Below are 105,959 nucleotides of genomic sequence, written 5' to 3' on the forward strand. Positions count from 1 at the left end.
TCATTTTGGCAATCACTTGATCCTGTGTAAGCTTTCGGCTATACCGTATTTTCTGTATGTTCCCGCCAATGTTCATATCCGGTCTGAGTTTCTGCATGATATTCCCTACTTTCATCAATAATTCGTTATTAAGAAACTTTTGTATTGATAATAGCCGAGAAACTTCATATAATGTTTCGTAATAGAGAAATATCTGTAAGCATATCAAACACACAAAGGAGAAAATGAATCAATGAAAGAACAAGCAAAAACCCCCGTCTTTCAGGAAGACAACGGTACCTGGTCTCACCTGACCAAGTTGGTAAATCCTCTTATCTGCACCATCGAATATGGCTGTCGTACCGGGTTTTCATCCAGGGAAGAAGCAGAAGAGAGCTACCAGCGTTCCCTGGTTTCTTACCAGGATCAGTTGTCCAAACTGAAAAAGGACCGGGATATGCCTTTTACCTTTTCGGAATATCTGGATTACTGGCTGAATGATGTATGTGCTCAGGGTTCTAATGGCAGCCGTACACTGGTTCAAAAGCAATGGATCATAAAACTGATCATCCAGCCCCATCTGCATAAAGATATTCTTTTGGGATGTGTCACTCCTGATTATCTCAATAGGGTTCTGGAATCCTGTCAGGCTTACTGCTGCAACGGAGGCTATTATGCATATAAGCTGCTGCACAACGCTTTGAAACACGCCCGCGTAAACAATTATCTCCCAGATATGGACTTCCAGCAGATCCGGCACTATCCGGAGCCTCCCGGAAATCCGGTTTTCTATTCCCCGGAACAGCTTCGCACATTCCTGACTGCCGCTTCCAATTCCAACCATTACCTGGAGATTCAACTGGCTCTTTTCTGCGGCCTGACACCCGGGGAAATCCTCGGACTGAAGTATTCGGATTTCAACCGTCATGAGCAGACCATCACAATCCAGAGGATCTGTACCTCGAACGATTCCGGGAAGAACTGCCAGTTAAAAAAACTGGAAGGAACCAAACAGAACCGAACATTAAAAATCCCTTCTTTTCTATTTCCAGAACTTTCTGCCCGACGAAAAGAAAACCGGAAACTCCTGGCAAGATATCCTTCTGCTACAGAATATAAATCTTATCTTTGCCTCGGTCCCACCGCAAAGATAAAATCTGCTGTTACATTAGGAACCGCTTTAAAAACGATCACCACAGAAACTGGCCTTCCAAAACTGAATATGCGTGATCTAAGATATATGTTCGCCCGTTTTCTTCTGGAACAGGAGTTTTCACTTGAAGCAGTTTCCGGTATCCTTGGCCACACAAAACAAACTACAACACTGGCATTCTGCAACAGGATTCCATGTACAGATCCTGAAGTTGGTGCTGTCGTTGCAGGTTCCCTGGATCCAGTCCTTGGTGCTGAAAAAAAGAGGGAAAAAGCCTGTGAAAAAGAATGAGATCTATCCCCAGATGCCGGTAAAGAAAACCTTCCTTTATGGCAGGCTCATCTCTGGGAAATCCCTTGGTGACGTTATATATGTAAAAGCCAGACGAAAATACTGTTTTCGTCTTTTACTTGTTTTTGAATCCGGCGATGTAAAGATGGTACAGCGGACCGCCTCTTCCAACAAACAGCTGGCCCGCCAGGAAAGGGATGAGGCCCTCATGGAAATCGCAAAAGGCAGTTTCATCCCTTTTTCTTATACCGTGAAAGAGTTTTATGATTTCTGGTTTTACCACTATATGATCGGTCAAAAAAGGATTACTTATAATACCTACAACGCTTACCGGAATATCATAGAAAACTACCTGCTCCCTGCAATCGGTCATAAAATGCTGAATACGCTACAGAGAAAGGACCTGGTAAATGCATTATCTGCTATCCCGTATCAGAAAGTACAGAGAACTGCAATCGGTGTGGTCACAGGTTCCCTTTGTTACGCCCGGAAACACAACTATATTTCCAGGGATATCTATACCGGAATCTCTTCCGAAGTAAAACAGCCATGCCTAAAGAAAAAAGTGGATACCCGGCAGCAGGTTTATACCGTGGAACAGGCTGCCCATCTTTTATATCTGTGTAAGCAGCAGGAACCCATGATTTATCTGCCCATGCTCCTTGCCGTCACTGCCGGCCTGCGGATCTCCGAGATCACCGGACTCCGGTACAGCGATATTGATTTCCTTGGCAGGAAACTTTTTGTGGAACGCCAGCTTGGAAAGAATCTGTACATAGAAAAAGAACAGGAAAACAGGCCGGTACTGTGCAGTGAACTCCCACTGAAAACCAAAAACAGCAAAAGAGCAGTAGTACTGGCTGATTTTGTCCTGGATGAGATCCTCCTGGAACGGCAGCGCTACGAAAAACGCAAAGCTTCTAATCCAGGGTTCCTGGATCTGGCTACATCTGCTGCCATGAAAACGGGCAATGCCATAACCGCAGTTTTTATATCAAACCTTATAACCGCCTGATGGAACAGAGCGGAATCTCCCGGCTGCCCTGGAGAAAATTCCGGAATACCTATGCCACGATCCTCGCCCAGTACCAGGTCAACACGAAAACGATCTCCAAATGCCTGGGACATTCCAGTCCAGAATTCACAAGCAGGGTTTATGTAGCCTTCCAGAAACAGGAAACCTATGATATCTCAAAAATAATCGAAGATTATGTGTTGACCCATCATCTTTTACCGAAAAACAGGGCAGTGTGGAACAGAGGCCCTACCAGCTTCCTGATGCTCTTGCTTATCGGAATTATTTCTATGATTAAATTTCTTCTTTAACATTTCTTCTTCATTTCTGTATCCCCGGCTCATTACAACTTACAGATAAGCCGGGGAATTTTTGTATCAATTTTTCTAAAAAAATGTTCTTATAAAAAACGTTATTCCGACCCCAATCATACATATTTATAAAAAACAAAGCTGCTAAAAACCGGTACCCATAGCAGAAAAAAACAAAACATTGATTTTTTAAAAATTTTTCAAAAAACAGCAGAAAATTTCCGTTTTTCTGACAATATATTCTTAAAAAGCTATCGAAGCTTTCGAACAACAAAAGCGGGATAGGAAAGAACCCTTTCATTTCCCACCCCCAAATTTTAAGGAGGATAACATTATGAACACCCCAAAAGAACCATCCATTTTTTATTCCCCAAAAGAACTCTGGTGCTGCCGTACCCGAACGCTGAACGCTGTAACAGGGGCGGTCGAGTATCATACCCACACCGGATTTACCACCCAGACAGAAGCCGAAAAAACATTAGAAGAAACAGAAGCTGTTTTTCAGAAAGACTGGAAAAACAGGAAGATGTGCAGCAGCTGCTTTTGTACTTTCACGGAATACCTGGAAGACTGGTTTGAGAAACTTCCGTCAGATATCAGCAGCACTACAAAAGTGAAGTATCACTGGATCATCTACCACCTTATCCTGCCCAGGATTGAAACAGACCCACCGCTTGGACACATCGATGCAAACTATCTTGATGCCGTGATAGATGCATGCAAAGAATATTGTGCAAGTGCAGAATATGCGGTTTATAAACTGCTGTACAGAATCGCCACTTCCATATGGCTGAACGGTTTTCTCCCATATAACCTTGCTTCTGCACTTGCTCCCCGCAAGGAGCCTCGTTCAAACGTATGTATCTATACAAAAGAGCAGACGAAAGTTTTCCTGCAGGCAGTAAAGAATGATCCTTATTCCCACCGTCTTGAGTATGATCTTGCATTGTTCTGCGGCTTACGTCCGGGCGAGATCCTGGGACTGACCTATGAAAATTTACACCCGGATACCGCGGAACTGGATATTCATAAACAGTATACAAAAGACGGCGTTCTTCCCACTGAAAATGCTTCTTCCAGATACAGTTACAAGGATCTGGATGAAGAACGTTTCCGTTCTCTGAAGGTGCCGCTTTTCGTAAAGGACGAACTTGCGCTCCGCCAGATGGAGAACAACCATTATTTTCTGGAGCATCCGGATAAAAAAGATCCGCAGGCATTCTGTATCAGCAGCCGCGGCTCCATAAAAACACTGGTGACCCTGAATACGAGACTGAAGCATATTACAAAAGACTGTGGTCTTCCCCTTATTTCCATGTACGATCTCCGCGACATGTTCGTCTGGACCATGCTGGAAAACAATTGCAGCCCGGAATCCATCCAAAAACTTACCGGCGGTGTTGAAATAGACCGGATCCTGGCAGCCCTGTAAATGCATTCCTTTTACCCAGATTTTCAAGGAGGATCTTATTATGAATCAAGATAAAAAAAATGTCTTTCTGTCACACGACCATTTATGGTGCAGTCAGACGAAACGCATAAACCATGAGAACCAGGTGGCTGTTTTATGTACACATACTGGATTTTTTACCCGTTCCGGAGCAAAGAAGGATTACAAAGAAACAACCCGTCTTTTTCAAAAAGAGCTGGCGGCCCTGAAAGATTCCAGTCATTGTCCTTTTTTGCTTAGCGAATATCTCGATTACTGGTTTCACAAAATATACCTTCCAGCATGCACCTGTAAAAACACCGCAGTAAGATATCGCTGGATCATTGAAAATGTCATCCTGCCAAATATGGAAACGGACCCACTTATTCAAACTGTTGATACCGGATATATGGAAGACCTGATCCGGTCCTGTCAGAAATATTGTAAAGGTACCGAACATGCTGTTTATGAATTATTGTGTTCGGTTACAGAGTCCGCCTGGAAGCAGGGACATTTGAAGCAGGAGCTGGTTTTGCCTCCAGTCCGCAAAAAAAGGCCAGAGCCCATGATATCTCTCTATACCAGGGAACAGACCAGGCTTTTTTTAGAAGCGGTGTATCAGGCGCCCTGCCCACACCGTCTGGAATTTTTTCTGGCTCTATTTTGTGGATTACAGCCAGGGGAAATTCTGGGACTTACTTACGATGATTTTAATCCGGATACATATATTTTAAGCGTCCGTAAACATTACATAAAAAATCAACAGCCTTCTGCAGGAATTCCAAGATACAGCTGCAGGGAACTGGAAGAGCAGCGCTGCCGTTCTTTTGAGATCCCTGATTTCGTATACGAAGAGCTTATTCAGCGTAAAGAGAAGAACAGGCATTTCTTTTCCGCCCGTTCCGTAAGGAAGAAGATTGGTTCTTCTGCATCAGCAGCCATGGGACGGTAAAAACCCAGGAAACCCTTAATGCCGGGTTAAAATGCGTGACCGAAAAGCAGGGAATTCCCTCCATTACCATGCGTGACCTTTGTAATATGTTTGTCTGGTTCCTGCTGGTGCAGAACTGCCCCCTGGAAAAAGTCCGTTTTTTTACAGGAGGCGTAAGAATAGGAGATTTTTTTTACGGCTGATAAATACCGGGAAAGGAGAATCACTGAAATGTCAGAAAATACCAAAAAAGAGCCGAAATCCTGGGAGATATTTTCCGCCGGGGAACTTCTTTGTGCCAGGCTTTCTTCGAAACCAATTTATATTCCCCAGCGTGGAAAGTATTGCTACCGCATCCGTTGTACCTTTTCATCCGGGCTGGTCAAAAAAATACAGACCCGATATTACGATTCGGAGGAAGAGGCCCTGTCCATGCGTCCTTTTCATGAAAACAGGCTGTTGAAAAAAGGATCGCTGTTTTTAAATGTACCGTAAAAGAGTTTCAGTCCCTCTGGTGGCGCTGCGGATATTTTGACCGCCAGTATAATAAACTGATCAAAACCTACCTCATTCCCGAACTTGGAAATAAATGCATAAATGAGGTAAGTACGGAGGACCTGGTAAAGATATTAGAAAAAATCCCAAATGACGGCATTTTAAAGCGGGAAAAATATTTTCAGGTATGCGACGCCATATCCCATTTTTTTGAAATTGCCGTGAAGTACCATTGTGCGGAGCAGGATGCAGGTACAGAAGCTTCCGTTTTGATGAAATATAAAAAGACAGGACAGGAAGAGGAACACAGCAGCCGCGCCCCGGTGTCGGAAACCTTTTCCCCAGAACAGGTCCTGCTGCTTTTAAAACGGTGTCAAAGGGAAGCAAGGAGCATCTATCTTCCCATGCTCCTTGCCGTTACTGCCGGCCTGACGGTTTCAGAGATCATTGGTATAAAGTTTGATGATGTTGATTTCCATAATCAGATCCTGTATCTTCCATATCTGCCAGATACCTATTTATGTTCCCGTCCAGATACCGTGATCCTGTATGGAAATGCGCGCAAAGCGGTCTTTCTTTCCGATCTTGTTGTAGACGAAATACGACTTCAAAAGAACCACCTGGAGATGCTCCGCCAAACAGAGCCCGGATTTAATGCAGCCGGATATATGATCTGTACCAACGATGGTCAGCAGCGAAAGAAAAGATTTATTGAGAAACCCTATGCCCGTATGCTTTCCAGATGCAGATTGCCAGCACACCCCTGGAAGAACTTTCGGAAGATACAGCTGAACCAGTATGGTCTTCAGAAATTCACAGATGCCCTTGCCCCTCAGAATCCCCTTTCACAGGCTTCCTATAAGCTTCCTTTCGACAGGAACTTTTTAACAGGACTTTTAAACTAATCTACCTAAGCCATCCCGGAATCTATCGTAATCGGGATGGCTTTTTTCACTTTTTTCATTCCATAAAGAATGTACTTGCACTTCTCTGAGAATCTGTTTATAATAAAAAATACTGTCATTGGTCACTTCTATACTGCTAAAAATTGACCTTATACGGGCCCGATGCTGAGGCTCTTTTTTATTCAGTTTATGGCCCTTTCAAAATATCTGGTGACCAAACCCGTTTTTTGGCATATTTAAAAGCAAAAAAATCAATCTGTTTTTTACAGTCCGACAGGCTGTGAAAGCATCTGATGCTATCCAATATTTTTTATGGAATGGCGGCTTAAAATGCTAAATATATACAAAAATTGAAAGGAAAACTATGAGAAAATTAGCACTTAGTGACGAAATATTGCTCAGTGTTGACAAAGCAGCCCGCTACATCGGCGGGGAAGTCAACTCTGTGATGAAAGACCTGAAAGAGGTGACCACCAGGGTCGCATTTTGCTTCCCGGATGTCTACGAGATCGGCATGTCCAACCTTGGTATGATGCTTCTTTATAATATGTTCAATAAACGCCCTGATGTCTGGTGTGAGCGAGTTTATTCCCCATGGCTTGATCTTGATAAGCTTATGAGAGAACAGAATATCCCGTTATTTGCCCTGGAGTCCCAGGATCCTGTCAGGGATTTTGATTTTCTGTGCATCACACTTGGATATGAAATGTGTTATACTAACGTACTCCAGACACTGGATCTTTCCCAGATTCCACTGAAAGCAGCTGACCGTGACGAATCATGTCCTATTGTAATCGGAGGCGGTGCGTGTGCATATAATCCAGAGCCATTAGCAGCCTTTTTTGACCTGTTTTATATTGGCGAAGGAGAAACTGTGTATGATGCGCTTTTTGATGCATACAAGGCCAATAAGGAAGCCGGAGGCAGCAGGGAGGAGTTCCTTCTGAAGGCAGCTCAGATTCCGGGAATTTATGTTCCGGCATTTTATGATGTCACATACAAAGAAGACGGTACAATTGCATCCTTTGCACCAAATCGTCCGGGAGTTCCCGAGAAAGTCCAAAAGCAGCTGATCGTAGATATGGATAAAGGATATTGCCCGATTGAAAAACCGGTTGTTCCTTTTATTAAAGCTACACAGGATCGTGTCACTTTGGAAATCCAGCGTGGATGTATCCGTGGCTGTCGTTTCTGCCAGGCTGGTATGATCTACAGACCTCTCCGTGAACGTGATGTAGAAGAACTGAAGGAATCTGCAAGAGCTATGCTGAAGAATTCCGGTCATGAGGAAATTTCCCTCAGTTCCTTAAGTTCCAGTGATTACACCCATCTGGAAGAGCTGGTAAACTTCCTGATCGACGAATTTAAATCTGCAGGTGTTAATATTTCCCTGCCGTCACTTCGTATTGATGCTTTTGCCCTGGATGTTATGAGCAAGGTTCAGGATATTAAGAAAAGCAGCCTTACTTTTGCCCCGGAAGCTGGTTCCCAGAGACTTCGTGATGTAATTAACAAAGGACTTACCGAAGAAGTGATCCTTCACGGTGCGCATGAGGCATTTGTTGGAGGATGGAACCGTGTGAAGCTTTATTTCATGCTTGGGCTTCCTACTGAAACAGAAAAAGACATGAAGGGAATTGCTCATCTTGCAGAGCGTATTGCAGAAGAATATTACGATACCGTTCCAAAGGAAAAACGCCATGGAAAGGTTCAGATCGTAGTCAGCACATCCTTCTTTGTGCCAAAGCCATTTACCCCATTCCAGTGGGCTCCAATGTATACAGAACAGGATTTTATTGACAAGGCAAAAGTAGTAAAAGAAGAAATCCGTGCACAGCTGAACCAGAAGAGTATTAAATACAACTGGCATGAACCGGATGTAACCACACTGGAAGGCTTCCTTGCAAGAGGTGACCGCCGTGCTTCTGAAGTTATCTTAAAAGCCTATGAAAAAGGTGCCCTTTACGATGCCTGGTCAGAAAGCTTCCGCTACGACATCTGGAAAGAGGCTTTTGCAGAAACAGGAATTGACATTGAATTCTACACACTCCGAGAGAGAAGCACAGATGAAATCCTCCCATGGGATTTCATAGATGCAGGTGTTACCAAGGAGTTTCTGATCCGTGAGTGGAAACAGGCAAAAGGCGAAGTAGTTACACCAAACTGCCGTCAGAAATGTGCAGGCTGCGGAGCAAGACGTTATGAAGGAGGCGTATGTTATGAAGGTAAGAATTAAATTTACGAAAGAAGGGCCTATGAAATTTGTAGGACATCTTGACACCATGCGCTACTTCCAGAAAGCCATCCGCCGCGCAGAGCTTCCAATTGCTTTTTCGGGAGGTTACAGCCCTCATATGATCATGTCCTTTGCTGCCCCTCTTGGAGTTGGCGTTACCAGTACAGGGGAATATTTCGATATGGAGCTTACCGCTACGATTCCTACTGATGAAATCTGTCAACGTCTTAACAGCCAGATGGTAGATGGTATTCATGTTTTAAGTGCCCGCCAGGTGGAAGATGGAAAAGCGAGCAAGGCAATGTCCCTGGTGGCAGCAGCTGATTATCTGGTGGAATTTCGTCCTGGAAAAGCACCGGCAGATGGATGGCAGACAAGAATTACGGAATTTTTAAAGCAGCCTGAGATCCTTGTTACAAAAGAAACCAAAAAAGGCGAAAAACAGGTAGATATCCGACCTTTTATTTACAAAATGAATTTACAGAATGACAACCGCATTTTCTTAAGTCTTGCTTCTGCAAGTGCCAACTATACCAAACCAGATGCTGTAATGGATGCATTTACCAGCTGGCTTGGACAGGAGCTTCCGGAATTTGCCTGCATGATTCATCGTCTGGAAGTATATGCAGATCTTGGAAATGAGAAAAAACATAAATTTGTATCGTTGGAATCCCTTGGCGTGGAAGTTCAATAAACTTAAAACAGGTGAATCAAGTGACGAAATTAATTCTAACAACCATGGAACTTTGCGGTAACAAATGTCATGCCTGTGCAATCGAGGAAGAAGGTCAGATTATGGAGCTTCGCCTGGAGGCAGCCGCCCGACAGTCCATTCTCGGAAATATTTATGTAGGACAGGTGGAAAATATTGCTTCTAATATCCAGGCAGCATTTGTTCTTATTGCACCTGGAGTACGCGGTTATTTTCCTCTTCAGGAAGCAGAGCAGGTTATCTATGCCTCCGGGAAAGCACCTGGCAGTCCCTTGCGTCCGGGTGACCAGATTCTGGTGCAGGTAAGCCGTGATGCCATGAAGGGCAAGCTGCCCGCACTGACTGCAAACTTAAATTTTACCGGTAAGTATCTGGTGCTCACCACAGGAGAAAAAAAGTTCGGACTATCCGGTAAGCTCTCTGGTTCAGAACGCCACACTTTATCCGGCTGGCTGGAAGCAGAGGCTGCACGTCCGGATAAGGAATATGGCCTGATTGTCCGCACCAACGCAGCCCAGGCTGAAAAGGCTGAAATCCTTCAGGAACTTTCTTATCTGAAATCACTGTATGAAAAAGTTGCTGTCAACGGCAAAAGCCGCACCTGTTTCAGCCTTCTCTACGAAACAGAACCGGTTTACCTTACCACTCTCCGTGATATTTACAGCGAAAATCTCACAGACATTGTAACAGATGATCCTGAAATTTTTCAGCAGATCACTTCTTATTTGAAAGAAACAAGTCCGGAGGAAGAAAGCAAAGCCCGTTTTTATCAGGACAAGCTTCTTCCGTTATACAAGCTTTCCCGCATGGAAAACGCGCTGTATGAGGTTCAAAAGGAAAAAATCTGGCTGAACAGCGGCGGGTTTATTGTGATCCAGCAGACAGAAGCCTTTGTCTCCATCGATGTAAACAGCGGGAAATTTACCGGAAAGAAAAAAGCCGAAGAAACCTATCGCAAAATCAATCTGGAAGCAGCTAAGGAAATTTCACGACAACTGCGGCTTCGCAACCTGTCCGGAATTATTCTTATTGATTTTATCAATATGACAAACCCAGATCATAACAACGAGCTTTTTCATGTATTGCAGAAATATCTGAGGAAGGATCCGGTGAAATGTAAAGCCATAGATATTACACCGCTTCACATTCTGGAGATGACACGAAAGAAAGTCAGAAAACCGGTAATAGAGGAGATCAGGCAGATAAAGTCAGGAGATTTTTCGAACACGCTCTAAATAAAACTATAAGAAATTCCTTTTTCGTATTTTCGAAATTATTACAAGCAGCAAACCAGAAACATGGGTTTTCGTTTTTATTTTTTTACAATTTTTTTACAAAACCTCTTGACGAAACCAAATCTCCCTGTTATTATAATCGAGTATGCCGCACAAAGAGGTTTAAGAGTCGAGAGACCACCATATTTGGCGAGTAAAGTCTATAGGAGGTGCCACAAATGTACGCAATTATTGCAACAGGTGGTAAACAGTACAAAGTTGCTGAAGGCGACGTAATCAGAGTTGAGAAGCTCGGAGTTGAAGCTGGTGAAACCGTTACTTTTGATTCTGTAATTGCAGTTAGCAATGACGGATTAAAGGTTGGAGAAGACGTTAAGGATGCCAGTGTTACCGCTTCTGTAGTTGAGAACGGAAAGGCTAAAAAAGTCATCGTTTACAAGTACAAGAGAAAAACTGGATATCACAAGAAAAACGGTCACAGACAGCAGTACACCAAAGTTAAAATCGAAAAGATCAACGCTTAATCAGGTGCTGTTATGATCAATATTACAGTTAAGAAGAGAAAAGGCTCTTATCTGGATTTTCTGTCCAAAGGACATGCAGGCTATGCCGAAGAGGGACAGGATATTGTATGTGCTGCCGTATCAGCCTTGATCATTACTACTGTGAATTCTCTTGAGAAATTTACGGAAGAGCAGATTGAAGCGGAAGCGGATGAGGGATATGTATCCATCCATTTTAAAACAAATCCGAATACTGAGCGCGGGAAACTGCTTATGGATTCCCTGATTCTTGGATTAACAGAAATTGAGCATAGTTATAACAATCGATATTTGACAGTAAGAGTCAAGGAGGTGTAACAACAATGATGAAGATGAACCTTCAGTTATTCGCACATAAAAAAGGAGTTGGTTCCACAAAGAACGGTCGTGATTCCGAGTCCAAGAGATTAGGTGCGAAGAGAGCAGACGGACAGTTTGTTAAAGCCGGCAACATCCTTTACAGACAGCGCGGAACTAAGATCCATGCAGGCGAGAACGTAGGATGCGGAAAAGACTATACATTATTTGCACTGACCGATGGTGTTGTAAGATTCACCAGAAAAGGCCGCGATAAGAAACAGGTTTCTATCGTACCAGTAGAGGCAGAGTAATTCGTAGAGCAGGAGGCTTCAAATCTATAAAGGTTTGGAGCCTTTTCTTATAAAGGAGATTTAATGTTCGCAGACAGAGCTACCATATATATCCGTTCCGGTAAGGGCGGCGACGGCCATGTAAGCTTCCGCAGGGAAAAATATGTACCTGACGGCGGTCCGGATGGCGGCGACGGCGGCAAGGGCGGAGACGTCATTTTTGAAGTTGACGAGGGACAGAATACCCTCGGTGATTACCGTCATAAAAGAAAATATAAGGCAGAAGACGGTCAGGAGGGCGGCAAAAAGCGCTGCCACGGTGCCGACGGTGCCGACATTATATTAAAGGTACCGGAAGGTACTGTTATCATGGAGGCTGAATCCCGTAAGGTAATTGCAGACATGTCCGGTGACAATCGTCGTCAGATCGTTCTGCGCGGTGGACGCGGCGGTAAGGGAAATCAGCATTATGCAACCCCTACCATGCAGGTTCCCAAATATGCCCAGCCTGGACAGCCTTTTCAGGAGCTTGAAGTGCTTCTGGAGCTAAAGGTGATCGCAGATGTAGGACTGGTAGGTTTTCCTAATGTTGGTAAATCTACATTTCTCTCACGTGTTACAAATGCGAAACCGAAAATTGCCAACTATCATTTCACAACCTTAAGCCCGAACCTTGGTGTTGTAGATACTGAGAATGGCGGTTTTATCATCGCAGATATCCCTGGACTGATCGAAGGTGCTTCTGAAGGAGTCGGTCTTGGTCATGAGTTCCTTCGCCATATTGAGCGTACCAGAGTTCTGGTGCACATTGTGGATGCAGCTTCCACAGAGGGACGAGATCCTATTGATGATATTTATAAGATTACCAAAGAACTGGAGAAATACAATCCGGAAATTGCAAAGCGTCCTCAGGTAATTGCAGCCAATAAAGTGGACTGTATTTTTGACGACGGTCAGGAGAATCCTGTAGACAGACTTCGCAAAGAATTTGAACCAAAAGGTATCAAAGTATATCCCATTTCTGCAGTTACCGGACAGGGTGTACGCGAGCTTCTTTTCCATATCAAGGAACTTCTGGACAGTTGTCCGAAGAAAGCAATCGTATTCGAGCAGGAATTCTTCCCAGAAGATATGCTGATCAATGAGAGCCTTCCATTTACCGTACAGGTTGATGAGGAAGATCCCTCTGTATTTATCGTAGAAGGACCACGTATCGAGAAAATGCTTGGTTATACCAATCTGGATTCTGAGAAAGGCTTCGCCTTTTTCCAGCGTTTCCTGAAAGAGGGCGGCATTCTGGATGAACTGGAAAACGCCGGTATTCAGGAGGGTGATACGGTTCGTATGTATGGATTTGAATTTGATTATTATAAATAAATAGCAGCTATTCAGCAGGTATTCAGGAGATAAATTATGACAAGTAAGCAAAGAGCATATTTAAAAAGTCTGGCAATGAAAATGGATGCCATTATCCAGCTTGGCAAGGGCGGTCTTACACCGGAAAACACCAAGGCTGTTGACGAAGCACTTGCAGCGAGAGAGCTGATTAAAATCAGTGTGCTTCAGAACTGTCTGGAGGATCCTAAGGAAATGGCACAGGTTCTTGCAGAGCGCACCCATTCCCAGGTTGTACAGGTGATCGGTAAGAAGATCGTATTATACCGCGAAGGTAAAAAAGAGAAAAAGAAAATTGAACTGCCAAAATAATCGAAAAAAAATCGGGATCATGGGCGGTACCTTTGATCCCATCCATATGGGACATCTGATCCTGGGTGAGCAGAGCTATGAGCAATTCCAGCTGGATAAGGTTCTGTTTATGCCTTCCGGCAACCCGCCTCATAAACGGGACCGTGCTGGCAGAGCCTCTGATAACCAGCGTGTGGATATGGTCCGGCTTGCAATTGAAGATAATCCCCATTTTGAGTTGTCTCTTGCAGAAATGCACGAGACCGGGTATACCTATACCTATCGCACTCTGGAAGAGCTAAAAGAATACAATCCGGACACAGACTATTATTTTATCATTGGTGCAGATTCTCTTTTTGCTTTTGACGAATGGATGGAACCAGAGCGGATCTGTCGGGCCTGTACTCTTGTGGTGGCTGTCCGGGATCATGCGTCCTACGCTGAACTGAATCGGGAAATCCAGCGTCTTTCTGCAAGGTACAACGGAAATTTTGCCCTTTTGGATACTATGAATATTGATGTGTCCAGTCATCAGATCCGTCAGTGGATTTCAGAAGAAAAAAGTCTGAAATATTACGTCCCGGATAAGGTGATTTCTTACATGAAAGAGAATGGAATTTACAGAAAGAAGGAAGTCTGACCATGGCAGATTACGATTTTGCAAAAATTGAAAAAAAACTTTCCAAATACCTGGATGAGGATCGTTTCCAGCATACCATGGGCGTTATGTACACCAGCGCATGTCTGGCTATGGTCCATGGATATGATATCAAAGATGCACAGGTGTCCGGTCTTCTTCACGATTGCGCCAAATGCATTCCCAATAAGAAAAAACTGAAGATGTGCAGCGAACACAATATTCCGGTTTCCGATTTTGAGAGAAGTCACCCGTTTCTTCTCCACTCCCGTCTTGGAGCTTATATTGCTCACGAGAAATATGGGATTGACGATCAGGAGATTCTTTCTGCCATCAATTATCACACAACTGGCAGACGTGAAATGAGTCTTCTTGAAAAGATTATTTATATTGCAGATTATATTGAGCCCATGCGTTATAAAGCAAGCCGTTTACCGGAAATTCGCAAACTTGCGTTTGAAGACCTGGATGAGTGTATGTATGAGATCCTAAAAGATACCCTGGAGTATCTGGAAGAAGATTCTGCCGATGATATTGAGCCAACTTCCAAGGAGGCTTATATTTATTATAAAGAATTGCATAATAAGCGTAATAACGTATCTGATAATTAATACTCCGCATATACTGGCGAATATTTTTACTATTTACAATTAACATTCTACGAGATGCGAGATATTTCGCACGAGCGAAGGCCAGGTACCACCTGACAGAGGATATTATTTCACTTTTAAAGCCTTTTGTTCTCGCAGGAATTTAAAATAATATTAGGTCAGTATAAGCATTATTAAGAAAGGAGCAGATCAGAATGAGTACAGTAAGTACAGAGAAAATGATGGCACAGATTGCCTGCAAGGCAATTGATGATAAAAAGGGACAGGATATTAAGATAATTGATATTCATAATGTTTCTGTAATTGCAGATTATTTCGTAATCGCAAGCGGTACAAACTCCAATCAGGTTCAGGCGATCGTCGATAATGTGGAGGAGCAGCTTGGACGCGCTGGCTTTGAGGCGAAGCAGATTGAGGGAAACCGCAATTCCAGCTGGATTCTCATGGATTACGGCGATGTGATCGTGCATGTGTTTGATGAGGAAAACCGACTTTTCTATGATCTGGAGAGAATCTGGAGAGATGGAAAGGTTCTGGAGATGGATGCGTTTTTAGAGAAATAAAAAAGTCCCCTTTGGTAAACAATTGTCTGGAAACAGCAATTGTTTGCTAAAGGGGAAATTTTTTATGACTATTGGTAAAAACGCATGACACCAAATACTTTACCCAGAATCTGGATTTCTCCTGTAATGATAATGGGATCCATAGTGTCATTCTCTGGCTGAAGGCGGTAGTAGCCCTTCTCCTTATAGAAGGTCTTCACTGTGGCAGAGTCCTCTACCAAGCAACTACAATGTCGCCGTTATCTGCAGTGGGCTGCTGCTTTACCAGAACCTGATCCCCATCGAAGATTCCTGCATTGATCATGCTGTCGCCTTTTACCTTCAGCATGAAGCTCTGTTCATTGGGCATAAATTCTGCCGGGATGGGGAAGTAGCCATCTACATTCTCTACAGCCAGAATAGGCTGTCCGGCGGCTACGGTACCTACAAGCGGAACATTGACCACTTCACGGCGGACAAGATTGAAATTGTCATCAATGATCTCTATGGCTCTTGGCTTCGTGGCATCGCGGCGGATGTATCCGTTCTTCTCAAGAGCTTCCAGATGGGCATGAACAGATGATGTAGACTTCAGATTTACAGCTTCACAAATCTCACGAACTGCTGGCGGGAATCCGCGGTTCAGAATCTCACTTTTAATATATTCTAAAATTTCCTGCTGTTTTTTGCTGATTTTACCATATGTCATAAGAGTTTTCCTCCGAAATTCATTCAACTTTTTCTTATCATACCATATTTTTCTTAATTAAGCAAACAGATATTCTGAAAATATGTTCGTTTTTTGATATGCAGGCTGTTCACAGCTTCCAGCTTTGTTCACACACTTTTCGTTTTCTTTTCCTTGTGTTCACCGGCAAAAAATGGTACAATTGTTTGGTATGAAAATTCAGAGCCCGACTCAAAAACAAAGGGGGAATCCGCTTGTCCGAGAAGAAATCTAACAAGCCTGGCAAAATGGCAGGACTTTTTGTCCAGTTAAAGAACATATTCGGACTGAATATTGCCACCGTTGCTTTTGGTGTATTGTTATTATATATGATTTTTACTGCATTTTTACTTGTAACCTCCACACACATCGAATCTTACCAGGTTACCACAGGTCCTTTATCACGAAACGAGACCTACACTGGTATTTCTCTTCGGGAAGAGAGTGTTTTTAAGGCAGAATCCTCCGGTTATGTGAATTATTATGCCCGGGAGGGAAGTAAGATCAATGCCAACGGTGCTGTTTACGGATTAAGTTCCGGAAAAATTGCAGAAACCAAGTCTGCATTGACTGCGGACGAACTGGAGAAAATCCGCAGTTCTATGCTCAGCTTTTCCAAGGGATTTTCCGGAAGTAAATTTAACAACACCTACAGTTTTAAGAACCAGCTGGAGGGAAGCATCCTTCAGTATGAGGGAATTTCCACTGACGGGAATGCAGATTCACAAGTAGTGACCATCGGTGGACAGAATATCTGTAAAGCCCAGGAAGACGGCATTATCCTCTATTCTATGGACGGTTATGAGAATAAGACTGTGGAGAACATTACAGCAGCAGATTTTGACCAGACTTCTTACCATGAAACGGATCTGAAGACATCCGAAAAGGTGCAGGCCGGAGATAACATTTATACAAATATTACCAGCGAATTATGGAGCCTGATCATTCCATTAAGCGACAAACAGGCCGCCAAGCTGGAGGGACGTTCCACCATTCGTGTGAAATTTCTCAAGGATGATATGACACAGAGCGGCGATTTTTCCATCATAAAAATCGATGGTAACAAATATGGAAAAATTGACTTCAGCCGCGGTCTGATCCGCTATGCATCTGACCGTTTTCTGGATATTGAGCTGGTTACCAATACAGTAACCGGTCTTAAGATTCCCCTTTCCGCTATTGAATCCAAGGATTTTTACGTAATTCCGGCAGAATATGCCACGACTGATCCTGACAGCGGAAGTGTAGGCTTTAACAAGATTTCCAAAGATTCCAGCGGAAATAACGTAAGAACCTTTATCAATGCTACAATCTACGGTAAAGTTAAAATTGAGTTAGATGATGATTCTGCCGATGAAGCTTACAATTATTACGTGGATAGAAGCGCTTTTAAGGAAGGAGATGCTATTGTAAAAGATGACTCCAACCAGCGCTTTATTGTAGGCGAAACAGATTCTCTGGAAGGCGTTTACTGCATCAATCAAGGGTATGCGGTATTCCGTCAGGTAGATATACTGGATCAGAATGAAGAATATGCCATTATTTCCAGTAATACATCCTACGGACTTTCCCGCTATGACCGCATTGCCAGAGACTCCTCCCAGGTAAAAGAGCAGGATATTCTCTACTAAGTTTAACATATACTATTTTTAAGGAGGCTTATAAATGTTAGCTGAAAATTTACAGCAGGTAAATGCAAATATTGAAAAAGCCTGTGCTGCTGTTTCCCGTGACCCAGGTGAAGTCACATTGGTGGCAGTAAGTAAGACCAAACCGGTCTCCATGCTTCAGGAGGCGTATGATGCCGGTGCGCGTGTTTTTGGAGAAAATAAAGTGCAGGAGATCATGGATAAATATGACCAGCTGCCATCAGATATCCAGTGGCACATGATCGGTCATCTGCAGCGCAATAAAGTAAAATATATTATTGACAAGGTTGCCATGATTCACTCGGTAGATTCCCTTCGCCTTGCCCAGACCATTGAGCAGGAAGCTGCAAAGAAAGATCTTGTTATGCCGATTCTGCTGGAAGTTAATGTAGCAGAGGAAGAAAGCAAATTCGGATTAGCGACGAATGAGGTGCTTCCTCTTCTTGAGAAAATCAGCATATTTTCCCATATAAAAGTGATGGGACTTATGACCATTGCCCCATTTGTGAAAAATCCAGAAGAAAATCGTGAAGTTTTTCGCACATTGAAGAAATTAAGTGTTGACATTAATGCAAAAAACATTAATAATGTTAACATGAGTGTTCTGAGTATGGGTATGACCGGAGATTATCAGGTTGCTGTCCAGGAAGGCTCAACCATGGTACGTGTGGGAACCGGTATTTTTGGTGAACGAAATTATGCCACACGGCAAGAAGATTAAGATTGGAGATTGAAAATGAGCGTTTTTGATAAATTATTAGATTCTATTAAACTGAATGATGACGATTATGATGAAGATAATTATTTAGATGAGGATCTGATGGATGACGAAGAGGGGGATTTCTTTGATGACGATCCCATGGATGACAAGCCTAAGAAGAAATTCTTCGAGAAATTCGGTCGTAAGAAAGAGGATGATTTGGCTGACGCAGATACTTCCTTTGACGAAGAACCTGTACATACAGCAACACCAAAGACTGCTGCCAAGGCTCCTGCGAAACAGCCAGCTGAGAAGCAGCGCCCTGTAGCTTCTTCCAAAATCACTCCGATGAGAAGCAGCCGTCGTGCGAATCAGGCTTCTTCTATGGAGGTTTGTGTGATCAAACCTGCTTCCATGGAGGACACCCGGGAAATTGCAGACACACTTCTTGACAATGCAACTGTAATTCTGAATCTGGAGGGTATTGATGTAGAACTTGCACAGCGTATTATTGATTTTGCATCTGGCGCATGTTATTCCCTGAATGGTTCCCTTCAGAAGATTTCCAGCTACATCTTCGTACTTGGTCCCTCTTCTGTAGATATCACTGGTGATCTTCAGAATATTCTTGGCGGCGCTACACCTTCTGTAAGAGCTGGTTATTGATTTTTATGGATAAGGATGAATTTTTACTTAAGAGAATCCGGGAGCTGGCAAATCTCTCTTACCAGAGAGATATTGTCACCTTTACGGATTTTCTTAACTTAAACGAACAAAATATGCTTGTTTCCCTTAAGCTTCATCAGATAGGCGTAGAGGTAAAGCTTTTCGGTGGCTATGAGCATGCAGAACGGCAGATGGCAGCTTTTTTCCCCGGAGGCCTTGGTTTTTCCTGGGATTATCCTATTGACTGCCTGAAAATAGAACCCAAGGCTCTTCGTTTTTCTGAGGAGCTTGGACATAGAGATTATCTTGGAGCGCTCCTGAATCTTGGAGTTGACCGCAGTGTAGTTGGTGATATCCTCATCAAGGATAAAGAAGCCTGGTTTTTCTGCCTTCATAAAATGTCTGACTTTTTTATTGAAAATCTTATTCGGGTAAAACATACTACCGTTCTGGTTTCCAGAGTAGAGCAGGCAGAAGAGATTCCGGAACCTGAATTTGAAATGATAAATGGTACCTGCGCTTCTGTAAGGCTGGATGCTCTCATCGGGCTGGCTTTTCAGACGTCCAGAAGCAGCATGGTTTCTTTTATTGAAAGCGGTCTTGTGTTTGTAAACGGCAAACTGATCACCTCCAATGGATATGAGCCAAAAGAAGGCGATATTATTTCCGTTCGCGGCAAAGGACGCTTTATCTATGATGGTGTATCCAGACAGACAAAGAAAGGACGCCTTGGTGTCCGCATTCGAAAATACGTATAAACAATAATACATTTGGAGAGGATTTAACTATGGCAGAAGAAAAATTACTTGTAAAACGTGACGGGGAGTTCTGTTATCCCATTTATTTTGAAAATGACTTTTCTTTTCTTTCACAGGCCTTGACAGACGAAGGTCTTGCAGGGAAAAGCATGTGTATTGTTTCAGATTCCACAGTAGCACCTCTCTATGCAGACCAGGTGAAAGCAGAGCTTTTGAAAGTATCCGATCATGTATACCAGTTCACTTTCCCCGCCGGAGAAGCATACAAGAATCTTGATACCGTACAGGATCTTTTCCAGTGCCTTATTGAGAATGGGCTTGACCGCAAAAGTCTGGTGGTTGCTCTTGGAGGCGGAGTAACAGGAGACTTATCCGGCTTCGGTGCCGCAGCCTATCTTCGTGGAATTGATTTTATCCAGATTCCTACCACGCTTCTGGCGCAGGTGGACAGCAGCGTAGGCGGTAAAACTGGCGTTGATTTCAGACAGTTTAAAAATATGGTAGGCGCTTTTCATCAGCCCCGACTGGTTTATATGAACATGGCCACCTTGCAATCCCTCCCTGAGCGCGAATTTGGCTGTGGAATGGGTGAAATTCTAAAGACCGGACTAATTTGCGATAAAGACTTTTTCGACTTTGTATGCGCAAATTACAAGATTATCCGCACTATGGATCCAGAAATGCTTGCCGTTATGATCCGAAAATGCTGTGCCATCAAAGCCGGGGTTGTAGAGCGGGATCCCAAAGAACAGGGAGAGCGTGCTCTTCTTAATCTTGGCCACACCATAGGACATGCAGTCGAAAAGCTGATGAACTTTAACCTTCTCCATGGTCAGTGTGTGGGAATCGGACTGGTTGCCGCAGCTGCCATTTCCAGGGAAAGAGGTCTCCTCACAAATGGTGAATACGAGCAGATCTGCCATAGCCTTAAGCTTTACGGTCTGCCTTTGTATGTGGAAGGACTTTCTCCCAGAGACATTCTTGCAGCTACCAAAAAGGACAAAAAAATGGAACAGGGACAGATTAAATTTATTCTTATGGATGGTCTTGGAAAGAGTTTTATTGACAAGACAGTTACGGATCAGGAGCTTCTTGTGGGAATTCACGCCATCTGCAGGTAATCTATCATGGAAAATAAAACAGCTTCAAACTACAATGATCTTCCACTAAAAGCACCTAAATTAAAAGGAATTCTGCTTATCCTTTTTCTGGTTCTTCTGGATCAGGGAACAAAGTATCTTGCAATCAGGTATCTGAGAGGATCCTCCGGGATTTCTCTTATTGATAATGTGTTAAACCTTCGTTACCTTGAAAACAGAGGCATGGCATTTGGCCTTCTCCAGAATAAGATTCTTTTTCTGGTGCTTACCTGTATTGTTTTTTTTGTGGCTATTATATATCTTTTTATAAAAGCACCTGCAACTGTTTATTATAGACCACTGCTTTATACAGCGGCAATTGTGTTCGCTGGAGCAATGGGGAATTTTATAGACCGTGTTTTCCGTGGATATGTGGTAGATTTTATTTATTTTTCCCTGATTGATTTTCCCACGTTTAATGTGGCAGATATTTACGTGACCTGTGGGATCACAGTGATGGTATTTCTTATGTTTTTCCGTTATAAAGAAGAAAATGATTTTGACTTTCTGAAACCGGGGAACAGATCTGCCAGGTAAATTGATTTGTCTGATTTTTCATATACCGCGTAATTGAGAGAGGAGTTTTACTGATACATGGAGCAATTGGAATTTACAGCAACCGAAAATGAAGCAGGAGTGCGCATAGACCGCTGTCTTTCCGATAAATATGAGGAACTTTCCCGTTCTTATCTTCAGAAGCTTCTGAAAGAACAAGGTGTTACCGTCAATGGGAAAGCAGTAAAAGCAAACTACAAAATACAGGCAGGGGATCTGGTTCAGACAACCCTGCCTGATCTGACTGAACCGGATATTCTTCCGGAAAATATCCCTTTGGACATTTTATACGAAGATGATGATGTACTGGTGATAAATAAGCCCAAAGGAATGGTAGTCCATCCTGCAAATGGCCACACCAGCGGAACTTTGGTAAATGCTATTATGTACCACTGTCAGGGCAATCTGTCCGGTATTAACGGGGTTATGCGTCCTGGAATCGTCCACCGTATTGATAAGGACACTACAGGAGCTCTTCTTGTATGCAAGAATGACACGGCTCACCGTGATCTGGCTCAGCAACTGAAAGCGCATACTATCAAGCGGCGTTACCGGGCTATTGTGGCAGGTAATCTTAAGGAAGATGAAGGTACTGTAGAAGGCCCGATCGGCCGTCACCCAATTGACCGAAAAAAAATGGCGATCAACTACAAAAATGGAAAAGACGCTGTCACCCATTATAAAGTCCTGGAACGTTTCGGGAATGCGACTTATATCGAGTGCCGCCTTGAAACCGGTCGTACCCATCAGATTCGTGTACATATGACCAGCCTTGGACATCCTCTTCTTGGCGATGAGATCTATGGCTCAGGCAAAAATCCTTATCATCTCCAGGGACAGACTCTTCATGCCATGGTTTTGGGCTTTGTTCACCCAAGAACAGGAGAGTATATGGAATTTTCCGCACCTTTGCCAGAATATTTTCTCAATTTGTTAGAAAAATTAAGAAAATAGTTGTCAGTTTACCCTGATGTAGTGTATAATAATCTTACAAAATTCCTATGAATTGCCAGTCACGAAGTGAACAGTAACAAAGGAATTGCAGAAGGGAGTGGCAGATATGAACAATACAACAAGTTCAATTATTACCATCGGACGTGAATATGGAAGCGCCGGCAGGCAGATTGGTCAGGAAGTAGCCAGATATTTTGGAATCAAGTGTTACGACAAAGAACTTCTGGAGCATGCTGCAAACGACAGCGGTATTTGCAAGGAATTATTTGAGAATCATGATGAGAGGCCAACTAACAGCTTTCTGTATTCTCTTGTAATGGATACTTATTCTTTTGGATATTCTTCTGCTGGATTTACAGACATGCCTATGAACCACAAGGTTTTCCTGGCACAGTTCGAAGCCATCAAGAAATTAGCTGCAGAAGGCCCCTGTGTTATGGTAGGGCGCTGTGCAGATTATGCTCTTGCAGATAATAAAGACTGTTTCAGTGTTTTTGTTCATGCTGATCTGGACTGGAGGATCAAGCGTATTGCAGGCAAATACAATAAGACACCTAAAGAAGCCAAAGATATGATCACCAAAACAGATAAGAGCCGTGCAAGTTACTATAATTACTACACCAATAAGAAATGGGGTGCAGCAGCGGGCTACAGCTTAAGCGTTGACAGCAGTGTGCTTGGTATCGAAGGTGCTGCCCAGGCGATTATCAATACCATACATATTTTTGATGACCTTAAGAAATAATATACAGAATCATGTGAAAATAAGGAGTTCTCGAAAGAGAGCTCCTTTTGTAATTTGTTGCATCTCAATTCCTGTTTTCGGTTCCTGTTTTCAAACGCCATCGCCACTTTATATTTTTTTAATGAGACATTGAGACAAAACTGTGTTATAATAGATAGCAATCGCTGTTAAATAAATAACAGTACAGACACTTATTGGTTACTGTGCAAACAGCAGACAGTAACACATATTTTGCATTCATGTTTCAGGAGGACGATATTAGAATATGAAATTACGCTGGGACAATCAACATGTTCGCTGGGGAGTAACTTCTTTCCTTGTAATCGCAGCCAGTATGCTCTTTTATTATGGTGTTTTCCATATGAAGACACTGATTACAGGAATTCAGACATTTCTGGGGATTCTCACACCTATTGTTTATGGGGTCGTGATTGCCTTTTTACTGACCCCTGTATTAAATTTCCTGGAGAAAAAAATCATTTATCCGCTTCTTGCCAGGAAGGAAGTATCAGTAGGAAAGAAGGGGCGCAAGGCAATTCGGTGGGCATGCGTAATTTTATGTATGTTTCTCTTCCTTGCTCTTATTTATGCCCTTATTATGATGATTCTGCCAGAACTGATCCGAAGTATTATGGGTCTGATCTACAGTTTTCCAGCCTATGTGAAGGTTATTCAGAAATGGCTGCAGTCTTTCATTGAGAAATGGAATCTGAACAGTGATGCACTGGACACTTTGAATCAGTCCATCACCACAGCGCAGGACTACCTGACTACGAATATCCTTCCGCAGATGCAGGAAATGCTAAAAAATATTTCCGCAGGTGTGTTTGAATTAATTAATTTTCTGAAGAATTTCCTCATCGGAGCTATCGTTTCCCTGTACCTGATGGCAGATAAAGAGGGATTCATTGCCAAGGCAAAAATGCTCACCTACGCAATTTTTAATACCCAGCATGCGAATTTTATCATCCATTCCATGCGTTTTACCAATAGAACCTTTATCGGATTTTTCAGTGGTAAGATTTTGGATTCTGCCATCATTGGCGTATTGTGTTATATTGGTATGAACTTTTTGAATATGCCATATATACTTTTGATCAGTGTGATCATTGGTGTAACCAACGTAATTCCATTTTTTGGACCTTACCTCGGAGCAATCCCAAGTATTTTTCTCATCTTATTGGTGGATCCGCTGCAGGCTATTTATTTTGCAATTTTTATTCTTGTTCTCCAGCAGTTTGACGGCAATATTCTTGGACCGAAGATTCTTGGTGATTCCACAGGACTTTCCAGTTTTCTGGTCATTGTCGCCATCCTTATTGGCGGTGGAATCTTTGGAATCCCAGGTATGATCATTGGCGTTCCTGTTTTTGCAGTGCTTTACGCGGCACTTGGCAGGCTTGTCCATATCAGCCTGATCTATAAGCAGGTTCCAGATGAGGAGCAAAAATACACCAACATTGACTGTCTGGATCCGGAAACACATGAACCCGTTCTTTTCCCGGCAGAAGAGCCGAAGAAGAGAGAGACACCCAGACGCACTGCAATGTTGAAATTTACCCTTACTTTGTTAAAAACGATCCAGAAAATCCTGACTACAATCTGGATCCTTATAAAAAAATATTCTGTGATAATTTATCAAAAAGTCAGACAATTGATAGAAGAGTACAGACAGAAACAAAACAGTAAAAAGGACGGAAATTAACATGCGGCTTTTAATACAACGTGTAAATCATGCAAGCGTAAAAGTAGATGGTGAAGTTATCGGAAATATTGGGAAGGGCTTTCTTGTACTGGTCGGCATAGGTCAGAATGATACCAGGGAAATTGCAGACAAATATATGAAAAAAATGCTAGGACTTCGAATTTTTGAAGATGAAAATGGCAAAACAAACCTTTCCCTGGCAGATGTAAATGGGGAGATTTTGATGGTTTCGCAATTCACGTTATATGCCAACTGCAAAAAAGGAAACCGGCCAAGCTTTATTGAAGCCGGTGCGCCAGAACAGGCAAATGAACTTTATGAATACATGCTAAAGGAAGCTGCAAAAGTTGTTCCAGTTGTTCAGCATGGTATTTTTGGCGCTGATATGAAAATTTCACTGGAAAACGATGGACCGTTTACAGTGATGTTGGACGAATCGATCATGTAAAATTAACAGCAATTGTAACGAAACCGGCCAAGCTTTATTGAAACCGGTGCGCCAGATGTTCAGAATCGTCTGTAACTGCATAATGAATGCAGTCGAACCATCAATTATATTTTAACATTTAATGAAATTCTGAAAAACGCCGAAAACAGCCAGAAGAAGTGGCTGATTCGGCGTTATACCCCTCATCTAGATCTATACGACAAACCCGAGTTTTTCATATAGATTGGTATCATTATTACTTGCTAAAGGAGAATTTTTCATGGATAAAAAAGTCACCTACCACGAACAGACTGACGTTGAAAATACCTTGCGGCTTCGTGATGTTCTGAAAACCTTGCCGCCATTTTGCAGGGATTTCTTTCGTGCCATTGAACCGCGTACCACAACTAAAACCAGAATTTCCTATGCATATGACATCCGCATTTTCTTTCAGTTTCTTCTGGAACAAAATCCAGCCTTCAGGGACTGGTCTATAGATGCCTTTACTGTGGATGTCCTGGATCAGCTCACAGCCGTTGATCTTGAGGAATATGAAGAATACCTGAAAGTTTACCAGGCCGGGGATAAAACGGAAACCAATGGCGAACGTGGTCTGAAGCGAAAAATGTCCTCATTGCGAAGTTTTTATGCATATTATTTTAAACGTGAAATGATTCACACAAATCCTACCGTCCTTGTAGACGTTCCAAAGATTCATCAGAAAAGCATCATTCGCCTGGAAGCTGATGAAGTTGCCTTGCTGCTGGATTATATTGAGCACGGCGGGGACGACCTTACCGGTCAGAAAAAGGTATATTATGAAAAAACCAAAGACCGTGACCTCGCTCTCGTTACTCTCCTGCTCGGAACAGGTGTTCGTGTTTCTGAATGTGTAGGTCTTGACATAGAAGACGTAGATTTCAAAAATAATGGAATCAAGGTTACTCGAAAAGGTGGAAATGAAATGGTTGTATATTTCGGTCCCGAAGTAGAAAAAGCTCTGAAAAACTACCTGGAAGTACGCAAGAACATTATTCCTGTAGAAGGTCACGAACACGCTCTCTTCTACTCTACCCAGCGCAAACGAATTGGGGTCCAGGCCGTTGAAAACCTGGTTAAAAAATACGCCCGCCAGGTTACCACCACCAAGAAAATCACCCCTCATAAACTCCGCAGTACTTACGGCACCGCCCTCTACCAGGAAACAGGCGATATTTACCTTGTAGCGGATGTTTTAGGCCATAAGGACGTGAATACTACCAAGAAGCATTATGCAGCCTTAGACGATTCCAGACGGCGTCAGGCAGCCACTGCTGTAAAGCTGCGTGAAGATTAACATCTGCTTCACACGTACAATTGTTGTAATCACCGCATTTAATTCACATAATATTATTATTGTAAATTAACACAGAAACATACCGCAAAACAAGACTTTCTGCAAAATCTCCCTCAAAGTGGGACGTGCAGATTGTAGGAATGATTTTTCAAACAGGTTCTAAGGCGCACCTCAAAAAAGGACATGACCCACAGTCGAGTCATGTCCTTATGTACCTCTAATTTGGTTTTACTGAATTTATAGCTGCAATATCATATTATCCGAGATTATAATGCTACTGCAATCTTATCCTGTAATGCTTCCGGAATCTCTTCTTTGTCAAGCGAAATACTTACAACTATTGAAATTCCATATTTCTCACCGATCTTGTCCAGCTGATCAAGTGTATCTGTAACATCAGCGTCTTCCAACTTGGAAACCTTAAGGAAGCTGTCCAGATAAATCTGCTCAAGATCGTGATCCTGAGAAATAATACCACAAATGAAACCTACGAACTCATCTGCATTCTTCAATGGATAAGAGGAAACGTCAATAAGACGTACCTTATTGTTAAGCTCATACATATGTTTGGTACTCTTGTCAAGGTAAACAATGCTTCCGTTGGCTTCTTTCACCGCACCGTTTACTCTGTCTAAGAGCACTTTTGTTTTGCCTTTGCCTTTCTTTCCTACGATCAGTTCAACCATGATGTTTTCCTCCTTAGACAATATGATATTAAATTTTTACCAAAAACCTTGTTTAATATGTTTCATATTATAGTATAATTTTTCTAAATTTTCAAGAGTTTTTTTAATATTTCTGTCTATTTTTCTCAATTGTGGCTACGATTCATAAAGCGACTGACTAGTACATCGTTTTCGAAATAACTATGCCTGCACACTCGAATCCACATCCTACGCGATTGGTGTAGTTATTTACGAAACGATGTACTAGAGCGTGTTTGAAAAAGGCTTTCTGCAAGATGTGCGTCACGATTTGTGGGAGATTTTGCCCGGATGAGGGCGCCGTAGCGGGCTACGGCAACCGAATTCGGGCAAAATATACCGCAAAGTGGAGCGTGCAGATTGCGGGAATGATTTTTCAAACAGGCTCTAGTTTATATTCTGCAAAAGGGACGACATCTGCTCATAAAGCTCGTCTTTTGTGGAGGCACCCATTACAATGGAAATGTACGGCTTTCCATAAGCATTCTGGCTCAGCAACGCCAGACAGTTACCTGCATTGTCCGTAGTACCGGTCTTTCCACCCAGAATAGTCACATTCTTAGGAGGGGTAGCTTCTCCTGTGAGATAATGGTCTGTGGCAAGTAATGTGGTACTTGCACTGCTTCCGTCCGCATGAGTATATTCTACTGTATAAGATCCGGACTGTGTAATTTGAGTAAACTCTGGATAATTCAAAGCTTCCTTTAACATCAGATAGATATCATAGGGAGTGGTATAATGGTTTTCATCCTGCAGTCCATGAGGATTGGTAAAATGAGTTCCGGTACAGCCAAGTTCCCTGGCATAACTGTTCATCATCTCCACAAACCCATCTGTAGAACCACCCACATGCTCTGCAATAGCCGCTGCTGCGTCATTACCTGAATAAACCAGCAGACAATGAAGAAGCTGATCCATAGTCACCTGGTCACCTGCCCAAAAGCCGCAAACCTGTGAACCCTCCTCCAGATTCAGATTCTCCTGTGTAATGGTTACTACGTCATCCATATTTCCATATTTCAGTGCCAGCATAGCTGTCATGATCTTGGTGATACTTGCCGGGTATACCTTTTGAAGTGCCTGTTTGGAATAAAGCACCTTTCTGTCATCCAGATCCAGAAGAAGTCCTTTCTGGTTTTCCCCAAGGGAAACACCATCCATCGGAACATCTGATACGACCACACACAAATTCTTAGCAAAACCATCAGCTCTCAGGCTGTCTAAGTCTGTAATTCCACCAGAAAACTCTCTGGAAGCTACATATGCATCCTCCAGCTTATCAAAAACAGTTCCATTTCGGAGAACATAAATTGCACCGATCCCAGTACCGCCAAGCACAACCAAAAGCAACAGTAAAAGAACAGTATTTCTGATCCTCTTTCTTCTGGAGCTTCGAAATCTTGCCTGTTTACGTCTTGAGTTCTTCTTTTTTGCGGCTGTCATAAATATTCCTCTTTCTTATCAATTTCTTTTCTCTTAAGTTCTTTATTATAAGTACTGCTCTGCAGACCTACATTCATCACAAGCCCCATACCGATAAACAAGCTGACCAGGGAAGTCAGACCATAACTTACAAAAGGAAGAGGCGTACCAGTATTCGGTGCCAGTCCAGTAGCAACGCAGATATTCAAAAAACTCTGAATAGCTACAACACTGCCAATTCCGCAACAGATAATCTTCCCGGCCAGATCCTTGGCCCTGAGGCTCATCCTGATACATTCAACTGAAATCAACAGCAATAATGCGACCAAAGTCGTACATCCTATAAATCCATACTCCTCTCCGGCAACTGCGAAGATAAAGTCGGTCTGGTTCTCTGCAACAAAGTTTCCAGCATTTACAGAAGAAACCTGGTCATCCCCGGTAAGTTTTTTTCCAACCAGTTCTCCGGAAGCAATCGCCGTCTTCGAGTTATTCTGCTGTTCAATATCCTCCTGGTATTCCTCGTTTTCCGGGTAAAGGAAAGACATAATACGTGTTCTCTGATAATCCTTGATCAAAGTCTGATCTGGCTGCACAACAATAGACAAAAATATGATCAGAAGGGGAACCGCGATCAGGATCGCACCTCCGATGATTTTGTAACTCAGTCCTGCTATATACAGCAGAATACAGAAAATAATGGTTACCGTAATGGTATTTTTCATATCCGGCTGTGCATAAATAAGAGCCAATGGAACAGCCAGAAGGAGCACTGATTCTGCCAACACCCTGAAAGTATTGATATCATCTTCATGGTCCATAAAAAACTTGGCAAAAAACAGAATAATAATAACTTTGGAAAGCTCGGTAGGCTGAAAACGGAAGCCACCGATATCCAGCCATCTGGACGCACCTCCAGCCTCACTTCCGAACAATCGTACACCAATAAGCATAAGCAGATTAAAACCATACATGATCCACTGGAAATTCAATATCCAGGAATAATCCATTAACGATAAGATCACCAGCAACACAAGCCCCATCACAACGCCCAAAAGCTGTTTATTTCGAAGATCTGGCGATGCACTTGCTACCAGCTGCACTCCAAACAGACTGATCGCAGTCAGAAGGATCACTAGTTTAAAATTGTAAAAACGTAGCTTATACTGTTTAATCATAAATTTATCTGTCCTTTTTCGTCAACACAGGGATATAGGCCATTAAGACAGGCGGTTCCTGTGATATCTGTATTTTCACTTTAGTTTCCTCTATGGTCACATACTTCTTTACTGTATGTACCAGATCGCTTTTTAACATTTTCATCATCTGTGGAGAGCATTCTATGCGTTCTGAGATAAGAAGAAGTTTCATCCTGTCGCGAGCATATCCTGCTGAACGCCTTCTTTCATTTAAAAAGGTCTTCATGCAAAATCCCTCCATTTCAGAGCATTAGTTGACATAACATTATTATAAACAACCAACATGCTATTTTGCGTAACTAATTATTACCTGAATATCAATGTCTTTTAAACAGTCGCGAAAACATACCTTTCTTCTGTCTGAGTTCTGCAAAGGGAACTTCCTCGCCCATAAGCCGTTTACAAATATTCCGGTATTCCTCCTCTGCCTGAGAATTTTTACCAGAAAGAGGCTCTCCCTGATTGGTTGCTATCACAATCTGCTCGTCATCTAAAAGAGTTCCAATCAGATCTACAGCCAGAATCTCTGTCACATCATCCACAGACATCATATCTCCCCTGGCGATCATGTCAGGACGAAGACGGTTGATGATCAGATGGATATCCCGCAGATCATTTGCTTCCAGAAGACCAATGATACGATCCGCATCGCGAATTGCGGATACCTCCGGGGTCGTCACTACAAGAGCTTTATCTGCACCTGCAATGGCATTCTTAAATCCCTGCTCAATTCCAGCCGGACAGTCCAGCAATATATAATCAAACTCCTCCCGCAGATCATCCGTCAGTTTGATCATCTGTTCCGGTGATACGGCGGTTTTATCCTTAGTTTGCGCAGATGGCAGCAGATAGAGCTCCGGATGCCGCTTGTCTTTGATCAGAGCCTGTTTCAGACGGCAGCTTCCATTCACCACATCTACCAGATTATATACGATCCGGTTCTCCAACCCAAGCACAACATCCAGATTACGAAGACCAATATCCGTATCCACAACCACGGTTTTCTTTCCCATCATAGCCAGACCAGTTCCTATATTGGCAACTGTAGTGGTTTTTCCTACACCGCCTTTTCCGGATGTAATGACAATGACTTCACCCATTTCTTCTGATTCCTCCTAAACAAAATGTTCCAAAATCCTGGTATTTCTCTTATGGATATGCCTGCCGGAACACTCCCGGCAGGCATATCCAGTACTGCTGATCAGACTATGAACAGCAGCAAAATCGTTTTTAGTCATTCGATGTATCACTGGTATCTGTAGAAGCAATACCTGTGAGAATAGAATCTTTATCTGCAAGATTGTACATATATTTAAAAATATCATTAGCAATCAGACATGCATTACCGGAGCTGTATCCATTGGCAATACGGATTGCCACCGCATACTCCGGATCAGAGGCCGGCGCATAACCGATAAACAGACCATGGTTTGGATGGCGAAGATCCAGCTCTGCTGTACCGGTTTTACCTGCCACTTCTACTCCAAGACCATCAAACTGGGAATGAGTCTGGATCACACGACGCATACCATCATGGATCACATCCCAGATATTTGAAGAAATATTTACCACATCCTCGATTTCCGGCTCATACTCCTGAATCACCTCTCCCTTCGGGTCCATTACTTTGTCCAGAAGAGTCAGTTTAAATACATTCCCGGAAGTAGCCATAACAGTAGCATAACGAGCCAATTCAGATGTAGTAAACAGGTTATTTCCCTGTCCCATATAGGATGGAACTGCTTTGGCATCGGAAACCTTCGGAGTTGCCTCTGAGAGCTCGATTCCAGTCTTCCGATCCAGACCGATCAATGAGGCATATTCCTGAAGCTTATTCAGACTCTGCACCTCGGAGAACTCATTGTCCCCAACTTTTCCCAGCTGAAAACCGATCATGTTAAAGAAATAGTTACATGACTGCTCGATTGCTGTACGGATATCCAGACTTCCATGACCATTCTTATACCAGCAATTAATAGGCGGATCTACATAGTCAAAAGTTCCGGTACATTCAATATATGTACCTCGTCAATAATTCCTTCTTCCATTCCTGCAATTGTTGAAAGAAGCTTTAAAGTGGAACCTGGTGCAGTGGTTTGCTGGGTCGCTTTATTGAAGAACGGACTGGACTGGTCAAGTGCCAGTTTTGCATAATAATCTGTATCCATATCATTGGTCAGACGATTATTGTCATATCCGGGATAGGAAACAAGTGCAACTACATCTCCAGTCTTTACATCTACAACCACAGCGGACGCTGAGCATGGCATTAATGCCAGCTGTGCAGGCTCTATCTCCAGAGTGTATATCTTGTTGATCATGAAATCATAAGCTCCCATTGCTCCGGAAGCCAGATTCTCATAATCATCATCATTTTTGTCAAGGACTCCCTGCTCATAAAGCACCAGGCAGATTTCCTGTCCGGAAATTGTATCTTCCTGCAGCATGTATTTGTAAAGGAGCTTGGAAAATCCAGTATCTGTACTGAGATAGTCGATAATATATGCTGTCAGTGCCTGATAAATTTCCTCAGAATCCAGATACTCTCCTTCCGGTGAAAAGCTGCTGATGTCGATCCAGCCCTGGCTTGTGGCATAAGTCAGGTAATCCTTCAGGCTGATGGTTTCATCTGTTGTCCAGGCCTTGTAAGTAGCATCTGATGTATCAATGGCATCTTTGGAAATAATTCCAAGCGTGTCTCTAAGAAGGTCATTACAGATGTAAGACAGATATTCCTGTGTTTCTTCATCTTCATCCTTATAGGCTGGCGGGTTTGAGCCATTCAGCTTCGTGCTTATTGTATCAAAAACTCTCTGCTGCTTTTGTTGAAATTTGGCATATAAATTTTTTTCTATGTCAGAGGCATCCTCATTGCTGAATTTGGTGATGTCAATCACACTGTTGGAAATCAGGGCATTGTATACATCATAAATAGGAATACGGATCTGACTGGCATCTGTGACATACGTGTAATCAAAAGTCTTTGCCGCATCAATTTTCGTCAGAAGAACACCAGCCACACGCTGTTTGAGGATCTGATAGATTGCCGATTGCCAGTCAGTATCAATAGTAAGCTGCACATCATCTCCCGCAACCGGCTCTACTTTGGTATCCTCGTCAATTTTCAGAACCTTTCCAAGGTTATCAACAGAAACCGTCTCCTTGCCGTCTGTTCCCTGAAGGGTAAGTTCCATATACTGCTCAATTCCTGCTTTACCTACGATCGCATCATTGGAATAATCCGGATTCTGTTTCCGAAGCTCTGTCAGCTCCTCGGAAGAAGCCTTACCTGTATAGCCAAGGATTGGTGCCATACTTTCATCATCAATATACTGGCGGATGGAATCCTCAACCACATCAATTCCCTGCAGTCCGGTCTTATTCTCCATGATCGCAGCTACCGACTTTTCACTGACATTGGTAGCAATGGTAACCTGCATATATTTCTTAAAGCTGTTGGTATTCAATTCATAGCGGATAGTTGCAATATCAAGCATTTCCTGCTTGGTCAAAGTAAGAGGCAGACCATGGGAGGTCAGTTCATCCTCTGTATAAGCACGATCACCGCTAAGAACGATAGAAAATTTCTCGGAACCAGTGAGAAACTCCATCATCTGATCCGCAGTCGCCGTCTTCTGTTCATCTTTCAAATCATCGATCAATGCCTGTCCATAAATATCAGCACGGAAACGGTTCAGGGTAAAGCCCTCAGCAACATCAAAAGCATACTCTCCATTCTTATCTACCACAATATGGAAGGAATGGGTAATATCATCTCCGTTGCTGTGAAGAATCTGAAGCACCTGATAGGCTACACCATTTAATGTAAGATTCTTCTCCCTTGTAGAAGTGTAAGTTCCATTATCCTCCAGTGTCAGAGAATAGGAAAGCACATTAGATGCAAGAATATCACCATTTCTGTCCAGAATATTTCCGCGGGTGCTCTTGAGCACACGCTCTTTGGTTGTCCTGGCCTGGAATTTGCTGATGTAATCCTCTCCCTGAATAATCTGCAGATCAAATAATCTACGCACCAGAACAACTGACATTATCACAAATACCAAGATCAGGACTGTTGTTCGTTTTAAACTGATTTTTTTGAAAATTCGTTTTATTTTAGTACCCAAATTGACTCACTTTCTTTCCTGGTTATGTTCATGTAGTGATAGTTTATGTAACGGAAAATCCGGTATACAATCAAGGTAATAAATACCGTGTAAAACATTTCCGGGATAATGATCCTGTACAGATAAGTCCCAAGTCCCAGTCTGCCTCTTAGGAGGAACTGCAACCCATAAACAGACAGATTATATAAAAGATCTGCAATTGCAGTCAGAAACATAGGAACCTTCACATCATCATCGTAATAAATCCTGTGCGCATATCCACTTAAATAACCAATATACATATAGATCAAAGCATAAAATCCAAATACGGATCCAAAGAACAGATCCACAAAAAGCCCTGAAAAAAATCCTGCCCAAAGGCCGCTTTTGCGCCCGCGCATAAGCCCCATGGATACACAGAAAGCCAGCATCAGATTAGGAGTTACAGAGCCAATAGAAATCAGATCCATAACCGTACACTGCAGAAGAAAACATATTACGATCGTAAGAAAATAGACAATCTTACCCTTCATCTGCGCCCTCCTGTCCGTCTGCTGCACTGCCGTCAGTATTGTCGCTACTCTCCTGACTGCTGTCGCCAGAGGTACTGTCAGAACTGCCGCTGTCAGAATTACCTTCCACCTGCGCGGTTCCGTCTACCAGATCCTGCTTATTCACAGTAATAACAAATACATCCTTCAAATGAAGGAAATCCACAGGTGTTACAATGGTTCCTGTCTTAGTCAGGTTATTGCTGTCTACCTGCACTTCGCTTACATAGCCGATAAACAATCCTTCTACAAATTTCTCACTGATATTGGAAGTGACAATACGTTCCCCGACAGTCACCTTGTTCTCCTGATCATAAAGCTGCTCAAAGCGAAGCTTTCCTTCATCAATCAGTTCCAGGTCTCCGTTTACAATACAGTTATCAGAAGTGCTTACTGTCATGGCACTTACACTGCTGCTGTCATCAATAATGGAACGGACAGTAGCCCAGGAGGAACCAACTTCTGTGACAATTCCAACAAGCCCCTTGCCTGCGATCACATTATTATCGACCCTTATCCCATCATCAGAACCTTTGTTGATCATAAAGGTATCGTACCAGTTTCCAGGATCTTTGGAATGATAGTCGCAGCTACCTTCGGATAGTCCTCATAGGTCTGGTCCAAATTGTAAAGCTCTTTCAGTCTCTGATATTCCCCTTGATCCTGGATCAGTTTGTTATTCTGTGTAGTCAGGCTGTCCAGTTCTGCTTTCAGCTCTTCATTTTCAAAAAGCAGATCCTGTTTGTCCTTGAAGCTGTCCCTGACGGAACGGACCATACTGCCGATCTTTTCAATGCTTTTTTCAAAAGGAACTATGACAATTCCTGCTGTTTCCTGCAAAGGAGCTGTGGAAATTCCTGAAGCAAATGTAGCAACAATACAGCTCAGGCAGAAAAGTGTCATAATCGCCAGCAAATGTTTACTTTTCAGATTTATGCGAAATCGAAATTTTTTCTTAAGGTTTTTCATAAAATGGCACCCCTAAAAATTTATGATTTATAACTGTTCAGTACCTTCACAGTTACTATAATTTTCTTTGTGTGATGGGCTGAGCCCATTTACGAAGTTCTTTGTCGTGGATGATCTTCTCCAGCCCTTTGACGGCTGAAGTTTCGTAAAGATCTGACAGGTTAAAAGAATAGCCTGTATAACTTGCCAGATATGTATCAATATGAGGGATTCTGGTGCTCCCTCCGGTAAGGAAAATGCCTTCTTTCGCAATGTGGTAGGAGATCTGCGGCGGGATACGTTCCAGAAAAACTTTCATCTGGGCACCGATCTCATTGACACAGTTCATGATTCCCGCATTGACTACATAGGCAGAAATAACCTCTTCCCTGGGAAGACCGGAAACACTGTCAATTCCTACAACCTTACGGGCCTGCTTGTGCTGGTCTGCAAGCCGTCCCATTACCAGCTTCAGCCGCTTCCCAGTACGGGTGCCGATCTGAAGATTATAACGCTTGCGTACTTCACTGCACACTGCCTCATTCATCTGACGTCCGCCAATTGGAATCTTCTTATTTATGATAATACGGCCTCCCGTAACAATGGAAAAATTCGTACTCTGGGCACCAATATTTACGATCATGCTTCCTGCATTGTTCTCCAGATCCACACCCATAGCTATGGCATCTGCAATAGGAGCCTCTACCATGTAAACCCTGTTCTTCCGCAGCCAATGTCCATTCGCCACCTGATAATAAGCTCTTTTTTCAATAGCAGTCATGTCCAGAGGAACTGCAAAGTACATGACAGAGCCTATTCCCAGAATTTTATCAATTTTTTTCATCATACTGTAAAGTACAATTTCCTGCAGTTCCAGATTGGCTATCATACCAAAAGCCATCGGCGAACTTACGGAAATATCAGAGGGTGCTTTCTCAAACATTTCATACGCTTCGTTGCCCACGGCTATGATTTTGCGGCCCTTGGCCGCAATCATGTTCTTCTCAATGTAGCTTTTATTTCGAATCATGGAATAGACCTTGACGGAACTGCTTCCAAGGTCTATTCCATATGTTTTTTCAAACAGCATATATCTGTCCCTTCATCATTACTATGCCCTGCAAAAACAAATACCCGCCACTGGTTTACAGACGGCGTCAGCACTTCCGGCGGATCATTCCTCTGGCATCATTCCCTGTTCTTTAAAGCTAATGTATCTCTGGTCACCGATCACAACGTGATCCAGAAGCTTCACCCCAAGAATCTCCCCAGACCGGTAAATACGCTCTGTAATTTTCTTATCACATTCACTGGGCGTAGGATCTCCGCTTGGATGGTTATGAACCAGGATCACACTTACAGCGTGAAACTTCAATGCTTCCATAAAAACCTCCCTTGGAGTGATCAGAGTTGAATTCACGGTTCCCCGGGAAAGCATCTGCTCGCCAAGAAAATGGTTTTTTCCATCCAGCAGCATAACGATCAATATTTCCTGCTCTTCGTGCCGGAGACGTTCCATATAGTATTTTGCTATCGTGATGGGTTCGTTAAAAGAAAGTCTTGGTCTGGCAACAGCAGACGCCATCCGCTTGGAAAGCTCCCCGATACATTTCAGCTGGACGGCCTTGACTTTCCCGATTCCGTTCACCTTCATCAGATCCGGAATGGACATATGTAAAAGTCCCAGAAGTCCCGGATAGGAGGTATCTTTCGTAAGACTTAAGATTTGATTGGCGAGTACAAGAGAATTGCAGCCTTGTACACCGCTTCTCAGGATCACTGCCAGAAGCTCGCTGTCGCTGAGCACGGATGGTCCCCACTGCAGACATTTCTCATAAGGACGTGACGACTCCGGCAGTTCTCTGATGGTCTGTTTCATTTCATTCATATCTTTCACCTGCAGTTCTCCAGGACTGACAGGATACTGCTCACGCCATACCTGAAACTTACTTCGCACAGCTTTGCCAATGAACAGTAATGGGACTGTTCTTCATGTCATAATAAGCAGATACTTCTTATTCCCCGAGACACAAAGACAAATTCCCCCGCACTGTGTTTCACAATGCAGACTCATTTTAGCATAAAAAAGGAGAGATGTACACTCTCTCCTAAAAATTTCTGAACTTTTTAGAAACAGCTTCCGCTACTTTTATGCCATCCATAGCAGCAGAAGTAATCCCGCCTGCATATCCAGCGCCTTCCCCACAGGGGTAAATCCCCTCATAGTTTGCTTCCAGGGAATCCTTATCACGGACAATACGCACCGGAGATGATGTTCTGCTTTCCACGCCGGACAGCACTGCATCAGGACGGTCAAAGCCTTTGATTTTTTTCCAAAAGCAAGAACACCCTCTTCTATGGAATCACCAATCTCTTTTGGAAAAATACTGCGCACATCACCTGGAACACAGGCGCCCTTAATACAAGGTTCTACATCTTTAAGTCTTGTACTCGGCTTATGCTTCTGATAATCCTCAAACAACTGTACCGGAACCTTACCATTTCCAGCTTTCCACGCTGCGCGCTCCAGATTGCGCTGGAATGCTACGCCGCCCAGAGGCCCCTCTTCCGGAAAATCAGCCGGAGTTACCGATACGATCAGCGCACTGTTTGCATTGCGGCTGTCCCTGGCCTGATAGCTCATACCATTTACAGCAAGCATCTCCGGTTCTGAAGAAGCGTTTACTACATAACCGCCCGGACACATACAAAAAGAATAAACACCACGGCCATTTTCACATGTGTGGGTAACTTTATAAGCAGCAGCTCCAAGTTTCTCGTTTTCCTCTTCCCCATAAAGAGCCAGATTGATCATGGACTGTGGATGTTCCATACGTACACCTACTGCAAAAGATTTTGGTTCCATATAGATTCCTTTTTTCTCAAACATGAAAAAGGAATCTCTTGCGCTGTGTCCAACTGCCAGCACACATACCTGGGCCGGAATCCTTTTTTCCCCATTTATCTCAATTTCTTTTAACTGACTGTTTTCAAAAAAAAGATCTGTCACTTTGGAACGGAACTGGAATTCCCCGCCCATTTCCTCAATTTCATGGCGAAGAGTCTCCACCACGCCAACCAGCACGTCTGTACCAAGATGTGGTTTCTGCTGATAGATAATTTCCGACGGTGCACCCGCCTGCACGAAACGCTTCAGTACTTCATGATTTCTTCCTGAAGGATCTTTTACCAGAGTATTTAGTTTTCCGTCGGAAAAAGTACCAGCACCCCCTTCACCAAACTGCACATTGGAATCCGGATCCAGTACGCCATTTTTCCAGAAATTCTCGACAGTCTTCTGACGGACATGCGCTTCCTCTCCCCGTTCCAGAACCAGGGGGCGGTAACCTGCCTTCGCCAGATACCAGGCACAAAAAATTCCGGCAGGTCCGCTTCCTACAATGACCGGCGGATATTTCAGTTCCTCTTCACCAGGAGATGGAAATGTATATTCTTTTTTCTGAGTTAACATAATGTTATTATTGTGAACTCTTCGAAAGATCTTGCTTTCCTGGTTTTTATCCTGCAAAGACACATCTACCGTATAAACAAATTTTTTATCCTCTTTATGACGGCAATCCAGTGACTGCTTCACTATTTCGTAAGTGAAGCCTTCATTTTTCAGACGAAGCTCCTTACGGATCTTTTGGCTTAACTCTTCCGGGGTATGATTAATTGAAAGTTTCAGCTGGGTAATTCGAATCATGTTATTCTCCTTTTTCAAACACGCTCTGACATTTACTGGCATTCACTCCTGCAACATAACCGCTGGACCAGGCCCACTGCAGATTGTAACCGCCACATTTCCCATCAATGTCCAATAGTTCTCCTGCGAAATATAAGCCTGAATTTCGTGTGGATTCCAAGGTTTGGGCGTTAACCTGCGTAGTATCAACGCCGCCTGAGCACACCTGTGCCTGTTCAAAAGACTGATAACCAGTCACTTTAAGCGGATAGCTGCTGATTGCTTCTTCCAGATCATTTGCTGACAAAAGCACTTTTGCAAGCTTATCCGGGAAAAGTCCGGTCAAAAAGTCTTTTTTTCCTTTATAGGGGCAGTTTTCCTTTCGTATTTTCAGAAAAGCTTTCAACTGTTCCCGGGAAAATTCTGGCAGAAAATTTAAAATCAGAGTCACATTTTTTCCCTGTTTCAGTGCACGGATTCCGTATCGGCTGACCTGAAACACCGGAATTCCAGATACGCCATAATCAGTAAGCTGTAGTTCTCCTGTTTCCTCTGTGACTTTTTTCCCATCCACAAGCAGCGTAATTCTGCCTTCTGTGCGGACACCTGCCCAGCCGGAAAAGCCTGTATTCTTGCATTTCAGGGCAGTTAAAGCCGGGAGAGGCTCTATGAGCCTGTGTCCCAGTGCTGCGGCAAGCTCATAACCGCTGCCATCGGAACCGGAAATTGCAGAAGCTTTGGAACCATTGGAAAGAATAACTGCTTCACCCTCGTATATCCAGCCTTCTACCTGAACCTTCCAGCTATCCTGTTCCTTAAAAACACGTTGTACTTTTTGGTTGGTCTTGATCTTTACCCCAAGATTCCGTGCTTCCATACACAATACCTCAGCAACGCTTGCTGCCTGTCCGCTATGCGGATAGAGATAGCCGCCGTTTTTATTCACAGGATAAATTCCAAGCCGGGTAAAAAATTTCACCGTGTCTTCTACCGGAAACTGATTCAGAACTGCCTGTTCAAAGCCTGGATTTTCGCTTCGATATGCATCAGACGGCACCTGGATATTGGTAAAATTACATTTGCCGTTTCCTGTAGCGCAGATCTTTTTGCCTGGTTTTTCATTTTGTTCCAATATGGTTACAGCGGCCCCGTTTTCTGCAGCTGCAATGGCCGCCATCAGCCCGGACGCCCCGCCGCCTGTAACGATAACACGTTTTTTCTCCATATAAACTCCCGTTTTTTACATCTGTTTTAAAGAACTTATGGTAACGGTTCAGCGCCTCCCTGTTACACGCCTGGCGTTGCACGAAAATTCATGTTTTTCATGATTTCACTGTAATTTTACCAAATCCTGCTCCACAAGTTTCTGCAAGGACATCATAACACCTAGTTTTGCATGCTCCCAGGTAAGTCCTCCCTGGAAATATACGGCATATGGCTCTTTCACAGGTCCATCTGCGGAAAGCTCAATAGAAGAGCCCTGTACAAATGCGCCAGCCGCCATAATGACCTGACTGTCATAACCTGGCATATCCCATGGCTCCGGATCAACATAACTGTCAACCGGGGCAGCAGCCTGAATTCCCTTACAGAATGCGATCAGACGCTCCGGACTTTTTAAAGTCACTGCCTGAATAATATCCTGCCTTGGCTCTGTGGAATTTGGAACCACGTCAAATCCAAGCTTTTCATAAATATTGGCTGCAAAAACAGCGCCCTTTAACGCACCCTTTGTCACCATCGGTGCAAGGAAAAATCCCTGATAGAAGGAACGGTTTACGCCAAGTGAAGCTCCCACCTCAGCACCAAGTCCCGGACAGGTCATACGGTAAGAAGCATTTTCCACGCACTCTTTGGTTCCCGCAATGTAACCGCCAATTGGAGCAAGTCCGCCGCCCGGGTTTTTGATCAGGGAACCAACCACCATATCTGCACCAACATCACTGGCTCAATCGTGTCAACAAATTCGCCGTAGCAATTGTCTACCATACAGATCACATCAGGCTTAATGCTCTTTACAAATGCAATCAGCTCACCAATCTGCTTTACTGAAAAAGAGGGGCGTGTCATATAGCCTTTGGAGCGCTGAATCTCAACCAGTTTTGTCTTCTCATTGATTGCTTTGCGGATATTTTCATAATCGAAAGTTCCATCCTCAAGAAGATCCACCTGACGATAAGTTACTCCGTATTCTGCCAGGGAGCCCTTGGATGGACGGATACCGATCACCTCTTCAAGAGTATCATATGGCTTTCCGGCTGGTGCCAGCATTTCATCGCCTGGACGCAGGTTTCCAAAAAGAGCAATGGCCAGGGCATGTGTTCCACACGCAATCTGCGGACGCACCAGACATGCTTCTGTGTGGAATGTATCCGCATAAACCTTTTCCAGAGTATCACGACCGTAATCGTTGTAGCCGTAACCGGAAGAAGAGCCGAAGCACTCCTCGCTGACACGGTTTTTCTGCATAGCCAGAAGAACTTTCATCTGGTTATATTCTGCAGTTTTGTCAAACTGTTCAAAACGCTCCTTTAAGGATTTTTCTATTTCATGGCAAAAATCATAAACCTGGGAAGAAATTCCCAGCTGCTCGTATAATTCTTTCATAATAAATTTTCCGTCTGTCTGACGGTATTCCTCCATTTTTTGTTTTCAAAGCGGGCGATTACCCCCTGTGGAAAATCTGATTATCGAAATAACTACTCTCCAGTTATTCCTTTTTCATGGCAAACGCTCAGCATATATTCCAGCATTTTATTCTCGTCATACCCGAACTCATCTTTATTCACCCACACTGTTTCCGGTTCTCTGTGGAACCAGGTGAGCTGGCGTTTGGCAAAGTGCCGGGTGTCGCGCTTCAAGATCCGCACAGCCTCTTCCAGCGGCATTTCTCCATCCAGATAGGCCAGGATTTCTTTATATCCAAGACCCTGCATGGAAACCATACCTCTGTGATAGCCCATGTTCTTCAGCTTCTGGACTTCTGCCACAAGACCGCTGGTCATCATTTCATCCACCCTCTTATCAATGCGTTTATATAAAAGCTCCCGTGGTGCATTCAGCACAAAGTATGCCAGATTATAGGGGCTGGTTCGTTCCTGCTGCTCCTCATTGTGTGCGGAAATAGGGCTATGGTTCTGATGATAAAATTCCAGTGCGCGGATTACACGCTTCGTGTTGTTTTCGTGGATCACTTCGGCGCTTTTGGGATCCACCTCTGCCAGCATCTGATGAAGATATGCAGGACCTTTTTCCTGGACAATCGCCTCCAGATCGGCCCGGTATCCATCGTCCTGCTCAGCCTGGGTAAAATCAATATCTCTGGTCACCGCCTGAATATAAAAGCCGGTTCCCCCCACCAGAATGGGAATATGTCCCCTGATGTAAATCTTTTCCATGGCATCCTTTGCCATCTGTTGAAAACGCACAATGTGAAATTCATCCTCTGGCGTCAGCTCATCCACCAGGTAATGGGGAACTCCCTGCATTTCTTCTGGCATGATCTTCGCAGAGCCAATATCCATATATTTATAAACCTGCATGGAATCTGCAGATATGATCTCGCCGCCAATGGCTTTTGCCAGAGAAATAGACAGCCTGGTTTTTCCAACTGCAGTAGGACCGGTAAGGACAATAAGAGGTTTTTTCATAATCTCTCCTGTTTATACAATTCGCTTAAATTTCTTTTCAATTTCTGTCTTTGTCATCGCAATGATAGTGGGACGGCCATGAGGACAATTATATGGATTGTCCAGAGTAAGAAGCTCGTCGATCAGCTTATCTGCCTCCAGAGCAGACATCTGATGATTTCCTTTGACAGCAGATTTGCATGCCATTGTGGCAAGTCTTGCTGTGAAAAGGTCAAAAGCATCCTTTGCACCTTCTCCTCCCAGATTGTCAAGCATTTCCAGAAAGAGTTCTTCTTCATGGAATCCGTACAAATTTGTCGGAACTGCACTGATACAGTATTCCCTTCCACCAAAGGGTTCAATCTCAAAACCGTATTTCCTGAAATATTCTTCGTTGGCTTTTAATTTCGCCTGTTCATCCATGTTCAAGGTCACCACAAGCGGAGGATTCAGATATTGCGATTCAATGGACTGTTCTTTAAAACGTTTTACAAAGCGCTCATAATTTACCTTTTCGTGAGCTGCATGCTGGTCGATAATGTAAAACTGGTTTTCAAATTCCACCAGCCAGTAGGTGTCAAACAACTGGCCAATCAGCTTATGGCGGCTTCGGGATTCTGGTGCCAGAAGTTTCTCCTGAAAAAGCTCAAGCTGCTTTCCCCCAACGGATGGATATTCTGAGCCTGGATCACTCTGTCCAGGCTCAGATTTATCTGGTATCTCATAGTTTACGGATACAGCAGTCTCTGCCTGATTATCGGCTTCATTCATTCTCTCAACCGATATGTTATCTTCTGCCGCTTTTTCATCTGCACTTTTATCCGCTTTTTCTTCTGCTTTTTCATCCGCTCTTTTATCTGCCTCCGCAGCCTCTTTTAAAGTTCCTGCAAAAAGAGCTTCCTCTTCCTTGCTAAATGGCTTCGCCTGATAAATTGCCTGCTCACGAAGCACACTGCTGGCCTGACAGCCAGAGCTGTTTACAAGGCTTCCAGATGAATTTATTTTTCCAGTTGGAGCTGTTTTTTCAGTTAGAGCTGTTTTTCCAGTTAGAACTGTTTTTTCAGCAGCCTGTGAATAGCAGCTTTCATTATTCCCTGCGCTGCTTCGACCAGCTTTTTCAGCAGCACCTTCACAATGAAGTTCCGTCCTGCGGCTTTTCTCAAATGGCTCCGGAACTGCTCCGCGGCTTACTGCTGCCACCTTTGATTCCCGCTCCTCTTTTCCCACTGGAACAACCGGTATCAGTTCTCTGTGAAGAAGCGCATTGTGAACAGCCTCGTAAATGGCATCATACACCTCCGCCCCTCTTGCAAAACGAACCTCCAGTTTCCGGGGATGAACATTTACATCCAGATCATTTCCTGTCATCTGGATCTGCAATGACACAAAAGGAAATTTATGCTGCATGACAAAGCCCTTATATGCATCCTCAATGGCCTCGTAATAATATTGTTTTTCACAAATCTGCCATTTACATAGTAGTTCTCAAAGCTTCGGTTTCCTCTGGAACCTCCGGTTTGCCGGCGTATCCCTCAATTTTCATAAAATCATTTTCGTAGAAGACTTCCAGAAGTGCTTTCGCCATATCCCGGCCATATACATTATAAATAACATCCTTCACATTATAATTGCCGGAAGTATGCAGTTTCACCTGTTTGTTCTGAATATATTTAAAAGAAATCTCCGGATGGGAAAGAGCAAGCTGTTCCATCATAGTTCCAATATAATTTGCTTCTGAAGAATCAGATTTCAGGAACTTGCTCCGGGCCGGTGTGTTGTAAAAAAGATTCCGAACCAGGAAAGTAGTTCCATCTGGAGCTCCCATTTCCTCAAGCTTTGTTCTACGCCGCCTTCGATCACATAACGCACGCCGCTGATAGCAGAAGGAGTTTTTGTGATCAGCTCCACCTGGGAAACTGCGGCAATACTGGATAAAGCCTCACCACGGAATCCCAGTGAGGCTATGTTTTCCAGATCTTCTACTTTTTCAATTTTGCTGGTAGCATGACTTAAGAATGCCGTAGGTACCTGAGCAGCCTCAATTCCCCCTCCGTTGTCTGTAATACGGATCAGCTTCTTTCCTCCATCTGTAATCTCTACTGTTACAGCAGTAGCACCAGCATCAATGGAATTTTCTACAAGCTCCTTTACAACAGAAGAAGGGCGCTCTACCACCTCACCTGCTGCAATTTTATCAATGGTATGTTTATCTAAAACTGCTATTTTTCTCAAGTTTTTCTCTCCATATAAAAGCAGGTTGACCGCTTCGGTTCACAATACGGACATGTCGCCTGCCGGTGACAGCACCATATATGAAAGTCAGCTGTCAGTTACCATCTGTTCTTTATCTTATTCTGAAGATTGTATAACGTATTTAAGGCTTCCATGGGAGTCAGATTTCCAATGTCAATGCCTTTTAATTCTTCAATAATGTCATTGTCCTGTACAGTGTCAAATAATGACATCTGCGCCATATCCATTTCTACCTTCGGCTTCTTCTTCGGTGAAGCCAGATCTTTTACAGCAGCAGTAATGTCTGCATCGCTTAATTCCTCAACCAGCTCTTTTGCACGGTTAATAACAGAATCCGGAACACCTGCCAGCTTGGCGACCTGAATTCCATAGCTCTTATCTGCGCCGCCTTTTACAATCTTGCGGAGAAAAACAATATCGTCACCTTTTTCCTTAACTGCAATGCAGTAGTTGGTAACGCCAGATAGTTTTCCTTCCAGTTCAGTCAGTTCATGATAATGTGTGGCAAATAATGTCTTGGCTCCACAAAGCTTTGTATTACTGATATGTTCAATCACTGCCCAGGCAATGGCAAGACCATCAAAGGTACTGGTTCCACGGCCGATCTCATCCAGGATCAGAAGGCTCTTGGCAGTGGCATTTCTAAGGATATTGGCAACCTCAGTCATTTCTACCATGAAAGTACTCTGTCCGCTGGCAAGGTCATCTGATGCACCTACACGAGTAAAGATTCTGTCTACAATTCCAACCACAGCCTTATCTGCCGGAACAAAGCTTCCAATCTGCGCCATAAGTACGATCAACGCAGTCTGACGCATGTATGTAGATTTACCTGCCATATTGGGGCCTGTAATAATGGAAATTCTTTTTTTAGTATTGTCAAGGTATGTATCGTTGGCAATGAACATATCATTATCGATCATCTGCTCTACAACCGGATGACGGCCACCTTTGATATCTATAATTCCGCCTTCATTTACCTTCGGGCGTACATAATGATTGCGCTCAGCAACAAGCGCCAGGGATGCAAACACATCCAGACCTGCAATTGCCTTGGCTGTACGCTGGATTCTTATCACTTCCTGGCCAACTTTATCACGGACATTGGAAAACAGCTCGTATTCCAGGGCATAAAGTTTATCTTCAGCGCCAAGGATCATATTTTCAAGGTTTTTCAACTCCTCGGTAATATAACGTTCTGCATTTGCAAGAGTCTGTTTACGGATGTAGTTCTCCGGCACCAGTTCTTTAAACGTATTGGTTACCTCAAGGGCATAGCCGAATACACGGTTATATTTGATCTTCAGGGATTTGATTCCGGTACGCTCACGTTCCTTTGTTTCCAGCTCTGTAAGCCATTTTTTTCCATCTGTGCGGGCACTGCGGAATTTATCCACATCTTCGTTAAAGCCTTCACGAATAATGCCTCCATCCTTCTGGGCAAGGGGCGGTTCATCTACAATGGCGTGCTTGATCAGATCTGTAATATCTTCAAGACTGTCCATGTCCTCGTAGATTTCTTTCAGAATCGGTGCCTGAAAGTCCTTGAGAACCTGTTTAATATAAGGAATCATTTCCAGAGAGGACGCAAATGCTACCATATCTCTTGGATTTGCAGACTTAAAGCTGATGCGGCTGACCAGACGCTCCAGGTCATACACTGGATTGAGATATTCCCGGATCTCATCGCGGAGCATCGGTTTCTCATTCAGCTCTTCAAGAGCTTCCAGTCTGCGATTGATCTCTTCTGCATCGATCAGTGGCTGTTCCACAAAGGAGCGAAGAGTACGGGCACCCATGGCTGTTTTAGTCTTATCCAGTACCCAGAGAAGAGAACCTCTTTTCTGCTTTTCACGGAGGGTCTCCACCAACTCCAGATTTCGTCGGCTGGAGCTGTCAATCAGCATATAACGCTCTGCCGTATAAGGACGGATGGTAGTCATCTGAGAAAGTGCAGTCTTCTGCGTTTCCTTAAGATACAAAAACAGCGCTCCGGCAGCTATGATTCCACTGTCATAATCGCTGATTCCAAGGCCTTCCAGATTGGTTACGTGAAAATGTTCCCTTAATTCTTTTCTGCAGGTATCATCATCGAAATACCAGGCATCCAGGGAAAAAATACAAATTCCAAGACGTTCTTTCAAATCGTCTGTGTCAACCCCACTCATAAAAAAGGAATCATTACATATGATTTCAGCCGGACTGAATTTGTTGATCTCATCAACCAGTTTCTGGCTATTTGGTACTTCTGTAAGGAAACAGTCACCTGTGGTAATATCCGCTATTGCACAACCAAAGCGGTCTGCTATGGAGACAATTGACATCAGATAATTGTTCTTTGACTCATCCAAAGAAGTTGCATCTAAAGTAGTTCCGGGAGTAACCACACGGATAACAGCACGCTTTACAAGTCCTTTTGCTTTTTTCGGATCCTCTACCTGTTCGCAGATTGCAACTTTATGTCCCCGTTCAATAAGACGGTTAATATAGGTATCAGCTGCATGAAAGGGAATTCCACACATAGGAGCACGTTCTTCCAGACCGCAGTCTTTACCGGTGAGCGTCAGTTCCAGCTCCTTGGATACCAGAAGTGCATCATCAAAAAACATCTCGTAGAAATCCCCGAGACGATAAAATAAGATGCAGTCTTTGTATTCTTCTTTTGTTTTGCAGTATTCCTGCATCATGGGCGACAGTTTCATGGTTTGCGCTGAATCCCTTAATTTATGCGGGTTTGAAGCACCTGAAATAGTAGTTTGACCCCCATTTGACCCCCGGTTAGTATTTTGTATGTTATCAGTAGTATTCTTCATAATTTTCCTTTATTCTTTTTCTGGCACCGCCGGAACTTTTCCCTCATCGTATTTTGCAGCAAATTTTCTAAATTCATCTGCCACATAATCCTGTTCCAGATGTGTATAATAGTTCGTCATATTTACGCTTGTATGTCCCACAATCTTACTCACCGTAAATGGAGACATATTAGACTCATTCAGTTTGGTGACGAACGTATGCCGAAATTTATGGGGATATACCTCATAAAGACGAGGTTCCCTATTTTCTTTTTCAGCTAATTCGATCTCTTTTTTTTCAATTATGCTTATAATACGTGAACATTCCGCGTTTGCATATTGAGGAAGAAAAACCCCTCCTGGTTGTGTTGTGAATACAAGATCCGGAAAATCTTTGAGGAAAGGATTTTCCTTTCCCCATGATGATCCGCTTTTTTCTTTATCCGCAATCTGCTTTTTCTCCCAAGAGTGAAATGCCAATTCAACACCCTCTGTCATAGGAATCCAACGATAACTTGCCTTTTTCTTAGGCGTCGTTATCTGTTTAACTGACTCTGGTTTTTCTAATCGATTTTTTCCTTCATCAAAATAAATCGTCGTTCTATTCAGTGTTTTATATACACGAATTCGATGACATTCAAAATCAATATCAGACCAGCAAAGTGCTGTAATTTCGCCAATACGCATTCCAGTATTCAAAATAATATAAAATAGTTCATAATATCTCGTGTTTTTTGCTGCATCAAGAAATGTTTTAATTTCCTCTGGTTGAAGTATTTTGCTTTCATCCTCCAATATTGGATCAACTGTTACTTTTTCGGATTTTTCTATTGCAATCCCTTTACAGGGATTCATTGGAATCATTTGATTATCTACCGCACTTTGAAGTAATTGCTTTACAATTGATAAAGTATGGACAACTGATGATTCCGCATAGCCATCGCTTTGCATTCCTTCAACCATATTGTAGATATGAGAGGGTGTGAGGCAATCAAGCCTCACAGAGCCAATAAAATCTGCACCCCGCTCAAATCCATCTACATATCCACGAACCGTATTAGCTTTAATTCGCCCAATTTTGTAAAGTTTCATCCATTCATCAAACCATTCAGAAACTTTATATTTTTTCGCTTTATCATTATAACCCAGAATATATTTTGCTTTTTCCAGATCACGTTTTTTCTTTAGTTTTGCCAAATTTCTATCATATAAATATTTTGGTTTCGGGGAACCTGGTATATAATATTTGGCTTGATAACGTCCGTCCTTCCTTTGCGAAAGTCCACTTCCTAATTCTTTGCCTTTCAAAGATTTTCCCATACTGTGTTCATCCTTTCCAGGCCAGATTTCAAGTACATCAGAATATTAACACGTTCTTAAAAAATATTCAAGTGTCCTGTTCCTCCAACCAGTGTTCGAATTTTTTTCTGTGTACAAGTGTTCTGCGCCCAATTCGGACGCAGAAATCATTTTCAGCCATTATAGTACGAACTGTTTTTTCAGATAACCCAGTTAATTCACAGGTTTCTTTTACTGAAAGAAGAAGTTTCCCATTTTCCTCCTTTGTGTCGTTCTTTTTTCTCATACCTACATTTCCTTTCACATATCAAATTCAACTACTACAATGTACCTTACTCCCGTAATGCCAATATTTTTTCTATTGCTTCCTGTCTTGTTATGCCTTCTCTTTTGGCTTTTATTGGTGTTAGTATATAACCATAGACATAAAAAGTTGAACAGCCTATAATAATCATAATAATGTAAAGGAGCTGTTCAACATGGCAAAAAACCAAAAGAAGTACACACAAGAGTTTAAGCAACAAATTGTGGATTTGTACAATACAGGAAATTACTCATTTCCTCAGTTATCAAGTGAATATGGCGTAGCAAAGTCAACTATCTTAAACTGGGTAAGAAATCTAAGTCCTATCCAGGTTTCTGAGACAGGAAAAAGGGCTTATCATCTTTGATAGAGCCGGCCCAACAAGCATGGTATTACATTTTGCGATTTTGCATATGAAAAAGGAATCAATGAACTCTTCATTGACTCCTTTGATGATTACATCACACAAATTGAAATACCGATTAAAACTTAATATTAGTCAGTATAATTCTGTATATGACATCCCTCAAAAATCGACAGCCTAATGGTATCAATAATTCTTATAGCAGTGTTTCTATAATATATTAAAAGCCTCTTTGTCCGCTTAAGAGTTTAATCTTACAAAGAAAATGCTAAATCATAAGCCTCCCAGATTGCTGTTTTCAAATTTCCAACCTTTTTAACATCGCCGACTATATGAATATTCGTTTTCCCCTGTTGTGTTCCGCCGTCAACAAGCCTCGTGTCTGGCATATAACCACAGCTCATTATCACGTCGTCGCATTCCAACTGTATTGTCTTTTCCGCTGTCTCAATAACAATTCCATTTTCAATGATTTCTAAGAGCTTTGCGTTTTTATAAATAGGAACTTCATAATACCGCAATAAGTCTCTCATACAACTGGAGTTTGCCATGCAGAGTCCCTTGGTCTTTAAAATATCGTCTGCCATTTCCACAATAACCGGTCGTTTTCCTTTCAGCACAAGGTCATAGGCAATCTCGCAGCCCGTCAAACCTCCGCCGATTACAGCGACGTCCTTTCCTACTTTTCTCCCCAGCAGATATTCCGTTGCTTCAATAGCTTTTTCCTGTCCCGGAACATCTAGCTTTCTAGGTTTTGCGCCCGTAGCAATGATAATTTCATCTTCTGTCAGCTCAGCCAGAGTTGTAATTTCACAGTTGTATTCCACTTTAATCGGCAGGCTTTCTATTTCTTGTTGAATCCATCTTATAAATTCTTTATCTTTTTCTTTGAATTCAGGTGCTGCTGCAGCATTAAACACACCACAGAGCCGGTCACTCTTTTCATAAATAGTTACCTCATGACCTCGTATTGCCGCAATTCGGGCTACAGTCATCCCAGCGATACCCCCGCCGATGACCGCAATACTTTTCGTTACAGCTGCTTTTTTCTCAAAATCATATTTCTGCTCACAGAATGTCCTAGGGTTCAACGCACAATGCCCTTGTGTTTTTCCATCCTCTTCATCGATTTCACAGCCAACGCCTTCATAATGATAAATCGGAAGACATGCATTATGACATGCAATGCAAGGAAGAATGTCGCTAAATTTCTCCTGTTCCAGTTTTACAATATATTCCGGATCCGCCAGGAACTGACGTCCGATTCCCATAGCATCCAGTTTTCCTTCTGATATAGATGCTGAAGCTTCATCCGGCTGCATTCTTCCTGCACATACCACAGGAATTTCTACCACTTCTTTTAATCGTGTCACCTCCGCCATGTTACAGTTTAAAGGCATATATACAGGCGGATGCGCCCAGTACCATGAATCGTAAGTCCCATTGTCCGCATTAAGCATGTCATATCCTGCATCCTGAAGATATTTTGCGGCTTTCAGCCCTTCCTCAAGATCTCTGCCGGCTTCTGTAAATTTCTCACCATAAACTGCCCCGATACCAAAGCCGATTGTCTTACTGGTTACGGAATACCGAAGGGATACAGGGAATGTGTCACCGCACTGTCGCTTAATCTCCTCTACAACTTCTTTCGCAAACCTGTAGCGGTTATCAAAAGTCCCCCCATACTGATCTGTTCTCCGATTCGTATACTTCGTTGTAAACTGATCCAGCAGATAGCCTTCATGCACGGCATGCACTTCCACACCGTCAAACCCTGTCTCCATACAAAGTTTGGCTGTCTTACCATAGGCATCCACATACTCAAGAATTTCTCCTTCCGTCAGTGGTCTATGTATAATTTCTGGAAGCCAACGGTTAGGCAGTTCACTAGGGGCTACAAGAAGATTATCCCAGTCAAACATGGACTTTTGTCCGGTTTCCTTCTCTTTTTCATAAAGTTCCTTTAATGCCAGCGGCATGGTAAATGTTCGTCCCCATCCTGCACCAATCTGCAAAAACACTTTTGCACCGTAACTATGAATTTCTGCTAAAAGCGGCTTTAGTCCTTCGAATATTTCTTTCTGCTCATAAAGCCACTGTTTCCCCACCATACTACGCAGAGTAACCATTCCGGGAATAATTAAACCTACATGATTCTTTGCACGCTCCACATAATAATCATAGATATCCTCACCAATTTTAAAAATAGGTAAGCAGTCTATCATGTTTGTACCTTCCATTGGTTCCAAAACAAAACGGTTTTTAATCATTACCGTTCCAATTTTAAATGGTTCAAATAAAATTTCGTGTTCTTTTTTCATTTTTTGAACATCCTTCCTCAATTATCCTATTGTGCAAGTAAGCAATTCAACTGACCGATCAGCTGTTCCACCTGTTCTCCCGGCATCTGTCCCAGCAGAGATTTCATCGGCATTTCCCGGATAACTTGCTCTCCCAGCTTCTTGTATTCGTCACTCATACCTTCTGCTGATGCGGCTGCTGCTGCCAATGGAGCCAGCAGTTCCGTAATAACGGGAGCGGTTTTCGTATGATCCAATAATTCTCCGAACGTTGTTGTGAAATCTACGCGAAGGGGCAGTTCTTTCTGTGTTTCAAATACAATATCAGCATGTAATCGGATGTCATCAGAAGCATGGCCGATCAGGATCCGGTATGTTCCGGATGGCGCATACCAGTTCCCGAGACGTTCTTCATAATAGGAAAGATCCCTCGCCAAAATTTCCATCGACACCGTTTTTTCCTCTCCCGGCAGGAGATGAACTTTGGCAAATCCTTTCAATTCCTTGACCGGTCTCTCCGATATGCCGCACAGGTCAGCCACGTACAGCTGTACGACTTCTTTTCCTTCTGTCTTTCCTGTATTTTTCACCTTGAAGGAGACCGTCAGGATATCCTCATCCGTCATTTGAGCCGATGACAAATTCAAGTCCTCATAAGCAAATTCCGTGTAAGACAGCCCATGTCCGAATGCATACCGCACCGGAACCTTCTTTGTATCATAATAGCGGTACCCGACAAAGATATCCTCACCATATAACACCCGCTTTCCATTTCCTGGGAAATGAAGGTAGCTCGGATTATCTTCCAGCCGGTACGGGAATGTCTCCGCCAGCCTGCCGGACGGATTCGCTTCTCCGTATAACAGCCAGTCACAGGCTTCGCCAACGCCCTGACCTCCGAGATACATTTCAAGGATCGCGCTTACTTTATCAGCCCAGGGCAGTTCTACCGGGCTTCCATTGTGGAGTACAACTACAACATTAGGCTGTACTTTCAACACTTCTTCGATCAGACGGTCCTGGCATTGGGGCAGCTTCATAGATGTTCTGTCATACCCTTCCGACTCAAATATCTCAGGCAGACCGGCAAAGATCACCGCGACGTCTGCTTCTGCAGCAGTCCGAAGCGCTTTTTCTAGCTCTTGTTCCGTCATCGCGTCATTTTCCATAGAAAATCCTTTTGCATAAGTCACGCTACGCCCTTTTTCTCCGGCAGCATCTAATGCCGAAACGACCCTGAACGGATTGATATGGCTGGAGCCGCCGCCCTGATACCGCGGCTTTTCGGCAAATTCCCCTATATAGGCAACCTTTCTGTCTGTATTCAACGGAAGTATACCGTTATTTTCTAGCAGGACCGCACATTCCGTCTCAATATCCGCTGCTTTTTTATGATCTGTTTCCTTATCAGATATAATTTCCGGACAATGCTGCTCTTCACCGGCAAATACAACATTCAATACCCGCTCCACCGCTTCATCCAGCACAGCTTCGTCCAGTCTTCCCTCCTGTACTGCTTTCACAATCTGTCTGTCATTGTATCCTCCGGAATAAGGCATCTCCAGATCCAGTCCGGCCTGCAGTCCTTTCACACGGTTATTTACAGCGCCCCAGTCACTGACGACGCAGCCTTTGTATCCCCATTCTTTTCTCAGGATATCTGTCAGAAGATATCTGTTTTCCGAAGCATATTCTCCATTTATTTTGTTGTAGCTACACATGACGGTTCTTGGAGCTGATTCTTTCACCGCTTCCTCAAACGCAGGCAGGTAGATTTCCCTGAGCGCACGTTCTGACACCTCGGAAGATATCGTCATACGGAGTGTTTCCTGGTTATTCAGTGCGAAGTGCTTAATGCTTGTCCCCACGCCCTGACTCTGTACTCCGCGGATATATGCCGATGCCATCCTACCTGCCAGATATGGATCCTCCGACAGATACTCAAAGTTCCGCCCGCATAACGGGCTCCTTTTAATATTCACCGCCGGGCCAAGCAGCATGCTTACATTCTCGGCCTGACACTCCGCTCCCAGCGTCTCTCCCATCCGTTCCATCAGGTCAACATCGAAGCTGGAGGCTGTTGCACAGGCTGCTGGGAAACAAACGGCCTTCACACTTTCATTCAATCCCAGATGATCCGTTTCCCCTTCCTGCTTTCTCAGTCCGTGAGGGCCGTCCACCATCATAACTGACGGAATGTTCAGTCGTTTGATTTCTTTCGTATGCCAGTTATCAGCGCCCGAGCAGAGACTTGCCTTCTCTTCCAGCGTCATTTTTGAAATCAGTTCCTTTATTCTGTCCATCGCAAAAGTCCTCCATTCTTTTCTTAATACTGATTGATCATCTGTGACTCTGCCTCTTCACGGCTAATCTCACCATTGTTGCATTTTGCCATCAGCTGGACATCATGGTCATTAAGCTTGTAAAGGCGAAGCATAAGCAGAGTGCAAATCCCCCCGATAATGCTGCCAAGACAGCTGAATGTCCATAATTTATCGGCAAATCCTGCCGCCTGAACAACGCCTTCTCCTTCCCGGAAGCCGATTAAAGTTAACGCAAACACACTGACTGCTGTTGCGACCGCTCCATTTAATTTTGTAAAAAATGTCTGCGCTGCAAACGTTACACCACGCATTTTTAATCCTGTCTTGTACTGTCCATACTCGTAGCAGTCCGGCGTAAACTGATACTGCAGTATAACTGCTATTCCCAGCGGAATTCCTCCTAAGGCATTTAAAGTCACATACACCGTCATATTCTCATACCCAGCAATGAATCTTACAATTCCCAGAAGTAAAGCGAAAACATATGAAATATAGAAGACTTTAAATTTGTCATATTTCTTGCATAATTCTACTGCCATAACCGCACCGATTAAGGTCGGAATAATCACCGTCATCGAAACATATGAGGCAGCTTCTTCACCGCCAAGGCAGTACCGGGCAACATATAAGCCCCAATTTGCACCAACATTAAGCAGGCTGCTGATGAGCGGAGCCGCAAAGAAAATCAATAAATATTTGTTCTTTCGCAGACATTCTGCCATATCGCGCAGCGTATAACTATCTTCTGCCCCTTCGTCCAGTGCTCTTTCTTTTTCAATTACTCTCTCCTTTGCGAACAGACAGATTGGAATCATCATAACAACTGACAAAAGAGATAACACAATTACTGTTGTCGCCCAGCCGCCTAACCGCTGCCGTACCAACGGCAGGACAATTCCTGTAACAATACCTGCAAAAATAACAAACATCCTTCCTATACTGTTTAGTGAAATACGTTCCTTCTGGTCCGTTGTCATCGTGGTGACAATACCAAAAATCGGCACATCACAAAGGGTATAGGCTGTATCCCATAACATATAAGCAAGTGTTGCCCATATGATTTTAGCCATCATGGGAATCCCGGTAGGTATTGTAAAAAGAAGAATGGTCGCCACCGGAATCGCTATGACAGATATTTGAAGCCACGGCAGGAATTTCCCTTTCTTAAAATTTACCTTATCCATGATCATACCGAAGATCGGATCGTTGATGGCATCCCACACTTTCGTGATCAGCGCCACGATCGCAACCAATGCTGCCGTTATGCCGATATCTGTAAAATATGTAGTCATATATCCTATCAGTCCATAGAATACATTCTGTCCCATAAAATACAAACCATAACTGATTTTTTCTCTTTTTGTAACTGCATTTTCCATTTCGTTATCCGTCCTTTCATTGTTTGATTCAATTATAAATAATCCCAAAGGGCAAATCACCAACGATATATAAGCGGTTTACCGACGAAACTTAATATAATAATCATCTTTCTAAAAATTAATATAAATATTCTTCCATCTTAGGCGTCCACCATTCCAGATATCCTGCCTGCGTCGGATGAACCGGATCTGCCATATAAACTTCATATTCTTTTTCAGAAACGTCATTCATCTCCTCGTCATTCCAAAGGTCGATCACGCCTATTCCATATTTATCCTGAAGCTCAAATAATACATCTACCATCTGCTGATACTGTTTACTGTCATATTTTGTTCCAGTATAAAAGATCACGGGACAATTCCATGTCTGCTTTGCATATACAATGATATATTCCATTGCTCCTGTTATCGTCTGTGTATCAAAATCTTCCAAATTTTCTGAACGGCTGAGTTCTCCTATCGGCATTTCCTTCGACGCGTCATTCGTGGAAAGCTGGCAGACAAATGCATCGAATTTCTCATCTGTACCGATATTATTTTTCATCCTCTGGATATAAGACGTCTTTCCGTTATCCACTAAAGTAGTACCACTTACGGCCTCTTTTACATACTCACAGCCATTTCTATAAGAGATATAATCTACAAAGGAAACATCCATTGAGTACAGCCCTAAAGTTACAGACGATCCAAGATAGCAAATACGCTTTCCTTCAAGCGGACTGTTTTCTAAGGGTTCTACATTTTCCAGACTATATTTTTCTGCGTTTCCTGGCATTTTTTTCAGTTTGTTCTTCCAAACAAAATCAAACGGTCCACCACCGCCTGCCGCCCCTACTAAATATGCCAGACCTATACCCACAGCCAGAATCAAAATTAAAACGACACTTAAGGTAATCTTCAATATTTTCTTTTTCATAATCCTAAACTCCTCGTATTATTTTCAACTTTCGTATTAAGAAAAACTGACCGTCTGCTTTTGCCGGTCAGTTCTCACAAATACTGTCATTTTATTTCCTTTGATACTTTTATTCAAACTGATATATTCCGCTCCCCACCTCATACAATCTGCCATCCGGCAGTTTTACAGTGGCAGTTGTGTTACAGGGAATCTCCACTTTCAATTTAAATTTCCCCTCTTCCATACTCCACTCTGCCCCTACTTTACCGTACTCACTCATATAGGTACGTTTTGCACTTGTAAACGCATTATTCGGCTCCGGCGCAATCACAATCTTCTTAAATCCGGAAGCAGCCATATCAATGCCGCTTATCTTCCGGAACATCCAGTCGTCCACGCATCCAAAGGCATAATGGTTCAGGCTTGTCATAACCGGAGACCCGTCCTCCTTGTAAGAAATGTAATTTTCCCAGATTGTTGTCGCTCCCTGCTTCACCTCATAAAGCCATGACGGGCACTTTGTCTGGAGCAGGATTTTATATGCCTTGTCCATCCTGCCGATCTTACAGAGTGCATCCAGCAGATACGGTGTCGTCAGGAATCCTGTATCCAGACAATCCCCGTTTTCTTCTATCTTGCGGATCAAATGTCCGGCGATACTTTTTTTCTTCCTTTCAGGAGCAAGATCAAATGCGATTGCCAGCACATAACTGCCCATAAAATCAAGAGGCATCTTCCCATCATCATCGATCAGTCCTTTTTGAATGGCAGATTTCATTCTGGACGCAATGTCATCATAGTATAATTCGTCTGATGTATGCCCGAGGAGTGCTGCTGTATCTGCCATGATCCGACAGGAATTCCATCCAAAGATTGGCGCGCAGTATACAGAAGTATTGAATAGGTAACATAAACGATCACATATTTTCCTACAGGACTCCAGACAGCGCCAAACCACAGCAGAATATAGTTTATGACACAGATAATGGTTCCCAGAATCAGCATAGGGCGAAATTTTCCCATTTTTGTTACGGGAAATCTATCCAGAATAAAGCCCATGACAGGATCGCTGATTCCATCCATTACCTTAGAGATTAAAAACAAGGTCGCAAGCGCCTTGGGATCCAGTCCCACCACAGTTGTGTAATAGATCATAAAATATACGGATAAAAGTGTCATAAGCGGTATGTTTCCTGCACATACCATCAACATCCCTATTTTTCAGATAATTTTACTTTCTGATTTTCTTTCTTCATCTCTCTGCTCCTTATTAGAAGTTTGCCAGTGCAATATCCAGCATCTGTGCTTCCTCTGGTTTGATTTCTCCTGCGAATGTTTTCGCGACATCTCTAAGCGAAAGTCCATATGCAATATCCGGAATCATATCCACTTCCATCATTTGAGAAAGAAACGCGCGAATATCCGGATGGTTCAGCAGTTCTTCCATTGTCGAATCTATGCTGTATTTCCTCTTTAAAGGCTGTGACGCCTCATAAGTGACTTCATATTCTCCGGCTTTCACACGGCAAATTCCGTTTTCTACATCTTCAAACAGTGGGTTTTCTTTATCTTCATATACAGATTCCGGCGCAAGTGGAAGAACCACTTCTGCCCTTCCGCCAAACGGAACTGTAACAGTGACAGTGATTTTATTATCCCCTGATATCTCCCAACCGCACTGATAGCATCCGCATGCTGAATCATAAACCGCTTTTACATATCCCAGTCCGCGATTCACTTTCGGGCTGATCCGCATCACCCGGCCTCCCGGACTCTGTTCCGTCACATCAATCCCGGCCGCATGGCGGAAGATCCATTCCAGTACGGCGCCATATGAATAATGATTCAGGCTGTTCATTCCCGTGCTGGAGACATGGCCGTTCTCATCCAGTGAATTCCAACGCTCCCACACGGTCGTTGCCCCCAGCTTCACTTCATAAAGCCAACCCGGATATTCTTCGTTCAAAAGCAGCCGGTACGCCGCATCCGTCATCCCGTGGTCTGTCAGCACGTTGCACAGAAGCGGCGTACCCACAAACCCGGTATTCAGTTTATTTTTGTTGTCCCGGAGGAGTTTTTCATCATCTGCTTTGTCAGTTCTTCATTTTCAGACAGATGATACTTCAGCGCAAGGATAAGCCCTGTCTGCGTCTTCACCGCACATCTTCCTGTGGAAGTAAAATATTCTTCTTTCACTGCCCGCCACTGACGGTCTGCGATTTCCTGATATTCCTGTCTCGTTTCTTCCAGTCCAAGCACGTCCGCCGCCTTTGCGACTGTCTGGGCGCTTGCCGCATAGTAGATATCCGCGATATATGCTTCATCGGTCGCCCCGTACACACTGTTCGCGGCAGCGCCTGTACGGTCGAGAGCCAGCCAGTCTCCATAATGGAAGATCTGTCTCCATCCGTGATGATCTCCGTCAATCCTGCGAATATAATCAACCCATGCCTTCATGCTCTCAATCTGGCTTTCCAGGATTGTTTTGTCCCCGCTGAACAGATATACGTTCCACGGAATGATACACGCAGCGTCTCCCCATGCGCAGGAACATTTTGTCGGTCCGAATGTGGGGACAATCTCCGGAACCATTCCGTCCGCCAGAAGCTGTTCCTGATACATGTCATATAAATATTTCCGGTAAAACGCGTAGGTATCAGCCAGATAGCTTGCAGTCGCAGAAAATACCTGTGCATCCCCTGTCCAGCCCATTCTCTCATCTCTTTGCGGGCAGTCTGTAGGCACATCCAGGAAGTTTCCTTTCATCCCCCATTCGATATTGGAGATCAATTTGTTCACAAGATCATTCCCTGTCTCGATTGCCCCGATGCTCTCATAATCGCTGTAAAGAACAAGCGCCGTGAAATCCTCACATGAAAGATCCCTAATCCCGGTCACTTTCACATATCGATAGCCATAGTATGTAAAATGAGGCGTAATCACCTTTTCTGTACCATCAGAAACATAAATGTACTCCGAAAGTGCAGTTCTTAAATTCTCGTTATAGAAACATCCGTCCTGAAGCACCTCTCCCGTCTGAATCCTGATAGTTGTCCCCGCCGGCTCATGTACACGCAGTCGGAAGATCCCTGCGATCTCCTGCCCCAGATCAAATACATCTTCTCCAGCAGGCGTATGGATCAGTTCTGCCGGCTTCATCTCCTCCTGTACCTTAACCGGAAGAGATAACCGTTCCATAAGCCGGCCTTTCGGAACCTTTGCGATCCGCGCAGGAGACTCCTCTACCGGCGGCAGCGTATCATCTCTTCTCTCACCGTCATAGATATTGGAAAACCACAAATTGCTTCTTGTAACTGACCAGGTTTCATCAGAACTGATCACATCTTTCGTTCCGTCTTTGTACTCTATGTGAATCTCCGCAATCAGCTTCCACTCGTCACCGTAATATGCTTCCCGCTCCGGATCATTGAAACCGAACCTGCCTTTATACCAGCCGTTTCCGAGAAGAACAGACAGCACACCGCCTTGTTCTGCCTGTTTCGTGATGTCATACGTCTGATACTGGATCCACTGGTCATAATTATTGCAGTACGGAGTCAGATACTCATCACCGATTTTCTCAGGATTTTCTTTGCTTTCCCCCAGAAAATATGCCTCATACAATCCCAGACCGCAAATGTACAACCTTGCTCTTTTCACTTTTTTTTTCGGTTCAATCCTTTTTGAAAAAATCGGATGACGTTCCTGACTGCTGTCACAAGTAATCCATCTTCCAGTCCATGGTTCATCCATTTTGCAGTCTCAAAAAACTGTACATCTGATTCGATTACTTCCTCTACATCTGTTGCAACAATGACCTTCCAGTAATATCTTGTATACGGCTGTATTTCAAATTCTACTCTTGTAGAGAGGCTGTCCAACTCTGTTTCACCTGTATCGTAACAGATATCTGTAAAGGTTTTATTCTTGCTGATTACAATCCTTGCATGTTTCTGGTTCTGTCCCCTGCATCCTTTCACTTTCCATGAAAATGCAATAGTATCCATATTAAACCCTATCGGATTTGTGATATGATTTGTTTTTGCCGCATAAATCTTTCCCATGCTGATACTCCTTCTCTATCATTCTTATTCACTTATTCCCGCTTTTGACCGTTTCTCCCTCAACAGATATGTCTGCTCATTCAATTTTTCCTTGGTAATAGGATAACCTTTTGAGAAGATCACAATGGCCACCACATTTACGATTGCCGGCAATATTAGCACACAGAGGACGATCACATTAATCACATCGTCATTCTGTACTGCCGCCTTACTGTCAAATCCTGCTAACTGCAGCAGATACCCCGGAATCGCACCACCGATTCCCATTGCACACTTGGAGACAAAGCTGGAAAGAGATGCGACAGCACCTTCTGCCCTAATTCCCATAGACACTTCGATATAATCTGTATTATCTGCCTGTATTCCATAATTAAGAGGTGCTGCAAAGCCGGCTCCTATTCCTGCAATCAATACAGAGACAATAAGAAGGGGAATGCTCCTCACATCCAACAGACGGATGATTGGTGCAAGTCCTGCAAGTGCAAGTCCAATCGCATACATTTTCTTCTTTCCAAACCTTCCAATCAGATTACCAATGACCATTGTAGCCGGAAAAACAGCAACACATGTAATAAGCGTAATAATAGACGCCAACGTCAGGTCTTCAAAAATATATGTATAAAAGTATGTATTTGCTGCATTCACGATATTGCTTCCAATCGAATATAACAGTACAGCAAGGAATGTAATGTACACCGGCTTCTGACTGAGAATCTTGAATAATTCTTTTACAGAATAGCTGTTCTCCATCTGTGGTTTTACACGTTCTTTTACTCCCATGGTTCCTATAATAGAGAAGAAAAAAATCACTGCTGTCATGATCAGAACAAGATTAATATATCCCTGTTTGTTAGAAGTATCTCCAAGAATAAGTGGAGCTGCCACACCGATTACAAGCGCCCCGATCACATATGCAAGCCCTTTGATTGTACTTAAGCTGTTCCTTTCTTTCATATCTTCTGTCATAACCGGCAGAAGACTGTTCAGCGAAATATCCATGACTGGGAACAACACACCAAGCAGAATATACGATACATATGCGATTGCCAGTTTCCCCGATGTTGATAACATAGGTCCAAACCAAAGCAGAAGGAAATTGACGCTACACAGAATTGTTCCCAGAATCAATGTCGGTCGGAAATGTCCCATTTTTCTGGTCGGAAGATGGTCGATTATAAATCCAACTAACGGATCGTTAATAGCATCTAGAAAGCGTGCGATCAGGAACAGTGTCGCACATGCAGCAGGACTCAAGCCGCATATATTGGTATAAAAAATTAGTAAATATCCGTTGATCAGTGTCATAATCGGAATGTTTCCAAAGTTTGCCATTGCAAATGACAGCTTTTCTCTCATTTTTATCTTATCTTGATTCATATTTTATTCTCACTTTCCCTCTTCTGCACACAGAGAATTCAACTCTACAATCATCTGTTCAATCGCTTCACCTGGAATCACACTCAGAAATGACTTCAGCGGCATCTGGGCTATAATTTCCGGAGTCACAAGTTCTACTTCTCCTTCTTCTTTCTTTGATTCTTCTCCCTGTGATATCCCCTCAAGATACTCCATCATTTTTCCTGCTGTCTTCGGGTGGCTCATTAACTCTCCCATTGTCGTGGTCATATCTACAGTAAACGGAAGCGATACATCTGTAGTAAATGAAAGTTTGGCAGTTTCTCTTATATCATCACTGGCATGTCCGATCTGGATCTCATATGTACCTGACGGAGTATACCAGTCGTGAATCTTTGTCTCGTAGTAAGCAAAATCTCTCGCACAAAGCTCCATTGTAACCGTCTTCTTCTCACCCGGATTCAGAAATACTTTCGCAAACCCTTTCAGTTCCTTCACTGCTCTTGGCACGGTGCTGTCTTTGTCGCTGACATAGAGCTGAACTACTTCACTTCCTGCCATCTTTCCTGTATTCTCCACATCAATGCTTACCCTCAGAACATCTCCATCCTTCATTTCTACAGAAGAGAGTTTCATATTGCTGTAGCTGAATTCCGTATATGACAGACCATGTCCGAATGCCCAGCGCACCGGTACTTTCTTCGCATCATAGTAGCGGTATCCGACAAAGATATCTTCTCCATAGAGAACAGTCCTGCCGTCTCCGGGGAAATTCAGGTAACTCGGATTGTCTTCCAAACGATATGGGAAAGTCTCCGCCAGACGTCCCCCCGGGTTCGCCTCCCCGAATAACAGCCGGTCGCTGGCCTCCCCGATGCCTTCTCCTCCCAGATACATCTCCAGAATGGCATTTACAGACTCAGCCCACGGAGTTTCTACGGGACTTCCGTTATGTAGGACCACCACCACATTCTTCTGTATCTCAGCCACAACCTCTATAAGACGATTCTGACACTTTGGCAGTTCCATGGATGTTCTGTCATATCCTTCCGATTCAAAGCTGTCCGGCAGTCCGGCAAAGATTACAACTGCATCTGCTCCCGCAGCCGCTTCACACGCCTGTTTCAGTTCTTCTTCTGTCATTTCGTCACGCTCTGACGAGAAGCCCTTCACATACTCCACTGCCCTGCCTTTTCTCACCGCAGTTTCCAGAGCTGACACTACGCTGTCCGTATTTATGTGGCTCGATCCCCCGCCCTGGTAGCGCGGTTTCTTTGCAAATTCCCCGATATAGACTATTTTCTGTTCTTTTCTCAGCGGCAGCGCCCCCTTATTTTCCAGAAGTACGGCACACTCTGTTTCGATATCTGCCGCTGCCTTGTGATCCTTTTCCCTATCAAATACAGTCTCTGCTTTCCGGTTATCTGCGTAGGAGAAGACTACTTTCAGTATGCGCTCTACCGTTCTGTCAAGAATCTCCTCCTCCAGCTCTCCATTCTCCACTGCCCGGATAATCTTTCTTGTATTATATCCCTCTGATCCCGGCATCTCCAGATCAAGACCGGCTTTCAGCCCTTTCACCCGGTCATTTACAGCTCCCCAGTCACTGACCACATATCCTTCAAATCCCCACTCATCTCGCAGGATATCTGTCAGAAGCTTCTTATTCTCTGAAGAAAATACTCCGTTGATCTTATTGTAGCTGCACATCACAGTCTTTGGCTGCGCTTTCTTCACCGCCTCCTCAAAAGCCGGCAGATAAATTTCCCGGAAAGCCCGTTCCGATACTTCCGACGATATCTGCATACGGTCTGTTTCCTGATTATTCACGGCGAAATGTTTCATACTGGTTCCGATGCCTTTCGACTGTACGCCCCGGATATATGCTGACGCCATCTTACCTGTCAGATAAGGATCTTCGGACATATATTCAAAATTCCTTCCGCAGAGAGGACTTCGTTTGATATTAACCGCAGGACCGAGGAGCATGCTCACGTTCTCAGCCTGACACTCATCACCAAGGATCTGTCCCATACGTTCCATCAGTTCCACGTCAAAACTGGATGCCGTGGCGCAGGCTGCCGGGAAGCATACTGCATTCACACTTTTATTCAGGCCGAGATGATCCGCCGCTCCTTCCTGTTTGCGCAGACCATGCGGGCCGTCTGTCATCATAGCGGACGGAATCCCTAATCTTTCGATTCCCATTGTGTTCCAGAAATCCGCGCCCGAACAAAGTCCTGCTTTTTCCTCCAGCGTCATCTCTCTGATTAATTCTTTCAAGTTTCTACTCATTATGAAATCCTCCTTAAATAAATCTTACCCTCTGTTATCTGTGGGCTTCCCAGAAGGATACCGCTTCCTGAAGCCAGTTTTTCACTTTTGTTTCATATCCAATGCCAAATCCATGTCCCAGACCGTCAATGATTTTAACTGACACATTTTCTTTGCCCAGTACCTTCTCTAATTCCGGCAGTTTATCTTCCACATTTGCAAAACCGAACTCATCACCCCGCCCTACGATAGAAAATACCGCCAGTCCTTTGTCCTCCGGCAAAGCTTTGATATTCCAGTCCAGACCATACATAGGGAAGATCACCTTCGGTCTTGGCAGATGATTCTTGTGGCAGCAGTCCTCATAATTTGCAAATGAATACGCCGTGGTCATAAGTCCTCCTGCTGAAAAACCAAAGATGGCATAATCATCCATGTTTACATAAAACTGTTTTTGATGCTCCGTCAGATATCGGATCACTTGTGTCAGTTCCCTCGCGGCAGCCTGTCCCTGCTTCACCTGTTCTGTCTCACCCAGCTGCCTGCCGACCGGATAACTTATGACGAAAACAGAATATCCCATTTTATGCAGCTTCATCGCCGCAGGATACCCCTCGCAATCAGTTACATTACTGATAAATCCGCCTCCCGGAACTACAATGGCAAGTGGTTTTCCCTGTTGTCCTGATAAAACATTCCCGTCAGATGTGACCTGTACGGATGACTATTCACTGCTTCCGCAGGATACAGATCCGGCACCAGCCTTGCCTGACCTTTCTCAACAAGTCCGGTTAGATAATGGAAAGATTCCAAGGCTGCATCCAATTGTTCCTCACGACCCTGCGCCTTTAAAAAATCCTTATACTTTACAGGCGCAATAGCTTTCAGCACGTTGTCCTCCACATTGAAAAACATATGTTTAAAACCGCCGAATACCGGATGCTGCATGAAAAATCCAACTTTGTCCTCCCCCGTTCCTGGACGGAAATGTCCGTTTTCATCGTAATAGCTGCTTTCCTTTATTTTTGGAAATCCGCAGATGCCAAGAAGTGCCGGCAAAAACATGGCACTTTTTTTGTAGACATATAATGTCGCACCGATTACAAATAATAAAACAATCACCACTACTGCAAAAAATATCTTCATCCTAACCTATGCCTCCTTTTCTTACTGATATCTTACTTTATACAGACTAAAATTACATCAACGAAACATAAGTGATTTACCGACCAAACTTAATAAATATCCGAGATTACTCTGTACACCTTTGCCCCCAATATGGTATATTTTAGACAGGTTAAATAAACTGCTGATGACCATAATCACAGTTCATTCATATCTCGAAAAGGAGAGAATATATATGATGACATTATCTACATTGAATCAATTTCTGAAGCAGCACACTCCCGAAGAAACCCATCGTCTGAACGGTGTAAAGAAAGATTATTCACAATTTCCTGTTGCCAGCGGTAAGTTTGATACACCCTGTTACCGTTTTGATACGAACCTTGAAGATCTGCGTTCTTTATTTCTTTCAAAGAAAGTTCTTCCGAGTTATTACAACTTCGCTGTTGTAAAACAGGATCGTTTTGAAAACGTACCTCTGCATATCCATGAGTGGCTGGAGTTGAGTTATATTTATTCTGGTTCCTGCACAATGACGATAAATAAGACTACATTCAGGCTAAAAGCCGGGCAGATGGTTCTGATCAGCCAGAATGCCCCTCATTCTGTCAAAAGATGTTCAGAAAATGATATTATCATCAATTTTCTGCTGACGCGCGAATATCTGAACGGTACTTTTTTTGAACGCCTGTCTCAGGATAATTACCTTACACACTTTTTCATTGAGGCTCTGAACACCACGATGCAGGAAAGCAGGTATATTGTCTTTTCCCCGGAACAAAAACAAAACCGGCTGGCAGATCTTGCCAACCAGTTTCTCTGTGAATTTTATTCTCCGTCCGTAACATCCGGACCTTTTTTAGACAGTCTTTTTACGCTGATTACCTGCGAGATGATTAATCTTTTCCAGCACGATATGGTTCTGGATCACGCCTCTGTGGATCAGATTTATACCATACTCCGATATATCGAAACAAACTTTGCGGACTGTACCCTTTCTTCTACAGCTGAGTTTTTTAATATGCACCCAAACTATCTCTCTTCCTACATACGCCAGCATACCGGAACCACTTACAAAGAGCTGGTCCAGACACAGCGGCTTTCTCAGGCGACAAAACTGTTAAGGAGCACCGCACTTTCCACAAATGATATCAGCCTTGCCGTCGGATATCAGAATACCAGCTTTTTCTTTCAGCTATTCCGCAAGAAATACGGATGTACGCCTATGGAATATCGAAACATGCTTCATGCTTCTGATACGCCAAATATGTGATATGTGGCATAATTGGCACCTCCGATGGTTCAATTGTACCATAATAGGAATATGTATTAAAATAGTTTGTTATCTAAAATGGATTATACTAGTATACCATAAACATACTATTTTTAGGAAGAAATGTCCTATTTCATCCGTAAATAGATTGCAACTTTTTAAATCAGTTAAATTTGACCCTATTAAACCAATCATAAGCCCTATTTTATAGCAGTTTGGAGTCTTGATTGGTTAAATAATCGGTTTAAGCAGAGTAAATCAAACCAATCTTAAACCGATTAATCTTTTAATATATCTTATCAACCTCATCTTCATACACTGATTCAGTATGAGTATCAAATAGCACCCATTCCACCAGGTCAAAACAATCCGGATTATCCTGCAAGAACCGGTTTACTGTATGTACCGCAATCTTTGCTGCCAACTCAACAGGAAAACTATATATTCCCGTTGATATTGAAGGAAATGCATATCTGTATGAATGTCCTTAAAGCCTGCAACCTGCTCATGCATAATCATTCCCCATTATTCAACATATTCCAAAAATACTTTATCCTTAAATCCACCACGTTCATCAGCTTTCTTTGCTCTCATCGTCTCAAGCTCATCCAAGCTATAACCTCTTGCCACGCATATCGCCTGAAGAACTTCAAGTACACCAGCCATTTCTTCAAGGTTCTTATCAGCCTGATACTCTGCCACCTCTTCGTTAAGCTTCGTCTCCAATGCTACTATATATTTCTCGCCTGAGAGAATATGAGTTACACAAGTCTTTCCGTCTTTTTCTATTATTTCCGGTATTTTATCTCTAACTAATTTGTTATGTACCTTCATCTAGCTCACCTCGTAAATCCAGTTTCCAAAACCACAATTTTGTGCGGATTGGTATACTGGCATAATGATGGATTTCAATTGGCCTGTAAATTCATTATATTCTAGGCCTTCCCGATATACACGATTAATTCCTCATACAGTTCATCACTCTCTGCCTTAACTTTCATAAGACAATAGAGTACCACTGTACTAATAATGATTACGAACCAAATTAACACTTTGCCCATTCGACCACTCCTCTCAAATAAAAAGAGGAGCAAACCAGCTGATGGAATATTCCATCTCAAGTGCTAATTTAGTCCTCACTAAATGTTTTGATATAAAATTGTACCTAATCTAAGCACACAGATTCACTCTCAGACTGATTGCGGACATCTGTGATACTGACTTGGATTTTCGGTTTTGATATAACAGCGCTGCCTTAATCTACCGCTAAATTGGTATAAAAATAAGGACTAAATTAGGCATAACCCCTTGATTTTACTGGCTTTCATCTAACTTGGTCCTATTATAACTCAAACACCATTTTCCCAGTTAGAAATAGTCTGCCTGGAAACATTGAGGTCTTCAGCAACCTGTTCCTGTGTAAGTTTTTTTATAGTACGAGCATTTTTAATTTTATCAGCTATCATATTTCTGTATACCTCTTTTTTCCATGAAATTACAGCAAACGTAGTAGTAACGTCTATCAAAAGGCTTTTACATATTAGATAAAAGCATATAAAATTTCTTTTACATAGCTTAATTGTGGTCTATTTAGCCTGTTTTTTGACTACTCAGGAAAAATATTTCTACCCTCGCCCCACCTGTATTTTCAGAATTTGAAAGTTTAATACCTCCACCATATTTTTCAGCCACAGTTTTTGCAAAAAATAGCCCCATCCCATAATGAGCTTCGCCATTTCTGCTTGTGTCATCCATAAAAAACTGCTCTGTGCCATGCAATAATGCTTCTTTTGTAAATCCTGATCCGCTATCCTCCACAATGAATGTCAGCCGTTCATCCTGCTCCTTTGCGTCAATATAAATGATTCCATTTTCTTTTGTATGCTCCACTGCATTCTGAATCATATTCATTACGGCTCGAAACATTGGATCATAAGCAATCGTTACCTTTTTATCACTTTGTCCCGCCTTCCAATCTATTATCTGGTGATAGATTTCTGCCAGTCCGAATGCCTGTTCCTTTATATCTGCGAAAAAATCTTCTAACCTCACCGTTGTATAGGTAACATCACTGCAATTCCATGATTTTGTGACATCTATCAACTGTTTTACATAACTTTGTATCTGTGTTGTGCCGTTCAAAACATAAGTGATATTATTCTTCTGTTCTGTGGTCAGTTCAGTCTCTGAAAGTAGTTCTGCATTTCCCCGTACAATCGTAAGAGGTGTTTTAATATCATGCGCCAAAGCAGACATCTGCTGTTTCTTTTCTTGCTCTGTTTTCCACTGCTTTTCTAAAGATTCTCGCAATGCATCTCGCATATCATCGATTGCCGATAAACAGTCATCAAACTCTTTGATACCGGAACAGGATGTCTCATATTCCAGATTTTGATCCTTTATTTGTCCGATTGCGTCTAATACAGGCTGCATCTGCTTTTTGATTCTTTTTCCAAAACGTATGGACGGAATGATGATAATCGCTACCGCTCCAATCACAGACATAAAACTCATCACATTCTGTGGTCCTATAAAATGCTCCCTCAAAAAAGCTGAATGATATTGAGGTGTCAGGCGATATTGCAATACAACATATTCATTTTCCCTTACAATTACTTTATAAAAATATTTCCCGGATGCGTTTCCGTACTTTGCAACATTCCATGCTATCTGTTCGTATTGTTCTGACAGATCTCCACCTATTTTCTCTCCATTCTCTGAAAAGATTACATAATCACAAAGTGCGGGAATCATCTCAGCAGTCACTTTATCTGCACGTAGAATCGTATCATATGCTTCATTAATCTTTTGCTCTGCATAATTTGCCGGATAAATACAGCCCACACTAATCAAAAGGTACAGCAGCAGATAAGCAACAATCACCAAACCAACTAATGATCCAAGCATGACCAGTACATATCTCATAAAAATCCTGCTGAGTGCATTGCTTCTCTTTATTCTTCCCATTTATATCCAATCCCCCAGACTGTTTTTATCGGTATATAATCATAATCCGCAAATTTTGCTCTTATATTTTTGATATGCGTGATAATAGTACTGTCATTACTCTCATTGTCAAAACCAAAGACCGCTTCCAATATCTGTTCCTTCGAAAAAACCTGTCCTCTGTTTTTAGCCAGAAATTCACAGATTTCGTACTCTGCTTTCGTAAACGGAAGTTCTTTATCATCCATCAACAGTTTCTTTTGAGACATCTGAATGCAGACTCTCCCTAAAACCATCCGGACAGAATGTTCCCTGTGCTCTCTTCTAAGATGTGCATTGATCCTTGCCCGAAGTTCCATCACTCCAAATGGCTTTGAAATATAATCATCTGCTCCTAAAGAAAGTCCGTTTACCAGACTGTTTTCCTCCGTTTTTGCCGTAAGAAACAAAATCGGACAATCCACAAGTATCCTGATTCTTTTGCATAATTCGAAGCCATCAATTCCAGGCATCATAATGTCCAGTAAAATCAGGTCATAACGATGTAATTCTTCCATATTAAGTTTCAGTGGATTACTTACTTTAGTAACCAGATGTCCATCCTTATTCAAAATGCTTTCTATCATTTCCAGAATTGCCGGTTCATCATCAACTGCCAGTATTTTTGCCATAGTTTCCCTCGATTCTATTCCGATATTCTGTTTCCTTCCCAGTGGTTTACCCACCAAAAATAGTATACCATACTAATCCCTGTAAATATTAAGCAACCTGGTATGAATGACAACCATTCACCTACACTAGTTTCTCCCAATACAGATTGCAGATAAGTATATGGTACTCTTCCCGTCCAGCAGACAAATACATATTTCCACACATAATCTCCAAGTCCGGTAAGCATCAATGCACTAATTAGTCCTGATATAATCCCTGCTCCAATGGATACCCCTTTTCCAAACTGAAAAGCCAGAATCAGCTGCCACAGATAAAGTGGAACACTGCTTCCCCACAGCAGCAATGCTGCAAATATACATCCTTTCATGATTTCGATATCGCTTGATGCGATTCTTCCAAATCCAATTCCGAATATGATTGCTGTCAATAGGATAGAGCACAGACACAAAACCAGTAGCATCAACAGTTTCGATAAAAATGCTGCAGGTTTATCCGGTAAAGACAACAGATTTTGAAAATCACCTGCGTTTTGTTCCTGTTCCATCACACTTGCTGTAAAAATTCCAATAAGTACCGGAAGTCCTGCTCCTATTGCCTGATAAAATGCAATCACTTTCACATTTTCGTTCCATGGTGAAAAAAAGTAATATATTAAAAATATAACGCTGGTTAGAATCGGAATCAGTAAGTGTGCCAGAATCACAGATGTTCCTTTCATCTTTCGCAAGTCTGCATTCAGAGATCTTCCAATCATCTTATTTCACCTCTCTTCTCTCAAACCATTTCAAAAACAGAACCGTTACAAAAACAAACCAGATGATTGAGAGACACATTCCCGGAACAATGACTCCCGTATCCAAAAGAGGATTCCCTGCTTCTGCGGCAAGTCCATTTGGTAAAACATGAAGCAACGGGCACATCATCCTCATAGGAATTGCAGAGACAAGTACATACCAGATTCTGGTTTGTGATATTACCACACCGCTGACGGTAATAAACAGGCAGACGAACAGGTTTACAATCATTCCAAATCGTTCACTTAAAAATAAAGCTACCGGAATCTCCCATAACTCAGAAACCGTCAGAAACAATACTGCAATCAACGCTCCTCCAACTGGAACATGTGTCGTTAGAAGAAAGCCTCCAAGCGTTGCTCCTGCAAACACAATCACATTAGAAAACAAAATCATGTACCCAATATAAATAATTTTCCCCAGCAACAATTTTCTTCTGTCTGTGGGAATAGTCGTTAAATGATAGTATTTTATCTTTTTCTCCTGCGCCACAGAAAGATAACAAAATAGAGCAATCATCCCCGGCAGCAAAAGTGTATACCACCAGTTCCAAACACTTTCTGCATAAGCATTTGTCATCCCAAGAGTAAATATAAATGCCATGACAAATGTAAGAAGAGGAAATCCCCAGATAAACTTTTTTCGCATGGTTCTTTTGGCTTTTTGATGTTCTGCTTTTATAATATTAACCATGGATTTCACCTGCTTTCTGGTTTTTTCTTACCACATTCATAAACAAATCTTCAAGATTATCTCCCTGCTTTAATGCTCCTTCGTATCCTAAGATTCCACCTGAAATAATCCCGAATTTATCTGCAAGTAACTGTACCTCTGAGAGAATATGACTGGAGAGAATTACAGTGATTCCCTGTTCCGGAAAAGACCGGATCAGCTCTCGTAATTCCTCGATGCCTATTGGATCTAATCCATTCGTAGGTTCATCCAATATCAAAAGTTCCGGTTCTCCAAGCAATGCCATTGCAATGCCTAGTCTTTGCTTCATTCCCAAAGAAAACTGTCCTGCTTTCTTCTTTCCGGTGTTTGTAAGTGATACAATCTGCAAGACCTCATCAATTCTGTTTTCATCTGTACCAAGCAATAATTGTCTTACCTTCAAATTCTCTCTGGCGGAAAGATTTTCATAAATAGGCGGATTTTCAATTAACGCTCCTATTTTTGATAAATCTTTCCTATCCAAAAGTTTTCCATCAAAGTAAATCTTTCCTGCAGTTGGTTTCATCATACCAGTCAACATTTTCAATGTGGTAGATTTTCCCGCACCATTCGGTCCAAGCAGTCCATAAATCTGTTCCTTTTCTATATTAAGTGAAACATTATTTACCGCTTTCTGCTTTCTAAAATATTTACACAAATTTTGTGTCTGCAACATCATTTCCATCTTTACTATCCTTCCTTCCATATTTCATTTCTTACTGAAATATAACCTAACAGAAAAAAATAAAGATTTGATGAAGATTGCTAAATAATTCGTCTACTCTATTTTTATTCTCGTATGGAATAAACCATCAATTGAATATCATTATCAGAACTCGACTTTCCACTGAAATCAGCAAAGCTGTTACAAATACGAAGTCCTAATTTACCGAATATCTCCGTGATTTCATCCAAACTATATAACCTTATAGGATTTCCTTCTTTCATTTCAGGCTTATAAAGTGCTTCTCCATACATATAGTCTACCTGCCCATATATCAGCGTTTTTCTATCCTTCTCCCATTCAAAAGCAGATAATGTAAGTCCCTTTTCTCCTGCATCCCATAACTTGCAAACATCAAATTCTTTAGATAAGAGCTTAAGTGTATCAGTATTGGGAACGGTATCACCATTTTCCCAGCGTGATACTGCCTGCCTTGTAACCATAATTTTATCTGCCAGCCCAGTCATCTTCATCCAGATCTCCAAATGCTTTCACTACAAAATACCTGGAGTTTCTCCAATTCGGATAGTGAACAAGACAATCCAGCGGATTTTCCGCACAATGGAATCCATTCTGTCTGCAATTTGCCTCCGTTGTCTCATTGATCCCATATCGTTTAAATTGATAACCCCTGCAACTTAAATTTTTTTCAAACCCTTTGTATGCAATCATATTCAGGCTCCTAAATTAAATAAAGAAAGCTGCTCCGGTTCTTCTTTCTTTTGCGCTGCTGGCTTTGCTGCCACCTTTGCATCTTCCGAAACATCTTTCTTCGTATCTGCATCCTTAGATTTTGCTGACAATGTCCTGATTGAATCCGCTCTTTTCCAGGCTTTCTTTATTGTATCTTTTTCTTCCTGCGCTTTTTTCTCCATGTCTTTACGGTCTTCCAACAGGTAATAGTCTATTACCCAGGCAAATACCTCTGTAGAGCCAATCGCAATACCAGCATTTTGCCCCACACCAGTTTTTCCCTCTTTCTTTGCTTTCTCCAGTGCCGTCTCATATGCTTTTTCATGGACATATTCGAGACAGTGCTCAGCGTCTTATGGGGCTGGAGGATCACCTCTTTCATAACAGGATCTTTTCTGGCAAGGTCTAAAAGATACGTGCCAAGCACAGTCGCATACCCTGAATCCTGCAAAAGAAGCATTTCTTCTGTCAGTTTTTCGGTTACAGACACAGCTTGCTGGGTTAACAAAACCTTCAGCAGAAACTTCCTTTTTCCCGCTATAAAAGCATCCGTGTCCTCTTTGGATATGAAACATTCTTTTGCAAGCCCTTCTATTGCCGCTACATTTTGACAGGTCCGGTAATGTTCTGCCAGGACATTTACTTCCTCTATGCTTTTTGCCAATTTTTCCAGCATATAAAGTTCCTCCCGTCATTATGCCGCTTTGGATGCATGATTTTCTGCATTTCCGCCAGCTGCCGCTCTTTGCACTTCCTGGGATTCCTTATCAAGCTCATTCACTAGATTCAGTATTACCCGGCGTACCCAAAGGTTTTCATTCCACTTCTTTTCAAGGGTCTCCGCACTCTCTACAATGTCTTTCCACGCATTATCATCCAATGCACGATGTCTGTATTTCTTGTAAAATGGATAGATCTCATACATGGCCTTTTTAACATCCACATAAATAACAGAATCCACATTGGACAACAATCCCATCAGGACCGGATGCCTGTCATATTTCTGGATCAGCTCATGGATCCCAACAGGTCTTTCTCCTGTGTACAAGCCTAAAAAGTCATTAAATATCGTTCCAACTGTATTTATATTTCTATGTTCCATTCATGTCCTCCTCTGCTCTTTTGATTCTTGCTGTTACGGTTTCCGGTAAGCATTCAAACGCTTCTGCAATTGCATTTTTACTGTATCCTTCCAGAAACAGCTTTTTCATCATTTTTTCCTGCTCTTTTTTCTTCAGCTTTTTCAGGGAGGAATCCCTGATCTTATGCTTCAGAATTTTTTTACTTAACGGATGATCCGGTCCATATTGATAGATCTTCCAGGCCTCCGCTGCATTTAGTCCGCAGACAATTGCCAGTACCAGGCAATAATAGCCTGCATACTCTTCATCTTTTATGCCACCACCCTCTTTATAGCTCTAAAGTTTTTCGGTTCCTGGCATTTTCCATTTATGCATGTCCTCCTTCCTGTTCTGCAAGAAATTTTTTTATGCCTTCCCGATCATATTCTGCCAGCTTTTCCAGATCAAAACGCACCAGCCGATAATCACAAAATCCAGAATGCCCCACTCTTTGCAGCACTTCTCCAAGCTTGTATTTTCGGATAAACTGAAGCTTATACTTGCACTCAAAATCTGTGATAAATGCTTCGTTTATTTTTATATTCTCACCTGGCAAGCTTACTGTTAAAATGTCATATAGTTCCTCTTCCTGATCTTTTTTCTTGACCATTGCGATAAAAAGCCTGTTTTAGCAACGATAAGAATCCACTTTCAAAATGAGTTCTTCTTTGCACAGACTTCCTTCGTATTCCAAAGTTTTCTGTTCCATGTTCCTCCTCCGATATGCTTATACTTTTTTGAATTATCCAGTAACTCCTTTCCTTCGTATTTGCGCCCTTTGCCTAGATTCTGGAATTTTTGGCAACAAAAAAAGACACCAAAAATCCATTCCAGGTTTTTGATGTCTTTCTATATTTTCCAGATCTATTGTCTCAAATGATTGCTTCTGATTCGCACCAGAACTAAATTTTCCTGCATAGAGTGCTATGCATAAACGATAATTCAATTATAGAATAGCACAATATATAGTGCGTGTCAATTGCATGTTTCCATATATTGTATTTTCATTTTCTCTGACAGTCTCCAGCTTCACGTATCAGGAGCATCGTCTCTCCATAAACCATTTATCAAATTCATAGTATAAATGGCTCTCTTTTCCATTCACCATTATGGTGTAACAAATTCCGGTTCCACCTGCTTTTCGACTAGCACAGCGCTCCCTCGCAAGAATACGGTCCACATGATATTTTTCCCCATCTTCCCAGATAAAGTCCACCGGGCTCATAGTTCCATCTTTGTCAAAATTGACAAGGACATCCACATATACTTTTGCATTTTCCATTTACCAATTACCTCCCATTAAAATATCCTATCGGGTGAACCGTGTGGGAACTTTGTGCATCCAGACTTGCAAGGGCTTTATCCTGATACATAAAAGCTTTTTGCACACTGAAATATCCAAACCGTCTGCGGATTTCATCCACCGCCTGATCCATTTTCTCCTGTTTTTCTCGTTGTTCCTCGCTCACAAATAAGTCAAGCTGTATAGGAATATCGGATAATACCAGACTTTCTGCACGAACTCCCAGGCTTCTGATCGGATGCTGCCAGTTATAATGTTCCTGAAAAAGCTCGTTGGCAGCTTTCATAATCTCATTTGTAATATCCGTGGGACGCTCTAACTTTTTCTGCCGGGAAAAAGAATATAACCCATTATCCCGGATACTGATGGATACTACCTTGCATTTAAACCCATGTTTTCGAAGCCTGGCTGCAACACTTTCTGCTAACGCCATCAATACAATCTGCACATCCAGGTTATTTTCCAAGTCCCTGGGAGTCGTGGTACTATTGCCAATAGATTTAACAGGTGCTTCATATCCCTGGGGTGATACTGGCGACTCATCCCATCCATTTGCAAAAGTATAAAGCACCAGACCCATTTTTCCCAATAAACGTTCCAGAAATGTAGGATCCGACAGGGCAAGCTCGCCTTTTATCAACTGGACCATTGAGACCTTGTCACTGATCAAGGCCCGTCTGCAGCGCGGGGACCGGATCACAGACGAAGTCAGCGGGGAAGTTTACACCTTGTATTCTTTCCAGCAGTTTGTGGAGAAGAATTTCTCTTCTTACATAGCAAGCCAGGTGTTTAAAGAGACTTCTAAGCCTGAGAAAATTTACTTCTAACTGAAACCATGTGAAGAAGGCTACTCTCTGGTGGCAGCTGACTCAGACAGCAATAAGACATATGCCTGGATTTCCAGCCTGAGCAAACGATTCTCACTGGTAGAAATGATCGCTACCGGAATTGTATATGTGAAAGATACTCGTACCAATACCTATCAGCCATTTATTTCCGGAAAGGGGAAATATTGTAAGTATGATAAGGAAAAGGGAATTCTGGTAGAAATCTAACCAAAATGGACACAGATCACAATGCCATTACTGGAGGTTCAGTAATAAAGACATTGCAGTCTGTGTCCATTTTTCATCAGATCCTATTGTTCAAAAATATCTTCCCGGGTAATATTTTTCGCCCACTCTCCCTTTCGGTAATGATGGAAAACCCAGGGCCATTTCACGAATTCGTCTGTACAAAGCAGAAAGTAAACCCACAACACTGGAAGCTTCAGTACAAAGGCAGCGAAGAAACCTAGCGGCACCGCATATACCCACATATCTACCGTGTCACAGATTAAGCCAAATTTCGTATCGCCCCCTGCCCGAAAGACACCTGCAATCAGCGCAGTATTTACTGCGGATCCCATAATATAGTAGGTGTTAATGAGAAGCATGTATTTCAGATAATGCATAGCGGTGTCATTCAGGGAAGCAAATTTCATCACAAAAGGAGTGATGGCAAGGACGATCAGCCCTCCAAGTGCACCGGTGATCACAGTCAGCTTCAGCATTCTGGAAGCGTATCGTCTGGATTTTTCCAGGTCTCCTTTTCCCATGATCTGCCCAAGAAGAATGGTTCCCGCACTTGCAATGGCAAAACAGAATACAGAGCCAATGTTCCGCACCACAGTAACCAGGGAATTAGCGGCCACCGCGTCAGTGCCAAGGTGTCCCAGGATTACAGAATACATGGAAAAAGCAACGCTCCAGGACAGGTCGTTTCCAAGTGCCGGAAGTGACAAACGGATAAAGTCCTGAAACAATACTTTACTGCGAAGGAACATATATGCCAGATTCAGCTTCACATTTTTACTAAAGGAAGATACAACCACACAGCCAATCAGCTGGATCAGTCTTGATGCAGCGGTGGCGATTGCAACGCCGGTTGCACCAAGCTTCGGAGCACCGAACAGGCCGAAGATAAAAACTGCATTTAGGAATATATTCAGAATAAATGCCAGCATATTCAGCGCCATACTGATGGTTACTCTTCCAATACTTCGAAGAACTGCCAGATAGATCTCCGAGATTCCCCAGCAGATATAGGTAACGCCCATAATGCGGATATAGGAGGAACCAATGGTGATCAGCTCAGGATCATTGGTAAATAGCCTCAGCATCATCTGAGGCGCAGTAAATGCAACCAGGGCAACCAACAGGGAAATCAACACAGAGAAACGAAGTGCGATTCCCTCTACTACATGAATCGCCTGAAAATCCTTTTTACCGGCATATTGGGAGCACAAAAGAGAGGCTCCGGTACCGATGCCATAATACACCATAAATAAAATATTGGAATAATTGGCTGCCAGGGATACCGCCGAAATAGCGGACTGCCCCACGTAATTCAACATGATCACATCCGCTGAATTCACAGCCGCACTGAGCAGATTCTGTATAATAATTGGAACCGCCAACCGGAAAATCTGCGGATAAAAATCATCTTTTCCAATTGAAAGTATTCTTTTCATTTTCCCTCCTTAGTAAATACCTATATTTAAATAAACTATTTGGTATTATACTGTTTTTCTGTCCCAAAAGCTATCCCTTTTCTGACAGAAAATAACAATATTTTGACATTAAAAAGGCACTGTCTGGGACAAACATGCCAGACAGTGCCTGTAAAATCTTTCTATTAAATAACTTTTAGTAAAGGATCTCCTTCTCTTACATACAATGGCAGACTGAAGTAATCAAAGGTTCCGGTATGCCACTGGTTTCCCTGTGCAGGTTCTTTGGTAAGAAGATGTACCCAGTTTCCTTCTGGAAGATAAAAATCCTGTTTTCCATCTGAGGAAAATACAGGTGCAACCAGAATGCGGTCTCCCAACATATATTGCTGATCCAGATATGCGCAGTTTCTGTCTTTTGGGTATTGCATGTGCATTGGACGCATTACGGGAAGCCCTTTTTCATGGGCAGTCTGTGCAAGGCTGTAAATATAAGGCATAAGCTTCCATTTCAGCTCGGTAAAGTATTTCAGAACCTCACAGGCCTCTTCATCATAATTCCATGGAACACGATAAGAACTGGATCCGTGTAAACGACTGTGGGAAGATAAAAGTCCAAAAGCCACCCACCTTTTGTACAGATCAGCTGAGCCATCATCCTCGAAGCCGCCAATATCGTGGCTCCAGAAGCCAAAGCCGCTGTCCATAAGGGAAAGCCCGCCCCTTAAGGTTTCGGCCATGGAAATATACTGGCTGGTTGAATCTCCGCCCCAGTGTACTGGAAATTTTTGTCCGCCTGGTGCTGCACTTCGTGCAAAAAGAACAGCTTCGCTTTCTCCTTTTTCTTTTTTCAGAAGCTCAAATACGCACTGGTTATAAAGATACGTGTAATAATTATGCATTTTTTCCGGATCAGAGCCGTCGAACCATTTTACATTGGTAGGAACACGTTCTCCGAAATCTGTTTTGAAACAATCCACTCCCACATCCAGAAGTGCTTTCAGCTTACTCTGGTACCAGCTGCATGCATCTGGATTGGTAAAGTCTACCAGTCCCATACCAGCCTGCCACATATCCCACTGCCAAACTCTTCCATTGTCTTTCATCAGAAGATAGCCCTTTTCCATGGCTTCTCCAAACAGAGGCGACTTCTGTGCAATATAGGGATTGATCCAAACACAGATTTTTAAGCCTCGCTTATGAAAACGTTCCAGCATACCTGCCGGATCCGGGAACATATCTTTATCCCAGGTGAAGTTGCACCATTCGAAGCCTTTCATCCAGAAACAGTCAAAATGGAAAACAGAAAGAGGAATATGGCGCTGTTCAAATCCATCAATAAAGCTGTTTACCGTAGCCTCGTCGTAGTTGGTGGTAAAGGATGTGGTAAGCCATAAGCCAAAGGACCACTTAGGCGGCAATGCCGGTCTTCCGGTAAGGGCTGTGTATTTTTCTATAATTTCCAAAGGGGTAGGACCATAAATAACAAAGTATTCCAGTTCCTCATCTTCTACAGAAAACTGTACGGTTTCCACCTTCTCACTACCTACCTCGAAGCTGACACGTCCCGGATGATTGACAAAGACGCCATAGCCTTTGGTCGTATAATAGAACGGAATATTCTTATAGGAAATTTCACTGGCTGTACCGCCATCCTCATTCCAGATATCCACGGTCTGGCCATTTTTTACCATAGGGGTAAACCGTTCCCCAAGGCCATAAACCAGCTCGCCAACACCTAAATTAAGTCCGGAGACCAGATAGTTCATGCCTTGTTTGTGATGCATCATTCCCGTAGTTTTGCTCTTGATACAGGTAAGCTCCCTTCCATCTCCATAAAACTTCATTTCAGGGGAACCAGTTTCAAATTCCAGGGAAAGCTTTCCTGACTTTAACGTCCATTTTTCTTTGCCGGAAGCTTTCTCACATTTACGTTCCGGACTTTTATCTAAATCACCATACAATTCAAATGATGGGCTTTTTACGTAATTTCCAGCGTGATTTACCATGTGGATTCCCAAAATGTCCTTTGCTGGTGCGGTGAAGGTATAGGTCATCATTCCAATGTTTAAGGTATCCCCGCGTCCCTGGATTTGTTTATAGGGGCAAAAGCCAGGAGTTCGTTTTCCCGCTCTTCTACCTCATAAATGTCTCTTACATAATCAGCCTGAAATTCATCTCTCACAAGCCAGAAGCCATTGGTAAACTTCATCTTCCATTCCTCCTTTGAAAATCGGTCAGCCTTTTACGGCTCCAGCTACAACACCCTTGATAATAGATTTCTGGAAAATCAGATACAGGATCAGCGCTGGGATAATGATCAGGATCGCAGCAGACATAATGTTCTGCCATTCCATTTTGTACTGTCCCATAAAGCTGTAGGCTGCAAGCTGCAGGGTTTTGCTGCTCTTTCTTCCGCCCAGCATAAGAAGGGGAAGAAGAAAGTCATTCCAGATCCACATTACATTGATGATCGTAACCGTCGCAGTACAGGATTTCAGCATTGGAAAAATAATACGGGTAAAAAGCTGAAACTGGTTGCAGCCGTCAATAAGTGCGCTCTCTTCCAGTTCCAGGGGAATGCCCTTGGCAAAGCCCTGATACAGGAAAATACTCATTGGGGCACCAAGCCCCCAGTAAATAATGGCAAGTCCCCATATTTTCCCATTGATATGTAAAGTGGTGGCTACATTTACCAGAGTAAGCATAAAGGACTGGAACGGGATCATCATAGGCGCAATGCAGAACAGGAAACAGAAACGGCTGTAGCGTGTTTTCACACGTGCCATTTTATAGCCTCCCATGGAAGCGATCACGATAATGCCGAGAGTTCCTATTACTGTGGCGATGAGTGTATTCAAAAAAGTAGCTGGATATTTCATATCATGAAATACATTTTTTATATTGTCAAGAGTAAAAGCAGATGGAAGGCTCATAACATCTGTCATGATTTCCTGATAGCTTTTAAAGGCATTGATTCCCACCAGGAAAAGAGGGGAAAGATATAAAAGCAGAAAAAGGATCAGGAATAACTGTATCACACCGTGAAGTGCTTTGCTTTTTTTACTCATGCCTCTACCTCCTTGCCTTTAAAGAAATTAACCTGAATTACGGAGATCACCAGAACGATGATAAAAAGAATTACACTTTTGGCGCTTCCATATCCATAGCGGCTGTTGTTAAATGCAGTGTTGTAAATATCAAGTGCAATTGACGTAGTAGATGTTCCCGGACCGCCGCCTGTCAAGCTGAAGATCAATTCAAACATTTTTAAGGAATTGGCAACAGAATGGAACATGCAGAAGGAAATGGACGGCATGATCAGCGGGATAGTAATTGAGAAAAATCTGCGGACTGCTCCTGCCCCATCCAGGTCTGCGGATTCATTTAGTTCCGTTGGTACTCCCTGCATACCTGCAACGTAGATCAGGATATAAAAGCCAAGGCTCTGCCAAACAGAAACAATGATGGTGGAGAACACAGCCAGTTGGGAGTCTCCCAGCCAGCTAAGACCGAAAATTCCCCATCCGGTTATGGACATAAGTGCTTCAAATACTCTGGTACAGATAAATTTCCAGATAAATCCAATGATAACAAGGCTTATGATATTGGGAATATAAAAAGCGGCTCTGAAAAATCCTCTGCCTTTGATCTTGGATTCCAGAAGTGCGGCAAAAAAAATGGCAAGTACATTTACGATCAGTACTGTTCCAATGGCATAGATAAAGGTATATTTCAGCGCACTGACAAAGGCTGGATCATTGGTAAAAAGCCGGATATAATTTTCGAGTCCGATAAATTCCGATGTTTTTCCAATACCGTTCCATTTACGGAAGGAATAATAAATACACATAACGAAAGGAATTCCTACAAACAGCGTGATGAAGAAAACTGCAGGGGCTACATATCCTGCGAATTCCAATGCTGTTTTTCTGGCCCTTCGTTTCTGGCTGTTTGCCTGCATAAAGAAACCTCCTGTCCTTTTCGGAAAAACAGGGCTGCCGAAATTGTCAGCCGCCCTGTTTTCGTTTTTATTCACGCGATCATTTTATAATAAATTACATTGCATCGTAAGCATCAACAAATAACTGGGTAAGAACCTCTTTTGTCTCGTCGCGGTCTGCATTTCCTGCAACATAGTTCTGGAATGCGGTACCAAATGGCTCTTCTACACCTTCTGGTCCTTTAAAGATCCACCATGGACATGTTACGGAATTATCCTGTGCAGCTGCTGTTTCTGCTGCAAGCTGTGTATCAGGTGCATCTGCTCCGGTAAGTGGGGAGATATCGCCGATAACTGATGGAACCCAGCTTCTTCCATAATCAGAAGTACACATGTAGTTCAGGAAATCAAGAACCGTATCAAGATTTTCGGAATCTTTTGCTACACGGAAGGTAAGGTTGGACTCAACTGCGAGAACTGCTTTTTCGTCCATGCGGGGCATATAAACATAACCCATATCAATATCAGGGGCAATGGCGCGGATACTTGCCTCGTCCCAGGAGCCATTGTGGATCATGGCAACTTTTCCTGTTGCAAAATCGGAGCACTGAAGATCATTGGTGGACTCCATTGGCTTGTCACCGCTGTACTCCTTGATCAGATCCAGAAGATCAAGTGCAAAATCAACCTGCGGAAGCTCGCCGAATTTCAGATCTCCGTTTTTCACATCTTCAAAGAGCTTGTCATAATCGCCGTCATAGGCATCACTCATGGACGGATAAACGGTCTGTGGAAGGATCCACCACTCACCAAATCCGGAGCTGAATGGCTGAATACCTGCATCTGTCAATTTCTCACAAACGGTGCGAAGCTCGTCTAAGGTAGTTGGAAGTTCTGTGATTCCAGCCTGCTCAAATAATGCTTTGTTATAGATAAAGCCATGGGACTGAACCAGGAATGGCATTCCTGTAATATGGCCATCTTCTGTTACAGATGTAAGGGTTGTCTCGGAAAAGTTCTTCATAAACTCTTCGTCATCCAGGTTATAAATATAATCTGCATATAAAGTATTGTCGCTGTATGCACTGGAAAGAAACAGGTCCGGAACCTCACCGGAATTTAATCTGGAACGGAGTACAGTCTGGTAATCATTCTGAAGGACTTCCAGCTCAATGGATACATTTGGATGTTCTTCTGTATAATGATCGATCAGATCATGGTAAGCGTCTGTGTATTCCGGACCATTAAACATGAAATAAAGCTCTACCGGATCATCGTCTGCCATTACGGTTACAGAACCCATTGTAAGAGAACTGACTGTCATTAAACCGGCCATTAATAAAGCGATTTGTTTCTTATGCATATGCATATCCTCCTTCTTTTTGCTGCTGCCCGTTTCGCCCACGGCAGCCTGCTTTGTTTTTGATAATCTAATCATACACTATGCAATATTACAAATAAATAGAAAAAATCAAACTGTTTATGGTAAAAGTTTGATATCTATAACCTGTTCTATTGTGAATGAATACAACAAGTTGTATAATATTGCCATAATAAAAAGGAGCTTTATGTATGAAAAAGAAAATAGAAAATTTATCCATGCAGACGCAGCTGACAGTTGTGATCCTGTCTGTGATCGTTCTTGCATTTGGAATTATTTTATATAGTGGTTATTCTGGTCAGGCAAGGTCTTTTGCAGAGGAATATACTTCTTCCACACAGACTATTCTGGAGATGGATGTGGCAAATCTGGATCAATATATTCAGGGTCTGCGGATCTTTTGCGTACAGCCCTGCCTGAATGTATCTGTCTATAATTCCCTGCTGAAGAGAAAACCTCTTTCCTCTTCTGAGATCAGTGACATAAAACAGGAAATCCAGTCTTCCTATCATAGCAGAACAGATATCCGTTCTTATTCCATTACAGCAATGAATCAGGATTTATGTTTTGAGCGGAATGCAGGGGTTGGGGGACAGCATATTTTATCGACCCCTGTAAAAGATACTGAAATATCCAGACCTTATATTGCCTGTGGAAGCAATGACAAATATGAATATCTGGCGCCCCCGGATTCAGAAGATGTGTTTTTCCGGTATTATCACTACCTGATCCGCCTGAGAAACCGGGAACCAGTCAGTTTGTCTTATGTGGATGTAGATACTACACAGCTGCGGCTGCTTATGAAAAACCATCAGGATTATGGGCAGATCTTATGCCTGTATAATTCAGATGGTGAACTTTTATATTCCAGTTCTGAGGATATCCGAAATCAGGAAGAAAAAGAAAAAAAGCAGCTTTTTGGGCTTCATTCAGATGTTGAAAATGTAAATATCGGTGGAATTTCTTATCTTGCACTTCGCAGGACCAGTGAAGAGACGGGCATTGTCCTGCTTTCCCTGCTTCCTAAAAGCGCCTGGGATGACCGGGCAAGGGACTTTTTGCTTCCTCTGGTAATGCAGATTGCAGTGATCACTATCTGTCTGATCATTATTGTTACGCTCATGATCCGGATGATCACAATTCCATTGAAGAGGCTGTCTTACCAGATGGGAAAAATGGGTGAAGGAGACTTTTCTCCCACAGCTTTTGGCGGAGGCTGTAAGGAAACCTGTGCATTAACAGAAAGCTATAACGACATGGCAGCCCACATTAATGAATTGATCGAGACCAACTATATTTCCAGCATCAATGAGAAAAATTCCAGGCTCCAGGCGTTGGAGGCCCAGCTGAATCCCCATTTTCTCTATAACACTCTTCAGGCGATTGCTACAGAAGCATTGCTTGCAGACTGTCAGGAAATTTATGATATGATTGTGTCTTTGTCTGCAAATCTTCGTTATACCATTAAAGGCGGAGAACTCGTCCGCTTGCAGGAGGAACTTGATTATGTAGACCGGTATATTCTTCTGCAGAAAACAAGACTAGGCGGGCGCCTGGAAGTGACGAAGAAAATTAATCCAAAGGTAAATCTGGCAGTGATTCCAAAAATCAGTATTCAAATGCTGGTAGAAAATGCCATTATACACGGAATGCCGGAGAACGGAGCTGTTCTTCACATTATCATCCGGGTATGTATGGAAAATAACCGGCTGCTCATCAGTGTATATGACGATGGAAAGGGAATTCTCCCAGAAAAAGTGAAAGAACTGAATGATATTTTTTCCGGAAAATCAGCAGATACTGGCAATTCCATCGGACTTCCCAATCTTGCAAGCCGTCTGAAAATACTTTATCAGGGAGAGGCTGGTCTGTTTCTGGAATCACAGGGCGATCAGTTTACAGAAGTAAAAATGGAACTTCCAATCAGAAAGAGGGAAAATGAAAATGTATAAAGTACTGATTATTGACGATGAGGCACCTGCTAGAATTGCAATAAGCAGGCTTGGTCACTGGGCAGATTATCATATTACAGAGCTTTATCAGGAAACCAACGGTGCTGCAGCTTTAAAAACCATGCGGGAAATAAAGCCCCAGATTGTTTTTGTAGATATGCAGATGCCGGTTATGAATGGCATGGAATTTCTGGAAAAGGCTTCCCATGAATTTAGGGATACCTGTTTTATTGTAATCAGTGGGTATGATTATTTTGATTACGCAAAGGCAGCTTTGAAATGTGGTGCCATTGATTATCTGTTAAAACCAATTGCACGGGAAGAATTGAATGCTGCCATTGATAAAGCAGTCCAGACATTGGGAAATACTGGTACCTGTTTAGAAAAAGAAGCGCCAAAGCTTTCCCCTGATGAAGTTGTCGCCAGGATCCGGCAGGACATTGACCAGAACTATCCACAGCCCCTTAAGGTCAGCAGTTATGCGAAGAAGTACTTCTTTACCCAGGAGTATCTCACACGCCTTTTTCGCCAGCATTATGAGATGACCATTCAGGAATACCTCCTTATGGTCAGAATGACCCGGGCGAAAGAACTGCTGGAGAATCCTTCTATTAAGATCCAGGAAGTTGCTGCCCGGGTTGGATATTCCGATAATAACTATTTCAGTAAGGCATTTCGGAATTTCTTTGGAATTACGCCCACAGATTGCAGAAATAAGTGTTTCGTGAGCAGAAATACTAAATAGACCGAAAGCCTTTTCCAATGATCTCACTGCTGTTTACAATGGTAATGAAAGCGTGGGGATCAATCTGTCTTAAATGAATGCGAGGCGGTTGGTCTCGCTTCTGGTGAGAACAGTCATCAGTACCTTCTGCTCCTGTTTGGTATAAACACCGAAGGCATTTTGCTCAGTTGCAGAACGGTGAAGATCGTTGATAATAAAGTCTTCCACCTGATCTGGGTACTTGCTGATAATGGTACAGACTTTTCGCAGGTTCAGGCTTTCAATGGCACTGTCTACAACGGTACATTTCAAGATCATTCCCAGGATACAGTAAAGTCCGGTCTGTGCACCGTAAAGGTAAGCGGCGATCAGTACGATTCCAAGATCGCTGACCAGAAGGGCGCGTCCAATCTCCAGACTGGTATATTTATGCAGGATCATGGCTACAATATCGGTACCACCAGTGGAAGCGCCTACGTTAAATACCATGGCCGCTCCTACTGCTGGCAGGATAACCGCAAAGCACAGCTCCAGGAATACATCATGTGTCAGCGGGAAACTAAGCGGATAGATCACTTCACAGGCACTTACATAAAAAGACAGGGCAAAGGAGGAATAAATAGTCCAGCCCATAGAACGGATTCCCAGAAAGAAAAATCCGAGTACAACCAGCGCTGCGTTGACGATCCACATGAATGCGCCTACATTCCACTTCGGAAACAGGGTAGACAGGATAATGGACAAACCGGATGTACCGCCAAATGCGAAGTGATTTGGCGTTTTGAAAATGGAAATTCCAACTGCTGTAAAAATTAATCCCAGATTCAGAATTAAAAAGAAAATCAGGTTATCTTTTGTAAAAATCTTCTTTTTCATAAGTTATTTTATCTCCTCCCTTCAGTAAAATTAGTATAGCGCAAAACGTGTGTTCTGTATAGAGCGTTTTTTTCTATTTTTTATATAATGAGCTTAAAATCCCTCACTGCTTTTGATATAGAGTTTTTTCTTTATACAAACTGCACTTTTCTGCTTTTCTTTGCTGCCTCGATAAGCTCTCCCAGCCGCTTATTGCAGCTTCCAACAGGTACGCTTGTACAGATAACCCTGTCACAGCTTTCCATGGCTTTTAAAGCTTTCTGGAAGGTTTCCCCGCTGATTTCCATAAAGGGTTTCTCTGTGATCACCTGATCGGCCAGCAGTCTTGCCAGGCGGTAATCCACATCATTGGTGTATAGAACACCTGCAATAAAAGGAGTATGCACCTTCTGAAGCTGCCGGAATACGGGAATACCAGTGCCGTTTCCACAGATCACAAAAGTTTTCGCTTCACCTTCCGGCTTTGGAAGTTCAATGCTCCCAAACAGCGGATCAAAAAAGCCGTTGTTGATTTCATAAAGCTCCCGGATCATATTTTCCTCGAAAATTTCCTCAGGTTTTCCAAAATGGGAAATGGTATCTCCCTTTACACAGATGATCTTATCCGCAATCTTCTGTGCAAGGTCAATTTCATGAAGAGACATGATAACAGTTATCTGCTTTTTCTTCGCCATATCCCGAAGAATAGATAAAAGATCCAGCTTATGTTTAATATCCAGGAATGAAGTAGGCTCATCCAGAATAATAATATCTGGTTCCTGGCAGATCGCGCGTGCAAGAAGCACCCTCTGGCGCTGTCCATCACTGATGTTGTTAAAATCACGGCTGCCAAGAGCTTCTGCATGTACCGCCTTCATAGCTTCTTCTACCTTTTCTTCATCTTCCCTTGTAAGAATGCCAAGCCTTCCTGTATAAGGATAACGGCCGGTTGCTACAATGTCATGGCAGGTCATCAGCTCCGGCTTCATTCTCTCAGTAAGAACTACAGCCATACGGGTAGACAGATCCCGAAAGGTAAAGGACAACAGATTCTGGTTGTCAAAATAGACCTTTCCGCCAATGATCTGCAGCTGTCTTGTAATACTTTTTAAAATAGTAGATTTTCCGGAACCGTTAGGACCAATGAGAGTTACGATCTCTCCCTTTTTTATTCCAATACAGATATCGTGGATCAGTGCCTTTCGATTGTAACCAACAGAAAGGTTGTCCATATGAAAATAATAATTGTCCATTTTAATTTCCTCTCTTCTTTCGCAACATCATGAATATAACTACTGGTGCTCCAAAGATGGAGGTAACGGTGCTGATGTTCAGCTCCAGAGGCGCGAACGCCATTCTGGCGATCAGGTCACACATCATACAGAAAACAGCACCTCCCAGGAAGGTTCCCGGAATGATGATCAGCGGTCTGGATGTACCAAAGCTTCTTTTCATTAGAAATGGAACTGCAATTCCAACAAAGGAAATAGGTCCTGCAAAAGCAGTTACTGTTGCAGACAAAATGCTGGAAAGCAGGATTAATGCAACACGGAAAAACTTAATATTCACACCCATGCTCTGCGCATAAGCTTCTCCCAGCTGATAAGCTCCAATGGGCTTTGACAACAGGAACGTAAGGAGCAGGGTGACACCTATAACTGCACAGGAAATGTAAACATTACTCCAGCTCATACCAGAGAAGCTTCCCTGTGACCATCCATGAAGATTTACAATATTTGAGTCATCTGCAAAGGTTACCACGAAGTCTGTAACTGCGGAACAGATATATCCGATCATGATTCCGGCAACCAGAAGGGTAGCCATGTGCTTGATCCTTTTGGAATTCAAAAGAATAAATCCAATGGAAATCAAGGAACCTATAAAGGCAGCGATGATCAAAGTATAAGAGGTTACATTCTGGGCGATTTCAAGATAGTAGATCATAGTAAGTGCAACTACCATTTTGGCACCGGAGGAAATTCCCAGAACAAAAGGTCCTGCAATGGGATTTTCAAAAAAGGTCTGAAGAAGAAAACCAGATAAAGATAATGCACCTCCAAGGATGGCTGCCATCAGGATCCTGGGAAGACGGATCTTCCAGATGATGCTGTATTCCTTGGTGTCAGTGGCTTTTTTCAAAAGGATATTTACGATCTCAGACAGGGAAATATGAACATTTCCTGTATTGATATTCAAAACTGTGATCAGGCCAAACGCCAGGATCAACAGAACAAAAACCAATGTATAGCGAGATCTTCTCTTAAAGTTCTCCATGTGGAAACTGGTTCCATCGGATTGTCTGTTCATTCTAATTATACTCCTCATATAATCAAGTGTTTTTTATTGAAAATTCAAGGTTTTTCAACCTTTCATATCTCAGTGAATAAGCCACAGCTATGAGCATTTCGATGTATCAGGTACTGAAATAGCGGTTGAATGGTATACGAAATAAAACGTCATTGATTTTCGCTTTACTGGCCTTGTGTATACCCTTCCCTCTATGGCAGCTAACCTCCTATATCCACCAGGATCATCTCTGTCTCCAGAGGTCCTAACTTGTCGGGTAGAAACACCTATTACTAGGTATATCCCCCACAGATCCGTACGTGCCCAATTCAGGCATACGGCTCTTCACGACACTTATGCCTCAGATTATCCATATAGGCTCACATAAATACGTGGTCTTACTATAGGATGCTCCTTCAAAAACTGATTGAATCCATCCCATGTATAACTTTTCCTCTGACTACGCCTATTCATCCAAAAATAAAGAATCTGAATAACTCTCTTACGGAAGTTATCCATCATTTGATAGTTATCACTTATTCCATAATAATGGTAATACCCGATTAAAATCTGATTTACTTTTGCAAGAATATATTTCTTCTTTTCAAATCTCATGTCGCGTATAGTGATATTCATCTGTTTACATTTCTTCCGATATTTCTTATTGGCAGTTTTATGTTTTACTCTGAAATTACCGTTTCGGCTTTTGGAACAATAATGAGTGAATCCTAGGAAGTCAAATGTTTCTGGTTTGTTCCCCTGTCTTTTAAGGTTATCAGCAGCGAATCGACCAAAATAAATTAATCGAGTCTTTGATTCCTCTAAGGACAGTCCGAAGTGATTCATCCTTCTCTTAAGATGTTCATAAAAGAGTTCTGCGTCATTCTTATATTGAAAGCAGCACACAAAATCATCCGCATAGACAACTATGTCTGCATATCCTTTTAGCAGTGGTCTTATTTTCTCATTAAACCACCATACAAGAACATAATGCATATATATGTTCGCAATTATTGGTGAACATACGCTTCCCTGTCCGGCACCGAATTCGTTAACATAAAATTCTCCATTCTTAAGAATACCTGCTTTGAGCATCTTTTCTACCAGTCGGAGCACACTGTTATCTGTAATTCGTGATGAAATAAATTTCATTATCCAGTCATGATTCAAATTATCAAAGAAGCCTTTTATATCGGCATCCAGTATATAATTCGTCTTATGTCCTTCAATCATGTCATTTAGTTTTCTTATAGCTCCATGGCAGTTGCGGTTTGGTCTGAAGCCGCACATATTGCTGTAGAAATGGGGCTCAAAGACCGATTCCAAAACTTTCCTAAGTGCTTCCTGAACCAGTTTATCTTCATATGAATAGATACTAAGAGGTCTGGTTTTACCATTCTCTTTTGGTATTTCCACTTTACGTGCTGGTTTAGGTCGATAACTTTTATTCTTAAGCTTCTCCACTAGCTGTTTTAGATTGTTATCAAGATTTGAGTTATATTCTTCTTTTGAAATGCCATCAATCCCGACCGCTTTTCTGCCATCCATTTTGTAGTGGCATTCTTTAAGCATCTCAATGTTAATCAAATGCCCAATAGAATTAAATTTCATTTCTGGATGTTGTTTTGATAATTCTGAGATTCTCTCAAGTTTTGTTGTCATTATTTGTCCTACCTCTGAGTGTAGATAATGTTTCCCTTTTGATATGATGTCGTGTGGCTGGATATATGTTATCCGTTCTCGACTTCCCTCCAGTGGCATTACCCACCTTCATTAGTACTATTCGGCCATCCGACTACCTATACTCCATTTGATTTCCTTTTCTCATTCGTACGTCATACCTGTTAACACAGGAAAGTATAGGTTCTCCCCAGGTAACATACAGACATTGTAAAACATGGCTGGCTCTCAGACTCCGCCGTAGCATATGCTTCCTAACCCAAACAGAAACATACGTATTGTCTTCCGCCCGAAAGAAAACGTCGACCTACGGGTTACGTAGATTTCGGAGCTCAATCACTTTCAGCCCTATTTCCTAACTGTTTACACTTAGAATACATCGTTACCTCTGTATCCCCAAAACTCGCTACCAGTGGTGCGGCTACACCTTACTGGATAAGATTTCCACTCATTAATCTGTATGCCCTTCTGGGCGTACCCTTCGTCCTGCCTGCCCATAACCAGGGTGTCAGCTATGCTCCTTAACGGGGTCATGTGCCCATGGTGACTATTTCTGCCGACTACTGGCTCATTCTTTGTATTGTTGATTACTGACTTGCTTCCTGTACCAGCACTGTGAGCAGTGGACGTTATCTGTTACATTCTGCTTGATTCAGTGGCTGTCCACATGACAGCCTCCACTATAGTTACTTGTCTTTCTTACGCAGCCTGTAGATAAACTGCCGGTCTCTTGATGTCACTGACCATTTTTTCGGATCATAATCCACACCTTTAGTCAGCATCGCATAAAAGACACGTATCAACTTGGCTGCAATCGCCATAAGTGACTGCATTTTTTTCAACGGATTCAGCCTTCTGGTTGTGTAATAATTATGGAGTTCCCTGAACTCCTGGTTCTTCGACACAAGTGACATTGCAACCTCAAAGAGCAGATATCTGAGTCTCTTTCGACCTCGTCTGCTTATTGTTGTCTCGCCTTTGTGCTTTCCCGAACTATTTTCAACCAATGCCAATCCTGCAAGCTTCTGCAGTTCCTTCGGATTATTGAAGCGGCTGATATCACCTACTTCTGCAAGGAACCCTGACACTGTCCTGATTCCCACTCCTTTGATCTCTAACAGCTTTTCAGCCATCGGAATCTTTCTTACCAGTTCTTCAATTAGAACCATAACTTCTTGTAGACGCGTATTTCTGGATTCATAGTCCTCCAGAAGCATTCGGATTTCCATTCTTGCAGACACCGCACCTTCTTTGCTTCCAACGCTGTGCTCTGCAGCTTCTATCAGGGTCTTTGCCCTCGCTTTTCCAACTGCTCTTAACTTCGCATCACGCCAGATTTGGTTCACTCCATCGATACCTAACGTCAGGATATCTTCAGGGAGTGGTGCTGTTTTAAGGATGAGTATTCCGCTCTTGGCATCCGGCTTTCCATATACCGTCTTATATTCAGGAAAATATATATTGAACCAACGACTGATCCTGTTTTGAATTCTTGTAAGTTCCGCCTGTAACTGGAATCTTATGTTTGATGCTGTTCTAAGATCAGCGTAAACACCATCCGGCAGGTATGGGATCATGTAACGTCCCTCTCTAACTAATCCTGCTATAACTTTCGGATCCTTACGGTCATTTTTAGTCGGATTATTGTCGTCGAGTTCTTTTGATTTTTTCACATGGTGAGGATTTACAAGAACCGGTTTCATTTCATTATCATGTAGAAACTTTCCAAGATTGAACCAGTAGTGCCCGGTCGGTTCCATACCTGGAACCACCTTATCCTTCTCATGTCTTTCTTTGAGGTCCAGGATCCATTCCTTAAATGTCACAAATCCAGCCTCTGTGTTGCTAAACTTAAATGGCTTCTTCGAATACTCGATTCCTCTGTAATCAAAAGCTCTGGCATAGTGCGTTTCACTTCCGACATCAATTCCGAGTACCAAAGTTTTTTCTGTAATAGCTTCAATTTTTGCGTTCTGTGTGTTAGACTTCATTGTAAATACCTCTCTGTATAATAAGATTTTTACTAACCTGCCAGTCAGTAGTCTTATTGTACTCTGAGGTATTTTTAATTTTCAACATCCACGTTTTTTATTATACAGGAAGCTCCATATACGAAATTCTTCTATTAGTTGTCCTATAATATTTTCCTTCATACTCAATCACTTCTTCCAATTCCCCTGGCAGTGTATCTAAAATTTCTACTCCAGAATTGAATTCACAGTTTTCTGTTTTCATCTGCTTATTACCGGTATCAACTGAAATAATCATTTGTTTTTTCTCCCTTCAAAACCAAATGTAAAATTACTATACGCCTTGTATGCGTCTCTGCAATTTCACTATAGTGATTTTGGAAAATCTGTGTCAATAGGATTTCTGAAATAGTTATTTTTCTTCATAATCTTTGCATATCAGTTTTAATATGCGCTCGCTTTCCCCTTCATAGCCCCATAATATGCTTCCAACAGCTTCAAAAGCCTGTTCTCTCCAACGGAAGTATGTAGTTCTATGGATTCTGGTATATTGCGGAAAATGAGGCTCCAATTTATCTAATATTTCTTCTACATTTTCCAGTTTTGTTGAGGATAGATAGCTGTAATAGAGCACCCAATAGTATCGCTCGCCTTGCGGATGATACCTTCGCATAAGATCGACTGCTTCATCAATTAAACGTAGATACTGGTTTGATCGGCTGATTGCCTCTACCCGTTCTTTCTCGGATGCTAAATCTCTTTCCACATCCATTCCAGCCTGATAAATGGTGTCTAAGAATTCATCCACATCTGTGCCATACTCCATATGGAATCTTCTTTTTACCTGGCTGATTTTAATTTGCATTTGCCAGTTTACCACCCGGTATATCTTAAATAACTTTATTACATCATGATATGCGGTATTATCTTCCCCCTTATACTCCTTTGAAATTACTCCTGATCTTCCCCTTGCCACAGCTTTGTCTCATCCTTTCTTTTTTCATTTAGTTTTCTAAATGCCTCATCCATCTCATCGTCCATTTTTTCAGCTCTAACAAGGCAGCAATACATTAGTACAATAACCACTGCCAGCAAGGCCAAGAAAAAGAGCCAAAAATGCCACATTTTCGCTTCCTCCGTTTCTGAATTATAGAGTGGTACTATACTCTCCTATTATAAATAATGGAAAAAATTGTCGAAATGTGTAAAAAAATAAAAAAAATTGGGATTTATTTAAGATTTTTTCAATAGAAAAAGAAATTATTATAAGACACTATTGAGATTTCAATTTTATCACAAAAGTTTACTGCGCCATATAAATATAATCACAACAAAGCCAATGCTAAACTTATATCAACATTGCCGAATAGATTTATTTTTCATTTTGCGCAAAAATACGATAAACTATACCATTTACGCAATGCTCATTTTATATATCAGCATAAGATATCCTTGATTTTACTAATATTTCAAGCACTGCAAAGTAAACTTCGGTGAAGTCAGTACATACTCAGTTGCTTTGCAACTTATTTGTGAATAGCCTTTCATGTTCAGAGCAATTCTATCAGACAAAGAAATCCTTCATAAACGCATTCTCTTCACTAAAATTTTGAATCAGCACACTTGACAGATTTTCTAACAAATGCAATGGCTCCTTTTTTTTGTTTAATTCCGGATTTAATCTTTCAATTAAATATGCTTCCATTTCGCTCAAATACCTTTCAGCTCTACTATAAGGCGAAATAAATTCAAGTGGCACATATTCCTTGTCATCACTTAGAAACATAACCGTTCCAAAATATACTCGCTTATTGTAACCATTATAAATGGGATTATGTAATTTTAATGCTGCCAAATGACCATTAGAAAATCGACTTTTTTTAGAATCCGTCTTTCCTATATATACCAGTTTTTCTTCATGTTCATTATAAATAGTAATAAAATAAATATTATAGCAGCCAAATGGAGGTTCACCTATTTCTTGTAACACCCACCACTTTTCTTCCCTATCTAAATCATATCCGTTTTCTTCATCGATACCTGTTAATAAACAGACTTGCTCTATATATTCATGATGTTCATTCCAAGACTTTTTTAAATAACCCGTATCTATAGTATTCGCTTTATACAATTCCACTGCAATATCCAAAGAAATCCAAGCTCCATATTCTAAATTGGGCAATGCATTTGAAAAAAAATTATTTGGTGTTATACTTTCATTTCCTTTTATCCATGGTTTCAGCGGTTGATTTTTCATATTTTCTAATTCCTGTTATCTCACAATTTTTACTCTACTAATATTATATATCTTCCAACTTATTTCAGCAATCCATTTTTAAACCATGGATATATTTCCTAAAATAAAATTGTGTATTCTCTTTCCTCTTTAGTATGCTTAGATTTTCTGTTATAATAAATACACCGAATTATTCCTTCGCATGACCTAATTTTAAAGGCCTTAAATTCAAAAATAGGAGGTGTTTATAAGTAGAGGATAAACGGAATATTCAAAAAAGAGGTGATTATTATTTCAGTGAGTATAAAAAAACCGGATGGCATACAAATAGAATTAGATTCGACCAAGATTGTTGATGCCATCAGCAAATCAATCATTCGTGAAGAAGAAAAGAAGAATGAGAAAAAGTTGCGTAATTTTGCAATATTAGCTACTGGAAATGTACGGGCTAGTCGGTATATAAAAGAGCCCAAAATAAACATGTCGAAACTATTCTCTGGTATTTTCACCAGTATATGTTTCTGCAATTTTTTACAAGATTACAATGAGCGCAATATTTCTGTTACCTACATTCCAACGACAGATTACGAAAAAACAATAGTAGTTACGGCAGATTTTGTTGATACTACTATATTCGGTATGCCTGTTACAGTAAAACGTTCAACACAATTTGGTTTATTCTATGATTATTTTCAATATGATTTGAACATAGAGGAACTCTACCACGAATACGAAAGACTACTGCAGCGCAGAAAAGAACTGCGTGAATTAAGAAAATTGAAAATAAAACGTGTCAGTGAGATGATACGAGCTACATGGTTGAACAGAAATACAAATGTAGGGAGAAGTAATACGGGCAGTGTAACTGATTCGATGCTTCTTTCACTTCCTACTCCTCCGACTTCTACTGCTATTTTTAGCAGTCTGGAGTCCGGGGGTGTTGTGAGTGTTATCGGATGATGAGCTGAAAAGATACCGTGAACTACTTAACGCCCAGAATGATAGTACATATTTCAAAAAAGAAATCGGTGCTAATCTAAAAAATGCGAGGGCTAACACCCCGCTAACCCAAGAAGATGTCGCTGAAATCTTTGACTGCGATCCAAGAAAAATTCGGCGTTATGAAAATGGAGAAGTCATGTGTTCATTAACACAGCTTATTAGCTTCTGTAAGGTTTACAAATGTACGTTGGAAGATTTGATGCCAGCAGAGACTATTTCTTATGTAAGCAGTTTAGCTGGAATGGACACAGAAATGCTGAAATCAATGATGAATGTTTTTAGAAAAACTGTTGGGCTAAAAACTGCGTAAGTAATTACCTATAGTCAGTGGTTGTGCCATTCATGGTATTATCTTCCAAGAGACAAATATTCACTTTCTGTATCCTTACGATATCTTGAGGTACTGTGATTTAAACTGAAAATATATAAGTAACCATACTATGCACAAGCTTAACAAAGAGAAAGAAATCACCCCAAAAGCAAAATCATATTAAGAAAAACTGAAAATATTTTTGAAAAATCGGACATGCCGTGTCTAGGTAAACAGATAACTACTTCACGGTATGTCTGTTTTTTATTATTTTGGAGCTTGTTAAGCGATGAAATACCCGAAAAAAGCAGGTAAAGAATGAAAATTTAATTACCATGCCATGTCCTGTTAAGGCACATAATTTTGAATTATTATAAGCTTGCCTCAAGGGAACAAGGACATGAGATATCACAATGCCACACACTCTCTAAAAGATGCATTATAACATGCCCTGCCTTGAAGACTAATAATATCTCAAAGTCGGATGCATACGACAGTGGAAGTTTATAACAATTCAGCACTTAGACAGTAAATTACATGATAACAGCAAGTCTGATGAGCGGATTGTGTAGACACCCCTTGTCTGTGTGTTTTTTTCTTATCCAGACTAAAAATCTAAGCCAATGGGTGTCCAATCATAACGACCGCTGTGTATGCGTCCCAGAAAGGACACGAAAATGGATAATAACATAACTATTCAGAACACCATATCAATTGGCATTGAAATCCCCCCTGAAACGTTTATAAATGAAAAAACGATAAACGTTCAAAACTTGATTATTGAATCTAGTAGCACCAATAATGGCACAATTTGTATTCCTGATAATGTTTCTAATAATATTGTTGTTCCAAGTAAAAAGAAAAAAATTTTTATTGTTCATGGGCACGATAATGAAGTAAAGCTTGAAGTTGCCCGCTTCATAGAAAAAATTGGACTTGAGCCTATAATTTTGCACGAACAAGTAAACAGTGGAATGACAGTTATAGAGAAAATTGAAAAATACTCAGATGTAGAATTTGGAATTGTTTTATATACCCCTTGCGACTTGGGATATGTAAAAGGGAAGAAGAAAGAAAAAAAGGCCAGGGCAAGACAAAATGTTGTATTTGAACATGGTTACTTAATTGGTAAATTAGGTAGAAATAATGTGTGTGCATTAGTCAAAGGTGATATTGAATTACCAAATGATATTTCTGGCATTGTTTATATTCAATTAGATAGTAATGGCAGCTGGAAAATTCCTTTAGCAAAAGAACTAAAGCTATGTATTTAAAACCTCTCAAAAGAAGGAATTTGTCCATGGCCATGATATTACCGTTTATAATTATGGAGCGGATCACCAGGAATGTCTTGCCCATGTGCTGCGTTACCTAAAGGACAGTATAGATAATGAGCTTGACCGCACTTGGAACAAAGAGATGCGTTCGCTGTTACAGGATATGATTCATTTCTGCAACGGATGCCAGCCATTTCTGGAACCAGAGCCGGTAAAGATCTCTGAATTAGAAAAAAGGTACCGGGAGGTACTGGAAACAGTCAGAACGGAATATGGAAACGTTCCAGCAAACAAGTATTACAGGGATGGGTATAACTTATTTCTGAGAATGGAGAAATATATGCAGAACAATCTGATGTTCCTGCATGATTCCCGTGTACCTGCCACTAATAATGAAGCCGAAAGGCGTCTAAGAAGCTATAAGCGGAAACAGGCGCAGGCTGTAACATTCAGGAGTTTCGAAAGTATCGATTATCTCTGTCAATGCATGAGCATGTTTGTTTTGATGCGGCTGGAAGAACCAGCGAATAATTGGACAGAGTGTCCGGGATATTCAGATAAGAAAACTGATGGCTTTGACAATTATTAGTCTGCACCTTCGTTTTTCTCAAGTCCAGCTAACTTCTGAGCAGTAACTGACCGATATTTTTTGACATAATTAGAGTTTAAGCTTTATTGTAAATCCGCTTCCATTATGATAATATAATATTAGAAAATATAACTTTGAAAAAGATCCAGTTACTTAACTTGAAAGAAGGTGCCGAAATAAACTTTTCAGCCAATACTCAAAATCATACAAATGAGGAATCTGATCACTATATGAAACAAACTGTAAAAGCCAGTGTTTTTGAAGATTTATTTTCAAATAAGGAATATCTGCTGCAACTTTACCAGGCTTTGCATCCTGAAGATACTACCGTCTTGGAATCAGATCTGGAATATGTCACTCTCCAACAGGTAATGGCCAATAACCCATATAATGATCTTGGATTTAAAGTTGGTTCCCGCTTAATGATTCTCGTAGAAGCACAGTCAACCTGGACAGAAAATATTATTGTCAGATGTATTATGTATCTGGCTCAGACCTGGAAAGATTATTTTATTTCTTCCAAACAAAGCGTTTACGCTTCGACGAAATTGGAATTTCCAGAACCAGAATTATATGTTCTATATACTGGTTCCAAAACAATTAGCAAAACCGAAATTTCTCTTTCTGAAGAATTTTTTGCTGGAAAACCAATTGCAATTGATGCAAAGGTAAAGGTTCTAATAACCGGTAAAAACAACGATATTATTACCCAATACGTTTTATTTACCAAGGTCATTGATGAACAAAGAAACCTGTATAAAAATAATACGCAAACAGCTATTACAGAAACTATTCGTATTTGTAAGGATAAAAATATTTTAAAAGAATATCTTGAAAATCACGAAAAGGAGGTCATTGATATTATGGTAACCTTATATAGTCAGGAAGAAGTTTTACGTGATTATGTTACAAGTGAAAAATTTACCTCAGAGGTAAAAGGCATCGTCGAACTTTCACAGGAACTTGGCCGTTCTTTCGCAGACACAGTTTCCTATGTTGCAAAAAAATGCAACGTTTCCAAAGACATTGCGGAACGGAAAGTGAATTCTTTTTGGAATTGATTGAATGAGTTGAATTCTCCTTGGTCCCTGGAAGCTTATAACCTAGCTGAAAAGTAACCAATAAATCGACACCGAGCAGGAGGCTAATCATTAATTGATTAGCCCCTCTGGTCTACACATAATTTATCTGATACTTATACCTTTATATTTCGTAATTCGCATATTGAGATAACATACTTGCTGCCACCAGAACAAATTTTCTTGAATCAGCATCAAATTCACATTTACCTATTGTTTTTTGGTAATCATTGCCAGAATATTTATTTACAAATATAGCATTATAAATCTCAAGAATTTTTTCTTCAGGTGTAATCAATTTCTTTTTTTCTATTTGAGAAAAAGATTCATCCTCTTTTAAGAAACGACAAAGTAGTCCAGTACTAAATTCTTTAGTGTTTAATATATCAACCATAGGTTTTCCACTTTTTCCAGAAATAAACTGTTCATACATTGATATATCTACCATTTTCAATCCTATAATAATTGGAACTATACAAGATAACATAAATTGTCTAGCTTCTCCATCTGGAAATATACAATTCCATTTTTCATCATCATGTGTAGGAACATAGGCCGCAGTTCGTACCTGCCGATAAAAACGAGTTATTTCTCTTAATTGCATATTATAAACATCAATAATACGTCTAGAAATTATTTCTAAATAGTACCTTCCATTTAACTCTATATTCATGTAAAATTTCTTTTTGTCAACCGGAGGCAAGTTAATTCTTAAATAAAAGAATCGATCTAAATATCTACACGCATCAAATGAATCTCCATAATAATTTTTTATTGTATGCTGCAATTCCTCTGTGTTAATTGATAATACGTATGTAATTCTCTCATCGTGCATGTAATGTTTTATTTGTTCTAATAATCGAACTGTAAAACTGGGTTTACATCTATCCAATTCATCAATAAAAACTACTAATCGATTTCCACGCTCATTCAATGCTTCTGAAAAAAAATCTTTCAATTTTTCTTCTAACGCCTTTTGTTCTTTGAATTTTGAGAGTGGATTATCGCTCTTCAAATTTTCTATAATTCCCTTAAGATTTTTTCCACTAAAAACATCTAAAACTGCACCGCCCAATTTGAAAAAATCTGTATCAGGATCAAATGTATAGGTCATCCCCAACTGCTTCGCGATTTCATATACAAGTGACACAATAGGATCTGTATCATTATCATTTTCCCATGCATCATAATATATAGCAAGATTACAATCATTATAATTATCACTTTCAGTCAAGAATAATTTTGATAGTATCTTCTCTCTTTTTTCTTTTTCAATTATACTTACAGGGTTTTTTGCATTAATCACCATCGTAGATTGTTTTATAAAAAATGTTTTTCCGCTTCCCCATTTTCCATCTACCGCAATAGTACTTGCTCCCTTCTGCGCAAGCAGCAGATTATAAAAATATGATAATTGCTGATTTCGCCCCAGCAGATCCGCTTCCAATGTTTTTATTAAATTTTCCTCTGTTGGCAGTATCTCAAAATTTTCCATTTTATCTTTCCTCATCTGAATTTTATTTCTTCCCTTACAAATAGCTGAAATTAGTCCTTTCCTTTACATATTTCTGGCAAATATTCATTCCAGTACCACTCGCTATCAATAATTGATTGATATAACGCAGTTTCCATGAATTAAGTGAAATGGATTTTTCATCTTTAATCAAATCTTGTAAAACTTCAACAGCTAGTTCCTTTTTTCCTTTTTGAAAACATTCTTTTAATCTTGTTTCCCGACTGCAATACTCTTCTGCTGCATGCAATTTATATATATTATTCAAGCAAAATCCTTGTTCAGAAAACGAATGACATATTCGCTGTCTTTTCTCTTCAGATATATCAATTGGTGGATCTGCATAAATTGAAATGAAACCGGTTCCATTTCTATAAGTTTTGCCTTCAGCCACACACAGTCATCAAAATTATCATAATATGGATGAAATGGCTCTTCTACACGATTATGAAATGTTGAATCTAACTTTCCAGTATTACAATCTGAACAAGCTGGAATAAGATTATAAGGTGTAACAGTGTAAGCAACATACTTTGATTTTGGCAAAAAATGATCCACTGTTTTTACTAAATTTTGTTGACAATAAGGACATTTTCCATAGGGTGCCAAAGCTAAGATTTTATCATAAAATGCTCTATTCGGTTGATTTTTCGGAACAAATCTTTGCGTATATAGAGCTTCCATATCTTCTTTAGTTGCAATATTGTCAATTGTGTCATGCTCGGTATTATATGCAATTGTCCATGCTGAGCTAATTCATCATATTCTTCTGTTTTTTTCTTTATTTTTTCCTTAACTAATGTGATTCTCTTTTTTCGAGGATTTTGCATATGAACCAAACAATTATCTATAATCGTTTCCATATCAAACTGTGGCTTTTCTAACTTTTTCATTAAGTGTTTTCCTTATCATACATATACGCTCGAAGTATTGATTTGGCTTCTTTTCCAAGTTCTCCTTGAAACTCGTTGAGAGCTTTTTCATATGAGTTTTTCCTATCAGCAACATTCTTTAGAATTGTATGAAATCCAGTGCTTCCAACATCATAGCCAAAAATCTCTGTAGTTATTTCCCCCAGATTTTCTCCAAAAGTTTCAATTTCTGGATGTTCAAATTTTCGATACTTCCCATGTCCCCTAATTTTCCATACGCATCTTCTAGGCACTTCCTGCACAATAACAGGAGAATGGGTTGCAATAATAGCAACTCCATTTCTGTAACTCATTAACTCTGATAATGCCCGAATAAAAGCTGATACAAGCGGTGGATGTAAATGCTCTTCTGGTTCATCCATGATTACAAGTGTTTTTTCTTCTACAAAATTAACCAAATTTACAACCGTTAACAAAATAATTTTATGTCCTGAACTCAACTTTGAAAACTGATTATTAATAATTTCGCGAAAGAAATTCTTTTCAATATTATTTTTTTCTTCTATTGACTTTTCTGTTGCAAGTATCATTTTCTCTAACTTACTTTTTTCTTGAGATATCCAAGATCCTATATCTAATTCTTTAAACGTCGAATCTGTTTCTAGGATTTTAACAGAGCGTTTCCATAATTCATTTTTGGTAATGCTTTTAATCACATTCCAGTAGCTTTCAAAAAACATATCTGGCAATTGATCATATTTTACATTTCGCTTCCGAATATCATTTTCATAACGTACATCTATCAATCCAATATACTTATAAAATATCATTTTGTCAAAGACATCAACTTCAGTAATGGGATCATCAAACATACTAAAAGAAATATTAACAATATTTGAAAAGTTTCCTCCCCAGCCAGTAATGAATTCTCCATATGTATGCAAATCATTATTACATAATAAAGTTTTAAGCATTTTTTTTATAATTGTAGTTTTCCCTATTCCATTTTTTCCTATAAGGACATAAATATTACTTGGTGGGGTATTATTCTCTCCCTCCACATAAAAATCTAGCTCTAAATTTTCGCCAGTAGTAATGTCTTTATCAGGCAAAATGTATTTAAAATCATAATCTGTCAGGACAGCGCCACCATCCGCAATTCTATGAAACTGTTCTTTGACTGCATAATATGAAAAGTCTCTCATAAGAGAACGCTGAGTAACGCGTTCCTCGCGAACAGTCTCCAATAACTTCAAATCATACGCTATATCATGCAATGCTATTAGAATTTCTACACGTGGAATTCCTTCTCTTTTAAGATTTTTATAATATTCCAAACTTACACCAAGTGAAAAATAATCTGTAGGTAATGTTTCAAATTCGTCTGGAATATCTGGGCGATCTTCTGTTTGTCCAATTCTACCAATTCGTACTCCACCAATATGTTGATTTTTATAATACATTTGGTACATAGTTCGATATTCAAAATAATCATTCCAATTATCATTTGTCAAATAAACGATTTCTGAATTGGTCATCACACAATTTCTACTTACAATGTTAAACTTCATATGTGTTCTTTATTCACTCCCCACTATTATTTTGTAATAAATTCTAACTAATTTTCTTCTACTCGCAGAATTTTCTGATATTTCGCCAAACCATGTCAAATAAATAAAGTGGCGAGATGCTCACTGTAACATCCCGCCAGGCTCCTACTCTGTAAAATATAATTTGTTTGCTTAGATCATGTTTAATCTTTTATACTGATAGCAATTCAGCATTTTTATAGTATCTTCAATCTGTTTTTCATCCATTCCTGCAACATCAGCAATCTGAGCGATTGTATAGCCTTTATCGCACATTTTCATAATCATTTCTCGTTTACCAATTTCAATTCCAGCTTCTTTAATTTTCTGACTCAAATTACATATGGCACTCACATCCTCTCTGAAATCTTTTTCAATCGGAATCTTATATTCATTTTCTATAATATCCAGTTTTTCATCTACAGATAGATCTGAGACAACAGAGCTCCCAGTAATTTATGTAACTCATATTTTTCTTCATGAATAGGAATATCTTCCGATAGACCAATCATTACAATATTGATCAAATCAAGTTTTCCCTTCCAGGCATGTAAATTCACAATGCTTTCTTTTACTAGATGAATATGTTCCAGACTATTTTCAGTCATATTCATACAAACACAAATAGAATAAACGCATTTAATATCGTTATAGCTTGTCCAGGATGCTTTTCTGACCAAGTAACCTTTTCGCACTTTCATCATATTGTGCGTCTTTATCTGTCGTAAGAATTGAATTTTTAATCTCTGTGTTCAACGGTATTCTCCCTTTCTACAGTATATCAAATCTGTTCTTCGACTATATTGTTATTATACTCTAAAGTTGCAACTGTAACAATAATATTTTTCTATTTTAGTGTCCAAAAAGGACCGAACTTTACATAAATAAATGTAAAATCCGGCCCACTTCTCATGTTCTTATAACCAAACTGTACTCAAGATCTGGTGTTAAAAAATTTTTTCTAGGTTGTTTTACTGCACTGGACACTACACTGTTTTTGAGAATATACCATGCAATTTACTACTATTTTGTGCCACTCTTAAAAGTCTCCGAGTAATCAAAAAATACCGCAAAATCAAGTGTTTTTAATCTTTTCCATCAATTATACAAAATACCTGTCAAGTATGGGTGACATCTTAATAGTATCTGCGGAAGCCCTTATTTTATGCGGGTTTGTGGCATCTTCCAAACTGTTTTGACCACCTTTTGACCACCTTTTGGTATTTTTTGTATTATCAGTGTTATTTTCCATAATTTTCCTTTGTTATTTTTCTGGTATAGCCGGAACTTTTTCCTCTTCATATTTCTCCGAGAATTTATTAAATTCATCTGAAATATACTCCTGTTCCAAGTGTGTATAATATTCCGTCATGTTAACATGCGCGTGACCTACAATCTTGCGAACGGTAAATGGTGACATACCAGATTGATTCATTCTCGTGACAAAAGTATGCCGAAACTTATGCGGATGTACACTAAACAAATGTGGTTCCCGATTTTCTCGTTTGGCTAATTCTGTCTCTTTTTTTTCAATAATTTTCAATATCCGTGAACATTCTGCCGAAGCATATTGTGGAAGGTATGCTCCTCCTGGTTTTGTGATAAAAATAAGATCAGGATATTTTTCTATAAAGGAATTATTCTTCCCCCATTCCGTTCCATATTTCTCTTTATCTACAAGTTGTTTTTGTTCCCAGGAGCGAAAAGCAGCTTCTACGCCTTCTGTCATAGGCACATAACGATAACTAGCTTTCTTTTTCGGCGTAGTAATCTGTTTCTTTGAGTATGTTTCCTCCAGGCGGTTCTTACTATCATCATAAAATACCGTCGTCTCATTTAAAGTTTTATAGACACGAATACGATGCTTTTCAAAATCAATATCAGACCACAAAAGTGCTGAAATTTCTCCTATGCGTAGCCCCGTATTTAACAGGATATAAAATAACTCATAATATCTTGTATTTTTAGCACCATTAAGAAATGCATCAACTTCCTCTTTTGATAAAACCTTTGACTCATCTTCCGTAATTGGATCAAACGTTATAGCTTCATGCTGCGAGATAGAAATACCGATTCCAGGGTTCATTGGAATCAATCTGTTATCTACTGCGCTCTGTAATAACTGTTTTACAATACTCAAAGTATGGGTCACAGAAGATGGCGCGTAGCCATCTTCCTGCAACCTTTCAACCATATTATGAATATGAGCTGGAGTAAGACAATCCAGCCTTACAGATCCAATAAAGTCGGTTGCTCTTTCAAAGCCGTCTACATATCCTCGGACTGTATTCGTCTTAATGCGTCCAATTTTATAAAGTTTCATCCATTCATCA

At 41.6% G+C, this 105,959-nt stretch carries 109 protein-coding genes and 6 pseudogenes; 40 read left to right on the top strand and 75 right to left on the bottom strand.

Features of this window, described 5'->3' with window-relative positions; genetic code table 11:
* Positions 1–232 precede the first annotated feature (232 nt).
* The 17 genes from DW904_RS10190 (at position 233) to rsfS (ending at position 15,321) form a co-directional block, all read left to right on the top strand.
* Positions 233–1,423 carry a site-specific integrase gene (locus tag DW904_RS10190; protein WP_118580137.1) on the top strand — a complete coding sequence of 397 codons (1,191 nt, stop codon included), beginning with the start codon at positions 233–235 and terminating at the stop codon, positions 1,421–1,423.
* On the top strand, positions 1,410–2,438 hold the full coding sequence (locus DW904_RS10195) for a tyrosine-type recombinase/integrase (protein WP_118580140.1): 1,029 nt from the start codon (positions 1,410–1,412) through the stop codon (positions 2,436–2,438). The genes DW904_RS10190 and DW904_RS10195 overlap by 14 nt, the downstream gene beginning before the upstream one ends.
* A gap of 645 nt (positions 2,439–3,083) precedes the next feature.
* Positions 3,084–4,181, top strand: coding sequence for a site-specific integrase (locus DW904_RS10210; RefSeq protein WP_118580149.1), 1,098 nt, complete (start codon positions 3,084–3,086; stop codon positions 4,179–4,181).
* 40 nt (positions 4,182–4,221) lie between these two features.
* Positions 4,222–5,130: a hypothetical protein gene (locus DW904_RS10215; RefSeq protein WP_118580152.1), complete on the top strand. Its 909-nt coding sequence runs from the start codon at positions 4,222–4,224 to the stop codon at positions 5,128–5,130.
* Positions 5,131–5,340: 210 nt separating this feature from the next.
* On the top strand, positions 5,341–5,604 hold the full coding sequence (locus DW904_RS10220) for a hypothetical protein (protein WP_118580155.1): 264 nt from the start codon (positions 5,341–5,343) through the stop codon (positions 5,602–5,604).
* A 272-nt stretch (positions 5,605–5,876) separates the two neighbouring features.
* Positions 5,877–6,509 (top strand): hypothetical protein, encoded by a 633-nt coding sequence (locus DW904_RS10225; RefSeq protein ID WP_147422311.1) that lies wholly within the window; start codon positions 5,877–5,879, stop codon positions 6,507–6,509.
* 364 nt (positions 6,510–6,873) lie between these two features.
* Positions 6,874–8,745, top strand: coding sequence for a TIGR03960 family B12-binding radical SAM protein (locus DW904_RS10230; protein ID WP_118580161.1), 1,872 nt, complete (start codon positions 6,874–6,876; stop codon positions 8,743–8,745).
* Positions 8,729–9,439, top strand: a complete 711-nt coding sequence (locus tag DW904_RS10235) for a TIGR03936 family radical SAM-associated protein (protein WP_118580164.1) — start codon at positions 8,729–8,731, stop codon at positions 9,437–9,439. The genes DW904_RS10230 and DW904_RS10235 overlap by 17 nt, the downstream gene beginning before the upstream one ends.
* A gap of 20 nt (positions 9,440–9,459) precedes the next feature.
* Positions 9,460–10,692, top strand: a complete 1,233-nt coding sequence (locus DW904_RS10240) for a ribonuclease E/G (protein WP_243110372.1) — start codon at positions 9,460–9,462, stop codon at positions 10,690–10,692.
* A 218-nt stretch (positions 10,693–10,910) separates the two neighbouring features.
* Complete coding sequence (rplU, locus tag DW904_RS10245) at positions 10,911–11,216, top strand: 50S ribosomal protein L21 (protein ID WP_118580170.1); 306 nt, start codon at positions 10,911–10,913, stop codon at positions 11,214–11,216.
* Between the two features lie 12 nt (positions 11,217–11,228).
* On the top strand, positions 11,229–11,552 hold the full coding sequence (locus tag DW904_RS10250) for a ribosomal-processing cysteine protease Prp (RefSeq protein WP_118580173.1): 324 nt from the start codon (positions 11,229–11,231) through the stop codon (positions 11,550–11,552).
* Between the two features lie 5 nt (positions 11,553–11,557).
* Positions 11,558–11,845 carry a 50S ribosomal protein L27 gene (rpmA, locus tag DW904_RS10255; RefSeq protein ID WP_015542711.1) on the top strand — a complete coding sequence of 96 codons (288 nt, stop codon included), beginning with the start codon at positions 11,558–11,560 and terminating at the stop codon, positions 11,843–11,845.
* 63 nt (positions 11,846–11,908) lie between these two features.
* The gene (obgE, locus tag DW904_RS10260; protein WP_118580176.1) at positions 11,909–13,201 is read left to right on the top strand and encodes a GTPase ObgE; all 1,293 of its coding nucleotides are present in this window, start codon (positions 11,909–11,911) and stop codon (positions 13,199–13,201) included.
* Between the two features lie 36 nt (positions 13,202–13,237).
* Positions 13,238–13,531 carry a ribosome assembly RNA-binding protein YhbY gene (gene yhbY / locus DW904_RS10265; RefSeq protein WP_118580179.1) on the top strand — a complete coding sequence of 98 codons (294 nt, stop codon included), beginning with the start codon at positions 13,238–13,240 and terminating at the stop codon, positions 13,529–13,531.
* Complete coding sequence (gene nadD / locus DW904_RS10270; RefSeq protein ID WP_226815140.1) at positions 13,515–14,150, top strand: nicotinate-nucleotide adenylyltransferase; 636 nt, start codon at positions 13,515–13,517, stop codon at positions 14,148–14,150. Before yhbY ends, nadD begins: the two co-directional genes overlap by 17 nt.
* A gap of 2 nt (positions 14,151–14,152) precedes the next feature.
* The gene (yqeK, locus tag DW904_RS10275; protein ID WP_118580182.1) at positions 14,153–14,758 is read left to right on the top strand and encodes a bis(5'-nucleosyl)-tetraphosphatase (symmetrical) YqeK; all 606 of its coding nucleotides are present in this window, start codon (positions 14,153–14,155) and stop codon (positions 14,756–14,758) included.
* Positions 14,759–14,952: 194 nt separating this feature from the next.
* Positions 14,953–15,321 (top strand): ribosome silencing factor, encoded by a 369-nt coding sequence (gene rsfS, locus DW904_RS10280; protein ID WP_118580185.1) that lies wholly within the window; start codon positions 14,953–14,955, stop codon positions 15,319–15,321.
* 68 nt (positions 15,322–15,389) lie between these two features.
* Here rsfS and lexA read toward each other — a convergent pair.
* A pseudogene (lexA, locus tag DW904_RS10285) lies at positions 15,390–16,009 on the bottom strand (transcriptional repressor LexA).
* A 233-nt stretch (positions 16,010–16,242) separates the two neighbouring features.
* On the opposite strand from lexA, the gene DW904_RS10290 reads away from it, so the two are divergent.
* The 11 genes from DW904_RS10290 to DW904_RS10340 all read left to right on the top strand — a co-directional run bounded on the left by DW904_RS10290 (position 16,243) and on the right by DW904_RS10340 (position 26,661).
* Positions 16,243–17,658 carry an HlyD family efflux transporter periplasmic adaptor subunit gene (locus tag DW904_RS10290; RefSeq protein WP_243110373.1) on the top strand — a complete coding sequence of 472 codons (1,416 nt, stop codon included), beginning with the start codon at positions 16,243–16,245 and terminating at the stop codon, positions 17,656–17,658.
* A 34-nt stretch (positions 17,659–17,692) separates the two neighbouring features.
* A complete protein-coding gene (locus tag DW904_RS10295) occupies positions 17,693–18,397 on the top strand; it encodes a YggS family pyridoxal phosphate-dependent enzyme (RefSeq protein WP_118580188.1) in 705 nt (234 codons plus the stop codon).
* 15 nt (positions 18,398–18,412) lie between these two features.
* Positions 18,413–19,042, top strand: a complete 630-nt coding sequence (locus DW904_RS10300; RefSeq protein WP_118580191.1) for a cell division protein SepF — start codon at positions 18,413–18,415, stop codon at positions 19,040–19,042.
* Between the two features lie 5 nt (positions 19,043–19,047).
* Complete coding sequence (locus tag DW904_RS10305; RefSeq protein WP_118580331.1) at positions 19,048–19,800, top strand: YlmH/Sll1252 family protein; 753 nt, start codon at positions 19,048–19,050, stop codon at positions 19,798–19,800.
* 29 nt (positions 19,801–19,829) lie between these two features.
* Positions 19,830–20,921, top strand: coding sequence for a 3-dehydroquinate synthase (gene aroB / locus DW904_RS10310; protein WP_118580194.1), 1,092 nt, complete (start codon positions 19,830–19,832; stop codon positions 20,919–20,921).
* A gap of 6 nt (positions 20,922–20,927) precedes the next feature.
* On the top strand, positions 20,928–21,476 hold the full coding sequence (gene lspA / locus DW904_RS10315; RefSeq protein WP_118580197.1) for a signal peptidase II: 549 nt from the start codon (positions 20,928–20,930) through the stop codon (positions 21,474–21,476).
* 57 nt (positions 21,477–21,533) lie between these two features.
* Positions 21,534–22,448 (top strand): RluA family pseudouridine synthase, encoded by a 915-nt coding sequence (locus tag DW904_RS10320; RefSeq protein ID WP_118580200.1) that lies wholly within the window; start codon positions 21,534–21,536, stop codon positions 22,446–22,448.
* Between the two features lie 106 nt (positions 22,449–22,554).
* Positions 22,555–23,193 carry a cytidylate kinase-like family protein gene (locus DW904_RS10325; protein ID WP_118580203.1) on the top strand — a complete coding sequence of 213 codons (639 nt, stop codon included), beginning with the start codon at positions 22,555–22,557 and terminating at the stop codon, positions 23,191–23,193.
* 265 nt (positions 23,194–23,458) lie between these two features.
* Complete coding sequence (locus tag DW904_RS10330) at positions 23,459–24,898, top strand: AI-2E family transporter (protein ID WP_118580206.1); 1,440 nt, start codon at positions 23,459–23,461, stop codon at positions 24,896–24,898.
* 1 nt (position 24,899) lies between these two features.
* Positions 24,900–25,346 (top strand): D-aminoacyl-tRNA deacylase, encoded by a 447-nt coding sequence (gene dtd, locus DW904_RS10335; protein ID WP_118580209.1) that lies wholly within the window; start codon positions 24,900–24,902, stop codon positions 25,344–25,346.
* Positions 25,347–25,605: 259 nt separating this feature from the next.
* Positions 25,606–26,661: a tyrosine-type recombinase/integrase gene (locus DW904_RS10340; RefSeq protein WP_118580212.1), complete on the top strand. Its 1,056-nt coding sequence runs from the start codon at positions 25,606–25,608 to the stop codon at positions 26,659–26,661.
* Between the two features lie 266 nt (positions 26,662–26,927).
* Here the strand turns inward: DW904_RS10340 and DW904_RS10345 are convergent, their stop codons facing one another.
* On the bottom strand, positions 26,928–27,347 hold the full coding sequence (locus DW904_RS10345) for a twitching motility protein PilT (RefSeq protein WP_118580215.1): 420 nt from the start codon (positions 27,345–27,347) through the stop codon (positions 26,928–26,930).
* 224 nt (positions 27,348–27,571) lie between these two features.
* Positions 27,572–27,685, bottom strand: a pseudogene (locus tag DW904_RS25460) (DUF6783 domain-containing protein); the annotation flags it as partial.
* On the opposite strand from DW904_RS25460, the pseudogene DW904_RS25465 reads away from it, so the two are divergent.
* Positions 27,662–27,712 (top strand): annotated as a pseudogene (locus DW904_RS25465) (DUF6783 domain-containing protein); the annotation flags it as partial. The pseudogenes DW904_RS25460 and DW904_RS25465 sit on opposite strands and share 24 nt — an antisense overlap.
* Positions 27,713–27,752: 40 nt before the next feature.
* Here DW904_RS25465 and DW904_RS10350 read toward each other — a convergent pair.
* The 21 genes and pseudogenes from DW904_RS10350 to DW904_RS10430 form a co-directional block, all read right to left on the bottom strand.
* On the bottom strand, positions 27,753–28,808 hold the full coding sequence (locus tag DW904_RS10350) for a D-alanyl-D-alanine carboxypeptidase family protein (RefSeq protein ID WP_118580218.1): 1,056 nt from the start codon (positions 28,806–28,808) through the stop codon (positions 27,753–27,755).
* Positions 28,805–29,965, bottom strand: coding sequence for an FtsW/RodA/SpoVE family cell cycle protein (locus DW904_RS10355; RefSeq protein WP_118580221.1), 1,161 nt, complete (start codon positions 29,963–29,965; stop codon positions 28,805–28,807). The genes DW904_RS10350 and DW904_RS10355 overlap by 4 nt, the downstream gene beginning before the upstream one ends.
* A gap of 4 nt (positions 29,966–29,969) precedes the next feature.
* Positions 29,970–30,212 (bottom strand): cell division topological specificity factor MinE, encoded by a 243-nt coding sequence (gene minE, locus DW904_RS10360; protein WP_118580224.1) that lies wholly within the window; start codon positions 30,210–30,212, stop codon positions 29,970–29,972.
* 91 nt (positions 30,213–30,303) lie between these two features.
* Positions 30,304–31,086 (bottom strand): septum site-determining protein MinD, encoded by a 783-nt coding sequence (gene minD, locus DW904_RS10365; protein WP_118580227.1) that lies wholly within the window; start codon positions 31,084–31,086, stop codon positions 30,304–30,306.
* Between the two features lie 130 nt (positions 31,087–31,216).
* Positions 31,217–32,002: a penicillin-binding transpeptidase domain-containing protein gene (locus DW904_RS24520; RefSeq protein ID WP_347562111.1), complete on the bottom strand. Its 786-nt coding sequence runs from the start codon at positions 32,000–32,002 to the stop codon at positions 31,217–31,219.
* The gene (locus DW904_RS10370; RefSeq protein ID WP_279254385.1) at positions 31,972–34,035 is read right to left on the bottom strand and encodes a penicillin-binding transpeptidase domain-containing protein; all 2,064 of its coding nucleotides are present in this window, start codon (positions 34,033–34,035) and stop codon (positions 31,972–31,974) included. Before DW904_RS10370 ends, DW904_RS24520 begins: the two co-directional genes overlap by 31 nt.
* 62 nt (positions 34,036–34,097) lie before the next feature.
* Positions 34,098–34,625, bottom strand: coding sequence for a rod shape-determining protein MreD (mreD, locus tag DW904_RS10375; protein WP_118580230.1), 528 nt, complete (start codon positions 34,623–34,625; stop codon positions 34,098–34,100).
* Positions 34,615–35,187, bottom strand: a complete 573-nt coding sequence (locus DW904_RS25470) for a rod shape-determining protein MreC (protein WP_347562103.1) — start codon at positions 35,185–35,187, stop codon at positions 34,615–34,617. The genes mreD and DW904_RS25470 overlap by 11 nt, the downstream gene beginning before the upstream one ends.
* Positions 35,184–35,612, bottom strand: coding sequence for a hypothetical protein (locus DW904_RS25475; RefSeq protein ID WP_347562104.1), 429 nt, complete (start codon positions 35,610–35,612; stop codon positions 35,184–35,186). The genes DW904_RS25470 and DW904_RS25475 overlap by 4 nt, the downstream gene beginning before the upstream one ends.
* A 55-nt stretch (positions 35,613–35,667) precedes the next feature.
* Positions 35,668–36,681: a rod shape-determining protein gene (locus DW904_RS10385; RefSeq protein WP_118580233.1), complete on the bottom strand. Its 1,014-nt coding sequence runs from the start codon at positions 36,679–36,681 to the stop codon at positions 35,668–35,670.
* 84 nt (positions 36,682–36,765) lie between these two features.
* Complete coding sequence (gene radC, locus DW904_RS10390) at positions 36,766–37,479, bottom strand: DNA repair protein RadC (protein WP_330382811.1); 714 nt, start codon at positions 37,477–37,479, stop codon at positions 36,766–36,768.
* A 261-nt stretch (positions 37,480–37,740) separates the two neighbouring features.
* A complete protein-coding gene (locus DW904_RS10395; protein WP_347562105.1) occupies positions 37,741–39,297 on the bottom strand; it encodes an FAD-dependent protein in 1,557 nt (518 codons plus the stop codon).
* Position 39,298: 1 nt separating this feature from the next.
* Complete coding sequence (locus DW904_RS10400; protein ID WP_118580236.1) at positions 39,299–40,501, bottom strand: NAD(P)/FAD-dependent oxidoreductase; 1,203 nt, start codon at positions 40,499–40,501, stop codon at positions 39,299–39,301.
* A 105-nt stretch (positions 40,502–40,606) separates the two neighbouring features.
* Positions 40,607–41,883, bottom strand: a pseudogene (locus DW904_RS10405) (methionine gamma-lyase family protein).
* Between the two features lie 92 nt (positions 41,884–41,975).
* Positions 41,976–42,926, bottom strand: a complete 951-nt coding sequence (gene miaA, locus DW904_RS10410; RefSeq protein ID WP_118580239.1) for a tRNA (adenosine(37)-N6)-dimethylallyltransferase MiaA — start codon at positions 42,924–42,926, stop codon at positions 41,976–41,978.
* Between the two features lie 12 nt (positions 42,927–42,938).
* Positions 42,939–44,369: a hypothetical protein gene (locus DW904_RS10415; protein ID WP_347562112.1), complete on the bottom strand. Its 1,431-nt coding sequence runs from the start codon at positions 44,367–44,369 to the stop codon at positions 42,939–42,941.
* Between the two features lie 7 nt (positions 44,370–44,376).
* On the bottom strand, positions 44,377–44,619 hold the full coding sequence (locus DW904_RS25480; protein WP_347562106.1) for a hypothetical protein: 243 nt from the start codon (positions 44,617–44,619) through the stop codon (positions 44,377–44,379).
* 35 nt (positions 44,620–44,654) lie between these two features.
* The gene (mutL, locus tag DW904_RS25485; protein ID WP_347562107.1) at positions 44,655–45,137 is read right to left on the bottom strand and encodes a DNA mismatch repair endonuclease MutL; all 483 of its coding nucleotides are present in this window, start codon (positions 45,135–45,137) and stop codon (positions 44,655–44,657) included.
* 98 nt (positions 45,138–45,235) lie between these two features.
* Positions 45,236–47,860 carry a DNA mismatch repair protein MutS gene (gene mutS / locus DW904_RS10420; RefSeq protein ID WP_243110374.1) on the bottom strand — a complete coding sequence of 875 codons (2,625 nt, stop codon included), beginning with the start codon at positions 47,858–47,860 and terminating at the stop codon, positions 45,236–45,238.
* A gap of 120 nt (positions 47,861–47,980) precedes the next feature.
* A complete protein-coding gene (locus DW904_RS10425; protein ID WP_118580245.1) occupies positions 47,981–49,270 on the bottom strand; it encodes a tyrosine-type recombinase/integrase in 1,290 nt (429 codons plus the stop codon).
* Positions 49,271–49,337: 67 nt separating this feature from the next.
* Positions 49,338–49,535 (bottom strand): helix-turn-helix domain-containing protein, encoded by a 198-nt coding sequence (locus DW904_RS10430; protein WP_118580248.1) that lies wholly within the window; start codon positions 49,533–49,535, stop codon positions 49,338–49,340.
* A gap of 193 nt (positions 49,536–49,728) precedes the next feature.
* Here DW904_RS10430 and DW904_RS10435 point away from each other — a divergent pair, with 193 nt between their 5' ends.
* Entirely contained in the window at positions 49,729–49,920 is a 192-nt protein-coding gene (locus DW904_RS10435; RefSeq protein WP_226818136.1) for a transposase, read from the top strand.
* Between the two features lie 251 nt (positions 49,921–50,171).
* Here the strand turns inward: DW904_RS10435 and DW904_RS10440 are convergent, their stop codons facing one another.
* The 13 genes and pseudogenes from DW904_RS10440 to DW904_RS23255 form a co-directional block, all read right to left on the bottom strand.
* Positions 50,172–52,238 (bottom strand): FAD-dependent oxidoreductase, encoded by a 2,067-nt coding sequence (locus DW904_RS10440; protein WP_117854335.1) that lies wholly within the window; start codon positions 52,236–52,238, stop codon positions 50,172–50,174.
* Positions 52,239–52,264: 26 nt separating this feature from the next.
* Complete coding sequence (locus tag DW904_RS10445; protein WP_118580251.1) at positions 52,265–54,520, bottom strand: glycoside hydrolase family 3 C-terminal domain-containing protein; 2,256 nt, start codon at positions 54,518–54,520, stop codon at positions 52,265–52,267.
* 23 nt (positions 54,521–54,543) lie between these two features.
* Complete coding sequence (locus tag DW904_RS10450) at positions 54,544–55,920, bottom strand: glycoside-pentoside-hexuronide (GPH):cation symporter (protein WP_117854333.1); 1,377 nt, start codon at positions 55,918–55,920, stop codon at positions 54,544–54,546.
* Between the two features lie 118 nt (positions 55,921–56,038).
* Complete coding sequence (locus DW904_RS10455) at positions 56,039–56,836, bottom strand: SGNH/GDSL hydrolase family protein (protein ID WP_180210996.1); 798 nt, start codon at positions 56,834–56,836, stop codon at positions 56,039–56,041.
* A gap of 109 nt (positions 56,837–56,945) precedes the next feature.
* A complete protein-coding gene (locus DW904_RS10460; protein ID WP_118580254.1) occupies positions 56,946–57,665 on the bottom strand; it encodes an alpha-L-rhamnosidase C-terminal domain-containing protein in 720 nt (239 codons plus the stop codon).
* Positions 57,593–57,997, bottom strand: a complete 405-nt coding sequence (locus DW904_RS10465; RefSeq protein ID WP_195993080.1) for an MFS transporter — start codon at positions 57,995–57,997, stop codon at positions 57,593–57,595. The genes DW904_RS10460 and DW904_RS10465 overlap by 73 nt, the downstream gene beginning before the upstream one ends.
* A 91-nt stretch (positions 57,998–58,088) precedes the next feature.
* A complete protein-coding gene (locus DW904_RS23860; protein WP_347562113.1) occupies positions 58,089–58,676 on the bottom strand; it encodes an alpha-L-rhamnosidase C-terminal domain-containing protein in 588 nt (195 codons plus the stop codon).
* Between the two features lie 3 nt (positions 58,677–58,679).
* Positions 58,680–60,571, bottom strand: a pseudogene (locus DW904_RS10470) (family 78 glycoside hydrolase catalytic domain); the annotation flags it as partial.
* The gene (locus tag DW904_RS23865; protein WP_243110375.1) at positions 60,475–60,882 is read right to left on the bottom strand and encodes a hypothetical protein; all 408 of its coding nucleotides are present in this window, start codon (positions 60,880–60,882) and stop codon (positions 60,475–60,477) included. The gene DW904_RS23865 and the pseudogene DW904_RS10470, both read right to left, overlap by 97 nt.
* Before the next feature lie 24 nt (positions 60,883–60,906).
* Positions 60,907–62,259 carry a glycoside-pentoside-hexuronide (GPH):cation symporter gene (locus DW904_RS10475; protein WP_117993828.1) on the bottom strand — a complete coding sequence of 451 codons (1,353 nt, stop codon included), beginning with the start codon at positions 62,257–62,259 and terminating at the stop codon, positions 60,907–60,909.
* Between the two features lie 9 nt (positions 62,260–62,268).
* Positions 62,269–64,533 carry a glycoside hydrolase family 3 C-terminal domain-containing protein gene (locus DW904_RS10480; protein ID WP_117854327.1) on the bottom strand — a complete coding sequence of 755 codons (2,265 nt, stop codon included), beginning with the start codon at positions 64,531–64,533 and terminating at the stop codon, positions 62,269–62,271.
* Between the two features lie 34 nt (positions 64,534–64,567).
* Complete coding sequence (locus DW904_RS23250; RefSeq protein WP_347562114.1) at positions 64,568–65,173, bottom strand: alpha/beta hydrolase; 606 nt, start codon at positions 65,171–65,173, stop codon at positions 64,568–64,570.
* Positions 65,167–65,658, bottom strand: coding sequence for a hypothetical protein (locus DW904_RS23255; RefSeq protein WP_207664910.1), 492 nt, complete (start codon positions 65,656–65,658; stop codon positions 65,167–65,169). The genes DW904_RS23250 and DW904_RS23255 overlap by 7 nt, the downstream gene beginning before the upstream one ends.
* A gap of 214 nt (positions 65,659–65,872) precedes the next feature.
* Between DW904_RS23255 and DW904_RS10490 the strand changes: the two genes are divergently transcribed.
* The gene (locus tag DW904_RS10490) at positions 65,873–66,910 is read left to right on the top strand and encodes an AraC family transcriptional regulator (protein ID WP_178105360.1); all 1,038 of its coding nucleotides are present in this window, start codon (positions 65,873–65,875) and stop codon (positions 66,908–66,910) included.
* A 525-nt stretch (positions 66,911–67,435) separates the two neighbouring features.
* On the opposite strand, the gene DW904_RS10500 is transcribed toward DW904_RS10490, so the two are convergent.
* The 17 genes from DW904_RS10500 to DW904_RS10580 all read right to left on the bottom strand — a co-directional run bounded on the left by DW904_RS10500 (position 67,436) and on the right by DW904_RS10580 (position 76,526).
* On the bottom strand, positions 67,436–67,744 hold the full coding sequence (locus tag DW904_RS10500; protein WP_117854323.1) for a nucleoside triphosphate pyrophosphohydrolase: 309 nt from the start codon (positions 67,742–67,744) through the stop codon (positions 67,436–67,438).
* 101 nt (positions 67,745–67,845) lie between these two features.
* Positions 67,846–67,971 (bottom strand): hypothetical protein, encoded by a 126-nt coding sequence (locus DW904_RS24525; RefSeq protein WP_262579799.1) that lies wholly within the window; start codon positions 67,969–67,971, stop codon positions 67,846–67,848.
* Between the two features lie 288 nt (positions 67,972–68,259).
* A complete protein-coding gene (locus tag DW904_RS10505; RefSeq protein WP_117854322.1) occupies positions 68,260–68,376 on the bottom strand; it encodes a helix-turn-helix transcriptional regulator in 117 nt (38 codons plus the stop codon).
* A 124-nt stretch (positions 68,377–68,500) separates the two neighbouring features.
* Positions 68,501–69,877 carry a HAMP domain-containing sensor histidine kinase gene (locus DW904_RS10510; RefSeq protein WP_118580260.1) on the bottom strand — a complete coding sequence of 459 codons (1,377 nt, stop codon included), beginning with the start codon at positions 69,875–69,877 and terminating at the stop codon, positions 68,501–68,503.
* Positions 69,865–70,527 carry a response regulator transcription factor gene (locus DW904_RS10515; RefSeq protein WP_117854320.1) on the bottom strand — a complete coding sequence of 221 codons (663 nt, stop codon included), beginning with the start codon at positions 70,525–70,527 and terminating at the stop codon, positions 69,865–69,867. The genes DW904_RS10510 and DW904_RS10515 overlap by 13 nt, the downstream gene beginning before the upstream one ends.
* A gap of 14 nt (positions 70,528–70,541) precedes the next feature.
* Entirely contained in the window at positions 70,542–71,282 is a 741-nt protein-coding gene (locus tag DW904_RS10520) for a lantibiotic immunity ABC transporter MutG family permease subunit (RefSeq protein ID WP_117854319.1), read from the bottom strand.
* Between the two features lies 1 nt (position 71,283).
* Complete coding sequence (locus DW904_RS10525; RefSeq protein WP_055225702.1) at positions 71,284–72,015, bottom strand: lantibiotic immunity ABC transporter MutE/EpiE family permease subunit; 732 nt, start codon at positions 72,013–72,015, stop codon at positions 71,284–71,286.
* Positions 72,008–72,721, bottom strand: coding sequence for a lantibiotic protection ABC transporter ATP-binding protein (locus DW904_RS10530; protein WP_118580263.1), 714 nt, complete (start codon positions 72,719–72,721; stop codon positions 72,008–72,010). Before DW904_RS10530 ends, DW904_RS10525 begins: the two co-directional genes overlap by 8 nt.
* A 104-nt stretch (positions 72,722–72,825) precedes the next feature.
* On the bottom strand, positions 72,826–73,233 hold the full coding sequence (locus DW904_RS24530; RefSeq protein WP_279254386.1) for a helix-turn-helix domain-containing protein: 408 nt from the start codon (positions 73,231–73,233) through the stop codon (positions 72,826–72,828).
* A complete protein-coding gene (locus DW904_RS10545; RefSeq protein WP_347562109.1) occupies positions 73,208–73,432 on the bottom strand; it encodes a hypothetical protein in 225 nt (74 codons plus the stop codon). Before DW904_RS10545 ends, DW904_RS24530 begins: the two co-directional genes overlap by 26 nt.
* Before the next feature lie 2 nt (positions 73,433–73,434).
* Entirely contained in the window at positions 73,435–73,722 is a 288-nt protein-coding gene (locus tag DW904_RS10550; protein WP_347562110.1) for a hypothetical protein, read from the bottom strand.
* Positions 73,668–74,129 carry a hypothetical protein gene (locus DW904_RS10555; RefSeq protein ID WP_118580268.1) on the bottom strand — a complete coding sequence of 154 codons (462 nt, stop codon included), beginning with the start codon at positions 74,127–74,129 and terminating at the stop codon, positions 73,668–73,670. The genes DW904_RS10550 and DW904_RS10555 overlap by 55 nt, the downstream gene beginning before the upstream one ends.
* Positions 74,130–74,147: 18 nt before the next feature.
* Positions 74,148–74,555: a hypothetical protein gene (locus DW904_RS10560; protein ID WP_118580271.1), complete on the bottom strand. Its 408-nt coding sequence runs from the start codon at positions 74,553–74,555 to the stop codon at positions 74,148–74,150.
* Positions 74,545–74,667: a hypothetical protein gene (locus tag DW904_RS24535; protein WP_264295764.1), complete on the bottom strand. Its 123-nt coding sequence runs from the start codon at positions 74,665–74,667 to the stop codon at positions 74,545–74,547. The genes DW904_RS10560 and DW904_RS24535 overlap by 11 nt, the downstream gene beginning before the upstream one ends.
* A 235-nt stretch (positions 74,668–74,902) precedes the next feature.
* Complete coding sequence (locus tag DW904_RS10570) at positions 74,903–75,190, bottom strand: DUF4313 domain-containing protein (RefSeq protein ID WP_334286197.1); 288 nt, start codon at positions 75,188–75,190, stop codon at positions 74,903–74,905.
* A gap of 420 nt (positions 75,191–75,610) precedes the next feature.
* Positions 75,611–75,856: a hypothetical protein gene (locus DW904_RS10575; protein ID WP_118580277.1), complete on the bottom strand. Its 246-nt coding sequence runs from the start codon at positions 75,854–75,856 to the stop codon at positions 75,611–75,613.
* A 7-nt stretch (positions 75,857–75,863) separates the two neighbouring features.
* Complete coding sequence (locus tag DW904_RS10580) at positions 75,864–76,526, bottom strand: hypothetical protein (protein WP_118580337.1); 663 nt, start codon at positions 76,524–76,526, stop codon at positions 75,864–75,866.
* A 7-nt stretch (positions 76,527–76,533) separates the two neighbouring features.
* Here DW904_RS10580 and DW904_RS23875 point away from each other — a divergent pair, with 7 nt between their 5' ends.
* A complete protein-coding gene (locus DW904_RS23875; RefSeq protein WP_243110376.1) occupies positions 76,534–76,704 on the top strand; it encodes a hypothetical protein in 171 nt (56 codons plus the stop codon).
* A 30-nt stretch (positions 76,705–76,734) separates the two neighbouring features.
* The gene (locus DW904_RS23880; RefSeq protein WP_243110377.1) at positions 76,735–76,932 is read left to right on the top strand and encodes a hypothetical protein; all 198 of its coding nucleotides are present in this window, start codon (positions 76,735–76,737) and stop codon (positions 76,930–76,932) included.
* A gap of 83 nt (positions 76,933–77,015) precedes the next feature.
* Here DW904_RS23880 and DW904_RS10590 read toward each other — a convergent pair whose 3' ends face one another.
* From DW904_RS10590 to DW904_RS10610, 6 genes are all read right to left on the bottom strand, one after another.
* Positions 77,016–78,389, bottom strand: a complete 1,374-nt coding sequence (locus tag DW904_RS10590; protein ID WP_118580280.1) for an MATE family efflux transporter — start codon at positions 78,387–78,389, stop codon at positions 77,016–77,018.
* 164 nt (positions 78,390–78,553) lie between these two features.
* The gene (gene yicI, locus DW904_RS10595; protein WP_243110378.1) at positions 78,554–80,428 is read right to left on the bottom strand and encodes an alpha-xylosidase; all 1,875 of its coding nucleotides are present in this window, start codon (positions 80,426–80,428) and stop codon (positions 78,554–78,556) included.
* A gap of 8 nt (positions 80,429–80,436) precedes the next feature.
* Positions 80,437–80,580: a hypothetical protein gene (locus DW904_RS23885; RefSeq protein WP_243110379.1), complete on the bottom strand. Its 144-nt coding sequence runs from the start codon at positions 80,578–80,580 to the stop codon at positions 80,437–80,439.
* Between the two features lie 25 nt (positions 80,581–80,605).
* Positions 80,606–81,439 carry a carbohydrate ABC transporter permease gene (locus DW904_RS10600; RefSeq protein ID WP_118580283.1) on the bottom strand — a complete coding sequence of 278 codons (834 nt, stop codon included), beginning with the start codon at positions 81,437–81,439 and terminating at the stop codon, positions 80,606–80,608.
* On the bottom strand, positions 81,436–82,332 hold the full coding sequence (locus DW904_RS10605; RefSeq protein ID WP_118580286.1) for a sugar ABC transporter permease: 897 nt from the start codon (positions 82,330–82,332) through the stop codon (positions 81,436–81,438). Before DW904_RS10605 ends, DW904_RS10600 begins: the two co-directional genes overlap by 4 nt.
* 94 nt (positions 82,333–82,426) lie before the next feature.
* Positions 82,427–83,674 (bottom strand): extracellular solute-binding protein, encoded by a 1,248-nt coding sequence (locus DW904_RS10610; protein ID WP_173717309.1) that lies wholly within the window; start codon positions 83,672–83,674, stop codon positions 82,427–82,429.
* 209 nt (positions 83,675–83,883) lie between these two features.
* Here DW904_RS10610 and DW904_RS10615 point away from each other — a divergent pair, with 209 nt between their 5' ends.
* Both DW904_RS10615 and DW904_RS10620 read left to right on the top strand, forming a co-directional pair.
* Positions 83,884–85,644 (top strand): histidine kinase, encoded by a 1,761-nt coding sequence (locus DW904_RS10615; RefSeq protein ID WP_118580292.1) that lies wholly within the window; start codon positions 83,884–83,886, stop codon positions 85,642–85,644.
* The gene (locus DW904_RS10620) at positions 85,631–86,389 is read left to right on the top strand and encodes a helix-turn-helix domain-containing protein (RefSeq protein ID WP_118580295.1); all 759 of its coding nucleotides are present in this window, start codon (positions 85,631–85,633) and stop codon (positions 86,387–86,389) included. Before DW904_RS10615 ends, DW904_RS10620 begins: the two co-directional genes overlap by 14 nt.
* A 69-nt stretch (positions 86,390–86,458) precedes the next feature.
* On the opposite strand, the gene DW904_RS10625 is transcribed toward DW904_RS10620, so the two are convergent.
* The 9 genes and pseudogenes from DW904_RS10625 to DW904_RS10655 all read right to left on the bottom strand — a co-directional run bounded on the left by DW904_RS10625 (position 86,459) and on the right by DW904_RS10655 (position 95,416).
* Entirely contained in the window at positions 86,459–87,244 is a 786-nt protein-coding gene (locus DW904_RS10625) for a YitT family protein (protein WP_243110380.1), read from the bottom strand.
* A gap of 131 nt (positions 87,245–87,375) precedes the next feature.
* On the bottom strand, positions 87,376–88,476 hold the full coding sequence (locus DW904_RS10630) for an ABC transporter ATP-binding protein (RefSeq protein ID WP_118580298.1): 1,101 nt from the start codon (positions 88,474–88,476) through the stop codon (positions 87,376–87,378).
* A gap of 1 nt (position 88,477) precedes the next feature.
* A complete protein-coding gene (locus DW904_RS10635) occupies positions 88,478–89,530 on the bottom strand; it encodes an iron ABC transporter permease (protein ID WP_118580301.1) in 1,053 nt (350 codons plus the stop codon).
* 345 nt (positions 89,531–89,875) lie between these two features.
* Positions 89,876–91,171 (bottom strand): group II intron reverse transcriptase/maturase, encoded by a 1,296-nt coding sequence (ltrA, locus tag DW904_RS10640; RefSeq protein ID WP_118580340.1) that lies wholly within the window; start codon positions 91,169–91,171, stop codon positions 89,876–89,878.
* 717 nt (positions 91,172–91,888) lie between these two features.
* Positions 91,889–93,180, bottom strand: a pseudogene (locus DW904_RS10645) (IS110 family transposase).
* Between the two features lie 100 nt (positions 93,181–93,280).
* Entirely contained in the window at positions 93,281–93,457 is a 177-nt protein-coding gene (locus DW904_RS22865; protein ID WP_173736147.1) for a hypothetical protein, read from the bottom strand.
* A gap of 114 nt (positions 93,458–93,571) precedes the next feature.
* Positions 93,572–94,024, bottom strand: a complete 453-nt coding sequence (locus tag DW904_RS10650; protein WP_233456117.1) for a hypothetical protein — start codon at positions 94,022–94,024, stop codon at positions 93,572–93,574.
* 86 nt (positions 94,025–94,110) lie between these two features.
* Positions 94,111–94,284 (bottom strand): hypothetical protein, encoded by a 174-nt coding sequence (locus DW904_RS22870; protein ID WP_173736148.1) that lies wholly within the window; start codon positions 94,282–94,284, stop codon positions 94,111–94,113.
* Positions 94,285–94,723: 439 nt separating this feature from the next.
* Positions 94,724–95,416 (bottom strand): hypothetical protein, encoded by a 693-nt coding sequence (locus DW904_RS10655; RefSeq protein WP_117854346.1) that lies wholly within the window; start codon positions 95,414–95,416, stop codon positions 94,724–94,726.
* Positions 95,417–95,692: 276 nt separating this feature from the next.
* Between DW904_RS10655 and DW904_RS10660 the strand changes: the two genes are divergently transcribed.
* From DW904_RS10660 to DW904_RS10680, 5 genes are all read left to right on the top strand, one after another.
* The gene (locus DW904_RS10660) at positions 95,693–96,355 is read left to right on the top strand and encodes a hypothetical protein (protein ID WP_118580304.1); all 663 of its coding nucleotides are present in this window, start codon (positions 95,693–95,695) and stop codon (positions 96,353–96,355) included.
* A complete protein-coding gene (locus tag DW904_RS10665) occupies positions 96,342–96,707 on the top strand; it encodes a helix-turn-helix transcriptional regulator (RefSeq protein WP_117854344.1) in 366 nt (121 codons plus the stop codon). The genes DW904_RS10660 and DW904_RS10665 overlap by 14 nt, the downstream gene beginning before the upstream one ends.
* A 677-nt stretch (positions 96,708–97,384) precedes the next feature.
* The gene (locus DW904_RS10670) at positions 97,385–97,981 is read left to right on the top strand and encodes a nucleotide-binding protein (RefSeq protein WP_226815536.1); all 597 of its coding nucleotides are present in this window, start codon (positions 97,385–97,387) and stop codon (positions 97,979–97,981) included.
* An 85-nt stretch (positions 97,982–98,066) separates the two neighbouring features.
* The gene (locus tag DW904_RS10675; protein ID WP_237963662.1) at positions 98,067–98,573 is read left to right on the top strand and encodes a transposase; all 507 of its coding nucleotides are present in this window, start codon (positions 98,067–98,069) and stop codon (positions 98,571–98,573) included.
* 134 nt (positions 98,574–98,707) lie between these two features.
* Complete coding sequence (locus DW904_RS10680) at positions 98,708–99,634, top strand: hypothetical protein (protein ID WP_117854342.1); 927 nt, start codon at positions 98,708–98,710, stop codon at positions 99,632–99,634.
* A gap of 142 nt (positions 99,635–99,776) precedes the next feature.
* Here the strand turns inward: DW904_RS10680 and DW904_RS10685 are convergent, their stop codons facing one another.
* The 6 genes from DW904_RS10685 to DW904_RS10710 all read right to left on the bottom strand — a co-directional run.
* On the bottom strand, positions 99,777–101,147 hold the full coding sequence (locus DW904_RS10685) for a P-loop NTPase fold protein (protein WP_118580310.1): 1,371 nt from the start codon (positions 101,145–101,147) through the stop codon (positions 99,777–99,779).
* A gap of 34 nt (positions 101,148–101,181) precedes the next feature.
* The gene (locus DW904_RS10690) at positions 101,182–101,559 is read right to left on the bottom strand and encodes a hypothetical protein (protein ID WP_243110381.1); all 378 of its coding nucleotides are present in this window, start codon (positions 101,557–101,559) and stop codon (positions 101,182–101,184) included.
* Positions 101,560–101,776: 217 nt separating this feature from the next.
* Entirely contained in the window at positions 101,777–102,058 is a 282-nt protein-coding gene (locus tag DW904_RS22875) for a hypothetical protein (RefSeq protein ID WP_202187707.1), read from the bottom strand.
* A complete protein-coding gene (locus tag DW904_RS10700; RefSeq protein ID WP_173717316.1) occupies positions 102,058–103,575 on the bottom strand; it encodes an AAA family ATPase in 1,518 nt (505 codons plus the stop codon). The genes DW904_RS22875 and DW904_RS10700 overlap by 1 nt, the downstream gene beginning before the upstream one ends.
* Before the next feature lie 204 nt (positions 103,576–103,779).
* Complete coding sequence (locus DW904_RS23890; protein WP_226815537.1) at positions 103,780–103,962, bottom strand: helix-turn-helix domain-containing protein; 183 nt, start codon at positions 103,960–103,962, stop codon at positions 103,780–103,782.
* Positions 103,963–104,890: 928 nt separating this feature from the next.
* Positions 104,891–105,959, bottom strand: a 1,069-nt coding sequence (locus DW904_RS10710; protein WP_147422312.1) for a site-specific integrase, incomplete at its 5' end; no start/stop codon positions are given.

Origin of the sequence: Ruminococcus sp. AM42-11 (assembly GCF_003480145.1) — a bacterium.
Classification (GTDB): Bacteria; Bacillota; Clostridia; order Lachnospirales; family Lachnospiraceae; genus Blautia_A; species Blautia_A faecis.

What these genes read in the sequence shown, in the direction of transcription:
- DW904_RS10465 (WP_195993080.1), bottom strand. Translation starts at nt 57,997, where the DNA reads ATGACACTTTTATCCGTATATTTTATGATCTATTACACAACTGTGGTG.
- DW904_RS10435 (WP_226818136.1), top strand. Translation starts at nt 49,729, where the DNA reads ATGGCAAAAAACCAAAAGAAGTACACACAAGAGTTTAAGCAACAAATT.
- DW904_RS10625 (WP_243110380.1), bottom strand. Translation starts at nt 87,244, where the DNA reads ATGAAAAAGAAGATTTTTACAAAAGATAACCTGATTTTCTTTTTAATT.
- DW904_RS10425 (WP_118580245.1), bottom strand. Translation starts at nt 49,270, where the DNA reads ATGGGAAAATCTTTGAAAGGCAAAGAATTAGGAAGTGGACTTTCGCAA.
- DW904_RS10520 (WP_117854319.1), bottom strand. Translation starts at nt 71,282, where the DNA reads ATGATTGGAAGATCTCTGAATGCAGACTTGCGAAAGATGAAAGGAACA.
- DW904_RS10250 (WP_118580173.1), top strand. Translation starts at nt 11,229, where the DNA reads ATGATCAATATTACAGTTAAGAAGAGAAAAGGCTCTTATCTGGATTTT.
- DW904_RS10600 (WP_118580283.1), bottom strand. Translation starts at nt 81,439, where the DNA reads ATGAGTAAAAAAAGCAAAGCACTTCACGGTGTGATACAGTTATTCCTG.
- DW904_RS10545 (WP_347562109.1), bottom strand. Translation starts at nt 73,432, where the DNA reads ATGATTGCATACAAAGGGTTTGAAAAAAATTTAAGTTGCAGGGGTTAT.
- DW904_RS23860 (WP_347562113.1), bottom strand. Translation starts at nt 58,676, where the DNA reads ATGAACAGCCTGAATCATTATTCATATGGCGCCGTACTGGAATGGATC.
- DW904_RS10670 (WP_226815536.1), top strand. Translation starts at nt 97,385, where the DNA reads ATGGATAATAACATAACTATTCAGAACACCATATCAATTGGCATTGAA.
- DW904_RS10615 (WP_118580292.1), top strand. Translation starts at nt 83,884, where the DNA reads ATGAAAAAGAAAATAGAAAATTTATCCATGCAGACGCAGCTGACAGTT.
- DW904_RS10700 (WP_173717316.1), bottom strand. Translation starts at nt 103,575, where the DNA reads ATGACCAATTCAGAAATCGTTTATTTGACAAATGATAATTGGAATGAT.
- DW904_RS10370 (WP_279254385.1), bottom strand. Translation starts at nt 34,035, where the DNA reads ATGTCAGTTGTTCTGGTGCGTAGATTATTTGATCTGCAGATTATTCAG.
- DW904_RS10560 (WP_118580271.1), bottom strand. Translation starts at nt 74,555, where the DNA reads ATGGAACATAGAAATATAAATACAGTTGGAACGATATTTAATGACTTT.
- DW904_RS10385 (WP_118580233.1), bottom strand. Translation starts at nt 36,681, where the DNA reads ATGCTGTTTGAAAAAACATATGGAATAGACCTTGGAAGCAGTTCCGTC.
- DW904_RS10490 (WP_178105360.1), top strand. Translation starts at nt 65,873, where the DNA reads ATGATGACATTATCTACATTGAATCAATTTCTGAAGCAGCACACTCCC.
- DW904_RS10305 (WP_118580331.1), top strand. Translation starts at nt 19,048, where the DNA reads ATGGATAAGGATGAATTTTTACTTAAGAGAATCCGGGAGCTGGCAAAT.
- DW904_RS22875 (WP_202187707.1), bottom strand. Translation starts at nt 102,058, where the DNA reads ATGAAAAAGTTAGAAAAGCCACAGTTTGATATGGAAACGATTATAGAT.
- DW904_RS10440 (WP_117854335.1), bottom strand. Translation starts at nt 52,238, where the DNA reads ATGAAAAAAGAACACGAAATTTTATTTGAACCATTTAAAATTGGAACG.
- DW904_RS10655 (WP_117854346.1), bottom strand. Translation starts at nt 95,416, where the DNA reads ATGAAAAATCAACCGCTGAAACCATGGATAAAAGGAAATGAAAGTATA.
- DW904_RS24525 (WP_262579799.1), bottom strand. Translation starts at nt 67,971, where the DNA reads ATGGGCAAAGTGTTAATTTGGTTCGTAATCATTATTAGTACAGTGGTA.
- DW904_RS23865 (WP_243110375.1), bottom strand. Translation starts at nt 60,882, where the DNA reads ATGGGAAAGATTTATGCGGCAAAAACAAATCATATCACAAATCCGATA.
- DW904_RS10575 (WP_118580277.1), bottom strand. Translation starts at nt 75,856, where the DNA reads ATGGAAAATGCAAAAGTATATGTGGATGTCCTTGTCAATTTTGACAAA.
- DW904_RS10210 (WP_118580149.1), top strand. Translation starts at nt 3,084, where the DNA reads ATGAACACCCCAAAAGAACCATCCATTTTTTATTCCCCAAAAGAACTC.
- DW904_RS10555 (WP_118580268.1), bottom strand. Translation starts at nt 74,129, where the DNA reads ATGCTGGAAAAATTGGCAAAAAGCATAGAGGAAGTAAATGTCCTGGCA.
- DW904_RS10605 (WP_118580286.1), bottom strand. Translation starts at nt 82,332, where the DNA reads ATGCAGGCAAACAGCCAGAAACGAAGGGCCAGAAAAACAGCATTGGAA.
- DW904_RS10450 (WP_117854333.1), bottom strand. Translation starts at nt 55,920, where the DNA reads ATGGAAAATGCAGTTACAAAAAGAGAAAAAATCAGTTATGGTTTGTAT.
- obgE (WP_118580176.1), top strand. Translation starts at nt 11,909, where the DNA reads ATGTTCGCAGACAGAGCTACCATATATATCCGTTCCGGTAAGGGCGGC.
- DW904_RS10220 (WP_118580155.1), top strand. Translation starts at nt 5,341, where the DNA reads ATGTCAGAAAATACCAAAAAAGAGCCGAAATCCTGGGAGATATTTTCC.
- DW904_RS25475 (WP_347562104.1), bottom strand. Translation starts at nt 35,612, where the DNA reads ATGAAAAACCTTAAGAAAAAATTTCGATTTCGCATAAATCTGAAAAGT.
- DW904_RS10525 (WP_055225702.1), bottom strand. Translation starts at nt 72,015, where the DNA reads ATGGTTAATATTATAAAAGCAGAACATCAAAAAGCCAAAAGAACCATG.
- DW904_RS10190 (WP_118580137.1), top strand. Translation starts at nt 233, where the DNA reads ATGAAAGAACAAGCAAAAACCCCCGTCTTTCAGGAAGACAACGGTACC.
- DW904_RS10430 (WP_118580248.1), bottom strand. Translation starts at nt 49,535, where the DNA reads ATGAGAAAAAAGAACGACACAAAGGAGGAAAATGGGAAACTTCTTCTT.
- DW904_RS10620 (WP_118580295.1), top strand. Translation starts at nt 85,631, where the DNA reads ATGAAAATGTATAAAGTACTGATTATTGACGATGAGGCACCTGCTAGA.
- DW904_RS10480 (WP_117854327.1), bottom strand. Translation starts at nt 64,533, where the DNA reads ATGAGTAGAAACTTGAAAGAATTAATCAGAGAGATGACGCTGGAGGAA.
- DW904_RS10635 (WP_118580301.1), bottom strand. Translation starts at nt 89,530, where the DNA reads ATGAACAGACAATCCGATGGAACCAGTTTCCACATGGAGAACTTTAAG.
- DW904_RS10215 (WP_118580152.1), top strand. Translation starts at nt 4,222, where the DNA reads ATGAATCAAGATAAAAAAAATGTCTTTCTGTCACACGACCATTTATGG.
- DW904_RS10330 (WP_118580206.1), top strand. Translation starts at nt 23,459, where the DNA reads ATGAAATTACGCTGGGACAATCAACATGTTCGCTGGGGAGTAACTTCT.
- DW904_RS10590 (WP_118580280.1), bottom strand. Translation starts at nt 78,389, where the DNA reads ATGAAAAGAATACTTTCAATTGGAAAAGATGATTTTTATCCGCAGATT.
- DW904_RS10340 (WP_118580212.1), top strand. Translation starts at nt 25,606, where the DNA reads ATGGATAAAAAAGTCACCTACCACGAACAGACTGACGTTGAAAATACC.
- radC (WP_330382811.1), bottom strand. Translation starts at nt 37,479, where the DNA reads ATGAATGAAATGAAACAGACCATCAGAGAACTGCCGGAGTCGTCACGT.
- DW904_RS10475 (WP_117993828.1), bottom strand. Translation starts at nt 62,259, where the DNA reads ATGAATCAAGATAAGATAAAAATGAGAGAAAAGCTGTCATTTGCAATG.
- DW904_RS10580 (WP_118580337.1), bottom strand. Translation starts at nt 76,526, where the DNA reads ATGGTCCAGTTGATAAAAGGCGAGCTTGCCCTGTCGGATCCTACATTT.
- DW904_RS10230 (WP_118580161.1), top strand. Translation starts at nt 6,874, where the DNA reads ATGAGAAAATTAGCACTTAGTGACGAAATATTGCTCAGTGTTGACAAA.
- DW904_RS22870 (WP_173736148.1), bottom strand. Translation starts at nt 94,284, where the DNA reads ATGTGGCATTTTTGGCTCTTTTTCTTGGCCTTGCTGGCAGTGGTTATT.
- DW904_RS10455 (WP_180210996.1), bottom strand. Translation starts at nt 56,836, where the DNA reads ATGAAAAAGAAAATATTGAAGATTACCTTAAGTGTCGTTTTAATTTTG.
- mreD (WP_118580230.1), bottom strand. Translation starts at nt 34,625, where the DNA reads ATGAAGGGTAAGATTGTCTATTTTCTTACGATCGTAATATGTTTTCTT.
- DW904_RS10530 (WP_118580263.1), bottom strand. Translation starts at nt 72,721, where the DNA reads ATGGAAATGATGTTGCAGACACAAAATTTGTGTAAATATTTTAGAAAG.
- DW904_RS10610 (WP_173717309.1), bottom strand. Translation starts at nt 83,674, where the DNA reads ATGCATAAGAAACAAATCGCTTTATTAATGGCCGGTTTAATGACAGTC.
- DW904_RS10505 (WP_117854322.1), bottom strand. Translation starts at nt 68,376, where the DNA reads ATGATAGCTGATAAAATTAAAAATGCTCGTACTATAAAAAAACTTACA.
- rplU (WP_118580170.1), top strand. Translation starts at nt 10,911, where the DNA reads ATGTACGCAATTATTGCAACAGGTGGTAAACAGTACAAAGTTGCTGAA.
- DW904_RS10395 (WP_347562105.1), bottom strand. Translation starts at nt 39,297, where the DNA reads ATGATTCGAATTACCCAGCTGAAACTTTCAATTAATCATACCCCGGAA.
- rpmA (WP_015542711.1), top strand. Translation starts at nt 11,558, where the DNA reads ATGATGAAGATGAACCTTCAGTTATTCGCACATAAAAAAGGAGTTGGT.
- DW904_RS10445 (WP_118580251.1), bottom strand. Translation starts at nt 54,520, where the DNA reads ATGGACAGAATAAAGGAACTGATTTCAAAAATGACGCTGGAAGAGAAG.
- DW904_RS10515 (WP_117854320.1), bottom strand. Translation starts at nt 70,527, where the DNA reads ATGGCAAAAATACTGGCAGTTGATGATGAACCGGCAATTCTGGAAATG.
- DW904_RS24535 (WP_264295764.1), bottom strand. Translation starts at nt 74,667, where the DNA reads ATGATGAAAAAGCTGTTTCTGGAAGGATACAGTAAAAATGCAATTGCA.
- DW904_RS23885 (WP_243110379.1), bottom strand. Translation starts at nt 80,580, where the DNA reads ATGAAGTTTACCAATGGCTTCTGGCTTGTGAGAGATGAATTTCAGGCT.
- DW904_RS10325 (WP_118580203.1), top strand. Translation starts at nt 22,555, where the DNA reads ATGAACAATACAACAAGTTCAATTATTACCATCGGACGTGAATATGGA.
- DW904_RS10345 (WP_118580215.1), bottom strand. Translation starts at nt 27,347, where the DNA reads ATGGTTGAACTGATCGTAGGAAAGAAAGGCAAAGGCAAAACAAAAGTG.
- DW904_RS25470 (WP_347562103.1), bottom strand. Translation starts at nt 35,187, where the DNA reads ATGATCAACAAAGGTTCTGATGATGGGATAAGGGTCGATAATAATGTG.
- rsfS (WP_118580185.1), top strand. Translation starts at nt 14,953, where the DNA reads ATGAGTACAGTAAGTACAGAGAAAATGATGGCACAGATTGCCTGCAAG.
- DW904_RS22865 (WP_173736147.1), bottom strand. Translation starts at nt 93,457, where the DNA reads ATGATTATTTCAGTTGATACCGGTAATAAGCAGATGAAAACAGAAAAC.
- DW904_RS10630 (WP_118580298.1), bottom strand. Translation starts at nt 88,476, where the DNA reads ATGGACAATTATTATTTTCATATGGACAACCTTTCTGTTGGTTACAAT.
- DW904_RS24530 (WP_279254386.1), bottom strand. Translation starts at nt 73,233, where the DNA reads ATGAAGATGACTGGGCTGGCAGATAAAATTATGGTTACAAGGCAGGCA.
- DW904_RS25480 (WP_347562106.1), bottom strand. Translation starts at nt 44,619, where the DNA reads ATGATGGAACAGCTTGCTCTTTCCCATCCGGAGATTTCTTTTAAATAT.
- yicI (WP_243110378.1), bottom strand. Translation starts at nt 80,428, where the DNA reads ATGATGACCTATACCTTCACCGCACCAGCAAAGGACATTTTGGGAATC.
- DW904_RS10510 (WP_118580260.1), bottom strand. Translation starts at nt 69,877, where the DNA reads ATGGGAAGAATAAAGAGAAGCAATGCACTCAGCAGGATTTTTATGAGA.
- DW904_RS10355 (WP_118580221.1), bottom strand. Translation starts at nt 29,965, where the DNA reads ATGATTAAACAGTATAAGCTACGTTTTTACAATTTTAAACTAGTGATC.
- DW904_RS10225 (WP_147422311.1), top strand. Translation starts at nt 5,877, where the DNA reads ATGAAATATAAAAAGACAGGACAGGAAGAGGAACACAGCAGCCGCGCC.
- DW904_RS10460 (WP_118580254.1), bottom strand. Translation starts at nt 57,665, where the DNA reads ATGGCAGATACAGCAGCACTCCTCGGGCATACATCAGACGAATTATAC.
- miaA (WP_118580239.1), bottom strand. Translation starts at nt 42,926, where the DNA reads ATGAAAAAACCTCTTATTGTCCTTACCGGTCCTACTGCAGTTGGAAAA.
- minD (WP_118580227.1), bottom strand. Translation starts at nt 31,086, where the DNA reads ATGGGTGAAGTCATTGTCATTACATCCGGAAAAGGCGGTGTAGGAAAA.
- DW904_RS10300 (WP_118580191.1), top strand. Translation starts at nt 18,413, where the DNA reads ATGAGCGTTTTTGATAAATTATTAGATTCTATTAAACTGAATGATGAC.
- DW904_RS10350 (WP_118580218.1), bottom strand. Translation starts at nt 28,808, where the DNA reads ATGACAGCCGCAAAAAAGAAGAACTCAAGACGTAAACAGGCAAGATTT.
- mutS (WP_243110374.1), bottom strand. Translation starts at nt 47,860, where the DNA reads ATGAAACTGTCGCCCATGATGCAGGAATACTGCAAAACAAAAGAAGAA.
- DW904_RS10500 (WP_117854323.1), bottom strand. Translation starts at nt 67,744, where the DNA reads ATGAAGGTACATAACAAATTAGTTAGAGATAAAATACCGGAAATAATA.
- DW904_RS10650 (WP_233456117.1), bottom strand. Translation starts at nt 94,024, where the DNA reads ATGCAAATTAAAATCAGCCAGGTAAAAAGAAGATTCCATATGGAGTAT.
- dtd (WP_118580209.1), top strand. Translation starts at nt 24,900, where the DNA reads ATGCGGCTTTTAATACAACGTGTAAATCATGCAAGCGTAAAAGTAGAT.
- minE (WP_118580224.1), bottom strand. Translation starts at nt 30,212, where the DNA reads ATGAAGACCTTTTTAAATGAAAGAAGGCGTTCAGCAGGATATGCTCGC.
- DW904_RS10685 (WP_118580310.1), bottom strand. Translation starts at nt 101,147, where the DNA reads ATGGAAAATTTTGAGATACTGCCAACAGAGGAAAATTTAATAAAAACA.
- yhbY (WP_118580179.1), top strand. Translation starts at nt 13,238, where the DNA reads ATGACAAGTAAGCAAAGAGCATATTTAAAAAGTCTGGCAATGAAAATG.
- aroB (WP_118580194.1), top strand. Translation starts at nt 19,830, where the DNA reads ATGGCAGAAGAAAAATTACTTGTAAAACGTGACGGGGAGTTCTGTTAT.
- DW904_RS23255 (WP_207664910.1), bottom strand. Translation starts at nt 65,658, where the DNA reads ATGAAGATATTTTTTGCAGTAGTGGTGATTGTTTTATTATTTGTAATC.
- DW904_RS10400 (WP_118580236.1), bottom strand. Translation starts at nt 40,501, where the DNA reads ATGGAGAAAAAACGTGTTATCGTTACAGGCGGCGGGGCGTCCGGGCTG.
- DW904_RS10235 (WP_118580164.1), top strand. Translation starts at nt 8,729, where the DNA reads ATGAAGGTAAGAATTAAATTTACGAAAGAAGGGCCTATGAAATTTGTA.
- yqeK (WP_118580182.1), top strand. Translation starts at nt 14,153, where the DNA reads ATGGCAGATTACGATTTTGCAAAAATTGAAAAAAAACTTTCCAAATAC.
- lspA (WP_118580197.1), top strand. Translation starts at nt 20,928, where the DNA reads ATGGAAAATAAAACAGCTTCAAACTACAATGATCTTCCACTAAAAGCA.
- DW904_RS10295 (WP_118580188.1), top strand. Translation starts at nt 17,693, where the DNA reads ATGTTAGCTGAAAATTTACAGCAGGTAAATGCAAATATTGAAAAAGCC.
- DW904_RS10320 (WP_118580200.1), top strand. Translation starts at nt 21,534, where the DNA reads ATGGAGCAATTGGAATTTACAGCAACCGAAAATGAAGCAGGAGTGCGC.
- ltrA (WP_118580340.1), bottom strand. Translation starts at nt 91,171, where the DNA reads ATGACAACAAAACTTGAGAGAATCTCAGAATTATCAAAACAACATCCA.